This window comes from Rhodococcus qingshengii JCM 15477, assembly GCF_023221595.1.
GTDB classification, from domain to species: domain Bacteria; phylum Actinomycetota; class Actinomycetes; order Mycobacteriales; family Mycobacteriaceae; genus Rhodococcus_F; species Rhodococcus_F qingshengii.
The window spans coordinates 6,270,537-6,385,879 of record NZ_CP096563.1 but is presented as its reverse complement, the minus strand read 5'-3'; the positions used below and the strand labels follow the sequence as shown (position 1 = coordinate 6,385,879).

The 115,343-nt window shown below is 62.7% G+C and carries 104 protein-coding genes (2 of these 104 cut by a window edge); 55 read left to right on the top strand and 49 right to left on the bottom strand.

Annotated elements, in window-relative coordinates; all coding sequences use genetic code 11:
* The 3 genes in view from M0639_RS29480 to M0639_RS29470 are tightly spaced (each overlapping or abutting the next) and all read right to left on the bottom strand, a layout consistent with a single transcriptional unit that may run on beyond the window.
* On the bottom strand, positions 1–443 hold the start of the coding sequence (locus M0639_RS29480) for a lipid II flippase MurJ (protein WP_064075698.1). It extends 3,580 nt beyond the left edge of the window; the window shows 443 of its 4,023 coding nt (coding positions 1–443); its start codon is at positions 441–443; the stop codon falls past the left edge of the window.
* On the bottom strand, positions 440–2,794 hold the full coding sequence (locus tag M0639_RS29475) for a DUF6049 family protein (RefSeq protein ID WP_007729124.1): 2,355 nt from the start codon (positions 2,792–2,794) through the stop codon (positions 440–442). Before M0639_RS29475 ends, M0639_RS29480 begins: the two co-directional genes overlap by 4 nt.
* Entirely contained in the window at positions 2,791–3,363 is a 573-nt protein-coding gene (locus M0639_RS29470) for an NUDIX hydrolase (RefSeq protein WP_030537486.1), read from the bottom strand. Before M0639_RS29470 ends, M0639_RS29475 begins: the two co-directional genes overlap by 4 nt.
* 111 nt (positions 3,364–3,474) lie before the next feature.
* On the opposite strand from M0639_RS29470, the gene M0639_RS29465 reads away from it, so the two are divergent.
* Positions 3,475–4,926, top strand: a complete 1,452-nt coding sequence (locus tag M0639_RS29465) for a CCA tRNA nucleotidyltransferase (protein WP_003942535.1) — start codon at positions 3,475–3,477, stop codon at positions 4,924–4,926.
* Here M0639_RS29465 and M0639_RS29460 read toward each other — a convergent pair.
* From M0639_RS29460 to M0639_RS29445, 4 genes are read right to left on the bottom strand one after another with little or no spacing between them, the layout of a single operon-like run.
* On the bottom strand, positions 4,910–6,217 hold the full coding sequence (locus tag M0639_RS29460; protein ID WP_063315347.1) for an MFS transporter: 1,308 nt from the start codon (positions 6,215–6,217) through the stop codon (positions 4,910–4,912). The two genes, M0639_RS29465 and M0639_RS29460, sit on opposite strands and share 17 nt — an antisense overlap.
* A 23-nt stretch (positions 6,218–6,240) precedes the next feature.
* Entirely contained in the window at positions 6,241–7,878 is a 1,638-nt protein-coding gene (locus M0639_RS29455; protein ID WP_064075699.1) for an acyl-CoA dehydrogenase family protein, read from the bottom strand.
* Positions 7,862–8,485: a TetR/AcrR family transcriptional regulator gene (locus M0639_RS29450; RefSeq protein WP_007729115.1), complete on the bottom strand. Its 624-nt coding sequence runs from the start codon at positions 8,483–8,485 to the stop codon at positions 7,862–7,864. The genes M0639_RS29455 and M0639_RS29450 overlap by 17 nt, the downstream gene beginning before the upstream one ends.
* A gap of 54 nt (positions 8,486–8,539) precedes the next feature.
* On the bottom strand, positions 8,540–9,481 hold the full coding sequence (locus M0639_RS29445) for an NAD-dependent epimerase/dehydratase family protein (RefSeq protein WP_063315349.1): 942 nt from the start codon (positions 9,479–9,481) through the stop codon (positions 8,540–8,542).
* A 134-nt stretch (positions 9,482–9,615) separates the two neighbouring features.
* Between M0639_RS29445 and M0639_RS29440 the strand changes: the two genes are divergently transcribed.
* The 3 genes from M0639_RS29440 to M0639_RS29430 are packed head-to-tail and all read left to right on the top strand — an operon-like array spanning position 9,616 to position 11,244.
* A complete protein-coding gene (locus M0639_RS29440) occupies positions 9,616–10,311 on the top strand; it encodes a TetR/AcrR family transcriptional regulator (RefSeq protein WP_003942494.1) in 696 nt (231 codons plus the stop codon).
* A 53-nt stretch (positions 10,312–10,364) separates the two neighbouring features.
* Positions 10,365–10,970, top strand: a complete 606-nt coding sequence (locus M0639_RS29435; protein WP_003942572.1) for a YqgE/AlgH family protein — start codon at positions 10,365–10,367, stop codon at positions 10,968–10,970.
* Positions 10,971–11,025: 55 nt separating this feature from the next.
* Entirely contained in the window at positions 11,026–11,244 is a 219-nt protein-coding gene (locus M0639_RS29430; RefSeq protein ID WP_042924370.1) for a hypothetical protein, read from the top strand.
* Here M0639_RS29430 and M0639_RS29425 read toward each other — a convergent pair.
* A complete protein-coding gene (locus tag M0639_RS29425) occupies positions 11,237–12,217 on the bottom strand; it encodes a bile acid:sodium symporter family protein (RefSeq protein ID WP_003942582.1) in 981 nt (326 codons plus the stop codon). The genes M0639_RS29430 and M0639_RS29425 overlap by 8 nt on opposite strands.
* A 4-nt stretch (positions 12,218–12,221) precedes the next feature.
* On the bottom strand, positions 12,222–13,391 hold the full coding sequence (locus M0639_RS29420) for an MFS transporter (protein ID WP_063315350.1): 1,170 nt from the start codon (positions 13,389–13,391) through the stop codon (positions 12,222–12,224).
* 162 nt (positions 13,392–13,553) lie between these two features.
* Here M0639_RS29420 and M0639_RS29415 point away from each other — a divergent pair, with 162 nt between their 5' ends.
* Positions 13,554–14,249: a FadR/GntR family transcriptional regulator gene (locus M0639_RS29415; RefSeq protein ID WP_047272655.1), complete on the top strand. Its 696-nt coding sequence runs from the start codon at positions 13,554–13,556 to the stop codon at positions 14,247–14,249.
* On the opposite strand, the gene M0639_RS29410 is transcribed toward M0639_RS29415, so the two are convergent.
* Positions 14,218–15,177: a DUF1648 domain-containing protein gene (locus M0639_RS29410; RefSeq protein WP_231914980.1), complete on the bottom strand. Its 960-nt coding sequence runs from the start codon at positions 15,175–15,177 to the stop codon at positions 14,218–14,220. The genes M0639_RS29415 and M0639_RS29410 overlap by 32 nt on opposite strands.
* 5 nt (positions 15,178–15,182) lie before the next feature.
* Entirely contained in the window at positions 15,183–15,677 is a 495-nt protein-coding gene (locus M0639_RS29405) for an SdpI family protein (protein ID WP_003942484.1), read from the bottom strand.
* Between the two features lie 101 nt (positions 15,678–15,778).
* Here M0639_RS29405 and leuS point away from each other — a divergent pair, with 101 nt between their 5' ends.
* On the top strand, positions 15,779–18,625 hold the full coding sequence (gene leuS / locus M0639_RS29400; protein ID WP_021332602.1) for a leucine--tRNA ligase: 2,847 nt from the start codon (positions 15,779–15,781) through the stop codon (positions 18,623–18,625).
* A gap of 425 nt (positions 18,626–19,050) precedes the next feature.
* Positions 19,051–20,556 carry an MFS transporter gene (locus tag M0639_RS29395; RefSeq protein WP_058037563.1) on the top strand — a complete coding sequence of 502 codons (1,506 nt, stop codon included), beginning with the start codon at positions 19,051–19,053 and terminating at the stop codon, positions 20,554–20,556.
* Positions 20,557–20,623: 67 nt separating this feature from the next.
* On the opposite strand, the gene M0639_RS29390 is transcribed toward M0639_RS29395, so the two are convergent.
* From M0639_RS29390 to M0639_RS29370, 5 genes are read right to left on the bottom strand one after another with little or no spacing between them, the layout of a single operon-like run.
* Entirely contained in the window at positions 20,624–21,142 is a 519-nt protein-coding gene (locus M0639_RS29390) for a hypothetical protein (RefSeq protein ID WP_007729094.1), read from the bottom strand.
* Between the two features lie 18 nt (positions 21,143–21,160).
* The gene (locus M0639_RS29385; RefSeq protein WP_064075700.1) at positions 21,161–22,624 is read right to left on the bottom strand and encodes an aldehyde dehydrogenase family protein; all 1,464 of its coding nucleotides are present in this window, start codon (positions 22,622–22,624) and stop codon (positions 21,161–21,163) included.
* Positions 22,625–22,655: 31 nt separating this feature from the next.
* Positions 22,656–24,032, bottom strand: coding sequence for a glutamine synthetase family protein (locus tag M0639_RS29380; RefSeq protein WP_082893344.1), 1,377 nt, complete (start codon positions 24,030–24,032; stop codon positions 22,656–22,658).
* Positions 24,029–24,802, bottom strand: a complete 774-nt coding sequence (locus M0639_RS29375; protein ID WP_021332597.1) for an SDR family NAD(P)-dependent oxidoreductase — start codon at positions 24,800–24,802, stop codon at positions 24,029–24,031. The genes M0639_RS29380 and M0639_RS29375 overlap by 4 nt, the downstream gene beginning before the upstream one ends.
* The gene (locus tag M0639_RS29370) at positions 24,786–25,592 is read right to left on the bottom strand and encodes a gamma-glutamyl-gamma-aminobutyrate hydrolase family protein (RefSeq protein ID WP_230691795.1); all 807 of its coding nucleotides are present in this window, start codon (positions 25,590–25,592) and stop codon (positions 24,786–24,788) included. The genes M0639_RS29375 and M0639_RS29370 overlap by 17 nt, the downstream gene beginning before the upstream one ends.
* Before the next feature lie 186 nt (positions 25,593–25,778).
* Between M0639_RS29370 and M0639_RS29365 the strand changes: the two genes are divergently transcribed.
* The 8 genes from M0639_RS29365 to M0639_RS29330 all read left to right on the top strand — a co-directional run bounded on the left by M0639_RS29365 (position 25,779) and on the right by M0639_RS29330 (position 33,071).
* Entirely contained in the window at positions 25,779–26,501 is a 723-nt protein-coding gene (locus tag M0639_RS29365) for a FadR/GntR family transcriptional regulator (protein ID WP_021332595.1), read from the top strand.
* Positions 26,502–26,599: 98 nt separating this feature from the next.
* Complete coding sequence (locus tag M0639_RS29360; RefSeq protein WP_050655905.1) at positions 26,600–28,030, top strand: APC family permease; 1,431 nt, start codon at positions 26,600–26,602, stop codon at positions 28,028–28,030.
* 54 nt (positions 28,031–28,084) lie between these two features.
* Positions 28,085–28,765, top strand: a complete 681-nt coding sequence (locus M0639_RS29355) for a hypothetical protein (protein WP_064075702.1) — start codon at positions 28,085–28,087, stop codon at positions 28,763–28,765.
* 65 nt (positions 28,766–28,830) lie between these two features.
* Positions 28,831–29,205 carry a nuclear transport factor 2 family protein gene (locus tag M0639_RS29350; protein WP_003942502.1) on the top strand — a complete coding sequence of 125 codons (375 nt, stop codon included), beginning with the start codon at positions 28,831–28,833 and terminating at the stop codon, positions 29,203–29,205.
* A 1-nt stretch (position 29,206) separates the two neighbouring features.
* A complete protein-coding gene (locus tag M0639_RS29345; RefSeq protein ID WP_064075703.1) occupies positions 29,207–30,163 on the top strand; it encodes an alpha/beta fold hydrolase in 957 nt (318 codons plus the stop codon).
* A gap of 33 nt (positions 30,164–30,196) precedes the next feature.
* Positions 30,197–31,153: an SMP-30/gluconolactonase/LRE family protein gene (locus M0639_RS29340; protein ID WP_064075704.1), complete on the top strand. Its 957-nt coding sequence runs from the start codon at positions 30,197–30,199 to the stop codon at positions 31,151–31,153.
* Positions 31,154–31,221: 68 nt separating this feature from the next.
* Positions 31,222–32,280, top strand: coding sequence for a Dyp-type peroxidase (locus M0639_RS29335; protein ID WP_042447536.1), 1,059 nt, complete (start codon positions 31,222–31,224; stop codon positions 32,278–32,280).
* Positions 32,277–33,071, top strand: coding sequence for a family 1 encapsulin nanocompartment shell protein (locus M0639_RS29330; RefSeq protein ID WP_003942478.1), 795 nt, complete (start codon positions 32,277–32,279; stop codon positions 33,069–33,071). Before M0639_RS29335 ends, M0639_RS29330 begins: the two co-directional genes overlap by 4 nt.
* Here the strand turns inward: M0639_RS29330 and M0639_RS29325 are convergent.
* The 3 genes from M0639_RS29325 to M0639_RS29315 are packed head-to-tail and all read right to left on the bottom strand — an operon-like array spanning position 33,060 to position 34,724.
* Positions 33,060–33,386 (bottom strand): SCO6045 C-terminal-like domain-containing protein, encoded by a 327-nt coding sequence (locus M0639_RS29325; RefSeq protein ID WP_054801527.1) that lies wholly within the window; start codon positions 33,384–33,386, stop codon positions 33,060–33,062. The genes M0639_RS29330 and M0639_RS29325 overlap by 12 nt on opposite strands.
* Positions 33,383–34,207: an MbnB/TglH/ChrH family RiPP precursor modification enzyme gene (locus M0639_RS29320; protein WP_064075705.1), complete on the bottom strand. Its 825-nt coding sequence runs from the start codon at positions 34,205–34,207 to the stop codon at positions 33,383–33,385. Before M0639_RS29320 ends, M0639_RS29325 begins: the two co-directional genes overlap by 4 nt.
* A 46-nt stretch (positions 34,208–34,253) precedes the next feature.
* On the bottom strand, positions 34,254–34,724 hold the full coding sequence (locus tag M0639_RS29315) for an Lrp/AsnC family transcriptional regulator (RefSeq protein WP_020971454.1): 471 nt from the start codon (positions 34,722–34,724) through the stop codon (positions 34,254–34,256).
* Between the two features lie 154 nt (positions 34,725–34,878).
* Here M0639_RS29315 and pdhA point away from each other — a divergent pair, with 154 nt between their 5' ends.
* From pdhA to M0639_RS29290, 5 genes are read left to right on the top strand one after another with little or no spacing between them, the layout of a single operon-like run.
* Complete coding sequence (gene pdhA / locus M0639_RS29310) at positions 34,879–36,006, top strand: pyruvate dehydrogenase (acetyl-transferring) E1 component subunit alpha (protein WP_003942481.1); 1,128 nt, start codon at positions 34,879–34,881, stop codon at positions 36,004–36,006.
* A 2-nt stretch (positions 36,007–36,008) separates the two neighbouring features.
* Positions 36,009–37,013 carry an alpha-ketoacid dehydrogenase subunit beta gene (locus tag M0639_RS29305; protein WP_064075706.1) on the top strand — a complete coding sequence of 335 codons (1,005 nt, stop codon included), beginning with the start codon at positions 36,009–36,011 and terminating at the stop codon, positions 37,011–37,013.
* Positions 37,010–38,233 (top strand): dihydrolipoamide acetyltransferase family protein, encoded by a 1,224-nt coding sequence (locus M0639_RS29300; protein WP_064075707.1) that lies wholly within the window; start codon positions 37,010–37,012, stop codon positions 38,231–38,233. Before M0639_RS29305 ends, M0639_RS29300 begins: the two co-directional genes overlap by 4 nt.
* Entirely contained in the window at positions 38,233–39,627 is a 1,395-nt protein-coding gene (gene lpdA, locus M0639_RS29295; protein WP_231914981.1) for a dihydrolipoyl dehydrogenase, read from the top strand. The genes M0639_RS29300 and lpdA overlap by 1 nt, the downstream gene beginning before the upstream one ends.
* A gap of 24 nt (positions 39,628–39,651) precedes the next feature.
* Complete coding sequence (locus tag M0639_RS29290) at positions 39,652–40,755, top strand: Glu/Leu/Phe/Val dehydrogenase family protein (protein WP_064075708.1); 1,104 nt, start codon at positions 39,652–39,654, stop codon at positions 40,753–40,755.
* On the opposite strand, the gene M0639_RS29285 is transcribed toward M0639_RS29290, so the two are convergent.
* The 3 genes from M0639_RS29285 to M0639_RS29275 form a co-directional block, all read right to left on the bottom strand.
* Positions 40,687–41,592, bottom strand: coding sequence for a TIGR04222 domain-containing membrane protein (locus M0639_RS29285; protein WP_058037577.1), 906 nt, complete (start codon positions 41,590–41,592; stop codon positions 40,687–40,689). The genes M0639_RS29290 and M0639_RS29285 overlap by 69 nt on opposite strands.
* Positions 41,589–42,497, bottom strand: coding sequence for a TIGR04222 domain-containing membrane protein (locus M0639_RS29280; RefSeq protein WP_054186860.1), 909 nt, complete (start codon positions 42,495–42,497; stop codon positions 41,589–41,591). The genes M0639_RS29285 and M0639_RS29280 overlap by 4 nt, the downstream gene beginning before the upstream one ends.
* A 138-nt stretch (positions 42,498–42,635) precedes the next feature.
* A complete protein-coding gene (locus M0639_RS29275; protein WP_007729052.1) occupies positions 42,636–43,313 on the bottom strand; it encodes an SDR family oxidoreductase in 678 nt (225 codons plus the stop codon).
* Positions 43,314–43,390: 77 nt separating this feature from the next.
* Between M0639_RS29275 and M0639_RS29270 the strand changes: the two genes are divergently transcribed.
* The 4 genes from M0639_RS29270 to M0639_RS29255 all read left to right on the top strand — a co-directional run bounded on the left by M0639_RS29270 (position 43,391) and on the right by M0639_RS29255 (position 47,631).
* Entirely contained in the window at positions 43,391–44,317 is a 927-nt protein-coding gene (locus M0639_RS29270) for a metal ABC transporter substrate-binding protein (RefSeq protein WP_047272640.1), read from the top strand.
* Positions 44,314–45,045 carry a metal ABC transporter ATP-binding protein gene (locus tag M0639_RS29265; RefSeq protein WP_047272639.1) on the top strand — a complete coding sequence of 244 codons (732 nt, stop codon included), beginning with the start codon at positions 44,314–44,316 and terminating at the stop codon, positions 45,043–45,045. The genes M0639_RS29270 and M0639_RS29265 overlap by 4 nt, the downstream gene beginning before the upstream one ends.
* A gap of 3 nt (positions 45,046–45,048) precedes the next feature.
* A complete protein-coding gene (locus M0639_RS29260) occupies positions 45,049–45,939 on the top strand; it encodes a metal ABC transporter permease (protein WP_064075709.1) in 891 nt (296 codons plus the stop codon).
* A gap of 135 nt (positions 45,940–46,074) precedes the next feature.
* Complete coding sequence (locus tag M0639_RS29255; protein ID WP_063315366.1) at positions 46,075–47,631, top strand: GGDEF domain-containing protein; 1,557 nt, start codon at positions 46,075–46,077, stop codon at positions 47,629–47,631.
* Here M0639_RS29255 and M0639_RS29250 read toward each other — a convergent pair.
* Positions 47,620–48,372 carry a cyclase family protein gene (locus M0639_RS29250; protein WP_007729041.1) on the bottom strand — a complete coding sequence of 251 codons (753 nt, stop codon included), beginning with the start codon at positions 48,370–48,372 and terminating at the stop codon, positions 47,620–47,622. The two genes, M0639_RS29255 and M0639_RS29250, sit on opposite strands and share 12 nt — an antisense overlap.
* 144 nt (positions 48,373–48,516) lie before the next feature.
* Positions 48,517–48,927 carry a TIGR03668 family PPOX class F420-dependent oxidoreductase gene (locus M0639_RS29245; protein ID WP_030537452.1) on the bottom strand — a complete coding sequence of 137 codons (411 nt, stop codon included), beginning with the start codon at positions 48,925–48,927 and terminating at the stop codon, positions 48,517–48,519.
* Between the two features lie 60 nt (positions 48,928–48,987).
* Here M0639_RS29245 and M0639_RS29240 point away from each other — a divergent pair, with 60 nt between their 5' ends.
* Positions 48,988–49,989, top strand: a complete 1,002-nt coding sequence (locus tag M0639_RS29240; RefSeq protein ID WP_003942580.1) for a PHP domain-containing protein — start codon at positions 48,988–48,990, stop codon at positions 49,987–49,989.
* Between the two features lie 116 nt (positions 49,990–50,105).
* Positions 50,106–50,954, top strand: a complete 849-nt coding sequence (locus M0639_RS29235) for a hypothetical protein (RefSeq protein WP_230691793.1) — start codon at positions 50,106–50,108, stop codon at positions 50,952–50,954.
* A gap of 9 nt (positions 50,955–50,963) precedes the next feature.
* Here M0639_RS29235 and M0639_RS29230 read toward each other — a convergent pair whose 3' ends face one another.
* The 3 genes from M0639_RS29230 to M0639_RS29220 all read right to left on the bottom strand — a co-directional run bounded on the left by M0639_RS29230 (position 50,964) and on the right by M0639_RS29220 (position 54,127).
* Entirely contained in the window at positions 50,964–52,325 is a 1,362-nt protein-coding gene (locus M0639_RS29230) for an HNH endonuclease signature motif containing protein (protein ID WP_248671219.1), read from the bottom strand.
* 119 nt (positions 52,326–52,444) lie between these two features.
* Positions 52,445–53,356, bottom strand: a complete 912-nt coding sequence (locus tag M0639_RS29225; protein WP_042449892.1) for a cation efflux transmembrane domain-containing protein — start codon at positions 53,354–53,356, stop codon at positions 52,445–52,447.
* A 72-nt stretch (positions 53,357–53,428) separates the two neighbouring features.
* Positions 53,429–54,127, bottom strand: coding sequence for a haloacid dehalogenase type II (locus M0639_RS29220; RefSeq protein ID WP_007735269.1), 699 nt, complete (start codon positions 54,125–54,127; stop codon positions 53,429–53,431).
* Positions 54,128–54,237: 110 nt separating this feature from the next.
* Here M0639_RS29220 and ggh point away from each other — a divergent pair, with 110 nt between their 5' ends.
* From ggh to M0639_RS29205, 3 genes are all read left to right on the top strand, one after another.
* Entirely contained in the window at positions 54,238–55,575 is a 1,338-nt protein-coding gene (ggh, locus tag M0639_RS29215) for a glucosylglycerate hydrolase (RefSeq protein WP_042449890.1), read from the top strand.
* A gap of 107 nt (positions 55,576–55,682) precedes the next feature.
* Positions 55,683–56,378 (top strand): glycoside hydrolase family 25 protein, encoded by a 696-nt coding sequence (locus M0639_RS29210; protein ID WP_371714689.1) that lies wholly within the window; start codon positions 55,683–55,685, stop codon positions 56,376–56,378.
* A gap of 979 nt (positions 56,379–57,357) precedes the next feature.
* Positions 57,358–64,200, top strand: coding sequence for a DUF7927 domain-containing protein (locus M0639_RS29205; protein WP_248671218.1), 6,843 nt, complete (start codon positions 57,358–57,360; stop codon positions 64,198–64,200).
* Between the two features lie 78 nt (positions 64,201–64,278).
* Here the strand turns inward: M0639_RS29205 and M0639_RS29200 are convergent, their stop codons facing one another.
* The gene (locus M0639_RS29200; RefSeq protein WP_064075486.1) at positions 64,279–66,360 is read right to left on the bottom strand and encodes a PhoX family protein; all 2,082 of its coding nucleotides are present in this window, start codon (positions 66,358–66,360) and stop codon (positions 64,279–64,281) included.
* Between the two features lie 234 nt (positions 66,361–66,594).
* Between M0639_RS29200 and M0639_RS29195 the strand changes: the two genes are divergently transcribed.
* The 7 genes from M0639_RS29195 to M0639_RS29165 all read left to right on the top strand — a co-directional run bounded on the left by M0639_RS29195 (position 66,595) and on the right by M0639_RS29165 (position 72,115).
* A complete protein-coding gene (locus tag M0639_RS29195) occupies positions 66,595–66,831 on the top strand; it encodes a hypothetical protein (RefSeq protein WP_228401538.1) in 237 nt (78 codons plus the stop codon).
* Positions 66,828–67,766, top strand: a complete 939-nt coding sequence (locus M0639_RS29190) for an ABC transporter ATP-binding protein (RefSeq protein ID WP_003945975.1) — start codon at positions 66,828–66,830, stop codon at positions 67,764–67,766. Before M0639_RS29195 ends, M0639_RS29190 begins: the two co-directional genes overlap by 4 nt.
* On the top strand, positions 67,763–68,554 hold the full coding sequence (locus M0639_RS29185) for an ABC transporter permease (protein ID WP_003946064.1): 792 nt from the start codon (positions 67,763–67,765) through the stop codon (positions 68,552–68,554). The genes M0639_RS29190 and M0639_RS29185 overlap by 4 nt, the downstream gene beginning before the upstream one ends.
* A 42-nt stretch (positions 68,555–68,596) precedes the next feature.
* Positions 68,597–69,739: a sensor histidine kinase gene (locus M0639_RS29180; RefSeq protein WP_054782137.1), complete on the top strand. Its 1,143-nt coding sequence runs from the start codon at positions 68,597–68,599 to the stop codon at positions 69,737–69,739.
* Positions 69,736–70,350, top strand: coding sequence for a response regulator transcription factor (locus tag M0639_RS29175; protein WP_003946002.1), 615 nt, complete (start codon positions 69,736–69,738; stop codon positions 70,348–70,350). The genes M0639_RS29180 and M0639_RS29175 overlap by 4 nt, the downstream gene beginning before the upstream one ends.
* Positions 70,351–70,502: 152 nt before the next feature.
* Positions 70,503–70,910: a YciI family protein gene (locus tag M0639_RS29170; RefSeq protein ID WP_003945999.1), complete on the top strand. Its 408-nt coding sequence runs from the start codon at positions 70,503–70,505 to the stop codon at positions 70,908–70,910.
* Between the two features lie 8 nt (positions 70,911–70,918).
* Positions 70,919–72,115: an RNA polymerase sigma factor gene (locus tag M0639_RS29165; protein WP_064075485.1), complete on the top strand. Its 1,197-nt coding sequence runs from the start codon at positions 70,919–70,921 to the stop codon at positions 72,113–72,115.
* On the opposite strand, the gene M0639_RS29160 is transcribed toward M0639_RS29165, so the two are convergent.
* From M0639_RS29160 to M0639_RS29115, 10 genes are all read right to left on the bottom strand, one after another.
* Positions 72,101–72,847, bottom strand: coding sequence for an amino acid ABC transporter ATP-binding protein (locus M0639_RS29160; protein ID WP_003946070.1), 747 nt, complete (start codon positions 72,845–72,847; stop codon positions 72,101–72,103). The genes M0639_RS29165 and M0639_RS29160 overlap by 15 nt on opposite strands.
* Positions 72,848–72,851: 4 nt before the next feature.
* Positions 72,852–74,669 (bottom strand): ABC transporter substrate-binding protein/permease, encoded by a 1,818-nt coding sequence (locus tag M0639_RS29155; RefSeq protein ID WP_003946057.1) that lies wholly within the window; start codon positions 74,667–74,669, stop codon positions 72,852–72,854.
* A gap of 151 nt (positions 74,670–74,820) precedes the next feature.
* The gene (gene zigA / locus M0639_RS29150) at positions 74,821–76,020 is read right to left on the bottom strand and encodes a zinc metallochaperone GTPase ZigA (protein WP_050655935.1); all 1,200 of its coding nucleotides are present in this window, start codon (positions 76,018–76,020) and stop codon (positions 74,821–74,823) included.
* Between the two features lie 98 nt (positions 76,021–76,118).
* Positions 76,119–76,757, bottom strand: a complete 639-nt coding sequence (nthB, locus tag M0639_RS29145) for a nitrile hydratase subunit beta (protein ID WP_042450645.1) — start codon at positions 76,755–76,757, stop codon at positions 76,119–76,121.
* A 26-nt stretch (positions 76,758–76,783) separates the two neighbouring features.
* Positions 76,784–77,407: a nitrile hydratase subunit alpha gene (gene nthA / locus M0639_RS29140; protein ID WP_042450854.1), complete on the bottom strand. Its 624-nt coding sequence runs from the start codon at positions 77,405–77,407 to the stop codon at positions 76,784–76,786.
* 73 nt (positions 77,408–77,480) lie between these two features.
* Positions 77,481–79,046, bottom strand: a complete 1,566-nt coding sequence (locus tag M0639_RS29135; RefSeq protein WP_064075483.1) for an amidase — start codon at positions 79,044–79,046, stop codon at positions 77,481–77,483.
* Positions 79,047–79,160: 114 nt separating this feature from the next.
* Positions 79,161–80,567 (bottom strand): substrate-binding protein, encoded by a 1,407-nt coding sequence (locus M0639_RS29130; protein WP_054187255.1) that lies wholly within the window; start codon positions 80,565–80,567, stop codon positions 79,161–79,163.
* 44 nt (positions 80,568–80,611) lie between these two features.
* Positions 80,612–80,980: an ArsR/SmtB family transcription factor gene (locus tag M0639_RS29125; RefSeq protein WP_007735244.1), complete on the bottom strand. Its 369-nt coding sequence runs from the start codon at positions 80,978–80,980 to the stop codon at positions 80,612–80,614.
* Positions 80,981–81,095: 115 nt separating this feature from the next.
* Positions 81,096–82,157 (bottom strand): aliphatic aldoxime dehydratase, encoded by a 1,062-nt coding sequence (gene oxdA / locus M0639_RS29120; RefSeq protein ID WP_064075482.1) that lies wholly within the window; start codon positions 82,155–82,157, stop codon positions 81,096–81,098.
* Between the two features lie 204 nt (positions 82,158–82,361).
* Positions 82,362–83,342, bottom strand: coding sequence for a helix-turn-helix domain-containing protein (locus M0639_RS29115; protein ID WP_047270147.1), 981 nt, complete (start codon positions 83,340–83,342; stop codon positions 82,362–82,364).
* Positions 83,343–83,518: 176 nt separating this feature from the next.
* On the opposite strand from M0639_RS29115, the gene M0639_RS29110 reads away from it, so the two are divergent.
* Genes M0639_RS29110 through M0639_RS29100 form a run of 3 tightly spaced genes read left to right on the top strand, consistent with a single transcriptional unit; the run spans position 83,519 to position 87,398 of the window.
* The gene (locus M0639_RS29110) at positions 83,519–84,154 is read left to right on the top strand and encodes a TetR/AcrR family transcriptional regulator C-terminal domain-containing protein (protein ID WP_054801726.1); all 636 of its coding nucleotides are present in this window, start codon (positions 83,519–83,521) and stop codon (positions 84,152–84,154) included.
* 36 nt (positions 84,155–84,190) lie between these two features.
* Positions 84,191–85,696, top strand: coding sequence for a class I adenylate-forming enzyme family protein (locus tag M0639_RS29105; protein ID WP_064075481.1), 1,506 nt, complete (start codon positions 84,191–84,193; stop codon positions 85,694–85,696).
* A gap of 10 nt (positions 85,697–85,706) precedes the next feature.
* Entirely contained in the window at positions 85,707–87,398 is a 1,692-nt protein-coding gene (locus tag M0639_RS29100; RefSeq protein WP_064075480.1) for an acyl-CoA dehydrogenase family protein, read from the top strand.
* On the opposite strand, the gene M0639_RS29095 is transcribed toward M0639_RS29100, so the two are convergent.
* Complete coding sequence (locus tag M0639_RS29095) at positions 87,395–88,273, bottom strand: LysR family transcriptional regulator (protein ID WP_064075487.1); 879 nt, start codon at positions 88,271–88,273, stop codon at positions 87,395–87,397. The two genes, M0639_RS29100 and M0639_RS29095, sit on opposite strands and share 4 nt — an antisense overlap.
* A 146-nt stretch (positions 88,274–88,419) precedes the next feature.
* Between M0639_RS29095 and M0639_RS29090 the strand changes: the two genes are divergently transcribed.
* The 3 genes from M0639_RS29090 to M0639_RS29080 are packed head-to-tail and all read left to right on the top strand — an operon-like array spanning position 88,420 to position 92,731.
* The gene (locus M0639_RS29090; protein WP_064075479.1) at positions 88,420–89,790 is read left to right on the top strand and encodes an MFS transporter; all 1,371 of its coding nucleotides are present in this window, start codon (positions 88,420–88,422) and stop codon (positions 89,788–89,790) included.
* Positions 89,790–91,505, top strand: a complete 1,716-nt coding sequence (locus M0639_RS29085) for an acyl-CoA dehydrogenase family protein (protein ID WP_064075478.1) — start codon at positions 89,790–89,792, stop codon at positions 91,503–91,505. Before M0639_RS29090 ends, M0639_RS29085 begins: the two co-directional genes overlap by 1 nt.
* Entirely contained in the window at positions 91,502–92,731 is a 1,230-nt protein-coding gene (locus M0639_RS29080) for a CaiB/BaiF CoA transferase family protein (protein ID WP_064075477.1), read from the top strand. The genes M0639_RS29085 and M0639_RS29080 overlap by 4 nt, the downstream gene beginning before the upstream one ends.
* On the opposite strand, the gene M0639_RS29075 is transcribed toward M0639_RS29080, so the two are convergent.
* A complete protein-coding gene (locus tag M0639_RS29075; protein ID WP_030537640.1) occupies positions 92,653–93,447 on the bottom strand; it encodes an LLM class F420-dependent oxidoreductase in 795 nt (264 codons plus the stop codon). The genes M0639_RS29080 and M0639_RS29075 overlap by 79 nt on opposite strands.
* A 301-nt stretch (positions 93,448–93,748) precedes the next feature.
* Here M0639_RS29075 and M0639_RS29070 point away from each other — a divergent pair, with 301 nt between their 5' ends.
* Together M0639_RS29070 and M0639_RS29065 are read left to right on the top strand one after the other, a co-directional pair.
* Complete coding sequence (locus M0639_RS29070; protein WP_007735229.1) at positions 93,749–94,357, top strand: ClpP family protease; 609 nt, start codon at positions 93,749–93,751, stop codon at positions 94,355–94,357.
* Between the two features lie 4 nt (positions 94,358–94,361).
* A complete protein-coding gene (locus M0639_RS29065) occupies positions 94,362–94,949 on the top strand; it encodes an ATP-dependent Clp protease proteolytic subunit (protein ID WP_003945993.1) in 588 nt (195 codons plus the stop codon).
* Here the strand turns inward: M0639_RS29065 and M0639_RS29060 are convergent, their stop codons facing one another.
* From M0639_RS29060 to M0639_RS29050, 3 genes are read right to left on the bottom strand one after another with little or no spacing between them, the layout of a single operon-like run.
* The gene (locus M0639_RS29060) at positions 94,950–95,318 is read right to left on the bottom strand and encodes a helix-turn-helix domain-containing protein (protein WP_042450622.1); all 369 of its coding nucleotides are present in this window, start codon (positions 95,316–95,318) and stop codon (positions 94,950–94,952) included.
* A gap of 58 nt (positions 95,319–95,376) precedes the next feature.
* Positions 95,377–95,874, bottom strand: a complete 498-nt coding sequence (locus M0639_RS29055) for a TIGR04338 family metallohydrolase (RefSeq protein ID WP_039973474.1) — start codon at positions 95,872–95,874, stop codon at positions 95,377–95,379.
* The gene (locus M0639_RS29050) at positions 95,871–96,695 is read right to left on the bottom strand and encodes a DUF2786 domain-containing protein (protein ID WP_030537724.1); all 825 of its coding nucleotides are present in this window, start codon (positions 96,693–96,695) and stop codon (positions 95,871–95,873) included. Before M0639_RS29050 ends, M0639_RS29055 begins: the two co-directional genes overlap by 4 nt.
* Positions 96,696–96,809: 114 nt before the next feature.
* On the opposite strand from M0639_RS29050, the gene M0639_RS29045 reads away from it, so the two are divergent.
* The 6 genes from M0639_RS29045 (at position 96,810) to M0639_RS29020 (ending at position 103,906) form a co-directional block, all read left to right on the top strand.
* Positions 96,810–97,883 carry an ABC transporter ATP-binding protein gene (locus M0639_RS29045; protein WP_003946073.1) on the top strand — a complete coding sequence of 358 codons (1,074 nt, stop codon included), beginning with the start codon at positions 96,810–96,812 and terminating at the stop codon, positions 97,881–97,883.
* Between the two features lie 170 nt (positions 97,884–98,053).
* Complete coding sequence (locus M0639_RS29040) at positions 98,054–99,343, top strand: ABC transporter substrate-binding protein (protein WP_007735225.1); 1,290 nt, start codon at positions 98,054–98,056, stop codon at positions 99,341–99,343.
* A gap of 20 nt (positions 99,344–99,363) precedes the next feature.
* Entirely contained in the window at positions 99,364–100,539 is a 1,176-nt protein-coding gene (locus M0639_RS29035) for a carbohydrate ABC transporter permease (RefSeq protein ID WP_007735224.1), read from the top strand.
* Positions 100,536–101,372, top strand: a complete 837-nt coding sequence (locus M0639_RS29030; protein ID WP_003946046.1) for a carbohydrate ABC transporter permease — start codon at positions 100,536–100,538, stop codon at positions 101,370–101,372. The genes M0639_RS29035 and M0639_RS29030 overlap by 4 nt, the downstream gene beginning before the upstream one ends.
* 22 nt (positions 101,373–101,394) lie before the next feature.
* Positions 101,395–101,604: a hypothetical protein gene (locus M0639_RS29025; protein ID WP_019746112.1), complete on the top strand. Its 210-nt coding sequence runs from the start codon at positions 101,395–101,397 to the stop codon at positions 101,602–101,604.
* A gap of 112 nt (positions 101,605–101,716) precedes the next feature.
* On the top strand, positions 101,717–103,906 hold the full coding sequence (locus tag M0639_RS29020; RefSeq protein ID WP_054187244.1) for a transglycosylase domain-containing protein: 2,190 nt from the start codon (positions 101,717–101,719) through the stop codon (positions 103,904–103,906).
* A gap of 24 nt (positions 103,907–103,930) precedes the next feature.
* Here M0639_RS29020 and M0639_RS29015 read toward each other — a convergent pair whose 3' ends face one another.
* A complete protein-coding gene (locus tag M0639_RS29015; RefSeq protein WP_064075503.1) occupies positions 103,931–105,229 on the bottom strand; it encodes a T3SS (YopN, CesT) and YbjN peptide-binding chaperone 1 in 1,299 nt (432 codons plus the stop codon).
* Positions 105,230–105,368: 139 nt separating this feature from the next.
* Positions 105,369–106,427 (bottom strand): SDR family oxidoreductase, encoded by a 1,059-nt coding sequence (locus tag M0639_RS29010; RefSeq protein ID WP_064075499.1) that lies wholly within the window; start codon positions 106,425–106,427, stop codon positions 105,369–105,371.
* Positions 106,428–106,518: 91 nt separating this feature from the next.
* Between M0639_RS29010 and M0639_RS29005 the strand changes: the two genes are divergently transcribed.
* Together M0639_RS29005 and M0639_RS29000 are read left to right on the top strand one after the other, a co-directional pair.
* The gene (locus M0639_RS29005; RefSeq protein WP_064075504.1) at positions 106,519–106,830 is read left to right on the top strand and encodes an ArsR/SmtB family transcription factor; all 312 of its coding nucleotides are present in this window, start codon (positions 106,519–106,521) and stop codon (positions 106,828–106,830) included.
* A 150-nt stretch (positions 106,831–106,980) separates the two neighbouring features.
* Positions 106,981–108,372 carry an amidase gene (locus M0639_RS29000; protein WP_064075500.1) on the top strand — a complete coding sequence of 464 codons (1,392 nt, stop codon included), beginning with the start codon at positions 106,981–106,983 and terminating at the stop codon, positions 108,370–108,372.
* Here the strand turns inward: M0639_RS29000 and M0639_RS28995 are convergent.
* Complete coding sequence (locus M0639_RS28995) at positions 108,364–109,095, bottom strand: oxygen-binding di-iron domain-containing protein (RefSeq protein WP_064075501.1); 732 nt, start codon at positions 109,093–109,095, stop codon at positions 108,364–108,366. The genes M0639_RS29000 and M0639_RS28995 overlap by 9 nt on opposite strands.
* 115 nt (positions 109,096–109,210) lie before the next feature.
* On the opposite strand from M0639_RS28995, the gene M0639_RS28990 reads away from it, so the two are divergent.
* Positions 109,211–109,756 (top strand): ATP-binding protein, encoded by a 546-nt coding sequence (locus M0639_RS28990; RefSeq protein WP_231914970.1) that lies wholly within the window; start codon positions 109,211–109,213, stop codon positions 109,754–109,756.
* Here the strand turns inward: M0639_RS28990 and M0639_RS28985 are convergent.
* Genes M0639_RS28985 through M0639_RS28975 form a run of 3 tightly spaced genes read right to left on the bottom strand, consistent with a single transcriptional unit; the run spans position 109,724 to position 112,270 of the window.
* Positions 109,724–110,383 (bottom strand): enoyl-CoA hydratase-related protein, encoded by a 660-nt coding sequence (locus tag M0639_RS28985; protein WP_007735215.1) that lies wholly within the window; start codon positions 110,381–110,383, stop codon positions 109,724–109,726. The two genes, M0639_RS28990 and M0639_RS28985, sit on opposite strands and share 33 nt — an antisense overlap.
* Positions 110,380–111,039, bottom strand: a complete 660-nt coding sequence (locus M0639_RS28980) for a TetR/AcrR family transcriptional regulator (protein ID WP_003946066.1) — start codon at positions 111,037–111,039, stop codon at positions 110,380–110,382. The genes M0639_RS28985 and M0639_RS28980 overlap by 4 nt, the downstream gene beginning before the upstream one ends.
* A 43-nt stretch (positions 111,040–111,082) precedes the next feature.
* Entirely contained in the window at positions 111,083–112,270 is a 1,188-nt protein-coding gene (locus M0639_RS28975; RefSeq protein ID WP_003946016.1) for a CaiB/BaiF CoA transferase family protein, read from the bottom strand.
* Between the two features lie 282 nt (positions 112,271–112,552).
* Here M0639_RS28975 and M0639_RS28970 point away from each other — a divergent pair, with 282 nt between their 5' ends.
* Both M0639_RS28970 and M0639_RS28965 read left to right on the top strand, forming a co-directional pair.
* Positions 112,553–113,668, top strand: a complete 1,116-nt coding sequence (locus M0639_RS28970; RefSeq protein ID WP_054187262.1) for an XdhC family protein — start codon at positions 112,553–112,555, stop codon at positions 113,666–113,668.
* Between the two features lie 102 nt (positions 113,669–113,770).
* Positions 113,771–115,343, top strand: partial view of a PucR family transcriptional regulator gene (locus M0639_RS28965; protein WP_007735212.1) — the 5' portion only. 71 nt of this gene lie beyond the right edge of the window; the window shows 1,573 of its 1,644 coding nt (coding positions 1–1,573); the start codon lies at positions 113,771–113,773; its stop codon lies beyond the right edge, outside the window.

Genomic DNA, 115,343 nt, shown 5'->3' with positions numbered 1-115,343 from the left:
AGTTCCGCGATCATGTTCGGAATCTGGCTGGCGACGGTGAACGAGCTGGCGATGGCGGGGCCGAGGACCATCAGGATCATCAACTGCTTGGCGAATCCCGTGATGCGGCTCGTCAGCGTCGCGATCGCGATGGAACCCGTTGCCGCGAGGAGTCGAGAGTTCGTCTCCTTGCGTTCCCCGACCTGGACATGGGCGTCGGTGTCGAACTCGTCCGACGTGGTCGTCGCCCGGTCGGCAAACTCCATCTCGGCTTCGCGGTACCGGGGGTAGTCGCGGATCACCGGGATGGTCATGGTGGGTGCGTCGTCGAAACGTGCGTCCGGGTTGACCGGCTGGATCGGGTAACCGCGCTCCCACGGTGGCATCCGAGGATGCGAGCGGGTCGTGGCACTCTTGCGGGTGATCGCCGAGCGGCGACCCTCCTCGGGTGGATTCCCGGTCATGAGCGTTCGTACCCTTCATCTGCTGGGTCCGGCTGACCCTTGAATCGATGCCACAGCCGTCGCCCTGCCAGGAACAGCAGCAACCCTCCCGCTGTCGCCGTCACGGCGGCCAGGGGACGACCGTACGCATTCGACCGTACGGTCACGCTGGTCGGCGTACCCAATTGGCGGCCATCTGTCGTGGTCAGCGAGAAGTTGACTTCCAGCTTGCGAGAATCGTTCATTTCCGCGGGCACAGTCAACTGTCGGCTACCTCGCGGCGGAAGCTGTTTGGGACCGATGTCACTGATCTGCATCTCGGGTGGGGCTTCCACACGCAGGTCGACGTTGATGGCGATGGGCAGCTCGTTGCGCGCCACCAGCAGGAGCGGACTCTGCCCCGACGCGAGGGTGTAGACGCCGCCCGGAGACACCACACTGACGGCCCGGTACATCCCGTCGACGGCTTCGGTGACGTTGTCGGCGCGGATGGTCGCGGCCCGCTCCGCCCGATTGACCGACGCGGAGTCGACGTTGCGGCGATCGGCCAAGGTCATCGAACGGAGTAGATCTTCGCGGAGCGGCGCCGTGAATCCCCGGGGGGTGAGCGAAGCCGCCGGATCGTCCACGAGCGAAGCTTCGAGCCCGTCGATACGCGGAAGTTGGGTGGTTGCGGTCTCGACGACGGACGTTTGCGGACCGTCCTGGGTAGCCCGGTCCGGGTAGTCGAGAGTGGCGGCGTCCGTCGCGCCCGGTTGCCTGCCGAGCAGTGCCGGCAGGGCCTGAGGTGAGGCGAGCCCGGACCGGATGAGGGTCGCGAGCATCGAGAGCACCGCCGTGGCGTCGTTGCTGTCGGCGGTCCACAGTTGCGGCGGCGCGAAGATCTGATTGCGCGGCAGCGACGTCGGCGTCAGCGCGGCCCAGGCCATCGCCCCCAGCGCGTCCTGACGCCGGGCGCTGCGCGATTCGATGTCGATGGTCGGCGCGGTGTCGTCGGGGATGTACGACGGGACCTGCGGCTCCGAGCCGGTGGCGGCCAGCGCCGCTGCCGCCGAGGTGTCGAAGGCAAGCGCGTCGAGTGAGCCGGTTATCCGCGACGACAGCTGCGGAGCTGCCGAGTCGACGGAAGTGTCAGCCACCATCGCTGTGGTGGGATTCACGCTCAGCACCTCTGCGGTGGCCGAGTCGAGGACACCCGAATCCGGCCAGACGAAATCTCGCAGTGAGGTCACGCCGAGGATGTTGTCGACGATGTCCGCCGGCCGTGTGAGCGCGGTAGCCGTCAACTCCGGATTGGCCACCGAGGTGACCGCGGCGAGATCGGCCTGGGCGAACGGAACCGCCGTCGTGCACATCGAGGACGCGAGGGTCTTCACCCGGCCGAGCCACTGGTTGGCGGCGTCGCTGCCGCGGCCTTCGTGCGACGGTCCGGTGGGATCTGACGAGTTGTCGGCCACGAGGTATCCGCGAGTCATGTTCTCGACGGTGATCAGAAGGTCGGGGTCGATTGCCAGACAGAGCGCATCCGTGACGCGGCGATCGGTGTCGCTCTCGGGCTTGGTGGCGTTCTCCACCGCATCGACCAACGCGTCCAGGCGCCCGCCGTCGGAAAGTTCGGTGGCGAGTTCGTCGTCGATCAGGCGTACGGGCTCGTTGACCGCGCCGGGGATTCCGCCGACGAGTCGTGGCGCGTCGGCCAGCGGCCACATGAGCGTGACGCCGATCGGGGCGGACGTGTCGGGGGGAACGACGGCCGTGGCGGACGAACTGGGGGTTCCGGCTGTGGCGTTCGATTCGGCCGCGGCCGGCACACCGAGGACGGGGAGCAAGAAGCGTGCGTCGTCGAGTCGGGCGGCACCGCCGTACTCCGGGGTGCCGTTCACGTTGACGAGCATCGGGTAGACGCCCGGTTCGGTGATGTCGAGAGACAACCCGGTAGTGCTCCGCAACGGCAAGGTGAGCGTGAACTGCTTGGACTGGCCGGTGTCGAGGGTGGTGGCAACGGTGTCGAATTCGCCGACCGTGTCGAAAACGGCCTGGTCGAAGTCGAGTGCTGCGCGCACGTCCGAACTGGAGTCGATCGCGGGAGCGCGTTGCAGCCTCACTCCGACGTCCTCGACGGGACGGTCACCGACGTTCTTCACCGTCCCCTTGACCACGACGTTGCGGTCGCTGGTGGTCGTCACCGTGGTCGGTGCGGTGGAGTCGATGGTCAGCTGCAGAAATTTGGCATCGTTGGTGTTTCGCGCCGGGGCGCGCTCACTGGGCTGACTGGACGGCGCTGCCCATGCGACGGCCGTCGTTGCAGGCCCGAAACCGACAGCGGCCATCACCAGAGCGGCCACACCGGCCCGCCGCAGTGCCATTCTCATCCGGCGTCCGGTTCCTTCGGGCGCTGTTCTTGCCGTATTTCCGTTCGCGGCATCTCGGCGATCATCTGGGACGCGAGTTCTGCGAGTTTGCGCTCGTCGGCGTATGCGAGGCGCGAGTGCAATTCCGTCAGCGGCACCCAAGCGACTTCGGTGACCTCGATGTCCTCGTCGGAGAGTTCACCGCCGAGAAAGCGGAGGAGATAGTGGTGCACGGTCTTGTGGACGCGTCGACCTTCGGTCACGAACCAGTAGTCGATGCTGCCCAGCGGTGCCAGGACGGTTCCCTGGATACCGGTTTCTTCTTCGACCTCACGCATCGCGGTCTGCTCAGCGGTCTCACCTTGTTCGATATGGCCCTTCGGTAGCGACCAGAGCAGGCGTCCGCGGCGGTCGGTTCGGCCGATCAGTGCAGCGCAGAGGCGTTCCGGGGGTCCTCCCCAGCCGTCGACGACCAAGCCGCCCGCAGAAGTTTCACGGACGGTTCGCATCAAAGGTTTATCGGGGTTGCCGACGGCAGGTCGACGCCGCGGGTTGCGGCGACTCCTGTTTGTTCGTTCGGCACCAGACACCTCATCGATACTAGTTGGCGTTGCAGCGTTGCCCGGTAACCCGCGCAAAGCGGTCTATCGCGTTCGTATGCGCGTTCTGCTATTTGCGCACCTTAAGTAAGCTCCTTTCACGTGACTGTCCCTACCTCCGACGCTGATCGCCGCCTACGACTGCTTGCCGACGCCACTGCAACGCTCGGCACGTTGTCCGACGTGTTGAACCCGCTCGGTGAGCGTTTTGCTGCGGCCGGTCACGAGCTGTTCCTGGTGGGTGGCAGTGTTCGGGACGCGATCCTCGGCCGCTTCAGTGGCGATCTGGACTTCACGACGGACGCCAGGCCGGAGAAGGTTCAGGCTCTGCTCAAGGGCTGGGTGGACAAGCAGTGGGACACGGGCATCGAGTTCGGGACCATCAGCGCCATCAAGCACGGCCAGGAGATCGAGATCACGACCTTCCGGGCCGACGCTTACGATCGCGTCTCTCGTAATCCGATAGTCGAGTACGGCACGACGTTGGCCGACGATCTGGTGCGCCGCGATTTCACCGTCAACGCGATGGCGATGAAGATCGGCGCCGACGGTTCCTACACGTTTGTCGATCCGCTGAACGGCATGGACGCCCTGTTGGCCGGAGAGCTAGATACGCCGTCGGCGCCGGAAAACTCGTTCAACGACGATCCGCTGCGGATGCTGCGTGCAGCCCGGTTCGTCTCGCAGCTTGGTTTCACGTTGAACAATCGTGTTTTCGAGGCCATCAAGGAGATGGCGTCGCAGATCGAGCGAATCACCGCCGAGCGTGTGCAGGTGGAGCTGAACAAACTGATGCTGGGCATGTACCCGGTGGACGGCATCAACATGATGGTCGACTCCGGACTGGCTGCATACGTGCTGCCCGAGGTTCCGCAGATGAAGCTCGAGATCGACGAGCATCACCAGCACAAGGACGTCTACCAGCACTCCCTCACGGTGCTCCAGCAGGCGATCGATCTCGAAGAAGGCGATCCGGACCTCGTATTGCGTTGGGCAGCACTGCTTCACGACATCGGAAAGCCGGATACCAAGCGTAACGAGCCTGGCGGTGGGGTCAGCTTCCACCACCACGAGGTGGTCGGCGCCAAGCTGGTGCGCAAGCGCATGCGGGCACTGAAGTTCTCGAAGCAGATGGTCGACGACGTCTCACAGCTCGTGTTCCTGCACTTGCGTTTTCACGGCTACGGCAAGGGACAGTGGACCGACTCGGCGGTGCGGCGGTACGTCACCGACGCGGGCGAGCTGCTCCCCCGCTTGCACAAGCTCGTACGGGCCGACTGCACCACACGCAACAAGCGTCGCGCCGCGCAGCTGCAGGCCACGTACGACGACATCGAAGAGCGGATCGCGCGCATCGCCGAGCAGGAAGACCTTGCTCGGGTGCGTCCGGACCTCGACGGCAACGCCATCATGGAGCTGCTCAACATCCCGGCCGGCCCGCAGGTGGGCAAGGCATGGACGTTCCTCAAGGAACTACGTCTGGATCGCGGCCCGCTCGAGCGTGACGAGGCCGAGGCCGAACTGCTGAAGTGGTGGGCTACCCAGCAGGGCTAGTTTCTCGTTTCTTGCGGTTGATCAGCACCGCTGACAATCCGGCGGCATAGACACCCGCACCGGCAACGGCCAGGCCGACGCTCTTGCCGTCGGGTGCGATCACCGTCGACGCTGCCGCGATCGCACCGATGAACGCGACGTTGAACACGGTGTCCTGCAAGGCGAATACCTGACCACGACGGTCATCGTCGATGTCGATCTGCATGGCCGCGTCGCCGCTGAGTTTCACGGACTGGCCGGCGATGCCGAGCAGGAAAGCGGCGATCAGCAGCGACCCCTGAGTCAGCGTGGTCACGAAGACGAGCTGGACGAGAACCGCGCACACCAGGGCGTAGGTGATCATCCGTGAGCGACCGATCCGCGGGATGAGGAACGGTGTGATCAATGCCGCGATCAGCATTCCGATTGCCGTGGCGCCGACGGCGACGCCGAATCCGGCCATCCCTCCAGGTAATTGGGAGCCGTTCGAGGTGTCGCGTAGGACCAGCACCATGATGAGGGTGTTGATGCCGAAGCAGATGCGGTGCGCTCCGATTCCGATCATCGCCGTGGTGACGCCGGGCGCCTCCCAGACAGCGGTTGCCCCGGTGCGCAGTCCGGCCGTCACCGAACGGACGGCACTGGCGCGGACCACTTCGTCGGCGACCGGACCAAGTGAGCGGGCCGTGAACCTGGCCGCGGCGAGGGCCGCGATCACCGATCCCAGTGCTGCGATGGCCACGGCGGCGCCTGACGCTCGATCCCCCGCGCCGATCATGCCGATGATCGCCACCGCTGCCGAAGCACCAAGAGCGGCTACCACCGAACCAGCCGTTGTGAGAACGGAATTGGTTGCCACCAGCCACGATTGTCGGACGACCTTCGGCAGGGCTGCGGATACGCCTGCCCCGACAAAGCGGCTGACCCCGATCGCAGCAAGCGCACACGTCAACAACAGAGTGTCACCGCCGCCGGCGACCAGCAGCACCGCGGTGGTCAGGATGAAGAGCCCGCGGAGCACGCTCGCCCACAGGAGCACCAGGCGGCGGTCCCAACGATCCAGCAGAGCGCCGGCAAAGGGGCCGATCACCGAATAAGGAAGGAGCAGTACGGCAAAGCCGGCCGCTATCGCCACCGGATCGGTTTCGCGTTCCGGGTTGAAGAGGATTGCGCCGCCGAGCGCGGCCTGGAACATTCCGTCGCCGAACTGGCTGGAAAAGCGGACGAGCGCCAGCCTTCCGAGGCCGGGTGATTCACGCAGGGTGTGCAGTACGCGCTGCCAGGCCTCGCGGCGGTTCGAGGCTCGGTTCATAAGCGGAAACTGTAGTGGGTGGGTCAGGCGCCGATCTTGACGGTGGCCCGCTCGAGGATCGGCGCGACGTCGACGCCCCTCGGCAGCGTTCCGAACACACTCCCCCAGCTGTTTCCGAGCCGACTCGCGCAGAACGCGTCGGCCACCGCGGGGTGCCCGTAGCGGAGCAACAGCGAGGCCTGCAGAGCGAGCGCCATGTCGCCGACGATCTTTCGTGCCCGGTATTCGATGTCGTCGAAATCGCCGAATGCCACCTGGAGATCCCGCACGGCCTGATCGAAGTGGCCGTCCACTCCACTGGCTCGTTTCAGCTCGTCGAAGAACACCTGCAGTGTTTCGGGTTGCTTGGCCATCGCCCGCAGTGTGTCGAGCGCCGCGACGTTGCCGGAACCCTCCCACACCGAAAGCAGCGGAGCCTCGCGATAGAGGCGCGGCATCCGGGATTCCTCCACGTATCCGTTTCCGCCCAGACACTCGAGTGCCTCGGCAGCGTGGATCGGTCCGCGCTTGCAGACGAAGTACTTACTCACGGCCAACGAAATGCGTCGTAGTGCGCTGGCGTGGGCATCGCCTGTGGTTGCGCGGTCGGTCAGAGCGGCCAGCCACATCGCGACGGTGGTCGACGCTTCCGATTCCACCGCCAGATCTGCCAGAACGTTTCGCATCAAGGGTTGGTCGATCAGGTTGGCGCCGAAAGCACTTCGATGCGTCGCGTGGTGAACTGCCTGCATGTTGCCGACGCGCATGCCGGTGGCCGTGCCGATCGTGCAGTCCAACCGGGTCATGTTGACCATCTCGATGATGGTGCGCACGCCCCGGCCTTCCTCGCCGACCATCCATGCGAGAGCGTCGCGGTACTCGACCTCACTACTCGCGTTGGAATGATTGCCCAACTTGTCCTTCAGACGCTGCAGGAACATGTTGTTGAGCGAGCCGTCCGGCAGGACCCGAGGCAGGAAGAAGCACGACAGACCACCCGGTGCCTGGGCGAGGACGAGGAACACGTCCGACATCGGCGCGGAGGTGAACCACTTGTGGCCCGTCAGCAGGTAGCTGCCGTCGGATTGTGGCACTGCCCTTGTGGTTCCGGCACGAACATCCGAACCGCCCTGTTTTTCCGTCATCGACATACCGGCGATCAATCCGGGTTTGGTGAGGGGAGCTTTCAGCGCTGAATCGTAGTGCCGCGTGGTCAGGAGGGGTTCGTACTGCGCGGCCAGATCCGCGTTGTGCCGCAGCGCGGGGATCACGGCGTACGTCATGGAGATGGGACAGCCGTGGCCGGCATCGGTTTGACCCCACACGGCCATCTTCGCGGCGCGGACGAGGTGTGCGTGTCGATTCGGGTCAACCCACGGAGCGCCGTGCAGTCCCAATTCCACTGCGGTGCTCATGAGTTGGTGATAGGCGGGGTCGTAACGGACCTCGTCGATGCGGTTGCCGTAGCGGTCGTGGGTTCTCAGAACAGGTGGGTGCTCCTCGGCCAGATCGCCCCACTCCTGGGCCTGAGCACTGCCGGCGCGGATCCCGACGCGATGAACCTCTTCGAGTGCATCCGATGCGCCTTCACGGTGGAGTGCCTCGAGGATCGGCGCGTATTCGGCTGCGTCGTAATCGATCAGGGGCGGAACCTGATTGGTGACTTCATGCGTGGGTGTCATCGAAGCTCCCTAACGATCGAAGGGTGAAGGCGAGAATGGCGTCGATCGCAGCGGGATCGGTGGTGCCTCCGCGCAGTGGAAGGATCAGGGCCTCGCCGATTGCCCCGACGATGCACGCTGCCGTCAGAGTGGCGTCCTGTGGCGGTATCTCACCGGTGTCGACTGCCGAACGAATTGCGGTGGCCAGGCAATCGCGGAACGATTCGCGAAACATCAACCGCTGTTCGTCGACGAGAGGATCTACCGGTTCCACCAGCAGTGCATAGGCGAGAACCGGTGCGCGCATGGCACGTTCGGCGAAGGTCCGAACCGACGCTGATACAGCGGAGCGGTGGTTGCCTTCCAGATGTCGGGCGCTGTCTCCGGCGTCCCGAGCTGCGGATACCTCACGGCTGCAGACTGATTGGAACACTTCGGCGAACAATTCGCCCTTGCCGTCGAAATGTCGATACAGCGTCCCGGTGCCGACGCCGGCGTTCTTGGCCACCGCGGCGATGGAACATCCCGCATAGCCGTGAGTTGCCACTGCCGTCGTGGCGGCCTCGAGCAGTCGGGCGCGTTGGGCGTCCAATCTTTCCTGTACTGCCGGAGTGCGGCGATAGGCCATGTGAAGAAGTGAACACCCGTTCCGTTCTTGCGTCAAGAGCCCCCACCTGCAGGTTCAGGCAGCAGCGGCGCGAGCCTGTTCCTCGCGCCACCACGCGACGGTCGCTTCGGCGGCCTGATCGAGCGGCGTCGGCGAGAGTCCGAGCAGCACTTCGCTGGCGCTCGAGTCCATGACGAACGGCTTGGTGAACTGGTAGTTCATCTCAGCGAGTTCGCGGCTGTCGGTGTTGATCTTGCCGACGGCGTCGAGCACCCAGGCGGGGAGTACACCCACCTTGGCGGGGGATGCCCCGGCGGCGCGGGCGAAGGCCTCGGCGATCTTGCGCTGAGTGAGCGCGGGGCCGGTGGGTGCGTGGAGGACGGAGTTCCAAAGTTCGGGGTTGTGTGCCGCCGCGATCATCGCTGCTGCGAGATCGGGGATGTAGGTGAAGGAGTGCGGCTGATCTGCGGAACCGATGACACGAATCTTCTTACCTGCCATGACTTTCGGAACCATGCGCTCGCCGGCGTGGGCAGTGCGGACGCGGGGACCGAAGAAGTCCGAGGCCACGACGCTGACGGTGGGTGTTGCAGAGGCCTCGCGAGCACGCAGCAGCGCGGTGCGCACTCCGCGCTTGCCACCGGTGGCGTTGCGTGGATCGGATTCGGTCATCAGGGTGTTGGAGTTGTAGGCGTAGAGGCTTTCGGGGAAGACCACGACGGCACCGATGGATGCGGCCGCGTCGAGCACAACCTCCTCGGCCGCCGGGAGTTCCCGCTCCCAATCGGCTGCGTTGTAAGCAGCGTGGATGCAGTGGTAGATGGCCGTGGCGCCCTCGCTGACCGAGCGCAGGGCCTCGGCATCCGAGACGTCGACGCGTCGGCGGTCGATCAGCGGGTGCTCGGGCCCGCTGCCGGACCTGGTCAGGAGCCGGACGTTGATTCCCTGCTCGGCGAGCTGTAGTGCGACGGCGGATCCGACGGGTCCTGCTCCGGTGACGATTTCGAGGTTCGACATGGTGTGCTCCTTCTTGTTTCGAGTGAACTGAGAGCACTGCTCTCGTTTTCAAGAATGCACCTGCACCCGAGCGCTGTCAAGAGCAGTGCTCTCTTTTGTTGATGCTGCTCTCGGGAATGGGGCAAGATGGACTCATGGTTGGAACTCCCCGTGAGCGGGCGCGCGAACAGACGCTGCAGGACATCACCCGTATCGGACGCGAGCATCTTGCTGCCGTCGGCGCTGCCGCTTTGTCCCTGCGTGCCGTCGCGCGTGACCTGGGAGTCGTGTCCTCAGCGGTATACCGCTATGTCGCCAGTCGGGACGAACTGCTGACCTTGCTGGTGGTCGACGGGTACACGGAACTGGGCGCGGAAGTGGACGCCGCCGTGAATGCGGTTGCAGCAGAAGATTTTCGCGGACAGTTCATTGCTCTCGGGCGCGCCGTTCGGAGCTGGGCGATCCGGGAGCCGGCCCGCTACGGTCTGTTGTTCGGCAGCCCCGTCCCCGGCTACGACGCTCCGGGCGAGCAGACCACCGGCCCCGGCACCCTCGTCGTGACCCGGCTGATCGGGATCATCGACGCCGCCCATCGCGCGGGTTCACTGACGGTGCGAGAGGGTCCGGGCCTGAGTGACACGTTGGCAGCGGACCTCGAGGGAGTGCGGAATGAACTGGGTACCGACCTGCCGCCGGATGCCGCGGTGCGCGCAACTCTCGTCTGGGTATCGCTGTTCGGTTCGGTGAACTTCGAGGTGTTCGGGCAGTACGGAAGCGATACGTTCACCGACGCGAGCGAGATTTTCGAGCGGCATTTGGCACTACTTGCCGATGTGGCGGGTCTGACCTGAACACGCTTGTGTCTCGTTCCTCCGCACGCAGTTGTCGGTGAGATGATGTCCTTGTGGCGCACGCAGAAGAACCCGAGGATCGAATGGCCTGGATAGAACCGGAGGTTCGTCCGGGCAGTTTGTTGGTGTCGTCGACCGATCTCACGGAACCCGCATTTCGCCGCACCGTCATCTACATGATCGAGCACAACGACGCCGGGAGCCTGGGCGTCGTCGTCAATCGGCCGAGTGAGACGGCCGTGCAGAACGTGTTGCCGCAGTGGTCACCGCTGACCGCGCATCCTTCGGCCCTGTACATCGGTGGACCAGTCAAGCGTGACTCGGCGCTTTGCCTGGGCATCGCTCGCAACGGTGCGCGGATCGACGGCGTCGCCGGCCTGCGGCGGGTGGACGGCAAGGTAGTCATGGTGGATCTGGACTCGGACCCGGAGGTCATTGCTCCTTTGGTCGAAGGGATCCGCATTTTTGCCGGGTACTCGGGTTGGACTCTGGGCCAGCTGGATTCGGAGCTCGAGCGTGAAGACTGGATGGTGATCAGCTCGCTGCCGTCGGATGTGCTGACGCCGCCCCGAGTCGATGTCTGGGCACGGGTGCTACGACGCCAGCCGCTACCCGTGGCGATGCTGGCCAGCCACCCCATCGAGGTGGAACGAAACTGACTTGTCGGAGGTCGATGATATTCCTGTGTCATCGTTTTCGAGAGAGGTGGCAGCAATGATCGCTGAGCGTCAGATCCAGTGCGCGGATTGTGTTTCGGATGTCGATCACTGCCACGATTCTTTGCTACGGCATGCCGACGGATCACTCGAATGCACCGGCGCGAACTGCCTCGACCTGGCATCGGTCCGCCATGCGCTGTCCATCGATTGTGCTGAACTGCAGGGCGGTTGCGGCTGCGTCGACGCGACCCGAGGCGAGTTGCTCGCTAGCTGACGCTGACCGGATCCCGATTCGCGAAGCGTTGCGCCATCGCAGCACACACGATCAGTTGGATCTGATGGAAGATCATCAGCGGCAACACGATCAGGCCGACGGGCTGGCCCGCGAACAGTACAGCCGCCATCGGTAGGCCCGTTGCCAAGGACTTCTTCGACCCGCAGAAGATGATGACGATCTGATCGGGAAGATCGAACCCGAGCTTGCGCCCCGCGAGAGTGGTCACGCCGAGAACCAGCGCGAGAATCAGGCAGCACACGATTGTGAGGATCACGATCTGCCAGATCGTGATGGTGCTCCAGATCCCCTCTTTCATGCTTTCGCTGAAGGCGGCGAAGACAACGAGGAGGATCGATCCGCGATCGACGTACTTGGTGGGTTCGGCGTACTTCTGCAGCCATCCGATCACCAGCGGGCGGATCAGCTGACCGACGATGAACGGGATCAGCAACTGTACGACGATGTCGAGGATCGACGAGAAGTCGACCGTCGCCTGGCCGGTGGTGTTCATCAGCAGAACCACCAGCAGCGGTGTGACGAAGACGCCGATCAGGTTGGAGAACGACGCACTGACGATCGCGCCCGCGACGTTCCCCTTGGCGATCGAGGTGAACGCGATCGAAGACTGAACCGTCGACGGAACCAGGCACATGTAGAGGATGCCGGTGTAGAGCTCGTCGCTGATCAGCGTCGGTGACAGGAATCGCAGTGCTAGGCCGATCAGTGGGAACAGCACGAACGTCGCGGCGAGGACGACGGTGTGCAGTCGCCAGTGCTTGACGCCCTTCCAGGCTTCCTGCGGCGAGAGCCGTGCGCCGTAGAGCAGGAACAAGAAGCCGATGGCGATCTTGGTGGCCCAGTTCAGAATGCTCTCCGCGGTACCCGATACCGGGAACACACTTCCGAGCACGCCGGCGATGATGATGCCGAGGATGAACCCGTCGATGTAGAACCTACTGAGAAACTTCACCTGGCTAAGGATAACGGCGAGCTTCAGCGGGCTCTCGAGCCCCACGAAGGTTGAAGCCCATCACCGCCAGGCACAGCAGCGTCCCGATGATCGACAGCTCGATGATGGCCGTCTGCATTCCCTGGAGGGTGATGGCGATACCCGCGATGATCGACGGGATCGCCAGTCCCGCGTAGCTGACGGTGAAGAACGCGGCCAGAACTCCGCCGTGGCTCTCGCGGGCGTGGGTCCGGGCGGCGGCGTTGACGCGCTTCATGCCGCCGGCAAACGCCAGACCGTGCCCGGCGCCGACCACGACGGTGATGACGCCAAGCAGTGCCAGGCTCGGGACGAGGTCGACCACGAGGAGGCCGATCATTCCCAGAGCGAGGATTCCCAGGCCGGCGGTGACGGACGTGCGCGGGTCCATGCGGCTTCCGCCGAGTTGCGCGACCACCGAGCAGATCATCACCAGTGCGGCCGCCCCGCCGCCGAGTAGAAGGTTGTCGATGTTCAGCAGGCTGGTCATCCACGACGGGACCACCGACTGGAAGAGCCCGACCGCGCCCCACGACAGCGCGACGGCGAGCGAGCTGAGCCAGAAAGTCTCGCGAACAGTGGCGGGAACATGTGGCATTTGGAAGAACCGCTTCGGGCGTGTGACGTCCCCGATCCGCGGAAGTAGCAGCAACACGATCAGTGCCGGGATGAACGCGACGAGGAAGATCAGATACGGCAACCGCAGCGGTTGCGGAAGGTACTGGGCGATTGCACCGGACACGAGTGGTCCGAGCGCACCGCCCAACGCGCCCGTCACCGTCGATACGAGCGCTGCTCGTCGGTGATCGAACTTCGGTTCCTGCTCCACCAATGCGGCGCTGCCCGCCGCACTGGCCGCGCCCACCGCGATTCCCTGGGCAATCCGGCCGACGAACAACCACACCGTCGCGTCGGCAAATGCCAGAACGAGCGTGCCGACGACGCTCAGAGCGAGTGCAGTAAGGAGCACGGTGCGTCGGCCGAGGGCGTCGGACAGCGGTCCGAAGAACAGCAATGCCGGAACGAGGCCGGCGACGTAGACGCCGTAGATCAGCGTCTGGATGGTGGGCGTGAATCCGAACTCGGTCCGGTAGAGCCCGTAGACGGAGGTGGGCATGTTCGCGCCCAAGAGGATCACGGTGAGGACGTAGCCCACGCCGTAGAAGTGTCGATTGGTGCGGCGTGTGCGTTCTTCGGTGGCGACAGCTGTGGCGGACGTGGGAAGCCCCTCCTGAAGACAGAGTGCGAAAATACATGGGTCGTCCTACGTATCGTAAGTGAGTGGAATGATCGCCGCTAATGCTGTGAGGATGAGCTGATGACCGTTGTTCGCAAAGAGTCCGCGTACGAGCAATCCCTCGACTGGATGCGCGCGCAGATCTCCGACGGCGTCTGGACAGTGGGCAATCGTGTTCCGACCGAGCCGGAGCTGATGAGTGTTCTCGGCGTCGGCCGGAACACCGTGCGCGAAGCGATCAAGACATTGACCTCGACGGGAGTCCTGGAGATCCGTCGCGGATCAGGGACCTTCGTGCGCGCTCGGACCGACATCGGCGGACTGCTCGGCAGACACGCGTCCGTCGACGAGATGAAATACGTCTTCGAAGTGCGTCGTGCGCTCGAGATGGAAGCGGTCCGGTTGGCGTGTGAGCGTCGCAGCGACGACGACGTCCGGATACTTCGTGAGCTGGCCACCAAGCGTGACGTCCCGGCCGAGAACTTCGTCGACGTCGATCTCGCGTTTCACATTGCCGTCGTCGATGCCGCCCACAATCCCGTGCTGAAAGATCTGTTTGCCGGAATCCTCGAAACCGTCCGCGCCACGTACGAGGTGACCGAAGGGGTGCATCCGCCGTCGCTGACGTCTTCGCATCATCAGGGAGTTGCCGAAGCCATCGCCGAACGCGATGTCACCAAAGCCAGGGCTGCGGCGTGTGGGTATCTCGAGAAGACTCAGGAAGCGATCGGTTCAGGCTCGGCGGTTACCGAGTCCGGGCGTCGGCCAATCGATTGAGTGACCCGGCGATGTCTTCGGCCCCGGGTGTCGTGATCGTGAGTCGGTCGCCACAAGCGAACGTGATGACCACCGCTGGCCCGGTGCGGGTGACGACGCCGTAGTTACGACGACCCTTGGTCTTGAGTCCCCAGCCGCCGAAGTCCGCGAACGGTTTGATCTCCGCGACGTCGGCTCCGACAACTTCCTCGATGCCGTAGGTCATCGCAGCCATCCCCATGTTGATCACCCGGATCTCCCGTTCGTCGACGATCACCCGGAAGCGAACCAAGCTGACGACGAGCAGTCCGAGTGCCCCGAAGATGAACAACGGCCAGAGTGACCGCATCGCCAACGCCATGATGACTCCGGGCGCCAGAGTGATCGCAGTGAGGATCACCGAGCCTTTGGTGCTGAATCCGACGTCGTCGGAGATAGGTAGAGGGCAGCTGCTTCGCGGCAACCCGGCCGAGGGTTCGATCGTGGCAAGAGTGCGGACGCGGTAGTCGCGCAGGAAGGAGGCGCCGATCCACCCCAGCACCCCGCCGACTGCAAAGCCGACACCGAGAGACCACAGCGGGAGTGACGTCGTGGACGGATCGGCGACATCGAGTTGGGTGTAGAGCAAAGCGAAGTTCACTGTCGTGACGAGCCCGACCATGCTCAGCCCGACAACCAACATGAAGCGACGCATCATCAACATCGCGGGAGCAAGAGCAGCAATCGCGCTGAGACCGCCACCGAAGAGCAGTGTCAAAAGTGCAATGGTCCATGCGTTGGCCGACGGGGTGGAGAAGCCGTCCGGCGAGGTGGTGGTCCAGTGAGTCGCGATCTGCTCCGGGAGGCGAGGCTCCCACATTTCTGTCAGGACGAAGCCGAAGACCGCACACAACAGCGGAACGACTAGCCCGAATACGACCCCGGCCGGGTCGACCACGCGATGTTTCACGTGAATCAATGAGCCGGCTGGCAAGCATCCTTGAGCGCGCAGGCACCGCAGGAAGCGGTGCCGCAAGCGGCAGCGTTCGCCTTGGCCTCGGGGGTCTCCGCCACCGGCTCGTCGGCGGCAGGCTCGGAGTGCCCGCCGCAGTTGCAGTCGTTACCGCATCCGCTCTGCTGCGGGAGCGCGGCGGCTGCGCGGGTGCCGATGCCTCCACCGAAACCGGCAGTGAGGACGGCGACGACGACGGCGATGATCGCGACGGCAATGCCGAAGACTCCGCCGATGGTCAGTGCTGCGACTCCGCCGATGACCAACATTCCAGCGGCCGCGAGCATGGTCGGACCGGCCACCTTGTTGGCGAGGGCGAACGACTCCTCGCTCCGCAGGGAATCCTCGGTGCGGACACCGGCCCAGCGGTTGCGCGGGAGTTTGCCGATCAGTCCGGCGACGGCAACTCCACCTACGGCGACAGCGAGCACGAATAGCACCACAGCGACAACGATCACCCATACAGGATAGGCGCGAGTGGAGTTGATGGTATGCCCGGGTCGTGCAGGCTCTACCCTGGTTATCGGTATTTCCGTCAGCCAAGTAGATAGCGACCATAGTGACCGAGTCTCCGCAGTCCCCCGATTCACCAGCCGACGCAACTCCGCAGCACCGCTACACCGCGGAGCTCGCCGGCCAGATCGAGCAGCACTGGCAGGACCGCTGGAGTGAGGAAGGCACGTTCAACGCGCCCAATCCGGTCGGTCCGCTCTCCTCGCCCGACGGTGTTCCCGCCGACAAGCTCTTCGTGCAGGACATGTTCCCGTACCCCTCGGGTTCGGGTCTGCACGTCGGTCACCCGCTCGGATACATCGCTACGGACGTCTTCGCGCGCTTCCATCGCATGCAGGGGCGCAATGTCCTGCACACCCTCGGCTACGACGCGTTCGGTCTCCCGGCCGAGCAGTACGCCGTGCAGACGGGTACCCACCCGCGGACGACCACCGAGTCCAACATCGCCAACATGAAGCGCCAGCTGCGACGCCTGGGTCTGGGGCACGACGAGCGTCGTAGCCTCGCGACGACGGACGTCGACTTCTACCACTGGACGCAGTGGATCTTCCTGCAGATCCACGGCGCCTGGTACGACAAGGAAGCCGGCAAGGCGCGTCGTATCTCCGAGTTGGAAGCCGAGTTCGATTCCGGTGAGCGCGCTCTGGAAGACGGACGCGAGTGGGCTTCGTTGGACGTGGCCGCGAAGGCCAAGGTTCTGGACTCGTACCGCCTTGTCTACCAGTCGGATTCGATGGTCAACTGGTGCCCCGGTTTGGGTACCGTCCTGGCCAACGAGGAAGTCACCGCCGACGGTCGTAGTGACCGCGGAAACTTCCCAGTCTTCCGTAAGCATCTCCAGCAGTGGATGATGCGCATCACCGCGTACTCCGATCGCCTGGTCGACGACCTCGAGTACCTGGATTGGCCGGACAAGGTCAAGGCCATGCAGCGCAACTGGATCGGACGCTCGTACGGTGCCGAAGTTACCTTTGCTGCAGGCGAGTACGGCGTCGATGTGTTCACTACCCGTCCGGACACGCTGTTCGGCGCCACCTACGTGACGCTGGCTCCTGAGCACGACTTGGTGGACAAGCTCGTCGCGGACGAGTGGCCCGAAGGTGTCGACGCGCGCTGGACTGGCGGTGCCACGACTCCGGCGGAAGCTGTTGCTGCATACCGTAAGTCGATTGCCGCCAAGACCGACCTGGAGCGCCAGGAAAACAAGGAGAAGACGGGCGTCTTCCTTGGTTCCTACGCCGTCAATCCGGTCAATGGACACAAGGTTCCGATCTTCATCGCCGACTACGTTCTGACGGGTTACGGCACCGGTGCGATCATGGCAGTTCCGGGACACGATCACCGTGACTGGGAGTTCGCGAACGCGTTCGGTCTGGATATTCTCGAAGTTATTGCCGGTGGCAATGTTTCGGAGGCTGCGTACTCCGGTGACGGCCCGCTGGTGAACTCCGACTACCTCGACGGGCTGGACGTTGCCGAGGCCAAGGCGACCGTCATCAGTCGCCTCGAGGAGAGCGGCCAGGGCAAGGGCACCATCCAGTACAAGCTGCGCGACTGGCTTTTCGCGCGTCAGCGTTACTGGGGCGAGCCCTTCCCGATCGTCTACGACGCGGACGGCAACGCACACGCTCTGCCGGATTCGGCTCTGCCCGTGGTGCTTCCGGAGGTCGAGGACTACGCACCCGTGTCCTTCGATCCGGACGACGCCAACTCCGAGCCCTCTCCCCCGCTGAACAAGGCGACCGATTGGGTCAACGTCGAGCTCGATCTCGGTGACGGTCTGCAGACCTACCACCGCGACACCAACGTCATGCCGCAGTGGGCAGGTAGCTCGTGGTACCAGCTGCGCTACATCGACCCCACCAACCAGGACGCCTTCTGCGACCCGCAGAACGAGGCGTACTGGACGGGCCCGCGTCCGGAACTGCACGGCCCCAACGATCCCGGTGGAGTCGACCTGTACGTCGGCGGCGTCGAGCACGCAGTGCTGCACCTGCTGTACTCGCGCTTCTGGCACAAGGTTCTGTTCGACCTGGGCTACGTGTCCTCGAGCGAGCCGTACCGCCGCCTGTACAACCAGGGCTACATCCAGGCATTCGCGTACACCGATGCCCGCGGCGTCTACGTGCCGGCGGAAGAGGTCGTCGAGCGTGACGGCAAGTTCTTCTACGAAGGCGCCGAGGTCAACCGCGAGTACGGCAAGATGGGCAAGAGCCTGAAGAATGCCGTTGCGCCGGACGAGATCTGCGCCGAGTTCGGTGCAGACACTCTGCGTGTGTACGAGATGTCGATGGGTCCGCTGGACACCTCGCGTCCGTGGGCTACCAAGGACGTCGTCGGTGCTGCGCGATTCCTGCAGCGAGTGTGGCGCGTCGTCATCGACGAGGAGACCGGCAAGCCCCGTGTCACCGACGAAGCTCCTGGTGAAGAGACTTTGCGTGCGCTCAACAAGGCGATTTCCGGTGTCATCGAGGATTACACGGCGCTGCGCGACAACACGGCCGCCGCGAAGCTGATCGAGTACAACAACCACCTCACCAAGGCGTTCCCGGGCGGTGCGCCGCGTGCTGCTGTCGAGCCGCTGGTGCTGATGCTCGCTCCCCTGGCGCCGCACCTCGCGGAAGAGCTGTGGTCGCGTCTGGGTCACACGGAATCCCTTGCGCACGGACCCTTCCCGGCAGTCGAGGAGAAGTGGCTCGTCGAGGATACCGTCGAGTACCCGATCCAGGTCAACGGCAAGGTTCGTAGCCGCATCAGCGTCCCGGCAGATGCCGATCGCAAGGCTGTCGAAGAGATTGCGCTGGCCGACGAGAAGATCGTCGCTCTGCTCGAGGGCAACGCACCCCGCAAGGTGATCGTTGTGCCGGGAAAGATGGTGAACATAGTTCTGTAGGGCCTTCGGCCCCTGTGCGCCGTTTTGGTAGTTACCGCTACCGAAACGGCGCACAGTCGTTTCTGGGGGATGATTCCCGACGTTGACACCGAGGGGGAACCTCAAAGGCGGGATCGTCAAGTACGGGTTGGTCGGTATTTCGAAATGGGAATGGCTCCACGTTCAAGTTCGAACCGAAAATCGTTGCCGTTGCTCATAATCCAAGGCCAGGTTCGAGTTTGTGACGCCAATCAGTCGTTGTCCTGAATGTCCCGCTCCACGGAACATTTGGTAGCGCGTGTTCGATGTGAGGGCTGTGATGCAGGTAACACGTTACCGAGATCGGTAGCTGTCGTTCCATTGCACTTCCCGGCTAGGCCCCCGTCGACGGTATTCGACAGAGGGTCAATCGAATTCGTAGGTGTTCCCGAAAGGATCTTCCAGCCATGGCGTCTCATGTCCACAGCGACGGTTCGTCTCCCAGTTTGCCCGAACCGACATCGATACCGGAGCGGTGGACTCCGCGACTGGTGTTCTCCCTGGCGTCGATTGTTCTACTTCTCGAGATGCTCGCAGTGAGCTACATGATGATCTCCACTGCTCTCCCTGCGATCTCGGTGCACTATCAAACGACGCAGGGAGCTTGGCTGCTCACGTCGTTCTTGCTGCTGGGGGCGGTCGCGTCTCCTCTGCTCGGCAAGCTCGCCGACATGTACGGCAAACGAAAAGTCCTGCTCTTGGCTGTCGCCGGCGCGGCGGTCGGATCCTTCATTTCGGCGATAGCGCCGAGCTACGCGATCCTGATTCTGGGCCGGTCGCTGACGGGTCTGCTGGTTCCCTGCCTGTTCCTGAGTTACTCCCTCATTCGAGATGTTTTTCCGCCGAAAACTGTTGCCTTGGCCGTCAGTATCGCGACTTCCGGTATGGGTTTGATTGCGATCCCGGCGCCGTTCCTCACCGGTTGGTTGATCGACAACCACGGGTTCCGGAGCATCTTCTGGTTCTTTGTCGTCGGGCTGGTTCTCCTCGGCGGCATGATCTTCGCTTCGACGGCGGAATCAACTGTCCGACTTCGCTCTTCGCTGGACCTGATCGGTGCGGTACTGCTCGGGTCGGGCATCGCCGGAATTCTGATCGGCGTCAGCTTCGGACCGACCTGGGGCTGGAAGAACGGTTCGACACTGGCCTACCTGATCGGCGGCGTCGCACTGTTGGTGGCTTGGGTTGCCTCTGCCCGAGCCATCCGCGAGCCCTTGATCGACCTGCGCTACTTCGGCAAGCGTTCGGTGATGCTCACCGCCGTCGGTGCCGGGTTCTGCTACGGCGCGTCGGGAGTCTTCACGATCTTGCTGCCGATGATGGTGATGACCCCAGCAGTTCTCGGCCTGGGATACGGATTCGGCGTGACGGCAGAGGGATTCGCGATCTTCCAGGCGCCCCTTGGCGGCATGGTGGTGGTCGGTGGTTTGATCGTGGGCTTCCTCGTGGGGCGCAACATCCGGCCCCGTCTGCTGATGATCATCGGAATGATACTCATGGCAGTCGGATTCACGTTGACGGCCACCATTCACGACAACAAGCCTCTGCTCATCATCTTTGCCGGAATCTTCGGTGTCGGTATGGGTATGGGCTACGCCTCCATCCCGAACCTGCTCATCGAGGCAGTGCCGCCGCAGTTGCAGGCAACCACGGCGAGCATGGTTGCGGTCTTTCAGAGCATCTTCCCCGCAGTGCTTCCCGTCATCGCCTTCACGGTCTTGAACTCGCACATCGCGATGGCGATGGAGGGCGCTGTGTTCTACACCGACGAGGGCATGCGTATCGCGTTCCTGATCGGTGCTGCTGCAGCAGTTCTCGGCGCGATCGCAGCCGTGTTCCTGCCTCGAAACATCGTCCAGATCGGCGCAGAAGACGGTGTGCAGCAGGAGACGTCCCTCCTCCCTGCTCACTGATCACACGATGATGTGCGGCTACTGGCCAACGTTCGTAGCCGCACATCGCCGTGGTGGCACTTCGACGTCATGCAAGATGAATCTCCTGCAGCGAGATCTCACCCCGCAGCGGACGCTCTGCGACCTGTGCCAGATCAGATACGAATGTGTCCGCGATCGATCGGGTGGTGGTGAGTTGTACCGACAGAACATTGTTCGCTTGACTGCACACAGTTGCGCCGTGCCGGTACGCCACCAGCGCCACTGGATCGACGCGTTGGAAAGTCGCGGTGACGTGTAGGCCGACCTGTGGTGTCACCGGAACGAACGGGCCGTGGTCCGTCTTGATGCGAACTATCCCGATGATCTTGTTGAGACGCTTGATCAACATGGCGTCGGAGATCGTTGCCGGGCAACGGTACGCGATCGACATTCCGGTGACTCCCGGCGATGTCACGGATACCCATGTAGACAGGCTGACGACCTCGACGCCGAGCTTCCACCCCAGCGACGAAATACGTGCGAGAACCGCCGCGGTATCGTGGCATTCGACCACCATGGTGCCCACCCGACTCGTATCGGTGCCCACCCGAGCCGCTTCACCCATTTCCTCGACCTCCTCCGCCTAGAGAGGAAGTCCGGGCGCATCGACCCCGATGATTCTCGATCCCCGGAAGAAGTCGAGAAGCTCTGCGTCGCCGTGTGCGCCGATACCGCTTCCGCCCCAGAAACTCTGGGTCGAGTGGTCGTCTAGGTCCAGGAGGCTGGTGCTGTTGATCTTGTTCTCACCGCAATCGATTCGGGTCGCAAGTTCACGAGCGGCGTCGACGTCGGCGCCGAACACGTATCCGGCCAGGCCGGTATCGAGAGCGTTGGCCTCGAGCAGAGCTTCCTCGTCGGTTGATGCTCGGTGCACCGTCAGGATCGGCCCGAAGGTCTCCGATTTGGTCTGCTCCGACGAGATTCCGTGCACCACTGTCGGTGGGAAGAACCATCCGGAATCGTCAGGCACGGGGGTGCTCGAGACGGCCGTGCCGCCCACGCCACGGAGGAATTCGACGGTATCCCGCATCCGTTGGAGTTGAGGCTCGTTCGCCTGCGGACCCATCGTGGTGTTGGCGTCATCGGTTCGGCCGAGTGCGATTTCGGCCGTGCGGTCGAGTATTGCGTCGACAAGCCGGTCGTGAAGGTGCGGCGGCACGAAGACGCTTCCCGGACTCTCACACCATTGCCCGTTGAGTTTGGTGAACCCGTCGACGAGTGCGGCGGCAGTCAGATCGATGTCGGCGTCGGCGCGGATGATCACGGGGTTGTTGCTGCCGAGCTCGAGTTGAAGAGCCTTGAAATCGGTAGAAGCTGCAGCGGCGATGGAACTACCGGCCGCTCGGCCGCCGGTGAACGCCAGTGCTCGGATTCGTCGATCGGAGGCCAGTAGATGCCCGACGTCCCCGCCTCCGTGAACGAGTTGAAACAGAGCTTTCGGCGCGTCGACTTCGGCGATGGCACGTGAGATCGCCTCGGCAAGCACGTTGGGACCCGACGGTGCCCAGTTGGAGGGCTTGGCGATTACCGGAGCACCTGCGGCCAAAGCGAATGCGGTCTTCTTGGCGGTGATGAAGCTCGGTGCGTTCCACGGTGCGATCACAGCGGTCGGGCCCCACGCCAGCCGATGTAAATGTGCACCTGACGGCAACTGCTCGAACCCGGAGGAGTTCTTCAGATGCGTTGCAGCACTGCGGAACAGATCGGGATGTCCGCCGGCGAAAAGTGTGCTGATCGAAAGCGGAAGGCCGTTGTTCTTGGAGTCCTCACGAGCGATCGCCGCAGTCCGTTCTTCGACAAGTTCAGCCGTTCTCTCGAGTAGGCGCACCCGGTCGGCGACCGATCGACGGGTCCAGACACCCGATCGGTGAAGTTCTGTCGCGGCGGTGATCGCCCTCTCCACCTGTTCGGTGGAGGACGAGAGTTGGGCTTGCAGTTTCTCTCCGGTGTCGGGATCGGTGAGAAATTCGCCGAGGTCGATAGCCGGTGTTTCGACGTTTCCGTCGATCGTGTTGTTCTGGGGCACGAGTGAGCATGAAGTGGTCATGACTGTCCTTCGTGGCGAAATCGTTTGTAGGTCAGATGTTGTCGAGGTAGCGTTCGCGTTCCCAGTCGGTGACCGCGGACATGAAGGAATCCCATTCGTCCTTGGCGACCGCCGCATAGTGCGATACGACCTCGGCGCCGAACGCCGCGAGTGCGAACTCACTGGCCTCGAGCGCACGCGCCGCCTCGTCGAGTGTGCCGGGCAGCGGTTGTTGCTTCACCTTCTCGAGTGTGTCTGTGTCGCTGTACCCGTCGCGTCGTACCGGTGCGCCGGGATCGAGCTTTCGTGTCAGACCGTCGTTCATCGATGCCAAGACTGCGGCCAGTGCGAGATACGGATTTGCGTCCGCCCCTGGCAGTCTCATTTCGAGACGGTTGGCGGACGGTGCCCCGGTGATGAGTCGGCAGGTGGTGGTCCTGTTGTCGAAACCCCAGGTCAAGCCGTTCCCCGAGAAATCGTGGCTGGCTCTGGTCCGGCGCATCGAGTTGATGGTCGGCGTGTAGAACAGCATGAGTTCCGGGCAGTGCTCGAGAACTCCGCCGACGGCGTGCAGCAGCTCGGCGCTCGCGGTGTTTTCTGCGCTTTCGTCGTGGAATGGGAAGGTGTCGTCGCTCCGCATGGACGCGTGAATATGACACGACGAGCCCATGCCGTCGGTGCTCGGACGTGCCATGAAGGTAGCAGTGAGCCCTTCTGCCGCAGCGACGTCGTGGACGACCTGCTTGAATAGCACATGGCGGTCGGCCATCTCGAGGGCGGTTCCGTATTCGAGGTTGATCTCCCACTGGCCCAGGCCGTATTCGACCTGAGAGACCTCCACGGGAATCGCGCTCTCCTCCAACGCGGTTCGTACCTTGCGGAAGAAAGGTTCCATCGCGTTGCCGGCGGTGATGGTGTAATCCGAGGGCACCAGGGTGGTGGGTTCGAGATCCCGATAGCCGCTGCGCCGCAATGCGTCGGGGGTACCTCGGTAGAGGTGGAACTCGAGTTCCGTTGCCGCGTAGACGGTGTGGCCGTCAGCTTCGAGCTTGTCGATCTGTTTGCGCAGGATCGTGCGCGGTGCGATCGGGACCATCTCGCCGGTATGTTCGTCGACCGAGTCAGCGATGACGATGGCAGTGGACTCGAGCCACGACGCGCGTCGCAGTGTTCCCAGGTCAGGTTGCAGGCGGAAGTCATGCCAGCCGGTGTGTCCGCCGGCGTAGTCGACAACGAGTTTGTCCATGCGTTGGCTGGCATCCCAGGCATACACACAGGTGCACACATGCAGGCCCTCGTCGATGTTCGCGAGGAAAATTCGCATCGGGACTCGTTTGCCGATCAACCGTCCGTAGAGGTCGATACCGGCGATGAGGACGGTGTCGATGTCGGACTCGGCGAGCTCGGCCGTGGTGAGCCGGCCTTTCATCGGGCAAGCCATCCGCCGTCGACGGGCAGCTGGACTCCACTGATGTAGGAGGCGTCGTCGGAGAGCAGGAAGGAGACTGCAGCACCCATGTCCTCGGGGCGGCCGACGCGCGGCACCAGGAGTCTGGACTTCATGAAGTCGAGAACTTCGCCGGAGGAGACGTCGATGCCAGGCAGGAAGGCGGTGGGGACCGGCCCGGGGGCGATCGCGTTGACTCGTACGTTGTACCGCGAGAGTTCGACGGCCAGAGCCTTCGTCAGCATCTTCACTCCACCCTTCGACGCGTTGTAGTGGACCTGTGCGAAGCCCTGGGAGGACACGACCACGTCCGCTTCCACCGTCGACAAGTTCACCACAGCGCCGCTGTTGCCGTCGCGGAAGTACGGGGTGGCGATCTGCGTGACGATGAACATGCCTTTGAGATTGACGTCGAGGACGAGGTCCCACTCTTCGTCGGTGAGGTTCTCGAGAGAACTCATCGTGATCAGGCCGGCGTTGTTGACGAGGTAGTCGAAGCGTCCCCATTCGGCGACGGTGGCTTCGAAAGCGGCGCTCACGGCGGCGCGGTCGCGCACATCGGCCTCAAGGGCGAGCGCGGGTGTGCCGTACTGCGATTCGATAAGTGCGACGGTCTCCTTTGCACTTTCGATGTGAAGGTCCACGACCGCGACGCGGGCACCGTCGGAGGCGAGGCGCAGCGCGATGCCGCGGCCGATTCCGGAGCCTGCACCGGTGATCAGGGCAACCTTGTTCTCATGCGTACGTGACATTGTTGTCTTCCATTCTGTGATGATCGATCTGGTGAGAAGAATTGGTCCGACGGGAGGTTGCAGCGTCGACGAGCCACGAGAAGAGCGGGTCGATTTCGACGAAGAATTCGGGGTGCCACTGCACGCCCACCACGGGGCGATCGGCGGCCTGGATGGCTTCGGCGACGCCGTCGAGCGCGCGTCCGACGATCCGAAGCCCGCTCCCCGGGGTGTCCACGGCTTGGTGGTGAAGGCTGTTCACGTGAATGCTGTTGCCGAACAGACTGTGTGGGACGGAACCGGATTCCAGAGCGACCTGTTGCGGTCGGTACGAACGCGGATAACCGAAGAAGCTGTGTGCCTCACCGGCGTCGGTCGGAAGGTCGGCAATCAGAGTGCCCCCGCGGGCGACGTTGACGACCTGGTGTCCTCGGCACACTCCCAGGATCGGCAGTCCGATTTCCCAGGCTGCATCGACCAGGGCGAACTCGAATTCGTCCCGAGCGGGGTCGATCATCGAGGAGTTTGGTCCGGGGGTGCGGCCGTATCGCCTGGGGTCCACGTCGGAACCACCGCTGAGGACGAGGGCATCGAGATGCTCGACGATTCGGCGCGGATCACTGTGGATGCTCAGCAGGATCGGTTGACCACCGGCAGCGCGGATTTTCGAGGGAAAATCGGTGAAGAACATTTCCATCAACGCGTCGCCGACGACGTTGGGTAGTGACGGCCCGCCGCGGTCGACGCGGCCGGTGACTCCGATCAGGGGCATGGCGGGGAGTGCCTCCGCCGTCATCGTGAATTGGGTCATAGGAGCGAGCATAGAACCATTGAATGGCTTTTCGCTAGAGTTTGGCTTGTAAAGTCGGGGTAACGGGTTCGAAGTGCCGCGCGCTGCTGTATCTATTCAAGGACAGTTGCGAATGGGAGCGTTCGATTTCGTAGGTCAAGACGAAGCGTAAGTGTCGGTCCAGGCACCGAGTAGGGGGTACGAGACGTGCAGATCGACAAGCTGCCGGCCATCGAATTCATGGTCAGTGCACCGACGTTGGGGGAGGATATCGCTCGACGCTTGCGACTGCTCATTCACAGCGGCGCGCTCAGCCCCGGTGATCGCCTGCCATCCGAGCGTGAACTGTCTCAGCAACTCGAAGTCGGTCGAGTCAGTGTGCGAGAAGCGGTCCGAATCCTTCAGGCGATGGGATACATCGAGGTGCGGCGAGGAGCCACGGGCGGATCGTTCGTTTCGGAGTTGACCAGGCCTTATGAAGACTGGGTTGGCCAGTTGAAAGCGCGAGAAGCAGACATCGACGAGATCGTCGACCTCCGTATCGGATTGGAAATGCGCACGGCAAGCCTCGCGGCGGTCCGGCGAACCGATCGTCATCTTCTCGAGTTGCTCGAATCCATTGAGCAATTGGGGGTTTCCGGGAGTCGGGGATCGTTCCGGGCTTGTGACGCCAGGTTCCACGGCGGTATCGCCAGAGCGGCGGGAAACAGCAGGTTGGAGGCCGCTGTGGTCGAGGCTCGCGGCGAAATGTTCGTCCCCGTCGATCATCTCGTGTTCGAAGACCAGGTCGAGGCTTCGAGGGTGGAGCACAAGGAAATCTTCGAGGCGATCAAGCGGGGCGACAGCGCTCGCGCGGCGGAGGCAATGGAACGTCACATTCTGCACGCAAAAGACGAGCTCAAACGCTTGGCGCTGCAGGAAGAAGGCTGACGGGAGCGCGACGAACGGACGGTTCGTCCCGTTTTTCGCAAGTAAAAGTTTTGTGAATTGGGTCCCGAATCGACTTCAATGGTTCTAACATCGCCCGTATGACCCATACTTCCGTCAATGCTTCACGTGATGCATCCGGCGATGACCGAACTCTTCGTGGCTCGCTGGGTACCGGCTCGATAGTCCTCATGGTCGTTGCCGCAGCTGCTCCCCTGACTGTGATCAGTGGTCTTGTGCCGCTGGGTATTTCCGGTGGCAACGGTGCGGGCTTCCCCATGACCTTCGCCGTGACAACCGGTGTACTTCTGCTCTTCGCCGTCGGGTTCACCGCGATGTCGCGTTACATCCCGGGAACCGGAGCGTTCTATCTCTACATCGGACATGGTCTCGGCCGTGGTGCCGGCGTCGGCAGTGCGATGTTGGCCCTCGTCAGTTACAGCACAGTGCAATTGGCCGTATACGGCTACCTCGGCCCGGCAATGAGTTCGTTGATCACCTCCTACGGTGGTCCGGAGGTGCCGTGGTGGATCTTCTCGCTCGCCTCGTTGGCTCTGGTAGCCGTCCTCGGATTTCGTCATATCGAATTGTCGGGCAAGGTGCTCGGCATCCTGTTGATCGCAGAGGTCGGGATCGTAGTCGTACTCGACGCTTTCATCATCGCCGACGGTGGTCCGGAAGGCCCGTCGACAGCAATGTTCTCTCCGTCGGAAATATTCTCCGGATCCCCCGGCGTCGCATTGGTATTCGCGCTTGCCGGTTACATCGGTTTCGAGTCGACGGCGATCTTCCGTGACGAAGCGAAGGATCCCGCGCGGACTATCCCGCGAGCGACATACGCCGCCTTGATCCTCATCGGCGGCTTCTACGCTCTCTCCAGTTGGGCGGTTGTGACAGCCTGGGGCGACAAGGGTGCAGTGGACATTGCGGGTACTGACCCCGACGGCATGCTGATCACCACTGCCACCGACTTTGCCGGAACGGTGACAGCCCACCTGATTCAAATTCTGTTGGTGTCCAGTCTCTTTGCCGCAGTTCTGTCTCTCCACAATGTCTTGGCCAGATACATCTTCGTTCTGTCGAACACCGGCGTTCTGCCGGGCGCAGGTGGGCGGACGCACCGCGTGCATGGTTCGCCGCACATCGCGTCAGTGGTGCAATCCTGCTGTGCTCTGGTACTTCTCGGAGCTTGCATCGTCATCGGTCTGGATCCGGTGACACAGATCTTCGCGTGGTTCGCCGGCGTTGCAACGGTGGGGATCGTGGCTCTCATGTTGCTCACGTGCCTTGCGGTGCTCGTCTTCTTTCATCGTACGAAGGTCGATCAGCGATTCTGGCACACCAAACTTGCCCCGAGCTTGGGCCTTGTCGGGCTGATCGGATTCGCGATCGCCATTGCCGGAAACCTTCCGCTCCTACTGGGCGGCAACATTCTGGCCGTGGTGATGACCGGGGTGCTGGTGCTCGCGTTTGTCGGTGGATTCCTCTATGCGCGACGACGGAAGCAAGTGAGCTTCGAACTTCCGTCGTGAGAGGGCTTTCGGTGAAATGATGGGTGCACCCGCACTCGAGAAAGCAGGACTCCCATGACGTTCGCGGATCTGGACGGTGACGAACTGTGGAGTTACCTGACGGAGCGTTCAGGATTGCCCGGCCCGCGCGCGAACCTTGGGCTCATGCTCGAGTTCGCGCGCGGCGCCGATGACGACGACATCCTGCTGGCGGCGGAGTCCGAGGACGAATACATCCGCTGCTGTGGGATCGTCGGGCTCGGATTCATCCTTGTTCGTTCACGCGACAAGGCTGTTCTGAACAGTCTCACGGAGGCAACCACCAGTGCGTCGTGGCGTGCACGTGAAGCTGCCGCGATGGCCGTTCAGGCGATAGGTGACACGGATCCGCAATTATTGCGGGCGATCATCGAGCAGTGGTCGCGGTCCGCCCATCCATTGACGCTGCGCGCAGCGGCTGCGGGGATCTGCGAGCCACGGTTGCTGAAGGACAAGACCAACGCTGCGCTGGCCGTTCAGGTGTGCCGAGACGCTACCGAGTGGATCGTCTCGCAACCAGCTGATTCTCGTCGCGAGGCCGACACACGGACTCTCCGGCAGGCGCTCGGATACTGCTGGAGTGTCGCGGTTGCGGCGGATCCGGAGAATGCCCTGCCGGCATTCGTCTCCCTGGAGGCGTCGGACGACACCGATGTCGTCTGGATCGTGCGGGAGAACCGGAAGAAGGCTCGCCTGCACAAGGTGCTCGAAAGCTGACCCGTGGAACAGAGTCGTAGGTTATCCTCAGAATTAGAACCTGTTCTAACTACGAGGGGTAGACCATGGCACCGTCCGCAGAGGTAATCCGCAAGACCGTCGACGCCTACATCGAGACCGTTGCGACGGGCACTGCTGCCCAGGTTGTGGCCCTGTACGCAGAGGGTGCAACGGTTGAAGACCCGGTTGGTACCGACGTGCGCACCACCCGCGAGTCCATTCTCGAGTTCTACTCCGTGATCGAGAACTTCGACCAGGAAGCTCACCTTCAGACCCTCCGCATTGCCGGAAACGAAGCGGCATTCCACTTCTCGCTGATCACCAAGCTCGGCGAGCAGACTCTGACCATCGCACCCATCGACGTCATGACCTTCGACGACGACGGAAAGATCCTGTCGATGCGTGCATTCTGGAACCAGGAAGACATGATCACCGCCTGACATGACGGTCAAGACGATCGACGTCGACGGATTCTGTTGGCAGATCGACGATTCCGGTTCCGGGACAGCTGTGGTCATGTGCCACGGCTTTCCCGGCCTCGGATACAGCTATCGCCATCAGTCGGCAGCGTTGGCGGAAGCGGGTTTTCGGTCGATTGCACTCGACATGCCCGGTTACGGCGGCACTACCCGCCCCGACGCGATCGAGGACTACACCAACGACGCCGTCGCGAACCGGCTGATCGACCTACTCGACGCTCTCGGAATCGACAAAGCGGTGTTCGTCGGACACGATTTCGGCGCTCCGGTCGCGTGGACGACAGCGCTTCGTCACCCCGATCGCGTTGCGGGACTGGTCTCCTTGGCGGTTCCCTATGCGCCGGACAGATTCCCGGCCAAGCCCTCGGCCATCTACGCCGCCTTGGCGCGCAAGCACTTTCTGCACATTCACTATTTTCAGGAACCGGGTGTTGCGGAGCGCGAACTCGACGCCCGTCCACGTGAATTCCTTCAGCGGCTCTTCCACGCCTTGTCCGGGGCTTACCGGTACCTCGATGTGTGGAAGAACCCCTCCGAAGGAAACGGCTATCTCGACGTACTTCCCGAGGCGCCGGCGTTGCCGTGGTCGTGGCTCACCGAGGATGATTTGGATGTCTATGTAAAGGCCTTTACTGCAACAGGTTTCACCGGTGGCTTGAACTGGTACCGAGCGTATGACGCCAATTGGGAACGCAGCGCGGATCTGGACGGAGCGCACATCGAGGTCCCGACGCTCTTCGTTGCGGGCGCGGAAGACCCGGTCATCGCGATGAGCGGTCCCAAGGCATTGGACCGAATGAAGGACACCGTCCCCGACCTGCGGGGTGTACATCTCCTCGGCGGTGCGGGGCACTTCGTACAACAAGAACACGCTGCCGAGGTCAATGAACTTTTGCTCTCTTTCCTTCGGTCGCTCTAGGCGAAATCGGGCCGAAGGTCTAGCGTTGCGCAGATGCGCACCAGGATCTTCGATCGCGGTATTCGGGTAGGTATCACCGGTGCTCTTGTTGCCGGTTCGCTTCTGGCTCTGGGCGTGTCCGGTGCCGCCGCCGCTCCGCCTTGCCCTGGATCGTCACCCGCCATACTCAGCGCCCAGATTCCGGGTGCGGCCCTCGAGGGTGTCACGGTGGACGGGCAAGGGCGCCTGTATACGACCGACCTGGTGAGTGGGCGGATCTTCCGCGTCGACGGGCCTGGTCAGGCCGCAGTTCCGATCGCGACGGTTCCCGGCGGTGCGGGCGCACTCGCGTGGAGCCCGGACGGTTCACTGCTGGTGGGTACCGGAGCAAACGCCGGCGTGCTGATCGGCGATCTGACGCGTGCTGCGTCGGTCGCGCGGGTGGACGTGAACTCGGGCGCCGTGACGCCGATAGCCGGTGGTCTGAGCGCTGCAAACGGCCTTGCTGTCGCGCACGACGGGACGATCTACGCCACCAACGATTTCGGTTCGCTGATCGGAAAGGTCAGCCCGAATGGTTCCGTCGACCCGGCGTGGGCAACCTTCCCGAGTGCAAACGGTGCTGCCCTGAGCGCCGATAATCGCTGGCTCTACGTTTCGCGCACGTTCGCAAACCCGGGTGTCAGCCGCATCTCCGTGGACAATCCGGGATATTCGGAGTCGTTGGTCGATCTCGGTGGTTTCGAAACCTTCTCTGCCCCAGATGGTTTGACCTTGGACTCGCGAGATCGCGCAATTGTTCCCACGGACATCAGTGGTGAGGTGTGGCGGATCGACGGACCCGGCCAGTACTGCTCGCTCACCAGCGGACTGCAGGCGTCGAGTGTGTTGACCTACGGGCGTGGCTATTCCGGTTTCGCGGCCGGGCATCTCTACCGCGCCGGCTTCGACGGAAAGATCTTCGAGATTCCGGCCGGCTTCGACGCGGGCGCCCAGGCCGCAACACCCTGACGCGACACCCTGACGCGACTTACCCACTACTGATGCCGGGACTGCCGGAATCGTCCATACTGGTCTGCATGGCGGAAACGAGTGAGATCGACGAGGCCGAAGTGGCCCTTCCCGCGATACCGCAGCCGTTGCTGACCCCGCTCACGGAAGCTGCGATCTTCCTGGTTTTCACCATCGACGAGGGTGGTGAGCAGGCAGTTCACGACGTTCTGGCGGATATTTCCGGGCTGCAGCGCTCGATCGGATTCCGGGTTCCCGCCGGTGGCTTGGCTGCCGTCGTCGGTATCGGTTCGGATGCGTGGGATCGACTTTTCGACGGTCCACGGCCGGCGGAATTGCATCCGTTCGTCGAGTTGACCGGTGACAAACACCACGCCCCGCGCACGCCGGGCGATCTGTTGTTTCACATCCGGGCCCGTCAGATGGACCTGTGCTTCGAGTTCGCCACGGTCGTGACCAACAGGTTGGCCGGGGCCGCGTCGGTGATCGACGAGGTCCACGGGTTCAAGTATTTCGAGCAACGCGACCTCATGGGTTTTGTCGACGGTACCGAGAACCCGTCCGGGCAGGCCGCTTACGTCGCGGTCACCGTCGGTGACGAGGATCCGGATTTCGCAGGCAGCAGTTACGTCATCGTCCAGAAGTACCTCCACGACATGTCGGAGTGGAACTCCCTGCCCGTCGAGGAGCAGGAGAACGTCATCGGACGCTCCAAGCTCGAAGATCTCGAGATGGACGACGACACCAAGCCGGCCAACTCCCACACCGCACTCACCGTCATCGAGGACGAATCCGGTGAGCAGATCCAGATTCTGCGGGACAACATGCCGTTCGGCCACGTCGGCTCCGCTGAGATGGGTACCTATTTCATCGGTTACTCGGCGTCGCCTACGGTCACCGAGCAGATGCTCACCAACATGTTCATCGGGAATCCCGTCGGCAATTACGACCGCATTCTCGATTTCTCCACCGCCGTCACCGGAATCAATTTCTTCGTTCCGACGGCGGACTTTCTCGACGATCCCCCGGACTTGCCGACCAGGCTCGTTCCCGAAGCGACGTTCACAGCGCCCATCTCTGACGGTTCTCTCGGAATCGGCAGCCTCAAAAGGAGTGCCCAGCAATGACAAACCTGCACCGCGACCTAGCACCCATTTCGGCAGCAGCCTGGGCCGAGATCGAAGAAGAGGCGAGCCGTACCTTCAAGCGTCACGTCGCCGGTCGTCGTGTCGTGGATGTGGAGGGACCGTCGGGTGACGATCTCGCGGCCATCCCACTCGGGCATCAGGTGCCGATCAATCCCTTGGCCGACGGCGTCATCGCACATGCTCGTCAGTCCCAGCCGATCATCGAACTGCGGGTCCCTTTCACCGTCAGCCGTCAGGCCATCGACGACGTCGAACGCGGCGCCAAGGACTCCGACTGGCAGCCCGTCAAGGACGCGGCCAAGCAGATCGCGTTCGCCGAGGACCGCGCCATCTTCGAGGGATACCCCGCAGCCAGCATCACCGGCGTGCGGGCCAGCGGTTCCAACCCGGAACTGAAGCTACCCATCGACGCCAAGGACTACCCGGAAGCCATCAGCCAGGCGATCACGTCGCTGCGCTTGGCCGGTGTCAACGGACCGTACTCACTGCTCTTGAATGCAGATGCGTTCACCGCGATCAACGAGACCTCCGATCACGGCTACCCCATCCGCGAGCACCTGCGACGCGTCCTCGACGGCGAGATCATCTGGGCCCCGGCCATCGACGGCGCTTTCCTGCTGTCGACGCGTGGCGGTGACTACGAACTGCATCTGGGCCAGGACCTGTCCATCGGCTATCTCTCGCACGATGCGAACTCCGTCGAGCTGTACTTCCAGGAATCGATGACGTTCCTCATGTACACCAGCGAAGCTGTTGTCTCACTTGCGTGAGACCTTTCGAAACCTCTGATACCAGGGTGGGCGAGGCAGTTCGCCGATGTCCTGGAGATGGGCGACAAAGGCCTGGGCATCCGCATGCGAAGACGTCTTCGGTCGTCCGTCCGCCCACGCTGTGAACAACTGAAGATAACGATCGCCGAGAGTGTGGCGCACGACCGGAAGGTGGTGCGCCACTTCTCCTGCGCGCTTTCGGAGCAGTGCCGCCGAGACAACGGCGGCTTCGTCTTTGTCGAAGCCTTCGGGCAGTTCGCCACCCGCCACCAGTGCGCGAATCAGCGCCTCTTGACGCTCACCGAGCGTGCTCATGTGCGTGACCAATCGGTGCCCGCGGTGATGCGATCCAGACCAGCTGCGTCGGCGATGGCATCGAGCTCGTCGAGCAATTCCAGTGCCGGCGGATAGTTTCCGTCGCGCTCGAGCATGATGGCGGGATGGTGACCGGCGGCGGTGAACTGCGCAAGGAGTTCCAGCACGGCTTCGGGTACCGGGTCGGTGTGCGTGTCGTGGTATTTGCCGTCGCTGATGCTGCCACCGGCGATGTGGCAGTATGCGATTCGCTCGAGTGGTAGCCGGCTCAGCTCGGCCCAGGGATCACGCCCTCGGTTGAGGGCATTGGCATAGACGTTCGCGATGTCGAGAACCAGCAGGGCTCCGGTGCGCTCGACGATCTCCGCGAGAAACTCCCCTTCGGTCAACTCGTCGTCCGGCCAGTCGAACAGGGCGGCAACGTTTTCGACGGCGAACGGCACCGGTAGACCGTCCTGAGTCCGGGTGATGTTGCGTACCAGGGCGTCGACGGCTTCGTAGGTGCGCGGAAGTGGGAGCAGGTGGCCGGCCTCGATGCCGCCTGCACGCACGAATGCGATGTGCTCGCTCGCCAAGGGAGCGCCCAGTAGCTGGGATGCACGCGCAAGGTGATCGATCCGTGCCTGATCTACCGCATCGGCCCCGCCAAGTGAGAGCGAGATTCCGTGCGGGATCACCGGAACTCCCAGCGAGCCGAGGTGCGGCGGTATCTCGTTTCCGACGGATTCGGCAATGACTTCGCAGAATGCCAGGCCGTCGAGCTGCGCGATGATTCCGGAGACCTCGGGGCGCCAACCGATTCCCAGGCCGTGCAGGGTCATTCGAGTCACCTCCCGTGTGCAACTGCTAACGGCGACTATAGACGGATCAGCCGGGCAACCAGTTGGGTCCCGGACCGTTGCCTTCTTCGAAGATCAGCCACGTTTTGGTCGAGAGAACCCCGTCGAGTCCCTGGAGTTCTTCGAGAACGGTGTGGCGTAGTTCCTGGTTGTCCGGGGCACGGACCAGCACCAGAACGTCGAAGTCGCCGCCGAGGAGGGAGAAGTGCTCGACAAACGGCAGGGCCTTCAAGGACGCCGCCAGACCTCGCCACGAGTGCTGCCTGATCGAGAGTGCAACGTATGCCGAGGAGCCGAGTCCGGCCTTCTCGTGGGCGATCCGCGTCGTGAATCCGGTGATGATTCCGGCGTCCTCGAGCCTTTCGATGCGGACGTAGGCGTGAGCGCGGGATATGTGCGCCTTCTCGGCCAGTGCACGCATGGAGATGCGACTGTCTGCGACCAGCTCGGCGATGATGCGACGGTCGATCGCATCGAGAGCGTGCGGTTCGGTGGCCATCTGTCCATTCCTGGTTCGGTAGTCGAGTCGGTTGATGGACATATTGCTGCCCGAATCCTCATGATAGGCCGTTTGTCTTGAATCCTCGACGCTTGCTGCCATTACGTCGCCGAAGTGCGAATACTGATGGACACAACGTCTTCTGGAGGTAGAAGTGACACTTGTCGAACCCTTGGGGGAACTGCGGTATCAGAAGTTCCTGCCGGCCGATTCTGCGGTGCAGTACCTCGACCCTGCCGGAGAACTGACGCGCAGCGAGGCCCGCTACGCAAAACCGAGCGACGATCGCCTGATCGCGATGTATCGAAAGATGTTCCTGGGCAGGCGTTTCGACCAGCAGGCTACGGCACTGACCAAACAGGGGCGCTTGGCCGTGTATCCGTCCTCGCGAGGGCAGGAGGCATGCCAGATCGCGGCAGCGATGAGTCTGGAGCCGAGTGACTGGCTCTTCCCCACCTATCGGGATTCGATGGCGTTGGCTGCCAGGGGTGTCGATCCGGTGCAGATTCTGAGCATGCTTGCCGGCGACTGGCATTGCGGGTACGACCCGGTCGCGCTGCGCAGTGCGCCGCAGTGCACCCCGCTGGCAACGCAATTGCTGCATGCAGCGGGGGTGGCCTACGGGGAGTCTCGACGGGGCTTGAACACCGTCGCCTTGGCGCTCTGTGGTGACGGCGCCACCAGTGAGGGCGATTTCCACGAGGCGCTGAACTTCGCCGCCGTCTTCAAGGCGCCGGTGATCTTTCTGGTGCAGAACAACGGATTTGCGATCAGCGTGCCACTGTCGCGCCAAAGCGCAGCACCGACGTTGGCGCACAAGGGCGTCGGCTACGGGATCGGCAGCGAGCAGGTCGACGGCAACGATCCCGTTGCGATGCTGGCCGTCATGGACGAGGCGGCACGCTTCGTCCGCAGCGGAAACGGACCGGTGATCGTCGAGGCACACACTTATCGCATCGACGCACATACCAATGCCGACGACGCCACCCGCTACCGCGACAGCGCCGAGGTGGAAGCCTGGCTCGGGCGAGATCCGTTGCCGCGTCTCGAAAAGTATCTGCGCGCACACGATCTGATCGACGACGCGTTCGTGGAATCGCTGACTGCAGAGGCAGAAACCGCGGCCGCCACACTGCGCGCCGGCATGAACGTCGACCGCCCGCACGATCCGCTCGATCTGTTCCGGTACGTCTTCGCCGAGCAGACACCGCAGTTGCGTGAGCAACAAGCGCAACTCGAGACCGAACTTGCCGCCGAAGCCGCTGACACAGGGGGACACTGACCATGCCCATGCTCACGATGGCTCAGGCCCTCAACACCGCGCTACGCGACTCTCTGGCTGCGGACGACAACGTTGTCGTCTTCGGTGAGGACGTCGGCACCCTGGGCGGCGTTTTCCGCGTCACCGACGGCCTCACCCGCGACTTCGGCGACGACCGATGCTTCGACACTCCCCTCGCCGAGTCCGGCATCATCGGATTCGCAATCGGCATGGCCATGGCCGGTTTTCGTCCGGTCGTGGAAATGCAGTTCGACGCGTTTGCCTATCCGGCGTTCGAGCAGATCGCCTCCCATGTGGCGAAGATCCGCAACCGCACCAAGGGCGCGCTGTCGATTCCGATAGTCATTCGTGTTCCTTTTGCCGGCGGTATCGGCGGGGTGGAGCATCACTGTGATTCCAGTGAGGGCTACTATGCGCACACACCCGGACTGAAGGTTGTGGCGCCGTCCACGGTGGAAGATGCGTACTCGCTGCTACGTTCGGCAATCGAGGACCCCGACCCCGTGATCTTCCTCGAGCCCAAGAAGCTGTACTTCGCGCGAGCAGATGTCGAACTGACCGCACGTGAGCCGATCGGTCGCGCCGTCGTCCGTCGCCCCGGCCGTGACGCGACGCTCATCGCCTACGGTCCGTCCGTGGATGTTGCACTGAGGTCCGCCGAGGCCGCTGCAGCCGAGGGCCGGGACATCGAGGTGATCGACATCCGCTCGATAGTGCCGTTCGACGACGAGACGGTCACCGCATCGGTGCGAAAGACCGGACGCTGCATCGTCATCCAGGAAGCGCAAGGTTTTGCCGGTGTGGGTGCAGAAATTGCTGCCCGCGTGCAGGAACGGTGCTTCCACCATCTCCATGCCCCGGTGCTCCGGGTCAGCGGCTTCGACATCCCCTACCCCGCTCCCAAGCTCGAGCGTCACCACCTGCCCAGCGTCGACCGGGTCCTGGACGCCGTCGACCGTCTGCAGTGGAACGACGCCCCGGACACCCGTTGGGCGGTGACGGCATGAGCAATCAGGTATTCATGCTCCCCGATCTGGGTGAAGGTCTGGCCGAGGCCGACATCGCGGAGTGGCACGTCAAGGTCGGCGACGTGGTCACCATCGATCAGATCGTCGTCGAGGTCGAGACCGCGAAAGCTGCTGTGGATGTGCCCATCCCGTTCGCCGGGACCGTGATCGAACTACACGGCAAAGACGGGGACACCCTGAAGGTGGGCACACCGCTGATCACTGTGAGTGGTGGCGAGAGTGTCGACGCGGTCGTTTCGGCCAACCACGAGCGCTACCGCGAAGAGGAACGCGCCGGTTCGGGCAACGTCCTGATCGGCTACGGCACCAGCGAGGATGCACCGAGACGCCGACGCAGAGCGGCTCCGTCGGTACGCGTGATCTCGCCGATCGTTCGTAAACTGGCCTCTGACAACGATATCGACCTGTCCTTGCTCTCCGGGTCGGGTGCCGGCGGGGTGATCACGCGCGCCGACGTCGAGGCCGGGGCAAACTTCGGCCCGGAAACGGAAACGTCACACGCGACCGACCAAAGAATTCCGATCAAGGGGCTACGCAAGGTAGTTGCCGACAAGCTGTCCACCAGCCGCCGCGAGATCCCTGACGCGACAACCTGGGTCGACGTCGACGCCACCGAACTGTTGGCGGCGCGAGCCGAGATCAACAAGTCACTGCCCGATTCCGACAAGATCAGCCTGATGGCGCTCCTGGCTCGGCTGACCATCGCGGCGTTGGCGCAGTACCCCGAACTGAACTCGTCGGTCGATACTGCTCGAGGCGAGATCGTTCGACACGCCCGCACCCACCTGGGGATCGCCGCGCAGACACCGAAGGGATTGATGGTACCGGTCATTCGAAATGCGGACGCCCTGAGCACCGTCGAACTCGCACAAGCACTTCGGGTGACCACCGACCTTGCCCGCGACGGCAAGCTCGAACCCGCCCGCCTGATCGGCGGCACGTTCACACTCAACAACTACGGGGTATTCGGGGTCGACGGATCGACTCCGATCATCAATCACCCCGAGGCGGCAATTTTGGGGATCGGACGCATCATCGACAAGCCGTGGGTGGTGAACGGCGAGTTGACCGTTCGTAAGGTCACTCAGATCTCGTTGAGCTTCGACCACCGCGTCTGTGACGGGGGCGAAGCCGGCGGATTCCTGAGGCTGTTCGGTGACTACATCGAGAACCCGATCCGCGTCCTGGGAAGGCTCTGATGACCAAGGCTCCGATGACAACTGCAGAACCCCACAGCGACGTCGTGATCCTCGGTGGAGGATCGGGCGGCTATGCCTGCGCGATCCGCGCCGCCCAACTCGGGTTGTCGGTCACGCTGATCGAGGCGGACAAGGTCGGCGGAACGTGCCTGCACCGCGGATGCATCCCGACCAAGGCACTGCTGCATTCCGCCGAGGTGGCCGATTCGGCACGCACCAGTGAGCAATTCGGTGTCCGGGCATCTTTTGCCGGCATCGACGTCGCGCAGGTGCACGACTACAAGAACGGGACAGTCGAGCGGCTGTACAGCGGTCTGCAAGGCTTGTTGGCGCAACACAAGATCACCATCGTCAACGGATACGGGACGTATGTCGGTGGGCGAAGCATCGACGTCGACGGAACCCGCTACACCGGAACATCACTCGTTCTGGCCACCGGCTCGTATCCGCGGGAACTCCCCGGCATCGAACTCGGCCGACGGATCGTCACCAGCGACCAGGCACTCGAACTCGACCGGGTGCCCACCAGCGCAACGGTACTCGGTGGCGGTGTCATCGGCGTCGAGTTCGCAAGCCTCTGGCGCTCGTTCGGCGCCGAAGTAACGATCGTCGAGGCACTCCCCCGACTGATCGCCGCCGAGGATCCGTGGTCGTCGAAGCAGCTGGAGCGGGCATATCGGAAACGTGGAATCGTCTGTAAGACAGACACAAAGGTCGATTCCGCGAAAGAAGCAGCCGGTTCCGTCCGCATCGAACTAAGCGACGGAACGATACTCGACACCGACCTACTGTTGGTCGCCGTCGGCCGCGGACCTCGCACGGACGGTAACGGTTTCGAAGAACGCGGAATCAGCCTCGACAAGGGATTTGTCGTCACCGACGAACGCCTCCGTACGTCCGTGGACGGTGTGTACGCGGTCGGCGACATCGTGCCCGGTCTTGCGTTGGCGCACCGAGGTTTCCAACAAGGAATCTTTGTGGCTGAACAGATTGCCGGCAAGGATCCGATACCGGTCGCCGAACACCTGATTCCTCGCGTGACGTACTCACATCCCGAAGTTGCATCGGTCGGGCTCGGCGAAGAGGTGGCGCGCACGCAGTACGCCGACGTCTCCACCGTCATCTACGACCTGGCAGGTAACGGCAAGAGTCAGATCCTACGAACTACCGGCGGAATCAAAGTGATTCGAAGCGGAACGAAAGGCCCTGTTGTCGGAGTTCACCTGGTGGGAGACCGCGTCGGCGAACTGATCGGTGAGGCGCAGTTGGCCGTTGCCTGGGAAGCACTTCCCGATGAAGTGGGGCGTTTCATCCACGCGCACCCCAGTCAGAACGAAGCGTTGGGCGAGGCCATGCTCGCACTCGCGGGAACACCACTGCACGCCCACAACTGACCCGGAGACAGAAAAGGAGATTCAATGAGTATCGACGACGAACTGCGCTGGGACGGTGAACTGACCGTCACACGCCATGATCGGGAGACCGGCACGACTTTCGTGATTCGAATCGACTCCACCCGTCTGGGACCGGCGTCGGGTGGCACGCGGGCCGCTCACTATCCCTCCATCGGTCACGCATTGGCGGACGCCGGGAAGCTGGCCGGCGCAATGACTTTGAAGATGGCGGTCTCCGATCTGCCGATGGGTGGCGGGAAGTCGGTAATAGCGCTACCTGCACCGCGCAATCAGATCGACGCCGCAACCTGGACCCGTATCCTCGACATCCACGCCGAGAACATCGACAAGCTCGAAGGAAACTACTGGACTGGTCCTGACGTCAACACCAACTCTTCCGACATGGATCAGCTCAGCCGCACCACCAAATACGTCTTCGGGCGTTCGGTCGGCAACGGTGGCGCCGGTTCCAGCGCGCACGCCACCGCTCTGGGTGTGTTCGAAGCGATGAAGGCCACGGCGCGTCGCCGAGGACTCGGAACACTCGACGGCCGAACGGTACTGGTACAGGGGCTCGGCGCCGTCGGCGGCGACGTCGTCCGTCTCGCAGCGCAGGCTGGCGCACGTCTGCTGGTTGCCGATACGGACCCGCAGCGCCTCGAGGCGGCTTCTCTCGCGGGGCACACGGTCGTTCCTGCCGGCGAGGTCCTCCGAACACCGTGTGACCTCTTTGCCCCCTGCGCGATGGGAGGCATCATTGATTCCGCTGCGGCTGCGTCGATTCCGACTATGGCCGTGGCGGGCGCAGCAAACAACATCTTGACCGATGCCGCTGCCGGTGAGGTTCTGCGAGACCGCGGGGTTCTCTGTGCCCCTGATTTCGTCGCGAACGCAGGCGGAGCCTTTCACCTCGTGGGGCAAGAAGTCTTGGGGTGGAACGAAGACGACGTCGTCGAACGAACCCGCGGGATCGGTCGAACCTTGGACGAGGTGTACTCGTTGAGCGAGGAACGTGGCATCACTACCGAGGCCGCAGCGCTTATGCTCGCCCGGGCGCGGCTATCCCCCGCATCCACCGCCGCCGCCACATCCGCCACCCCCGCTGCAGCTGCCGCCTCCCCCGTCTGAACCGCCACCGTCCGAACCCCCGCTACTTCCGCTGCCGTCGGCACCGATTCCGGCGGCGGAGGCCAAGGCGGGATTGATCATCAGCATCGCCGAACCGGCGAAGAGAGCGGCGGACATTCCCGCCAAACGCGGTCCGTAGGCGGAGAAGGCAGGCTTGTTGCGCGGGGACAGGTAGGCGTGTGCCGTGGTCAGTTCCGAACGTGCCGCCTTGCCAGAGGTGGTTCGATCGAAGTTGAGCCCGAGCAGCGGGATACTGAACCCGGTGACGAGTACGGCGAGAATCAGAAACTCGACGGGCTTGTCGTTGTGCAGTCCGAAAGCAATGCGGACGATACCCACGGCCACCAGGATCTTCAGCGGAACTGTGGAGAGAAAGATTGAACGCCTGGTGCTGTCGGAGGTCAGGTATCCCCGGTCCGCCAAAGAGTTTCGTAGGCGAGCTGTTTCCACCGTCATACGCTCGGCGAGTTGGCGCCGACGATGGGGTAGAGCCTGCTGGGCCAGGCGCTGGTACACGGTGAGGGTGTACCAGTCCAGGGTCTCGTCGCCAGGGCCCAACGGGCGCAGGACAGCGCCGTCGGTGGTGATCAGGTCAGCGCTACGCAGGATTGCCAATGATGCTGCGATGGCGCGTGACTCGCCGGTGAGCATTCCGACTTCCGGAGGCGTCAGTTGCTCGGCGGAATACCCGTGCTCGGTTGAGTACCCGTGCCGGCGTGCCCGGATCATCAGACGCCACCCCAGAGTGAGAACCATGAGCGTGGCCGAAACGGCTATGTAGCCGTAGAGGAAATCCTCGCTGGGGATCCCCCACGTGTCGGCTGCATGCGTGCTCATCCCCCACACCCCCCGCCGCCGCAACTGCTCCCACTGCCGCCACCGCCGTCCGAGCCGGATGATCCGGATGAGGAGCCACAACTGTAGTAGCTCGAACTTCCGCCACCCGGGCTGTACGCGGCGCCCGCAGCTACCGCTCCCGCCAGCGCCGGATCGATCAGAACCAGAGCGCCCGCACCGAAGAGCGCCGCCGAGAGCCCGGCGAGCGAGGGACCGTAGCTCGTGTACGCGGGCCGCAGTTTCGGTGAGAGGTACGAGTTTTCGTGCTTGAGTCGTCGAAGCTCGCTGTCTCCCAAAGCTGTCCGACGACGCTTGATGCGAAGAAGTGGAATCATCAGAGCGAGAACGATGATGGTGAGGAGCAGGAACCCGACCGGCTTACCGCCGGCGATTCCGGCGACGAGACGGACCAAGCCGAGAGCAATTACCGCCACGATCGGAACGGTCCGAAGGGCAGCGGTCAGACCGTCCTGCTGGCGTTGCAAATATCCCTCGTCGATCAACGTCGTACGTAGTTGTGCGAGTGCGATGTTCAGCCGTCCCATCAGACGCACCTGCCGCAGCGGGACCTTTCCGTTGCCGAGTCGCTTGTGCACCGTACGGGTGAACCAGTCGAGACGATTCTTGTCCTCCGCAGTGAGTGCCAGCTTGGTCTTGCCTTCGGTGCTGATCAGCTCGGCGCTGCGCAGAATAGCCATCGACGCCAGCACCGCTTGGTAGTCACTGGTCAAGGCACCGATCTCGGGAGGAGTGAGCGGCCGACGGACAGCGTCGACGACCACCGGTGACCGGCGCGCAGTCATTCGGCTGTACAGCGAGAGTCCGATCGCGACGGCAGCCGCCACCAGGTACCACTGAAGGAAAGTCTGGCTGGGGATCCCCCATGTATCCGTATGATCATGCATCGCACACCACCTCTCGATGAACTCCTGAGACAAGTCCAGTCTCTTTGTCCGACAACTGATGTCAGTATCGGGCCAGTGCCCGGAAAAGCGATATCCGGATGGCCATCGTCACCATTCCGTTACCGCCGAACTGGGGATTTACCGGCCGGTAGGTCGAAGCACGATCTCCGTGGGGTGTGCGTCGGACGGTGTTTCGACGGCAGTGAGTACGGCACGCGCCACAGTGGAGGCTTTCAGGAAGCGCTCAGGGTCGTACTCGTCGCCCTCACCCGCGACGATGTCGCGCTGCATGTCGGTGTCGATCCGTCCGGGGTGAATGGAGGTGACCCGCAGTGCCGGCTCTTCCAGGCGCAACGCATCTCCGAAAGCGCGCAGGGCGAACTTGCTGGCCGCATACGAGCCCCAACCGGCGTTGGCGCGCAGTCCGGCACCCGAATTGATCAGCACGACGTGACCTCCAGCCGCACGAAGCGCGGGCAGGAGAACCCGCGTGAGTTCGGCGACGGCGATGACGTTTGCCTCGAGGGTGCGTCGCCACTGATCGACCGAGGATTCCTCGATGGTTCCGATGTCGGCCACGCCGGCGTTGTGTACCAGCACGTCGAGCGTCGTGATGGACGAGGCGGCGGCGGCGACGGCGTCGTAGTCCGTGAGGTCGAGGGGTAGGGGCGTCGATCCGGGCAGTTCGGCGCAGATCGGCTCGAGGGCCTGTGCGGATCGTGCACCGAGCAGCAGGTCGTGTGTCGGCGCCAGTTCGCGTGCGATGGCAGCTCCGAGGCCGCGACTGGAACCGGTGATCAAGGCAGTAGGACGCATGGTGCGAGCCTATCGAGTGAGGATTGTTCGGCTAGACGAACTTGTGTATTTGTTTACCCACATATTAGAGTTCGACCATGACGACACGCGACGCGAAGAACTTCCGCCGCCTGGGAATTGCCGCCCTCGCCGCCCTGCTTCTGTCCAGCTGTTCTGCGGTGAGTTCTGGCTCCGACGACGACCGCCCGGTGGTGCTCACCACGTTCACCGTGCTGTCGGACATCGCCCAGAACGTTGCCGGCGATCATCTTCGCGTCGAGTCGATCACCAAGGCGGGGGCCGAAATTCACGGCTACGAGCCGACGCCCGGAGACATTCGGCGGGCGAGCGAAGCCGATCTGATCCTCGACAACGGCATGAACCTCGAGGCGTGGTTCGCGAAATTCGTCAACGGACTGGACGTGCCACACGTCGTGGTCAGCGACGGCGTCGAAGGCATTCCGATCGCCGGCGACGCGTATGCGGGCAAGCCCAATCCGCATGCATGGATGTCTCCGTTGAATACGCAGATCTACGTCGACAACATGGTGACTGCTTTCAGCGACCTCGACCCGGACAACGCCTCGGCATTTGCGGAGAACGGCGCGAAGTACAAGGCGGAACTGCAAGCAGTTCAGGACGGCCTGGTCAGTGGGCTGGCGGCATTGCCCGCAGGTCAGCGTGCACTCGTCAGTTGCGAGGGTGCGTTCTCCTATCTGGCCAGGGACGCGGGACTCAGCGAGGCGTACATCTGGCCGGTCAATGCCGAGCAGCAGGCGACGCCGCAGCAGATCATCGCCGCGATCGACTTCGTCCGAGCCAATTCCGTTCCCGCCGTCTTCTGCGAGTCGACGGTCTCGGATGCCCCCATGCAGCAGGTTGTCGGGGCGACCGGCGCGAAGTTCGGCGGAACGCTGTACGTCGATTCGCTGTCCGAAGCCGACGGTCCCGTGCCCACCTACCTGGACATGATTCGCCACGACACCGACGTCATCCTCGGCGGTCTGACCGGCGGTAAATCATGAACGATGCCATTCGCGTCGAAAACGTCAGCGTTCACTACGGCGAGGTCCACGCACTGGACCACGTCGATCTGACGTTGAACTCGGGTAGCGTCTGCGGACTGATCGGCATGAACGGTTCAGGAAAGTCGACTCTGTTCAAAGTGATCATGGGGATGATCAAGCCGGACAACGGTTCTGTGAGAATCGCCGGTCTCGACGCAGCCACTGCGCGCAAGAGCGGCCGCGTCGGATACGTGCCGCAGAGTGAAGACGTCGACTGGACCTTCCCGATCAGCGTCCGTGACGTCGTGATGATGGGCAGGTACGGCCACCTCGGATTCTTGCGACGTCCGCGGCGTGCAGATCGCGAGGCGGTGGCAGAGGCCCTCGAGCGGGTGGAACTCACCGAATTTGCGGATCGTCAGATCGGTCAGCTCTCGGGTGGTCAGAAGAAGCGCGCGTTCGTCGCACGCGGCATTGCTCAGGACGCGTCGATACTGTTGCTGGACGAGCCGTTTGCGGGCGTCGACAAGCGTTCCGAGGCAACGATTTCGATGCTGCTACGAGAGTTGGCTTCCGACGGCCGGTCGATCTTGGTCTCGACCCACGATCTCCACGCTGTGCCGAAACTCTGCGACGAGGCGGTACTGCTCATGCGCAAGGTCCTGGTGCATTCCGACCCGGACACCGTGCTGCAACCGGAAAACCTCGCCCTGGCTTTCGGTCTCGACGTGATGGACAGGACCTGATCGATGAACCTCGTAGAACTCCTACTTGATCCTCTCCAGTACGGATTCATGGTGCGCGCGTTGGCCGTTGCGGTTGTGGCAGCGGTTGTCTGCGCGGTGCTCAGTTGTTGGTTGGTGCTCATCGGGTGGTCGTTGATGGGCGACGCCGTCTCGCACGCCGTGCTGCCGGGTGTTGTCCTCGCTTACGTCGTCGGCGCTCCATTTGCGATCGGGGCCTTGATCTTCGGGTTGATCGCCGTAGCCCTGATCGGACTGATCCGTAACACCAGCCGCGTCAAGGAAGACGCCGCGATCGGTATCGTCTTCACGACTCTCTTTGCGTTCGGTTTGGTTCTCATCTCGGTGACCCCCAGCCAGACCGATCTCAACCACATCATTTTCGGCAACCTGCTGGGGGTGAGCTCGTCTGATCTTCTGCAGGTCGCGATACTCGGCGCGTTGGCGTTGAGCATTCTGTTGATCAAGCGTCGTGATCTGACGTTGTTCGCCTTCGACCCGATCCATGCGAACGCGATAGGTCTTTCGCCCAAGCGCCTGGGTGCGCTGCTACTCGGCGTCCTCGCGCTCACGTCCGTTGTGGCGTTGCAAGCCGTCGGCGTCGTGCTGGTGGTGGCGATGCTGATCATCCCCGGCGCGACGGCCTACCTCCTCACCGACAAGTTTTCGCGGATGCTGGTGATAGCTCCCGTCGTTTCCGCAGTCTGCGCGATTGCCGGTATCTACGTCAGCTACTACCTCGACACGGCTTCCGGTGGCATGGTCGTCATGACGCAGGGCATCGTGTTCGCTCTGGTGTACCTGTTCAGCCCGTCGCAAGGGGTGATCGCGAAATGGACTTCGCAGCGGCGTAGTACCCGAGCGGAGTACAGCGCCGCGGCGTACGAGCCTTCCTGATCGTTCGTCCAGTTAACAATCCGCTACCAAATCGGGTAGGTTCGTACGGGCATTCGTCACCACAACATTCCGGCCGCAACGATGCCGGCTGCAAGACGATCGGTGGTGACGCCTTGAACACCGATGGGTTCTTCGATGACGCAGTTCCGAGCGCGACGCACGTGGCTGGTTCTCGGCGTCGTTGTCGCGGTCATCGCTCTCGCCGGATCCGGGCTGCTCAGCCCACGAACTTCGGTTCTGGTGGACGATATCGCCCAGCTCGTCGGCGGAGCCACCGCAACTGCGGTCTGTTGGTGGACATCGCGGCGCTATCACGGCGTCGAGCGGCGTTGGCGAACTCTGATGGCTCTGGGTATGGCCGGCTGGACTCTCGGGATGTTCTTTTGGGCGTTCTACCGCTCGGTTCTCCACGTTCCACTTCCGTCGCCGTCGATCGCGGACATCGGTTTCTTCATGTTCCCGGTGTTCGCCGTGCCGGCGCTTCTGTCGTTGGTGCGTCAGTCGCCCCGGCGTGAGGCGATCGGTCCGATCCATCTCTGGCTCGTGCTGACGCTCGACGGTCTTGTCGTTGTCGGTGGATTGTTCATCCTCACGTGGACGACCGCCCTGGGCGCCGTCGTTCATACCGGTCCGACGGGATCTCTCGGGTTTCTTGTCGCGGTGATGTATCCGATCACCGACTTCGTTCTGATCGCCATGGTCTTGCTGATGGTCATCGGACCGAAGGCCGTAGCAGAGATCCGTGAACCGCTGACGTTCCTCGGGTGCGGGTTGGTGATGCTCTCCCTATCGGACAGCCTGTACGCGTACTTGGTGGCGATCGGCGCCGAGAGTATGCCGACCATCGCCGATGCCGGGTTCATCGCGGGGCCGCCGTTGATCGCCTTGGCGGCGCTGACGAAGCGAACCGAGCCTCGGAACCGCAACGCGCCGCAGCAGTGGCGAAGCGATCGGACTCAGTTGCTGCTGCCGTATCTGTTGATCGCGGTGATCGCGACGATCGTGACTGTTCAGGCGCTGATCGTCGGCAACCTCGATGCCGTGGTCGTGATACTCGGCGTCGGCGTGTTGGTTCTCGCGCTGGTGCGCCAAATACTCACGCTCCTCGAGAACGACGCGCTCCTTCAACAGATCTCCGCTGCCCAGGACGAGCTGAGGTACCGAGCACATCACGACCCACTCACCGAGCTTGCAAACCGGGCCGCGTTCGACGAACACTTTGCGAGCGCCATCGACGACTATCGCCAGACGAACTCCGATTGGGTGCTGATGCTTGTCGATCTGGACGACTTCAAACAGATCAACGATCGATACGGGCACCCGGCCGGCGACCGGTTACTGGTTGCTCTCACAGCACGTCTGCGCGAAGCGGTTCCCGAGGGTGCGTTTGTCGCTCGATTCGGTGGCGACGAGTTCACAGTGCTCCTGCAGGGCACGATCGACGACGCCGTCGTCGTGGCTCGCCGGATCGTCGACGCGCTCAGGTCCGATCAGACTGCAGACACATCGGTGTCGGTGGGTGCGAGCGTTGGTGTCGCGCATTTCGAGTCCGCGCAGTTCGAGTTCGGGGACGAACCGCTCAGCGCGCACACTCTTCTTCGCCAGGCCGATGCGGCGATGTACGAGGCGAAGAGAAGTGGGAAGGGCGCGGTCGTTGTCTACGGCGACCGTCGCAAATGGTTATCGCCGTAGTAGTGCGAAAATCGTTGCCGGTGAACCCGATCCGGCCTTGTTGATCGCACCACCGACAAGGATGCTAGCCCCGGTGGTTGGCAGGGCGGCAAGATTGTTCAAGTTCTCCAGGCTGATTCGATGCTTGTCGTACAGGATTGTCGAGACGGGGTAGGTTTCGTCGTTTCCGAGGTCGGGACCGAACGTGTCGGTTCCCAATGCTCCGCGGGTGCCCAAACGGCCGGTGTCTATCAGCCACCGCGCCGCGTCCACCGAGAAGCCGGGCTGGTGGGTGACGCCCTCGGCATCGGAGTTGGCATATTCTTCGCTACCCCAGCGCGATTCCCACCCGGTCCAGAGAACTACGGCCGCTCCATCGGGGATCTTGCCGTTGCGCGTTTCCCATTCCTGCAGGTCCGCGACCGTGAGCGCATAGTCCGAATCGGCGGCAGCCTTGTCCCGGATGTCGATCTTCACTGCGGGGAGGAAGAGGTCCGCCGGATCGAGTTGGTCGGCTGTGAGGCCGCCTTCCTGGAAGTGTGCGGGTGCGCCCCAATGCGTGCCCGTGTGCTCACCTTCCTTGACGTACTGGAGGTAGTAGCCGTCGTCTGCGATGGTGGCCGCTGTGTCGAGAGTGAACTCGGGGTCGCCTGGAAAAACCGGCGTCGTCGCCGGGTCGTTCACGTGTGAGAGCGAAACAACCGACAACTGTTCGTTCAACGGACTTGTTGCGTCTTGACTGCTTCCGGAACTGCTACCCATGTCGATCACCTGAGGTCCCGCTACCAGCGCCAGACCTGTGGCTGCGCGCTGAAGTAACTGCCGTCGTTTCATCGATCCCCCGCCAATTTGTCCGAATTGAGAGTGTTGCAATCACTTTCGCTCCTTGAACACTAGGACAGAACCTTAGGCTGCTGCGGACCATGACGACCACTCCACATCGCGGACAGCTATCACCTGTCCGTGCGGTCGGTGATCTACGTACTGCGGATACTTTGCGGCCAAAGCATCGATCGCGCTCTCGGACTCCTTGGTGCCGGGGTCGAGAACCTCCGCATGTCCGTCGACGCGGACCCACCAGAGCGCGGACCAGTCGTCGTCGTAATGATCGACCAGCAGGCTTGCGCGCCCCGTCTCGGTGATGTTCCGGAGCCTGCGAAGAGCGGTCGTGGTTTTCGGTTTGTGGTCGACACAGGAATAGACGGTGCCGCCGACCAAGACGAATACCAGCGGCACGATGTGCGGAACGCCGGCCGCATCTGCCGTTGCCAGGTGAGCCACCCGCGCGGCTTCAAATCGTGCTCTCGGGTCGTCCATATTCACAGCGTAAGGGGATCAAGGGTTGCCGCGAGCCGCTGCTGACGGAACAGTGGTCTCATGGAACCGGATGAAGCGCTTCGGGAGATCGCCTACTGGCTCGAACGATCACGCGCTGAAACGCACCGCGTCAAGGCCTATCGCCGAGCTGCGGAGGTCTTTTCAGGATTGTCCGACGAGCAGAAGGAGTCTCGCCGGAAAGCCGACAGTTGGAAGGCCCTCACCGGCATCGGGCCGAAGACTGCCACGATTATCGCTCAGTCGTACGACGGCATCCCCGAGTATCTCGAGGAACTGCGGGGGCAGGCTGAGCCCATCGGCGACAGCCCATTGCGACAAGCGCTGCGCGGCGACCTCCACACCCACTCCGACTGGTCCGATGGTGGAAGCCCCATCGAAGAAATGATGCGACGCGCAGCAGCACTCGGCCATGACTACTGCGCCCTCACCGACCATTCGCCTCGCCTCACAGTTGCCAACGGGTTGTCCGCGGAGCGCCTACGGTCTCAACTCGACGTGATAGCCGGGTTGAATGCCGAACTGGCGCCCTTCCGCATTCTCACGGGAATCGAGGTGGACATCCTCGAGGACGGTTCACTCGACCAGGATCCCGATCTGCTCGACGAACTCGACATCGTGGTGGCGAGCGTCCACTCCAAGCTGCGGTCCGAGCGTGAGGCGATGACCCGCAGAATGCTTGCTGCAGTGCGAAACCCGCGTGTCGATATTCTCGGACACTGCACCGGGCGTCTTGTCGAGGGTGCTCGCGGAACCCGGCCCGAGTCGCAGTTCGACGCGGAGAAAGTGTTCGAGGCCTGCCGCGAATCAGGCACAGCCGTTGAGATCAATTCCCGACCGGAGCGTCGTGACCCGCCTTCGCGTTTGATCGAGTTGGCCCGCGATCTCGATTGTCTTTTCTCCATCGACACTGACGCCCATGCCCCCGGTCAGCTGGCTTGGCAGGGCTACGGCTGTGACCGGGCCGAAAAGTGCGGCGTCGAAGCCGATCGGGTGATCAATACCTGGACCGCCGAAGATCTTTTGGAGTGGGCGGGCAATTGACGGTCTCGGCACGCGCGCTGCTGTCGGTGCCGTTGGTGGCGTCGCTTTGCCTGGTCACCGCTTGTTCGGCTCCGTTCTGGCGAGATTCGGTGTACTTCACACCTCCTGAGGCTCGGGTGTTCGAGACTGCCGACTGTCTCGGAATTGAAGTCGCATGGGGCCTGTTCGGTGTCGATCTGTATTCGCGTCCGAAACACGAAACAGGGTATCTTCCATCTGATTTCGATCCAGTGGCAGTATTTCGTTGCGAAGTCGGCGAAGATGCCTCCGGAGCGCTAACCGTCGACATGGTTCGACTCGAAGGTGACGTAGCCGCCGTCAAGGATGCATATCGTGTCGACTCCAAACGCTTTCCCGACAATGTCGTTGCGAGTTGTGTCACAAGCGAACTGGTTCCCGTCAAACTGTGGATGGCCAACAGCGCCGGACAAGTGATGTTTCCGGCCTGGCCGTCGAGTCCGTGCGGCTTTCAAGTCGGGCCTCTCGATTCGCTTCGATCTCTGCATGAAGTCGAACGTGTCCGAACTTCGTTGAGTCTTTCTCCGACGATGGCGAATTGCGATCGCTCGTCTGCCGTTCAATTCGACCGGACAGATGCCAGAGAAGTTGACAAGGCGCGCGAGCAGTTCGAGAGAGGCGAAGGCTATGACCCGCTAGACAATGAGCTGGCTACGCCTGTCGCTGATGCCGCAGGACTATCCGTGTGCCGGCATGAATCTCAGACAGACGTGGACGTTATTCGCCTGTCCGAAGCGGAGAGTCGAGACGTGGTTGCCGCCATAGCCGATGCTCCTATAGCTCAGCCTTGTGATCAGATCGCGACAGCGACAGCATCATCAACCCTCCTACGGGTTGACGGTTCGGGTGGTACTCCTGTGAGCGTGGAGTTGGATGGATGTCGCCGCGCCGCCCTTTCCGGCTATCGAAGCACGCCGGAATGGGTCACCGAGGCGTTTGCTCGGTGACCTCCGGGTTCAGATCCGCGTGGTGGAGCGGCGGGGTTTCCGGTCGGGGTCGATGCCCGGTGGTGGGATGAACCAGGGCAGGTGATCGGTGCCCATTCGGATTTCCCATTTGCCGGTGAATCCGGGTTTTCGGTGCATCAGGGTGTGGTGGGTTCGGCAGAGCAGGACCAGGTTGTCCATGACGGTTGGTCCTCCTTTGGCCCAGTGTTTGATGTGGTGGGCGTCGGTCCAGGCGGGGACGCAGTCGCAGCCGGGGAAGGCGCATCCTTTGTCGCGGGCGATCAGTGCGGTTCGTTGTGCCGCGGTGACAAGCCTTTTGAGTGGGGTGACATCGAGTGGGGCACCGTTTCCGTCGAGGAGGACGCTGGAGAGCATGCAGTCGCAGGCGATCATGCGGGTGCGGCCGACGCTCAGTGGTCCCATCCAGGGCATGTGGCCGACATCGAGATCTTGTTTGTCGAGATCGCGAAAGTCGAGATCGAGCATGCCGGGATCGTCGTCCTCGGACGGGGCAGGTGTTGAGCCATCACCCGTTGTGGCGCATTCACGGTGGTGGGCCAGGTCTTTGGCGTTGATGTGCACGTTCAGGTGTGGGCGTTGGCCGCCGTCGATGCCGGTGGCAGCGTTGTCGAGGTAGCGCCGGATGAGTTCTGCCATGGCGTCTGCGTTGCGTGTGGCGGCGGGTCGTTTGTCGGGTGTGCCGTCTTCGGCGGGGGTGGGCATGGAGAGGTTGGAGAGGGCGGAGAGAAGCATTTCGCCGGTCACTCCGTCGAAATCGCCTCGGACGGCGACTCTTCCGTTGAGGGTGGGGGAGATGCGCAGTTCGTTGCGGTCGGTGTCTTCGCTTGGTGGTGGGTCGTCGGATTCGAACATGTGCTCGAGGACGCTGATGGCGTAGCGCAGTTTGACGGTGGTTGCTTCGGTTCCGGATGCTGCGGCGAGGAGTGTGTCGCGGCAGTACGGTAGTGCGGCGTCGGGCATTGCCTTGGGTGGGGATTCGCAGAACGCCACGATCAGTGCTGCGTGCTCGAAAGTGAGGTCACCGGCATCGAATTGGTCTTCGATCTCGGGAAACGACCGTAGCGCTTTGCCCAGGGCTGCGATTCTTCTGCCGGTGGAGATCTGCAGCATGGTGTGGTTCGCGAGCCATTGTCCGGTGCCGCGGTAGCAGAGTACTTGTTCGTCCGGGTTCAACGTCAGGGTGTCGACAGCGGCCACTCGAATGGCTTCCAGGCGAAGGATTTCCGCTGACGCGGTGATGGCGATCTCGCGGACGTCGCTGGGGTGAAGCCGCCACAATCGTCCGCGCACACCCACGGCGGAGTTGTTGACCACGTCGGTGACGGCATCGTCGGTGATGTTGATCGTCATGAGAACCCCCCGTTCCACCTCCCATCATACTCGAACATACTTTCGAGTCAAGGGCTTTTTCGAGAAGGTGAGGTGGGCCCGGCCGTCGTGATTCTGTTGTTCGAGAGCAGATTCCGTCGCTAGAGCATCAGCGCCGGATCTGTAGTCAGTTCGATGTTCAGCCACGGTTCGTAGGGGAGATCGGCGAGGCTGGTGGCGAACGAGCGTCGTACTGCGTCTTCACCGTCGATGTCCCAGCTGTGTGGCGCGACCATGAACGTCGCTTCGACATACAGCTTGCGACCCACCTTGCTCATGGTGAGAGTCGGTTCGTCCAAGCCGAATTCGTCGCGGACGACGGCGATGGCTTCGTGCACGCGGGCCTGAACGTTTTCGCCGGGAGCACCTTCGAGGAGTTCGATCAGTGCGGTTCGCAGAAGTGCGTACGGTTGCGGGACCAGCATCGCGCAGCCGAGGAGGACCAAGACGGAGTCGACATATCGGTCGGCGTCGGAGAAATCGGTGCGGCCCAGGATCATTGCGACGACAGCACCGACCGCGACCAGCGCGCTGAAGGCAGCCGACGCTCCCCATTGCCTGGCTTCGGCGACGAGCAGATCAGATGTGCGGTCGACTTGTCCGACGTAGCGCCAGATGATGATCGACACCACTGCGCTGACAGCGCCGTATGCCACCAGAGACCCCGCGGTGACGTCGGCTCCGCCCGCGAGGATGACACGAACTGCCTCGACTGCGGCGTAGGCGAGCGTCGCCAGTAGTGCCATGCCCTGGACAGCGATGACGACCGGGATCAATGCCTCCTTTCCGAACGGGAAGCGTGCGGTGGGGCCCGAGTCGGCTATCCGCGAGACCCGCAGTGAGATCGCCGTCAACACCATTCCGATGAGGGCGTACACACCGTCGAGCAGGATCACCTGGGACTGCGAGATCCAGCCCCAGAATGCGGCGAGCACAGCCAACGCCGTTGCGACCACGAGCGAGTACCGCAGGGCCATGCGTTCGCGGGTAGCGCTGTCTTCCTTGGTGCCCATGAATTCCAAACCGCCTGTCCGTTTCGATATTCCTTCACGTAGGAATACCAGCAACGACGCGCAGGCACGGGATCAGTGGACCAATTGCGCTGCCAGATCGAGAAAGTCCTCGGCGTTGATGTCGAACTCGTCGGAGAAGGACACATCGGGATTGCCCCTGGCTCCGAATTCGAGTGGTCGAGCTATGAAGGCTGTGCGGAATCCGAGAGCTTTGGCCGCCCGGATGTCGTATTTGTGACTGGCAACCATCATGATCTCGGCCGGGTCGTACCCGAGATATCGAGCGGCCAGGTGGTAGATCTTCGGATCTGGTTTGAAGACGCCGGCCATTTCGGCAGTGAAGACGGCATGCCATGGCAGATTTCCGTGCCGGGAGATGCTGACTGCGGCATTCACGTCGGCGTTGGACAAGGCAGCGATTGTGTACTGCTGGCGCAGGGTTGTCAGGCCGGCGACAGTGTCGGGCCACGGGTCCAGGAATTTCCAGGCGGTGGTGAGTTCTTCCTGTTCGGCATCGGAAAGTTCGATGCTCTCGCGGGCCAACAGCTTGCGCAGAGCCTCGCGGTACACCGAATGTACTGTCACCCATTCGCCTGTGGAGTCGTCGGCCTCGGAGGTGTTCGCGAAGTACTCAGCGCGCCAGAGATTGACGAATCTTGGCCAGTCCACGTCGGCGTCGGTGATTCGACGGGCCTCTCGGCACAGTGTGCTGTGAAAATCGGTCGCTGTGCCCTGGACGTCGAACAGCAGTGCTTTGATCTTCTCGCGCACTAGGCCTCCACTCCGAGATCACCTGACGGACTTCCTTCATTATTGCGGCTGCAGCGCCGGATTCGTGCTCGGTGAGCGCAAAGGCTCGACGCGTCGCAAAATAGACATCTATGGCCGACCGCGGATTTACCCCGACTCAGCTCGCCGCCCGAGCTGCCTACTTGCTGCGCGGAAACGACCTGGGCACGATGACCAGCGCTGCCCCGAAGCTGTATCCCCACATGTGGAGCTGGGACGCCGCGTTCGTGGCGGTAGGTCTGGCGCCGCTCAGCGTCGAACGGGCGGTAGTAGAGCTCGATACCTTGCTCTCGGCTCAGTGGAAGAACGGAATGATTCCGCACATCGTGTTCGCGAACGGTGTCGACGGCTACTTCCCCGGCCCGACGCGGTGGGATGTCAATGCGTTGGCAGCGCATGCTCCTTTGGGTACCGCTACATCGGGAATCACCCAACCCCCCGTTCACGCGATCGCGGTGCAGCGGATTCTCGATCATTCGCGTCGGCACGGACGTACGACGCGTGCGGTCGCGGAAGAGTTCCTCGACCGGCGCTGGAGCGATCTGGTTCGGTGGCACCGGTGGTTGGCGGAGGCCCGCGATCTCGACGGCAACGGCCGTATCGCGCTCTATCACGGGTGGGAATCTGGGATGGACAACTCTCCGCGGTGGGATCTGGCGTACGCGAATGTTGTTGCGGGACAAGTTCCTGCGTATCAGCGTGCTGATCTCGCTGTGGTGACGGACCTGTCTCAGCGGCCCACGGATAACGAATACGACCGCTACCTTTGGCTTCTCGAAGAGATGAAGGCCGTGCGGTACGAGGATTCTCAACTCGCCACTGCCATGAGTTTTGCCGTCGAGGACGTGTTTGTCAGTGCGGTTTTCTCGATGGCATGCGACGTCTTGGCAACTATCGGTGAGGAGCATTCGCGGCCGAACTCCGACGTCCGTGATCTGCGCGGTTGGGCAGATCGATTCCGGCAGGGCGTGATTGCCACCACCGATGAACGATCAGGTGCAGCAAAGGATTTCGATCTTCGCACCGGGCGATGGGTTCATACCGAGACCATCGCGATGTTTGCGCCGTTGCTGTGCGGCGGCCTGAGCCGCGATGCCGAGCGCGCTCTGTTGCGCACTTTCGAGGGGCCCAAATTCTGTGGTCACCCGGACATGCGGTTTGCTGTCCCACCGTCGACGTCTCCGGTTTCCGGCGATTTCCGCCCGCGGGAGTATTGGCGTGGCCCGGTGTGGCCGGTGATCACGTGGTTGTTCTCGTGGGCGTTCGCGCGTCGGGGGTGGGCCGAGAGATCGCACGTGTTGCGTTCGGAGGGTTTGCGGCAGGCCAGCGATGGCAGTTTTGCCGAATACTACGAGCCTTTCACCGGTGAGCCGCTGGGCAGTATGCAACAGTCGTGGACCGCTGCGGCTGTTCTCGATTGGCTCGGTTGAGTGAACATTCCTTGAATTAGGGGACAAAACGGACTAGTCGACCTTAGTCTCGGGAAATGGTCGAGCGACGGATCGTCAGGACACTGGGCAAGCTCACCCCGATCGCGATGGCAGCTGCCATCGCGATCACGGCACCTGGCCTCGCCGCTGCCGACGCTCCCCGTGGCCCGGACGTCTCTTCGTGGCAACACGTGGACGGAACCGGAATCGACTGGTTCCAGGTCAAGGCGTCAGGGCACGAGTTCGCGATGGTCAAGGCCACCGAGTCGCTCAACTACGTCAATCCGTACTTCATCCAGGATTGCCTGGTCATGCGTGCTGCCGGCGTCTCGCGCGGGGCCTACCACTACGCAGACGTTCGCCAGTCCCCCGAAGCCCAGGCCGCCTTCTATTCGGCGATCGTCCTGGGTATCAACGGACCTGGTGACCTCCCGCCCGTTCTGGATCTCGAGGACGCGAAGGGACTGCCCGCCGGGCAGGTCATCGACTGGACTCATCGCTACTTGAATACAGTCCAGACACTCACCGGGCGGCAGCCCATCATTTACACGTATCCCAACTTCTGGCGTACTCAGATGGCCAACACCACCGAGTTCAACCACTACCCGCTGTGGATCGCCGATTACAACGGGCAGAACGCACCGGGGCCGCTACCCGGCGGTTGGTCCAACTGGACTTTCTGGCAGTACACCAGCACCGGACGCATCCCCGGAATCACCGGAAACACAGATATCAACGTCTACAGCGGAGCCCAGGGCGATTTCGATCGCTACGCCAACAGTGTGGGGTTCGGCAGCAGCTAGGTTGCGGCGGGGCCTTTGGCTCCGTGGTGCCCGGTTCGGGCCCTTTCGCCCTCGATGCATTTGCCTCGAGGTACGCGGAAGGGCCCTTTTTGGCACTCTTGTGACGCTTGGCTGGTTAGTCCGGTTGTTGCTCGTCAGTTACGAGAATTCTGCCGGGCGGTAGCCACGGTCGCTGAACTTTCGACTAGCTGAGCAGGATCAGAAAATAGCTATGGCAGAAAATGAGCAGAACTGCTCTGCCTGAAAAGCTACAAAACGGACTTGAAGTTGGGTTTGAATCGAAGGCGGCCGCCCGGTTTCGGGCGAAGTTGGTGCCTCGCAATCCAATTATCGGAGCCTCGGGATGCTTCGTTACCGGCAGCCGTCGCTGAGTGCGGTCTGGATCAATTCGATCAATTTCGACGTGCTCGCACGGGTGATCGGACTCCATTCAGGACGGGGTTTCCGACCGTCGTTCGAGGGTCTGTGGCGCATCCAACAGGCCTTATCCATATTGGGCATTTGTCCAGATTCCGTACCTTCCTTGAGGTTGGTCGTCACCCGATCTGGTCAGCGGAAACGTTGAATGTCATCGCGTTCGCCGCGGTGCCGCACTCCGAGGGCTGAATTGTCCGCTCGGACAACACTGCTCCTCGAAGCTTGTCCGATCTACGAACAAAAACGTCGATCGGTCTGCTTTGTCCGACTTTCGATGGGCAAGATCCCGGTTATCTGTTATCTTGTTTCTGATAACTGGAAGGTTGCTCTCGATTTGCGCGGATTTCGAGGGCCAAGGTCCTGTTCAGGACGGCTCTTCCAACACGCAGGTGTTTCCGAAGAGGAGCTCGAATGACAGGACCGGCAACAGCGTCCGGTGTGAGGTCGATCAGCCGAAAACAGGCGCATCGACCCGAACCAACCGATCAACCGGGAGTTCGCGCCAGCGCTCTCGCATCTCCGTCCATCGAACATCGATCAGGCACATCCTGGGGAGTAAGAAATGCCTAACGACATACCGCCGACAAGGTCGGCCATATTCACCGCAGGGCTCCCGCCCTGGGTGCGAGCGTGGACGGTGGTATGGACCGCCATCGCGATGATTCTCGGTATCTCCGGCGCGACGGCAGTGGTTGCGTCAGCGCAGCCGGCCGCGACGCTCGGCGGCCCCGTTCAGGCTCAGGCGCCGGCTCGCGCCGCTGTTCTTCCGGATGAACAGCCTGCAAAAGGCTGCGCATTCAGCGCCCCCGGCACCGGTCCGTTCTCGCAGAACATCTGCTGGATCGATATGTCGACGCTCGATGCGGCAACGGCTGCTTCTGCGGCAGGGCAGTCGATGGAAATCCAGCTCACCGACGGTTACAAGATCAACTTCAAGGCTTTCCTCACCGACTCGGTAGCGGGAAAGACACACCAGGGGATCGAAACGAAGGCATTTCCCACGTTGCACTATGCAGCGTTGGGAACTTCCGCGTACACGGGTGTGCCGACGACGATCAAGCCGGCGATCTACCAAACCTCAGCCACCGCTGGTCAGTCCGGTGGAACAGTCTCGCTGAAGAACATCGTGATGACGGGGCCGAATGGCGCCGTCAACAACTACGGGCTCGTAGCAGCCGACGCCGAGTCGACAGACGCGAATATCAATACTACGAACGACCGTGAATTCCTCACTTTCAATTCGGACAAGCCTCTACGGCAGATCGCACGTACCGTCGGTGACGACAGTGATCCTGCCTACCCCGGAATTCGGGCCTGTGACGGTGGGCTGACGGGTATGCCAGCCAATACCGTCCGATGCGATTCGTGGAACAACGTCAATGGCCAGGGGCGCACGCCCGGAACGCTGGTCGTTGCATCGACTGCTCCGACAAGTTTCGCAGCCACTTTCGGAAATACCGTTCAGGCGACCTCGCGTCAGGGCCTGGCGTTCGGTGTGCTGCTGTCGAAGGTCAAGATCGACAAGGACCTCACGCGCGTCACCCCCGGTGACGATTTCACTATCGGCATGAGCACCGGACACCACGCTGATGCAGGCGCCGCTGCAGCAACCGAGATCAAGAGCACCACGACCGGTGCGACTGATACGACGGCATCGACTGGCTGGCGGACGCTCCTCGCAGATACCACGCCCACCCCTGTCACGTTCTGGGAGAAGCCAACTACCTCGGCGACCAAGACCGCGAACTATGCGACATCGTGGGATTGCCAGGTAAACGGCGTGACCCAGGCCCTCAGGGTCGGTGACGTTGCGCAGGCAGCACTTACACCGGGTGACAACGTGTATTGCAAGGTCAAGAACACCCCGGTTCTCGTGAAGAAGTCGTCGTCACCACCTACCGGTGAGACGGTCAATATCGGCCAATCAATCACCTACACTCTGAATTTCGAGAATCCGGGCACTGCGCCGGCAACGATCGACTACACGGACTACCTCGCCGACGTCATTGATGACGGAACAGTTGCGGTCGGTGCTGCAACCGGCGGACTCACCGCCGCATTGAACGGCGCCGACAAGATCAAGGTCGGCGGCACGTTGCCGGCCGGCGGCAAGGGGACAGTCACATACACCGTCACTGTCAAAGACGGCGGCAACAAAGTTCTGAACAACTATCTGGTTCCGGGGACTACAACTCCCCCCACAACATGTGATCCTGCAACCAATCTCTGCACGACGCATCCCATGCCTGGTTTCACGCTGACCAAGACGGCTGATCCGGTTTCCGGTTCGACGGTTCAGGCCGGCGACACCATTACGTACACCGTCACCGGTGCCAACACCGGCAAGACGGCCCTGACTCCCGCGACGATCAAAGACGATCTGAGTGCGGTTCTCAACAATGCTGCTGTCGTACCGGGCTCGCTGAAGGCGACCATCGACGGTGCTCCTGTTGCTGCTCCGACTCTGTCGGGCAGCACTTTGTCGTGGTCCGCGAATCTCCCGGCCGGTAAGTCTGTTGTTCTGACATACCAGGTGAAGGTCAATGCCGGCGTTGTCGCGGGAACGGTTCTGAACAACAAAGTCACCGGTACAGCGAAGCCGCCGACCGGTCCGGACATCACTCCTCCTCCGGTGGAAACGAATCACTCGGTTCCAGGTTTTACGCTGGCGAAGACTGCCGATCCGATCTCCGGTTCGACGGTTCAGGCCGGCGAGTCGATCAAGTACACCGTCACCGGCACCAACACCGGCAAGACGAAGCTTGATCCGGTACAGATCAATGACGATCTGGGTGCGGTCCTCAATAATGCTGCTGTCGTTCCTGGTTCGCTGAAGGCGACCATTGACGGAGCTTCCGTGGCTGTTCCGACTTTGTCGGGTACGACGCTCTCGTGGACTGGCGTTCTCGAAGCCGGCAAGTCGGTTGTCCTGACCTACGAGGTGAAGGTCAACGACGGTGTCGCTGCGGGTACGGTCTTGAACAACAAGGTCACGGGTACTGCGAAGCCGCCGACCGGTCCGGATATCACTCCGCCGCCGGTTGAGACGAATCACTCGGTTCCCGGTTTCACTGTCGCGAAGACTGCGGATCCTGCGTCGGGTACCGGCGTCAATGCTGGTCAGACGATCACGTATACGGTGACCGGTACGAACACCGGTAAGACGACGCTCAATCCTGTTGTGTTGACTGATGATTTATCGAAGGTTCTCGACAACGCGACGTTGGTGGACGGTTCGCTGAAGGCGACAGTCGACGGTGCTGCTGCCGCTGCTCCGACGCTCTCGGGGACGGCGCTCTCGTGGACTGGTGTTCTGGAGCCGGGTAAGTCTGTTGTTTTGACTTATCAGGTGAAGGTCAATGCCGGTGTTGCCGGTGGCACGTTGATCAACAACAAGGTCACCGGTACTGCGAAGCCGCCGACGGGTCCGGAGATCACTCCTCCGCCCGTGACGACGGAGCATCCGGTTCTGTCTCCGAAGATTGCTGTGGTGAAGTCTTCTGATCCGGTGTCGGGTTCGAATGTTGTTGCCGGTCAGGACATCAAGTACACGCTTTCGTTCTCGAACACCGGTAACGGTGCGGGTGAGGTGGCGTACTTCGATGATTTGCGTCAGGTTGTGGACAAGGGTGCATTGAGTGGTTTGGCTGCTGATGCTCCGTTGGTTGCGACGATGGTCGGCAGTGATGGTTTCTCGGTGACGGGGACCTTGGCGGCCGGCGAAACGAAGACGGTGACGTATTCGGTGAAGGTCAATGCCGATGTGGTCGGTGGGGTTTTCGTGAACAACTTCGTTGTTCCGGGGACGACTCCGCCGGTTGATCCTCCGGAGGTGTGTGATCCGGTGACGCAGCTGTGCACGACGCATCCGGTGGTGTCTCCGAAGATTGCTGTGGTGAAGTCTTCTGATCCGGTGTCGGGTTCGAATGTTGTTGCCGGTCAGGACATCAAGTACACGCTTTCGTTCTCGAACACCGGTAACGGTGCGGGTGAGGTGGCGTACTTCGATGATTTGCGTCAGGTTGTGGACAAGGGTGCATTGAGTGGTTTGGCTGCTGATGCTCCGTTGGTTGCGACGATGGTCGGCAGTGATGGTTTCTCGGTGACGGGGACCTTGGCGGCCGGCGAAACGAAGACGGTGACGTATTCGGTGAAGGTCAATGCCGATGTGGTCGGTGGGGTTTTCGTGAACAACTTCGTTGTTCCGGGGACGACTCCGCCGGTTGATCCTCCGGAGGTGTGTGATCCGGTGACGCAGCTGTGCACGACGCATCCGGTGAAGGTTCCGGGGTTCACGGTCGCGAAGGCTGCGGATCCGGTGTCGGGTACCAATGTTGCTGCGGGTCAGACGATCACGTATACGGTGACCGGTTCCAACACGGGTAACACGACTCTTGATCCGGTGGTGTTGACCGATGATCTGTCGAAGGTTCTCGACAACGCGACGTTGGTGGACGGTTCGCTCAAGGCAACGGTTGACGGTGTCGACGGTGCTGCTCCGACCCTGTCGGGCACCACGCTCACCTGGACCGGTGCATTGGAAGCCGGTAAGTCGGTTGTCCTGACCTACCAGGTGAAGATCAACGACGGTGTCGCCGGCGGCACGTTGATCAACAACAAGGTCACCGGTACTGCGAACCCGCCGACCGGTCCGGAGATCACTCCTCCGCCGGTGACGACCGAACACCCGGTGAAGGTTCCGGGGTTCACGGTCGCGAAGGCTGCGGATCCGGTGTCGGGTACCAATGTTGCTGCGGGTCAGACGATCACGTACACGGTGACCGGTTCCAACACGGGTAACACGACTCTTGATCCGGTGGTGTTGACCGATGATCTGTCGAAGGTTCTCGACAACGCGACGTTGGTGGACGGTTCGCTCAAGGCAACGGTTGACGGTGTCGACGGTGCTGCTCCGACCCTGTCGGGCACCACGCTCACCTGGACCGGTGCATTGGAAGCCGGTAAGTCGGTTGTCCTGACCTACCAGGTGAAGATCAACGACGGTGTCGCCGGCGGGGTTCTGATCAACAACAAGGTCACCGGTACTGCGAAGCCGCCGACGGGTCCGGAGATCACTCCTCCGCCGGTGACGACCGAACACCCGGTGGTGTCTCCGAAGATCGCTGTGGTGAAGTCTTCTGATCCGGTGTCGGGTTCGAATGTTGTTGCCGGTCAGGACATCAAGTACACGCTTTCGTTCTCGAACACCGGTAACGGTGCGGGTGAGGTGGCGTACTTCGATGATTTGCGTCAGGTTGTGGACAAGGGTGCATTGAGTGGTCTGGCTGCTGATGCTCCGTTGGTTGCGACGATGGTCGGCACGGATGGTTTCTCGGTGACGGGAACCTTGGCGGCCGGCGAAACGAAGACGGTGACGTATTCGGTGAAGGTCAATGCCGATGTGGTCGGTGGGGTGTTCGTGAACAACTTCGTTGTTCCGGGGACGACTCCGCCGGTTGATCCTCCGGAGGTGTGTGATCCGGTGACGCAGCTGTGCACGACGCATCCGGTGGTCTCTCCGAAGATTGCTGTGGTGAAGTCTTCTGATCCGGTTTCGGGTTCGAATGTTGTTGCCGGTCAGGACATCAAGTACACGCTTTCGTTCTCGAACACCGGTAACGGTGCGGGTGAGGTGGCGTACTTCGATGATTTGCGTCAGGTTGTGGACAAGGGTGCATTGAGTGGTTTGGCTGCTGATGCTCCGTTGGTTGCGACGATGGTCGGCAGTGATGGTTTCTCGGTGACGGGAACCTTGGCGGCCGGCGAGAGCAAGACGGTGACGTATTCGGTGAAGGTCAATGCCGATGTGGTCGGTGGGGTGTTCGTGAACAACTTCGTTGTTCCGGGGACGACTCCGCCGGTTGATCCTCCGGAGGTGTGTGATCCGGTGACGCAGCTGTGCACGACGCATCCGGTGAAGGTTCCGGGGTTCACGGTCGCGAAGGCTGCGGATCCGGTGTCGGGTACCAATGTTGCTGCGGGTCAGACGATCACGTATACGGTGACGGGTGCGAATACGGGTAACACGACTCTTGATCCGGTGGTGTTGACCGATGATCTGTCGAAGGTTCTCGACAACGCGACGTTGGTGGACGGTTCGCTGAAGGCGACTGTTGACGGTGTCGACGGTGCTGCTCCGACCCTGTCGGGCACCACGCTCACCTGGACCGGTGCATTGGAAGCCGGTAAGTCGGTTGTCCTGACCTACCAGGTGAAGATCAACGACGGTGTCGCCGGCGGGGTTCTGATCAACAACAAGGTCACCGGTACTGCGAAGCCGCCGACGGGTCCGGAGATCACTCCTCCGCCGGTGACGACCGAACACCCGGTGGATGGCACACCCGCGATCGAGGTACTGAAGTCCTCTGTTCCGTCCACCACGAACCGTGTGGTTGGCGGCCAGGAGATCACGTACACGCTCACGTTCAAGAATGTGGGCACCGCGGATGGTGAGATCAGTTTCTACGACGATCTGACCGATGTTCTCGACGATGCAGTAATGACGAAGGATCCGGCTACCACTTCCACGCTGGTTGTTTCGGGTGTCGTCGACAACGTCTTCACGGTCACCGGCAAGCTGGCCAAGGGTGAGAGCGCGACCGTGACGTACACCGTCAAGGTCAATCCTGAGATCGGAACGTTGTCAGGTCCCGGATTCACTCCGGGTGTCCTGAACAACTACCTGGTGGTTGGTGGCGAGAACCCGCCAGTGGACTGTGTCCCGGGCGACGCTCTCTGCACCGAACACCCGATAGACCCGCCGGAGACCACCACTACGGTGCCGCCGACGACCACCACGACGCCGCCGGTCACGACGGAGCCCTGTGTTCCTCCGACGACGACCACGCGGATGGTTCCGACGACAACGGTTGCGACGACGACGGCTAGCGCGATCACTGCCGGTGACGCTGATGTGACCGGTACGGAGGAATCCACCACCACGGAGGAGACCACCACAGAGGAGACCACGACAGAAGAAGTTGTCGCGGAGGAGATTGTGGATCCGTGTGGCGTGACGACAACGACGCCGCCGACGACAACGCTGCCGGTCACGACAGTTCCGCCGACCACGACGGTTCCGAACACGACGGTGCCGGTTACACCGACGATCATCATTCCCCCGATCGTCGTTGTGCCTCCGATCGTCGTACCGCCGACGGTTCCGGGTCAGCCGGTTCCGAGCACGGTTCCGGGACAGCCGAAGCCGCCGACAGCAAACCCGGGTCAGCCGGGTCAGCCGAAGCCGTCTGCTCCTCAGGGCGGGACGATCAACTCGGGTGGTGGCGCTGGTGAGAGTGGCGTGAACACCGGGTTGCTCGCAGCAGGTGGATTGGTTCTGCTGCTGGCGCTGGGAACGGGTGTTGTTCTCCTGACGCGTAAGCGTCGCGAGGACGGTGACAACTGATTCTCTTGAGAATCTGAGGTAAACGACGTGGGGCAGATCGCAGAGTATGCGATCTGCCCCACGTCGTTTTCATGTGTGTTACGAGCCGAGCCGAGATCCGTCCTTCTTCCAGGCTGCAACTACCGACGGGCGAGGCTGGGAAGAACCACCGTCTGGCCAATGGGATGCGGGGCTTTCGATGCTGGCGTCGTCGGTCTCGCCGGGGTGCTGGACGCAGACGATGACGCGCTTCTCGTCCACGATGGGGCCGCAGGTTTCGGCGCCGACGGGAACGGTGAGGAACTGCTTTGTCTCACCGCGGTTTTCGCCTTCGAGGACAACGCTGAACAGCCCGTCGTTGGACTTGAGTGCGTTGCCGTCGGTGGAGATCCACAGATTGCCGTGCGGGTCGAAGGCAAGGTTGTCCGGGCATGAGATGGGGCTGACCTTGCCCTTGTCGAACCCGCCGAAGTAAGTATCGGCTGTGGCCGGATCTCCGCAGACGAGAAGAAGATTCCAGCCGAAGGTGGTGCCGGCGTGGTCGTCGGCGATTTCGAGGACCTGGCCGTTCTTGTTGTTGTTCCTCGGGTTCGCCTCGTCGGCCGCGGCGCCGCCGTCGACTCCGCGCTTGGTGTTGTTGGTCAGCGCGACGTAAACCTTGCCGCTCTTCGGGTTTGCCTCGAAGTCCTCGGGGCGGTCCATCTTCGTTGCCCCGACCTTGTCGCCGGCCTGGCGGGTGAAGACAGCTACCTCTTCGGCACTCATGCCGTCGACCAGCGATTCGCCCTTGCCGTCTTCGCCGGTGCGCAGGATGGCTACCCACTCGCCGGTTCCGTCGAACTTACCGTCCGACGGAAGTTTGCCGCTGCCGTCGATCTCGCCGGCGGAGTTTCCGCTGAGCTTTGCGACGTACAGTGTTCCGGCGTCGAGCAGAGTCATGTTGTGGCGCATGGCTGCTTGACTCTTGCCGTCCTGCATCTTTCGGCTGGAGACGAACTTGTACATGTAGTCGAAGCGCTCGTCGTCGCCGCTGTAGGCGACGACGGTGCCGTCCGACGTGATGTAAATGGTGGCGGCTTCGTGCTTGAAACGTCCGAGCGCTGTGTGCTTGATCGGAGTCGACGACGGATCCCAGGGATCGATCTCGACGACGTATCCGAATCGGTTGACCTCGTTGGGTTCTGCGACCAGATCGAACCGCTTGTCGAAGCGTTCCCACTTGCGCTCGGAAGCGGCACCGGCAAGACCGTAGCGCTTCAGCCGTGCTGCCACCGTGGGATCGGTGACACCCTCGGCGTTCGCGAAGTACTGGTTGAAGTTCTCTTCGCCGGAAAGCACTGTGCCCCAGGGGGTGACGCCGCCGGCGCAATTGTTGAGGGTGCCGAGCACTTTGGTTCCCGTGGGATCGGCACTCGTCTTGAGGAAGTCGCTACCTGCAGCGGGGCCGGTCACGACAAATTCCGTGGTTCCGGTGATGCGGCGGTTGTTCGATCCGATCTCCGGTACGAGCTTGCCGTTGTCGGATTCGCCCTTGACCTGGACGACCGACAGTCCGTGGCTGGCGAGGCCGATCTTGAACTGCTCCTCGGTCGGGTTCTCCGCATCGTAGCCGCGGAACATCGCCGGCTCGGTGGAGTATTCGTGATTGACCACGAGTAGGTAGGTGTTGGGCTGCCCGTCGACCGGGAGCAATCCGGCGAAGTCGTTGTTGAATCCGAACTGCAGTTCCTGCGCTGCCGCAGTCTGCTTGTCGAAGTCGAAAGCCGGGGCGCCGGCGAGAACGGCGTCACCCCAGCGAATCACGACGGCTTGATCGTATCCGTCAGGGACGGTGACCTTGTCTTCCTTGTTGGGCGCGACAGCGCTGAAGTTCGTCCCCGTTGGTGTCGATCCGCCGCTGCTGCCGCTCGTCGAACCGGTTCCCGGTTCCGCACTTGCGGATTCGTCCGAACACGCGACGAGGGCGCTGCCCGCTCCCACCGCGAGGACTGCCATGCCGCTGCCCCGGAGCAAGCCGCGACGACTCAGCGCTGTGCGTGCGATGTCGCGGAAGTACTCGCCGCCCGAGGTGTTGGGGACCTCGTGAGAGCACGCGTTTCCGCACTTGTACTGGCAGGTGATCGACGCGCGCGCAGACACGCCGTCGTGTTTGACGAACAAGGCCAAAGGCTTGATAGCCACCGTGAACTCCCGAGATTCGATGTACGGACTTCGGGAACCGTAGAAGCTCTAAGCAAGGGTAAAGGAACGTAAAAATGAACGGCAAAACAACGAGGTGACCCTTACCCGCGGTTTACGACGCGTCCCCGCGGGGACGTCGCATGACATTTGTCATCGCTGATCCGTGACGGTGTCACCGCAGGTGATGACGCAGTGCACTGTTTTCGGCTCTGACTTCCCGCGAAGCTTGGATGCATGAGAGAACCACATGAGGGAAGCCTCCTGACGGACCTGATGGACATCGGACCCGCACCCACGATGGGCCGCGAACTTGTTGTGATCGTCGTGAATATTGCGATCATCGGAGTGCTGTTCGCGATCATCGGCTCCAATCCCGTGTTCTGGATTCTTGTTGCCGCTCTCGCTGTCTATGCGGGTATCCGATTCGTGATCGGACTGCGCGGCTGGAACCGAGCGGAGGCGCAGCGATGAAGGGCGATCCCGTGATCGACGTAGTCGGAATGTCGCGGCGTTACGGCTCCGGTAAGGAGGCGTTCGATGCTGTTCGCAATCTGGATCTGAGTGTTCAGGAAGGCGAGCTGTTCGGCCTCCTCGGAACCAATGGTGCCGGCAAGACATCCACCCTCGAAGTGATTCAGGGTCTTTCACGAGCCAGTGCCGGAACGGTGCGCGTTCTGGGCATGGATCCGGTGCGCAACCGCAAGCAGATTCGCCCGTCGCTTGGCATCATGCTCCAGAAGGGTGGCTTGCCCCAAGACCTGACTGCTCGTGAGAGTTTGGCGATGTGGGCCGGAACCTGCTCGAATCCGCTGCCCGTGGACGAGGTGCTCGAGCGCGTGGACATGCGTGACCGTGGTGATACCCGCGTGAAGTTCCTCTCGGGAGGTGAGGCGCGGCGACTGGATCTGGCGTGCGCGATCATCGGCCGGCCACTCGTCCTGTTTCTCGACGAGCCGACTACTGGTTTGGATCCCGAAAGTCGACGTAACACTTGGCAATTGATCGCTGACTTGAAAGCGTCGGGCGTCACCATCATGTTGACGACGCATTACCTGGACGAAGCCGAGTCCCTGTGCGACCAGTTGGCGATCATGCACCGAGGATCGGTGGTGCGCAGCGGAACCGTGGCGGACGTCGTCGCGGATCATCCTGCCCAGATCAAACTGCACCGTCCCGGTCTTCCGCTCCCGGCCCTGGCCGGCGCGGAGGTACGCGTCGAAAACGATCTGGTGGTGATCACCACTCGCACAGTGCAGGAGACGCTGACGGAACTGCTGCTGTGGGCACAGCACAACAACATCCTGCTGACCGGCCTGGATGCCCGCGCGGCATCCCTGGAGACCGTATTCCTCTCCATTGCAGACCAATTCGATCATCACGCAACTCTCGAAGGAGCGTCAGCATGAACCGCATAGCAACCCTGTCTCGTTCGGAGTTCACGCTCCTGGGACGAAATCGACTGTTGCTCTTCAACGCAATCGTCCTCCCGTTGATCTTTCCCGTGGGGATGCTGTACCTGTCGCGCGATGGCGGGTTGTCCGACAAGTCGGTGTCGGCAGGCCTCGAGGTGTTTGCACTCTTCCTGCTCGTGTTCGTGGTCTTCTACAACCTCCTGTCGGTGTACGCGACGCGTCGTGACGAGTTGGTTCTCAAGCGACTACGGACAGGGGAATGCAGCGACGCCGAGATCCTCGCGGGCCCGGCAGTGCCGTCGTGGGTTCTCACCGGCCTGTTGACGGTGGTGATCGGAATCGCCGTGATGGTTCTGGGCGGTAGTGCTCCGGTCAATCCGGTCCTGGTGCTGGTCGCGGTGATCGGCGGCGCCGCGCTCTTCACGGCGCTGGCGTTGATCACTTCGGCTGTCACGCGAAATGCAGAGGCGGCGCAGATCACCTGCATGCCGATTCTGATTCTGGCGACGGCAGGTATGTCCTCGATCAGGAATGTCGTGCCGGACAACGTTGCTCGCATTCTCGATTTCACTCCGCTGGCCGCAGTAGTGGACCTTCTCAATCTCGGATGGCTGGGGCGGACCACTGGCGAACTGGCTGATCTGGGCGATGCGCCCGGTGCGGCAGCGGGATTTGTCGACACCTTCGGTTCGGCTGCGCAACCGCTGTTGGTCATGCTGGCGTGGATCGTCGGTTCGGTTCTGATCGCGAACGTCCACTTCCGCTGGGAACCGCGTTCGTAGAACTCTGAGAAGCGTTCGTAGAACTCTGAGAAGGTAGTGGGCATGATCGCGCAGAACTTCGGACGCTGGAATCCGAGACGGACGTGGCGAACCGCGTCGAACGTCGACAAGGTTCGCCTCTACACGCGGCAATCGTTCATCATGGTCGCAGTGGTTTTCGGTGGCTTCGGTGCGGTCACCGAGGTCGTTGCGGATCGGTACCTGTCGGGTGTCTTCCTCGGAATCAGTGCCGTTGCGTGCGTCATCGCCGTGTCTCGGATGCCTGATCTGGGCGGAGTCGTGGCCAAGCCCGTCCAGATTCCTCTTGCCGTGATGACGTTGTCGGCGTTCTGCTCGGCGGGAATTGCCTTGGGAAGCAATGGCGAGAACGGCCCGTACTTCTGGCTGGCGGCAATCCTTGTCGTGCCCCTTGCGGGGTTGACGTCGTTGCGCTGGCTGATCGTGGGCTCGGTGGCCGCCGGGGTTGTACTGGGACTGCTTGCGGGTCCGGAAAGCGGCGTGTCCGTCGGAATCGTCGCCGCCTTCATGGGGCTGACCGTCTACATGTCGGTGTGGCTGCTGCGGATGGTCACCGAATTGGACGAGGCACGCGGAGCCGCTGCCGCTCTGTCCGTCGCCGAGGAACGGTTGCGATTTTCACGCGATCTCCATGACGTCGTCGGGCGGGCACTGTCTGCAATTGCGGTGAAAAGTGAACTTGCAGCTACTCTTTCACGGCGCGGCGACGATCGTGCCGCCGCGCAGATGGACGAAGTACGCGAACTTGCGCAAGATTCACTCGACGAAGCGCGCGAGTTGGTTCGGGGATACCGGTCCATCGCCTTGGCGTCCGAGCTGGCCGGTGCGCAGTCTCTGCTCGAGGCCGCCGGAATCTCCACTGCGATACGTGGATCGGCAGATCAGCTGCCGGTGGAACTGGCCGAAGCTGCCGCCTGGGTCGTCCGTGAAGGCGTCACCAACATTCTCCGGCACTCCAGTGCCGAGAATTGCAGCATCGAAGTGTTCGCGGACGGCGTCGTGATCGCCAACGACGGCGCACGGATCGCAGAGCCGAACAACGGAACCGGCCTGAACGGATTGCGCGAGCGCGTCGGCGCCGTCGGAGGAATTGTCGAAACCGTGCAGGACGAAGATCGCTTCACCCTCACCGCCCACTTTCCGTCCCGAACGAAGGAGTCTCGGTGACCGAGCCGATCAAGGTACTGCTGGCCGACGACGAGAACCTGATCCGCTCGGCTCTGGCCATGATGTTGTCGCTCGAGGACGACATCGTTGTCGTCGCGGAAGCCGAATCCGGCGAGGATGCCGTGGTCGCTGCTGCAAAACATCAACCTGACGTAGCCGTGCTCGACCTTCAAATGGCAGGTATCGACGGCATCGAGACGGCGCAACAGATTGCGCAGACGGTCTCGGGGTGCGTCTCGATCATCGTGACGAGCCACGGGCGTCCCGGGTATCTGAAGAAGGCACTGTCAGCAGGCGTCCGAGGATTTCTGCCGAAGACGACGCCTGCGGCGACGCTCGCCGAGGTGGTCCGCAGCGTCCACGCGGGCGGGCGGTACGTCGATCCGTCGTTGGCTGCCGAGGCAATCGGCGCCGGCGACTCACCGCTTACTCCGCGCGAAGCGGACGTACTCGAGTACGCGGCCGACGGAGCATCCATCGAGCAGATCGCTTCCCGGGCACACCTGTCTGCGGGTACCACCCGAAACTATCTGTCGTCAGCTGTCACCAAACTCGGTGCAGCCAATCGGCACGAAGCCGCAGTGATCGCCCGCCGGCAGGGGTGGATTTAGGGCCTTCGGCCCCGTGCGCCTTTCTGGTTGCGGGCACTACCAAAAAGGCGCACAGGGCCGAAGGCCCCGCAATGTCGAGAATCCCCGACTTGCTTCGTCCCTGTAGTGAAGTGCGACCAGAATGGGTGGCACCGACACAGAGGAGATTCACGATGGCCAAGTACTTGCTGCTCAAGCACTACCGCGGCGCTCCGGCTGCAGTCAACGACGTGCCGATGGACCAGTGGACGCCGGACGAGATCACGGCCCACGTGAAGTACATGCAGGACTTCGCGGATCGGCTCGAGAAGGCGGGCGAGTTCGTCGACGGTCAGGCTCTCGCTCCTGAGGGCACTTTTGTCCGGTACGACGGTGAGGGTCGCCCGCCGGTCACCGACGGTCCGTTCGCGGAAACCAAGGACCTCATTGCCGGCTGGATGGTGATCGACGTCGACAACTACGACCGTGCCGTCCAATTGGCCGGCGAGCTCTCGGCCGCGCCCGGCGCAGGCGGGAAGCCGATTCACGAATGGCTCGAACTGCGCCCGTTCCTGACCGAGCCGCCGACCATCACGGACTGAAACCTGTCATGGACGACGCCCTGCTTCGGAGTCTGACTCCGAGCGTGCTCGGCATCCTCGTCCACCGCGGAGCAGATTTCGCGTCGGCCGAGGACGCCGTGCAGGACGCTCTGCTCGAGGCGGTCAGGGTCTGGCCGGACAACCCGCCGCGGGACCCGAAGGGCTGGCTGGTCACGGTGGCCGGGCGGCGGTTCCTCGACGGGATCCGGTCGGATGCGGCTCGCCGCAGGCGGGAGCTTCGGGCTGACGAGCAGCCAGGCGAGCAGCCAGGCGAGCGGCCGGTCAGCGGGTCGGTGCCGGGCGTGGACGACACACTCCAGCTCTACTTTTTGTGCGCGCACCCGTCGTTGACGCCGTCGTCCGCCGTCGCACTCACGCTGCGCGCTGTCGGCGGGCTGACCACCCGCCAGATTGCGCAGGCCTACCTGGTGCCCGAGGCGACTATGGCTCAGCGCATCAGCCGAGCCAAGCGCACGGTCTCCGGCGTCCGGTTCGAGCAACCCGGCGATGTCGCCACCGTCCTGCGTGTCCTCTATCTGGTCTTCAACGAGGGGTACTCCGGCGACGTCGACCTGGCTGCCGAGGCCATCCGGCTCACCCGGCAGTTGGCGGCCGCGATCGATCACCCCGAAGTCGCAGGGTTGCTCGCACTGATGCTGCTCCATCACGCTCGTCGAGCCGCGCGAACTGCCGCGGACGGCAGTCTGGTTCCGCTAGCCGAGCAGGATCGCAGCCGGTGGGACACCGATTCGATTGCCGAAGGAGTCGCAATCCTCCAGTCAGCTCTCGCTCGCGACCGACTGGGTGAGTTCCAGGCCCAGGCCGCCATTGCCGCACTCCATGCCGACGCTTTCACAGCAGACGAGACCGATTGGGTGCAGATCGTGGAGTGGTACGACGAACTCGCAGCCCTGACCGACAGCCCGATCGTCCGGCTCAACCGAGCGGTGGCGGTCGGCGAGGCGGACGGGCCACGCGCCGGCTTGGCAGCTCTTGCAGCGCTCGACGATTCACTTCCACGCCATGCCGCAGTCGAGGCCTATCTCCGTGAACGCGACGGAGACCTGGAGACGGCGGCGAGGTTGTATGCCGATGCAGCGCACAAGGCATCCAACCTCGCCGAACGTGACCATCTGATGCTTCAGGCGTCGAGGATCAACGCCCGTCGATCCCCTGCAAGCGCCCCTGAGTCAGAGAACCTGTGAGAGGAACGCCTGCAGTCGATCTGTTTCGGGATCGTCGAAAAGCTGTTCCGGAGTACCGGTTTCGACTACGGCGCCGCGATCCATGAACAGCACCTTGTCGGAAACGGAACGCGCGAAACCCATTTCGTGCGTCACGACGACCATGGTCATGCCGGACTTCGCGAGATCGGCCATCAATGCCAGAACACCCTTGACCAGTTCGGGGTCGAGAGCTGACGTCGCCTCGTCGAAGAACATGACCTCGGGCTTCATCGCCAGGGCGCGGGCAATGGCGACGCGCTGCTGCTGACCACCCGAAAGGTTGCCGGGCCGCGAGTCGGCCTTCTCCCTGAGCCCCACCAGATCCAGCTGCTCGAGCGCGAGCGCCCGAGCTTGCTCCTTCGACAAACCCTTGAGCTTGTTCGGCCCGAGTGCGATGTTCTCGGCGACGGTCTTGTGTGGGAACAGGTTGAAGTGCTGGAACACCATGCCGATCCGCTGGCGTAGCTCGTCGGGGTTGTCCTTCAGGACGGACTTCCCGTCGAGCAGCACGTCACCCTGCTCGGGCTCGTGCAGACGGTTCAGCACGCGCAGGAGCGTCGACTTGCCCGAACCGGAGGGCCCGATGACGGTGACGGTGTTTCCGGCGTCGACGTGCAGGTTGACGCCGCGAAGCACCTTGTTGGTGCCGAAGGACAGATGCAGGTCCTTGCCGGTGAGCGATACGGACTTCAGTTCAGAGCTGGTGGTCATGTCCTCAGCCCCTTTCCACGACGATGGCCTGCTCGAGCGGATCCAACGTGCCTGAAGTGTCGGCGCGTCCGGTCCGGAGTCGGTTGTCGATGTAGTTGACGAGGTGCGTCAGCGGGATGGTCAGAGCAAGGTAGAACAAGCCTGCCGCAACGAGCGGGGACAGGCTGCCGGTCTGGGCGTTGAGATCACGTCCGACGGCAAAGAGTTCCCGCTGGGTGACGAGCAGACCGAGGAAGTAGATCAGCGACGAGTCCTTGATCAGCGAGATGAACTGGTTCATCAACGCCGGCAGAACGCGTCGTACACCCTGCGGGATGACGACCAGCGACATGGACTTTCGGTAGCTGAAACCGAGGGCACGTGAAGCCTCGAGCTGCCCGGACTCGACGCTCTGGATTCCGGATCTGAAGATCTCACCGATGTATGCCGACGCGAGCAGTGACAGTGCCGCGACACCGAGCCAGTACGGATTGCTACCGGTGATTCCCTTGACGATCGGTCCGACGCCGAGCCCGATGATCAAGATGATGACGACTGCGGGCAGGCCACGGAAGATGTCGGTGTAGACGCGGGCCGGCCAGCGCAGCCAACGGGTGCGCGAGATACCGGCGACAGCGAGCAGCATGCCGAGGATCGTGCCGATGATGCCGGACGCGAGCGCAAGGATCAGGGTGTTGGGAAGACCGGTCTTGAGGAGATCGGGGAATGCCTTCTTGTACAGATCCCAGTCGAAGAACGTGTCCTTGAGCTGTTCGAGCGTCGACTTCGGTTGGTACGACGCGGTATCGCCACCGTCGCCGTTTGCTGCGTTTTCCGCGGCAATGGCTGCGAAGTCGGGCAGTTCTGGAGTGGCCGCGGCCTTGGATCCGGGCTTCCAGCCTTCAGGGAGTTGGCGCGGTACCCAGTCGGCGTACAGCTGAGACCAGGTTCCGTCGTCGATGACTGCGTCGAGGCCGGAGTTGAGGGCGTCGATCAGCGGCTGGTTTTCCTTGTTCACCGCCCAACCGACGAAGTTGTTGACCGAGAAGGTGTTCTGGATGATCGAGGTCGGATCACCGGGAGCGATTGCACCTTCGGCCTGCTGAGACGGAGCTACCCAGGCGTCGATCTGTCCGGACTTGAGGTTCGCGTACGCCGTGGCGTAGTCGGGAAACTTCACGGGATCGAGCTTGAGCGTGTTCACGACGTAGTCGTCCTGCACGGTTCCCTGCACGACGCCGATGCGCTTGGAGGCATCCAGGTCTCCGAAGCCGGTGATCGGGCTGCCGTTAGGCACGACGAGGGAGAAGTATCCGAAGTCGTAACCGTTGGTGAAGCCGACGGTGTTGCGACGGTCGTCCGTGGTGGTGATGGACGACGAGCCGACGTCGAAGCGTCGACCGGCAACCTGGGCGAGAAGCCCGGCGAACTCGGTGCCGACGAACTCGACCTTCAGGCCCAGCTTGTCCGCGACGGCCTTCAGCAGCTCGTTGTCGTATCCGGTGTACTGATTCTCGGAGTTGACGCAGATGCTCGGGGGCGCGTCACCGAGCGTGCCGACCGTGATGACCCCGGGTTTGATCAGATTCAGCTTCGAGGTGTCGATCTGATCGACCGGGGTGACGGTGGCCGTGGTGTAGCGGTCTTCGGCGCCCGCACCCGCTGCCGCATCCAGGTTGGTGGGCGCCGCGGTTGCGGCTCCCACTCCTGGAGGTGCACACAGGTCTGTGGGGGCTGCCGACGAATCCGAGCCACTCGAGCACGATGACAGAGTCAGCGCCAGGAGGGCAGTGAGGAGCAGTGCCACCACCAGGCGGATCTTCGCTGCGACGGAAGAAAACATGCGTGCAGCGTAAACCTAAGGGTAGCCATTTCTCCGTGTAGAACTGTTGACAGTTTTCGGACAAGGGGCCGTTGCGCTGCGGGCATGCCTTCAAATCAGCGTGATTTTAAGTATCGCCAGGTCGGGGAATCTCGTGCCGAAGAGATCAATATCAAACGGTCTGGTCGGTATAGCCGACGCCCAGGGGGTCGCTCCAGGTGGTCCAGACGTCTGGCCCGAGTTCGATCTCGGCTGTGGTGAGTAGACACGCGTCGAGTTCTCGGTGCAGTCGAGACGGGTCGATGGCTTGGCCGATGAAGACGAGTTCTTGTCGGCAGTCTCCGACGGGTTCTTCCCACTTGTCGAGGATTCCGTCACGACGGTAATCGTCGGCCGGCCACTCGTCACGGGGTAGAAACTTCCACCAACGGCCGACGTATCCGTGGCGAATGAGATGACCGGCCTGAGAAATACTCCCGATCTCGGTGAACCGGCCGGCATTCCAGTAGTAGCCCTTGGCCCGAAGTAACTTTCCGTTGGTCCACTCGCTGCTGAGGAAATCATGCAGCCGTTGGGGGTGGAAGGGTGCGCGCTCGCGGTACACCACCGAACTGATTCCGTACTCTTCGGTTTCGGGGATGTGTTCACCTTGGAGTTCTTGTAACCATCCGGGGGCCTGTGCAGCCTTTTCGAGCGAGAACAAACCGGTGTCGAGAATCGTGTCGAGTGGGATGCGACCGAGCGTCATCGGAACTATCGCAGCGGATGCGTTCAAAGAGCGCAGGACTGCGGTCAATTCGACCAGGTGCTGGTGCGAGACGAGATCGGCCTTGCTAACCAGGATGACGTCGGCAAATTCGATCTGATCGACAAGCAGATCCGCGATGTCTCGTTCGTCTTCCGGGGCATCGGCTTCGACGCGGCCACCAGCCGTGTAGTCGCGCAGAAAACTGTGGCCGTCGACGACGGTGACCATGGTGTCGAGTCGGGCGACGTCGGCGAGGGCGTGGCCGTCGGTATCGATGAATGTGAACGTCTCTGCGACGGGCAGCGGTTCGGAGATGCCCGAAGATTCGATGAGTAGGTAGTCGAATCGGCCATCGGCGGCCAAGGCACTGATCTCGGAGAGAAGATCCTCTCGCAGGGTGCAGCAGATGCAGCCGTTGGTCATCTCGACCAGTTTCTCTTCGGAGCGACTGAGCGAGATCTCACGCTCGACTTCTGCACTGTCGATGTTGATTTCGCTCATGTCGTTGACGATCACCGCGACCCGCCGACCCTCTCGATTTCGCAGGATCTCGTTGAGTAGTGTCGTCTTCCCGGCGCCCAGGAAACCTGACAGCACCGTGACCGGAAGTCGTGTGTCGACCATGATTTCCAGTGTCCTTCCGAATGAGAGAATTGCTGTGATCAGGCGGCGGTCACGCGAAACGCTGTGATCGCGTGACCGCCGCCCGGAATGTTGGACGATCAGGCCGCAGGCTCGAGGTAACCCTCGAAAAGGTCGACTACGACGCTGCCGCCGTCGGTGTCGCTACCGAACAATTCCTCGGCGGCGAACTTCACGTGGTACGTCGGTTCTTCGCCGGCGTCGTTGCGCCCGTGGCCGATTGCGTCGGGAAACGGCCACTTCTCGCTAGTCCGATGAGAGATGGTTCCCACTCGTCCGCGGCAGTACGCAGGCATTCGAATATGCCCCGGAACGTACTCGTCGCGCACGCGTACTCGCTGACCGATTTCGAAGGTGGTCGTCTCGACGGGTGCCGGCCGCCCTTCGGATTCGCTGGGCCGCGACAGTGGGAACGGTCCCCCTGCAAGGCTTTCGAGTTCCTCCTGCGTCAGGATTCCCTTTTCGACCATCAGTGTCGCGACGCCGATGACGTACCTCTCGTAGTACGGGGTCATCATGTAGTGGCGTGGTTCCATCCGCTCGACGACGTATCGAACTTCGTCGACGCTGAATGCCCCGAGTTCGGCGACACCGGCGAACATCAGGCTGTACGGCAGGTGTTCCCACTCGGCGTGGAAGGTGGGGCCGATGTCGGCGTTGACGGTATGCGGGACTTTGCCGAAGCCTTGAACTCCGGCAAGATCGTGTACTCCATCCATGGTGTGCTTCTTTCTTGTCGGGGTGATCAGACGGTGGGGACCTGCGGGACTGCGACGCCGATCAGGCAGTCCTTGGTGACGATCTCTTGAAGCTGTTCCTGGCTCCAGCCTTCGGTGCCTGCTGGACGTTGCGGGAGAACCATGTAGCGAGTTTCGGCGGTGGTGTCGTAGACGCGGATCTCGACGTCCGACGCGATCTCGGTTCCCATCTCGGAGAGAACCTTCCGTGGCTCACGTACCACTCGCGCACGGTATTCGAAACTCTTGTACCAGGTAGGGGGCAGGCCGAGAATGGGCCACGCGGTGCATGAACACAGCGAGCACACGATCACGTTCTTGAGGGTCGGGGTGTCTTCGACTGCCACGATGTATTCGCCCTGGGGGCCCAGATATCCGTACTGGGCAACCGCGGCGGTACCGTCGGTGAGAAGCAACTGCCGGAACTCGGGGTCGGTCCACGCCCGCGCGACCAATTCCGCTCCGCGCCTTGGACTGAAGTCCTCCTCGAAGGTTTTCTTCCATCCTTCGACGTAACCGTCGGGTACCAATCCCTTACCGTCGAGTGCGCGGAACAGTGCCCACGCCCGGTCGGAGACCGGCGCCTGGGCCGGTGCGGCGTTCTCCGTTGTGTGGTCGATCGTTACTGACATCTGGTTCACCTTTTCTATGCGGGCTGATCATGTGTGAATCGGTGGAATTTGTTGTGCAAGTGCGGATACAGAACTAGGTGAGGCTGAGTTGTGGTGCAGAGTCGGAGATGTGGTCGGCAGGCGTCGGAAACGCGCCGCGAAGCTTTTCGAATGCGCGCCCGACCCGGAGGACCGTCGCATCGTCGAAGGTCTTGCCGGTGATCATCATTCCGACCGGAAGCCCGTTCACCAGGCCGGCGGGAACGGACAGGGACGGATGTCCGGTCACGTCGAACGGTGCTGTGTTGGCGATCATCCCGAGAGCCTTCGTGATGAAGGTTGCACGATCCACGTCCTTCGCCGGTAGTTCGGATGCGACGTAGGGCAGTGTGGGCATCACCAGGACGTCGAATTGTCTCAAGGCAGTGTCGTAGGCGGCGCGGGCGAGCGGTACGAGGTTCCGGGCTTTGCCGTAGCTCGCGCCGCCGAGGGTGGTGATGCCGTGGTGGCCGGTCAGAGCCACCAGTTTGACGGTTTCGGACAGAGCGTCGGCGTGCTGAAGGCGTCGAGAAGCAAAGTGTGCCATCAGTTCCGGATCGTACAAACCTTCGGCGTTCATGCCGTATCCGTTGCCGTCCAACATCTGGTAGGCACCACCGTCCGTGGCGATCACGTTCCAGATGTGGAAAGCATGTAGGTGCCACGGGATGTTTACTTCCTCTACCGTGCAACCGATTTCGGCCAGACTGTGTGCCGCTGCGCGGACTGCGTCGTCGACCTCGGGCTGTGAGACCGCGTGCCCGAAACCTTCTCGAACGATCCCGATTCGCAGACCATCCACATCGGAGTCGAGGGTGGACAGATAGTCACCTGCTTCGACGCTGTCGGCTTGGCGTGGGTCGTTACCGTCGCGACCGGCGATGACCGAGAGCATCAGTGCGGCATCGTGGACCGTGCGTGTGATCGGGCCGAGATGGTCGATTGTTCGCTCGATGGGAAATGCACCGGTATACGGGACGAGCCCGAACGTCGGCTTGTGTCCGACGACGCCGCAGAATGCCGCCGGGATCCGGATCGATCCACCCTGATCCCCGCCGATGGCAAAATCGACGTCACCGTTTGCGACGAGAGCCGCACTGCCACCGGATGATCCACCTGCTTCACGCTGTGGGTCCCATGGATTGCGGACCGGTCCGCTTGCCGGTGTGAAGCTCGAACCGGAGAAACACAGGTCCTCACACACAGCTTTGCCCGCGACGGTTGCACCGGCCGCCAGTAGTCGAGTGACCACAGTCGCGTCGCGAGACGGAGTGAACCCCTCTACTGTCCGAGACCCGTTCATCATCGGAACTCCGGCCACGGTCACGTTGTCCTTGATCGCCACGCGTCGGCCGGTCAGGACGCCGTCCGACGTCGGCGGGATGCTTGTGGTCACATACCAAGCGCTCAAAGGATTTTCGCTCGCTGTTGGCACCGTGTGCTCACGTGACGTGGTCGGCGGGGTTGCCTCGTCGGCGTACAACTGGTCGACGACGTCGTAGGAGCCCAGTGCTCCGTCGATCAGTGCCGGCCACTCGAGCCGGGCTGACTGGTCGAGAGTGATGCCGTAATGCCTTGCGGCGGTGTCTATTGCATTGTCGTCAGGTCGGATTGTCGCCATGAGAAGTGTGCTCCTGATGTGATCGGCTTCACTTGTCTTTCAGACTAGGGCCGGATCCATAATTGCGTCAATAGGTATCGACATATTGACTCGTTAAGTTCGGGTTACGCGCGCTCAGAGAGAGCGGGGGTACAGGCGCCCACGGCGTGATTCAGCGAGCAGAATCGGTCGATGCAGTGGAACGCCGTTGTTCGTAGAGCTTTTCGATGTCGTGACAAGCTGCCGAAGTACTGTTTCCGGATCGCCTGCCGACGTTCGTTCGACTGCGCGTGCGTAAGCGACGATCGCTTCGTATGTTGTCTCCGACAGGGAACTGAGCGGAGGCAGGAGTTCGTTCGAGCTCGCGCTGTATCGCTTTTCGAGGTCGTGATCGCCGGCTGCGGATTGAAAGTAGCCGAATGCCGCCCAGACTCCGTCGGCATCGGAATTGCCGATGAGCTGCTGAGTGGCCTCGTCGAGGACCAATGCAAACGTCCGCGTGGTGGCCCGCAGTCCGTGCTGGGCGCATTGTCGTTCGAAGAAGACCTCGTCATGGCCCACCAGGGTGGAAAGAATCAGTTCGGCCCCGGAGTCGGCTATCGACTCGATGATGCGTGAGAAGTCGGTTGTCCCCAACGGTACGTAGACTTCGCCGGCCACCGAACCTGTGGATTCGGCGATCACACGCCGGGCCGCCCAATGCGCTCCGAACGACCACGAATACTGCTGGCCGACCAGGAACCAAGTGCGAGAACCGGTCTCGGACATCATTGCGGGTATACCTGCTCGCGTCTGGTCGAGTGGTCGCTCACCCAATCGAAGGACTCCCGGACGCGATCGACCTCCCTCGTTGAGAACTGTGTGCACTAACAGCACACCGGTGTTCTGCAATGCAGATGCAGCGGCATTGAAGGTCGACGATGTCACGCACGCGAAAACGGCGCGACATCCGCTTTTCACCAATCGCAGTGCGGTCGCCGCTCCGGCCGCCGAGTCGGAAGCGTCATCGCCGATCACCAAGTCGACGAGAACGCCGCCGATGCCGCCGTCGGCATTGATTTCTTCCACGGCCAGGGCTGCGAGTGTTTCTGTCGCCTGGGCGAATACAGCTGCCGGGCCGGATTTGCTGACCAGCAGCCCGATCCGATGTCGGTCGGAACGCGGAGGTTCGGGTGGAGCGAATCCGCGCTTGTTGGCAAGCCAGGAAATGCCGTCCTGATCGAGGCTGGACTCGAGAACGATCCGGGTCCCGGCGCCGTCGGGAAAGAACCGGATCGTCAGGCGGCCGCGCCACGGTTGGTGGTGCACGATCACGACCGATCGGCCCCGCTTCACGCCGGCGACGTATCCCAACAGCGTGATCGGCATTCCGACTGGATCTGCGCGTGCGCCGTCGCCGACGGGAAGGGAGATGGCGGCAGCGGCCCCGACCGTCAGTTGCTCACATTCGAGTTCGAGCAGTTGCCCCGTTTCGAGGCGCTCGAAGGCTGACCCTGGTGGGTCGGTCGTCACGATCTGTGCCGTTACGGAGAGACCTGGCACGTTCTACTTCCTGCCTGAAATAGGTGCTGGGGCTCAACAAGGCCTCACGCTCGGCGACGCACCGATGCGACGTCTGAATCCTCAGTCGCAGTGGCCGGCAACTCGGAGGCGTTCGAACCTGCTTCCAGCGCTCGCCCGAGGACGTCGCGCAGGAACTGGAGTGCATCGTTGGCGGGCCCCGATGGATCTATCGAGAACAGGCGATGACGTCCTTGACGCCGTTCGACGATCACGCCGGACAACCGCAGCGCCTTGAGATGTGTGGATACCGTGGTGCGACCGACCGTCGAAATTTGATCGCTGATGAAGCCCGCGTTGCACTCGCCGTGTGTAGCCAGCGTGTCGAGAATCTGTCGACGCACTTGGTCGGCCAGCACAGCAAACGCCAACTCTTCGTTTCGTTGAGTAGTCACTGTCTGCTGTCCGCGCTTCCTCGATGGTCTCTACTGAGATATGTCGACACCCGTCAACATATCTCGAGTTGCCTCCGAGGGAAAGAATGTGGCCGAAGATTGCCGGCGACTTCGGTCAGTGCTCGGCGGTGATCACCGCGTCGCGCAGCATTCCGGTCCCGGGATGGCAATTGATGTACTCGTAGAGCTGATCGGCGGCATCGAATACCGAGACCTCATGGTAGAGACGCAATTTCGACAGGCCCTCGGCCACCCGGAAGAACGTCGTGAAGATCCGTAGATGGGTCGGGTGGGATTCCGACCACCGTTCGAGTTGGTCGAGGGAGGCCCAGTGGCCGATGTTGTAGCTCAAGTCGAGGAAGTTTCCGTCGATGTCGATATTGCGTACGAATCGGTTGCTGTAGCACCCGACGGCCGGGCCGTTGTCGCGGAGGAAGTCCATGCCCGATTGAAGAGTGGGCAGGATTTCGTCCAGGTAGAGGCTGCGCTCGTCTGCTTCCGCGTCGGCCCAGTCCTGCCCGGACCTGATCAGTGCGATGTTGTCGTGTCCCCGCACTACTACGCGTCCACCTACGGCGGGGTCACCGGCGACGACCCGTAGTTCGCCCGAGGCCTGCATCCAGTCGGTTTGGGAGATCGGAAACCGCTCGCGCATCGAACCCCAGTAGCCGTGCTCGTTGATTTCGCCGCTGACACCGTCCATGACAGCTCCCACTCCGGGGAGGTCGTCTTGGAACGCGTAGAGCGTTTCGAATTGTTCGGCTCTCGGTGCCACGATCTCGCGGAAGAACCCCAATCCGTCCGACAGGCGGTCTTCGGACTCCCACCAGGAGGATACTGGAGGTGATGCGCTCCAACGATGTTGGGAAGAAACATCTTTCCAGTAACCGACCACGATCAGGTTCTCGTAGCCCTGGTTGTCGATGTGATGGGTGAGATCGTGGTGTGCCGGTCCGTCCGGCAAGTCGAAGCCGGCGACGATATCCCGCATCGCCCGCAGTGCTGCCGGGCGCTGATCCTCGCCGCGGAACTGCACGCCGAGATAGCCCATCACGACCTGGTGCAATGTGTCGTCTGCGCGCCCGACCCACATGGGAAACGGTGGCGTATAGGTATCCGGGACCCGCCTGGTCAGAGTGCGCGGGCATTGAAGGTGTTCGCCGATTGCAGATTCCATGAGTGCTCCCTGTGATGTAGGTGGTCGAATCGGGTGCCTGGCACTTGGCAACGCCGTGCCGAAAATCTACGCCCGCTCAGCCGAGCAAACTTGGCCGTCAGCGCCCGATGCTTGGCCTACCGTGCCAAGAATTGTGGATACGCTTCGGCGACAGAAAATTTTGAACACCATGTTCAATGGGTAAGTGTCCGAAGATGTTACAGATCAGCGGGTAGTACTTGTGGGGGCCGCTGCTTGCGACCGGTACCGCCGCGGGCTGATTCCGAATTCCGCCTTGAAGGCTCGACTGAAGGCGGCCAGGTCGGTGAATCCCCAGCGGTGAGAAATCTGGGTCAGCGACCGCTCTACTCCGTGTCGTTGCACGATCTCACGACGGCAACCGTCGAGTCGACGGCTGCGAATCGACCGTGACACCGTCGTGCCGTGTTCGGCGAAGGCTCGGTGCAACTGCCGAATGGAGACTTTGACCGATCCCGCGATGTCCACCGGAGACAGGGCCGGGTCTGCGATGCGGGCGTCTATGACCGACAGGGCGGATTCGTAGAGGCTGGTTCGCCGCGAGGTGATCGGTCGCGCAGTTGTGTGAAGAACGGACTTGACCAGGTTGCCGATCTCGTTGACGACTTCCTCTTCGTCTCCGCTTGCGTCGGACGTCATGCGGACGGAGGCAAGATCGTGAAGAAAGCGACCGAGCAGGCCACTCAGGCCCGCGTGTCCGTCGAAGGCGATGGCGGTCAGGCTCGTGACCTCCGCGTCGCTGAGCGACAGGTACGACCGTGGCCAGGTGAACACCTCGAGTCCCCAGATGCCGTCGTGTGCGTGTCCCTCGATCTGCCAATCGAAGGGGCGCGTGGTGTCGTACAGGACGTAGTCGCCACGTCGCAGGACGCATTCGCGGTCGTCTTGGCGCACTACCGCGCTACCGCGGCGGATCATCCCGATCTGCAGATAGTCCGCGCCGTCGCTTTTGATGAGGCTGTTGCTACGGACTATTCGTTGTTCCATCGATTGAACTGCGGATACCCGAACGTGTGCGAGTTGGGCCGAGTGGACGGCCCCGCTGAATCGATCGCCGTCTCCGATATCGGATACGTCGAGCGCGACAAAATGCTCGCGCAACAAATCTGCCCAGTCGCCCGTGAGAGTCGTGCGTGTGGGCAGGGAGAAGCCGGATCGCGCGAGCATTGCAGGGCGCCTCCTCGCAGAAAAGCCGAAGTTCTCGGGTGCTCGATGTTCAGAGAGTAATCCCGCACATCAGACATGTCGATAGAAGTCGACATGTCATCGCGTCGGGAAGAAATTGTTTGCCATACAAACAACGCCGAGTTATTGTTTGTCGCACAAACAAGTAGGAGTTCGTGATGGCCACCGAGGCAGTTCCCGCAGCGCGCGCGACGCGTGAGTCGGGCAAGCAGACGCGCATGGCGCTGTTCAACGCCGCAACCGAGCTGTTCCTCGAGCACGGCGACAGCGTCTCCATCGCGCAGATCTGCACGGCCGCCGGCGCCCATCCCAACCAGGTGACCTACTACTACGGCTCAAAAGAGAAGCTCTTCGTCGAGGTGGCGTGCGCGGCCGTTCTGCGCGCAGGCAAGCGTGCCGAGGTCGATGCCGCCGACGCCGACACGGTCGGCGACTACACCAAGAAGCTGGTCGGATCACTCCTCGGCTCGGGCGCTCCCAGTGTCGAACTGTTCGTGGAAGCGATGATGATGACGGGTCGTCGTGGTGAACTCCGCGATCTGATCTCCGAGACGCTTCGCACTCTGCATTCCTCGGGCGAAACCGCCCTCCTCCGTACCTTGATCCGCACCGGCTGGCAGCTGCGCGCGGGCATCGACGTCGAGTCCAAGGCCTTCTGGTCTGCGATCTTCGGCCTCGTCATCCAGAAGACTGCCACCGGCGAGAGCTTCGGCTACTCCCTCGAGGAGGCGGTTGCCGTCATCTTCGCCACCCTCCAGATACCCGACGCCGTACTCAACAGCTCGATGGAATGAACTCTCTTCGAGCGTGATTCTCCGACAAGGACTTCGATGAATATCGTTCGCGTATTCGACAGCAACGTCACCAAGACCCCGGACAAACCCTTCCTGATATTCGACGGTCACGATCACACGTACTCCCAGGTTCAGGACGGAAGTCGACGCGCCGCAGGCTATTTGCAGTCGCTGGGCGTGCAGCCGGGCGACCGCGTCGCGCTGATGTGTTACAACACTCCGGGATTCGTGTACGCGATGCTCGGTGCCTGGCGCTTGGGCGCCGTCGTGGTCCCCATCAACCACAAGATGCAGACTCCGGAAGTTGCCTACGTGCTGGGACACGCGAAGGTGTCGGTGTGCGTCTTCGACGGTGAGTTGGCGCCGGTTGTCGGTCGACTGGAGACAACGGCCAAGCTGATCAGCACGGACTCTGTCGCAGACGGTTTCGACTTCTTCGACGACGCCATCACCCGCCAGGACGGCGTTGACGGTATCGACATCGACGAGAACGATCCGGCCGAAATCCTCTACACCTCGGGGACTACCGGCTCGCCCAAGGGCTGCGTCCACAGCCACCGCAACGTCGTCGGTGTTGCCGTCACCGCGGCCCTCGCCGTGTCGACGACTCGGGACGAGCGACTGCTCATGGCCGTCCCGATCTGGCACGCTTCCCCGCTCAACAACTGGTTCATGTCCACGCTCTACATGGGCGGAACCGTCGTGCTGCTGCGCGAGTACCATCCCGTCAAATTTCTGGAAACAGTTCAGGAACAACGCATTACCCTCTGCTTCGGCCCGCCGGTCATCTATACCACCGCACTCAACCTCGTGCCGAACTTTGCCGACTACAACCTCGGAAGCGTTCGTGCGTGGTTGTACGGCGGGGGACCGATCGGCGCGGATGTCGCTCGGCGACTGGTGGAGTCGTACGGCACCACCGAATTCCGGCAGGTCTACGGCATGACCGAGACCGGGCCAGTGGGCACCGTGCTGTACCCCGAAGAGCAGTTGAGCAAGGCGGGCTCGATCGGCCGCGTCGCGCTGGCCGGCGTCGACCTGCGCCTGGTTGCCGATGACGGCACCGACGCGGAGCCCAATCAGATCGGTGAGATCTGGCTGCGCGCCGACACCGTCATGCAGGGGTACCTCGACGACCCCGCTGCCACGAAGGCTGCATTTGCCGACGGCGGTTGGTATCGCACCGGCGATCTGGCGCGCAAGGATGCGGACGGCTACCTCTTCATCGTCGACCGCGCGAAGGACATGATCATCACGGGCGGTGAGAACGTCTACTCCAAGGAGGTCGAGGACGTGATCTCCGGCCACCCGGACGTCGTCGACGTCGCCGTTGTCGGAAAACCCAACGAAGAATGGGGCGAGACCGTCGTCGCGCACGTCGTCTGGCGTGAACCGGATGTCATCAGCGCCGACGACATCAAGGACTACCTCTCGGACAAGTTGGCGCGCTACAAGATTCCGCGTGAAGTGGTGTTCGCGACGATTCTTCCGCGTACACCGACCGGCAAGATCCAGAAGCACCTCATCCGCGCAGCGAGCTGAAAGGCCTGTCATGACTGATATTTCCGAGAAGACCGTCACCCACCCGGCTCCGCATCGCACCCATGCAGTGCTCAACCAGTCGGTACCGCGCACGGACGTCAACGAGTTCCTGCTCGATACGGTCCTGGCCGAAGGCGTCGCGCGTCACGACGCCGATTGGGCCACAAGCGAACTCACCGATATTGGTGAACTGGTTGGCAGTGCTGGATTCCAGCACGACGCCGAGCTGGCCAACACGGTGATCCCCGAATTGAAGACCTTCGATCGCTGGGGAAACCGCATCGACGAGGTCGAATACCATCCGTCGTATCACCGGATCATCTCTGCTGCCGTTGCGCACGGTGCTCACACCTCTGCCTGGGCTGACCCGAAGCCGGGTGCCAACGTGGCTCGGGCCGCGGCATTCATGCTGTTCTCCCAGGTCGAACCGGGCCACGCGTGCCCGATCTCCATGACGCACGCCGTGATCCCCTCGCTCGAGCTGCAACCGGACGTGGCCGCTCTCTGGACGCCGCGAGCCCTTTCTCGGAGTTACACCCCCGAGTTGGATGCTCCCGGAAAGGCATCCGCGATATTCGGAATGTCGATGACGGAAAAGCAGGGCGGCTCCGACGTGCGAGCCAACACGACCATCGCCAAGCCGGCCGGACGTGGCGGTCCGGGTGCGGACTACCTGCTCACCGGACACAAGTGGTTCTGCTCCGCGCCGATGTCCGACGCGTTCCTGGTTCTTGCTCAGGCCGAAGGTGCTGCCGGTGAGGGACTTTCCTGCTTCCTTCTCCCCCGCATCCTGCCCGACGGCACACGCAACGTCTTCCGTATCCAGCGTCTGAAGAACAAGCTGGGCAACAAGTCCAACGCGTCGTCCGAGATCGAACTCGACGGCACCGTCGGCACCATGATCGGCGAACCGGGTCGTGGCGTGCGGACCATCATCGAAATGGTGTCCCAGACGCGACTCGACTGCATCCTCGGCAGCACGGCAGGTATGCGTCAGTCGGTCGCCGAAGCGGTGTGGCATGCACGGCACCGCAGCGCTTTCGGTGCCGTCCTGGCAGATCAGCCGGCGATGACCTCGGTGCTTGCCGATCTGGCTCTCGAATCCGAAGCCGCCACCATCACCGCACTGCGATTGGCTCGCGCGCAGGACGAGGACGCGGACGAGCAGGAAAAGGCGTTCCGCCGACTCGCGACGGCTGTTGCGAAGTACTGGATCTGCAAGCGCGGCCCGCACCACTCCTACGAAGCCCTCGAGTGCCTGGGCGGCAACGGTTACACCGAGGACTTCCCGCTTGCCCGTCGCTACCGTGAGCAGCCCGTCATGGCCGTGTGGGAGGGGTCGGGCAACGTCATCGCGCTCGACGTCCTGCGCGCGATGACCCGTGAACCCGACTCCGTTGCCGCCTTCGACCACGAGATCAACCTCGCCCGCGGCAACAACCCGGTCCTCGATCAGCACCTCGATCGGGTACGACGCCAACTCGGTGAGCTCGCCACGATGGCACCTGCCGACGCTCAACTCCACGCTCGGACCGTCGTCGAGGCTATGGCGTTGGCACTGCAGGCTTCGCTCATGGTGCGCCACTCCCCGGCCGCCTCGTCCGATGCGTTCATTGCCGCTCGCCTCGGCGCCGACCGTGGTCACGAGTACGGAACTCTGCCTGTGGGAACAGATTTCGCCGGAGTTCTCGCGAGAGCCTAAGGCTGCTCCCTCAGTACCCTGGTGACGGTGTGTACTGCCGGCGTCGGATTGTTGGGTCGCCATGCCATCGCGATTTTCAGCGTGGGCGTGGCCCCGGCGATCGGCAGGTACACGACCCCGTCCATGGACAGATGCGCCGTCGACTCCACGACGACGGCGATCCCGACCCCCGCTCCGACCATGGCCAACAGGCTGTACGGATCGGGGGCTTCGTGTGCGATGGTGGGCGTGAAACCTGCTGTGGCGCAAACGGACAACGTTGCATCGCGCACCACCGAGCCGTGCTCGGCGGGATACATCACGAATCGCTCGGTTGCCAGGTCTTCCGGTGACACCGAGTCATGCGTACCGAGGTGATGCCTGGCCGGAACCGCGACCATCAAGGTTTCCTCCCGCACAGTGTGAGTCTCGAATCCGCGCGGAATGGGCAGGCCGACTATGCCCATGTCCAGTGCTCCGCGTCGGAGAGCGTCGAGCACCTCACCCGAGTACATCTGCGGCCGTAGTTCCAGTTCGATTCCCGGATGGGAGTCGGCCAAGGACCGTGTGAGGGCCGACAGGACGGTGTAGCCGCCTGTTCCGCCGAAACCCACTGTGACACGGCCCGTCTCGCCAGTCGACGCGGCCGATGCGATTTCTCGTACCACGGCGATCTGCGCTTCGATGATCCGTGCGGGCGTGACCAAGGCTTCGCCGGCGGCTGTCAGTTGCACTGATCTGGTGGTCCGGACGAACAGGTCGGTACCCAGTTCACGCTCGAGCCCCCGAATGGTCTGGCTGAGCGGGGACTGCCCGATGTGGAGTCGCTCGGCGGCCCGGCCGAAATGAAGTTCGTCGGCGACTGCGAGAAACGCGCGCAGTTGACGCAGTTCCACGTCGCTCCTCCCGGGTTTCATTATGTGGTTCTCCCACATAAATAAGTCGAACTAAGTCTTGGACTCTACATGGATTTCGGACGATAGTGATTCACGCCTCACATTGCATCCCTTGGTGATGCCCGACGCGAGAATCAGGGAGAACCGTGGATCAACACCCAGGTCAAGACACCAATCCGCCTGAATACAACACCAAACAGGCACGCAAGGCCGGAATCACGGCGTTTGTCGGAACGACCATCGAATGGTTCGACTTCTACATCTACGGAACCGCATCCGCCTTGGTGCTCGGCCCGCTGTTCTTCCCGGATGCGTCGCCGGCGGTGGGGACACTCGCAGCCTTCGCGACTTTTGCCGTGGGATTCGTGGCTCGTCCGGTCGGCGGAGTGGTGTTCGGTCATTTCGGAGACAAGTTCGGTCGCAAGAACGCCGTGATCATCACCCTCGCGCTCATGGGCTTGGGAACTGTCGGTGTCGGCCTCCTCCCTACGTACTCCCAGATCGGGATCTGGGCGCCGATACTGCTTGTGGCACTGCGTGTTCTCCAGGGCATCGCCATGGGCGGCGAATGGGGTGGCGCCGTATTGATCGCCACCGAGTTCGCTCCCCCGAAGAAAAAGGTGCTCTACGGTGCGTTTGCGCAGCAGGGTTCACCGGTCGGCAACCTGCTCGCGACGCTGGCCTTCCTCGGCCTGACGTTGATGTCGGATTCCGTGTTCGAGTCGTGGGGTTGGCGTCTGCCGTTCCTCGGATCCGCAGCTTTGGTGATCGTCGCTCTCTACATCCGTCTGCACATCTCCGAGACACCCGAGATGAAGAAGGCTGTTGCGGCACAAGAGCGTACACGGATGCCGCTGGTCGAAGTGTTGCGGTCGCATCCCGTCGAACTTGCCCTCGGCGTCGGCGCTGTGGTTGCCGGTGTTGCCATCACGTACGTCAAGACAACCTTTGCGCTCTCTTGGGCGACAACGGATCTCGGCTTCGAGCGTAGTGACTTCCTCCTCGTGATCACCGTGGCACTGGTAGCCCAGGCGCTCGTACAGCCTTTCGGCGCTGTGCTGGCCACGCGGATCGATCCGTCGAAAGCGGTCCGTTGGATGCTGCTTCCGGAGATCGTGCTCCTACCACTGATGTTCGTGCTGGTTCAGACGGGCTCCGTGCCCTTGGCGATTCTGGGTATGGTCCTCGCGACGGCGCCTCACGCAATGTATTACGCCGCGTTGGCCGGCATCCTGGCGCAGGTTTTCCCCACCAATGTTCGGTATACCGGCATCTCTCTGTCGTACCAATTGTCGACCGCCATTTTTGCCGGAACGGCCCCGATGGTCAGCCAGTATCTGCTGACGCGAACCAACTCGATCTGGCCGGTCGTAGCTCTAGGGCTCGTGTATGTCGTTCTCTCCCTTGTCTGTATGACTGCATTGTTGCGCAGGAGTGCGCTGCACGGGCAAGGGCTGGAGTCGACGAGCTCCTCGAACATGACCGATGCTTCCACCCTGAAAGGCGTTGACCACTGATGAACTTTGCACACACCGACCCCGCTCTGACAGCGGTAGTGGACAGATGGACCGCCGGGGCGGACCGAGAGACGTTGAACGGATTGCTCGACCGACTGGGCCGAGATGCAGCCGGCCGTTTGTCCGAGCTTGCCGACATCGCAGACAAGAACCCGCCGGTGCTGCAGCAATTCGACAAGGCCGGTGACCGCGTCGACCGGATTTCCTATCACCCGGCCTACCTGGAACTGTGCCGGGCGGCGTACAACGAGTACGGCCTGTCCGCCATGTCGCACCGAAAAGGGTTGCACGGATGGGACTCCGTGCATCCGCCACTCGCGAAGTACCTCGCGTCGTACATCTTCGTGCAGGCAGAGTTCGGGCTGGCCTGCCCGGTGTCGATGACAGATGCTGCTGCGCGGACCCTGCGTATGTTCGGTGATCCGGCCGTGTTCTCGCCCTGGATCGACGCGTTGACGTCGACGGACCCCGAGCAGGCGAAGACGGGTGCGATGTTCATGACCGAGATTCAGGCAGGCACCGACATCGCCTGCACCGAAACACGCGCCGAGCGCGACGGTGACGGATGGGTTCTGACGGGCAAGAAGTGGTTCGCCTCCAACCCGGATGCCGATGTGATCATCACCCTCGCGAGATTCCCGGGCGGACAGGATGGTTCGACGCGTGGAGTCGGAATGTTCATGGTGCCCAAGACCTTGGGATCCGGCGAGCGCAACAACCTCACGATCGATCGTCTCAAGGACAAGCTGGGTACGCGTTCCATGCCGAGCGGCGAGGTGACGCTGAACCGCGCGCACGCACTCCAGGTCGGCGAACTCGATCGAGGATTCCGCCAGATGGCGGAGATGGTCAACACGTCTCGCCTGTCCAATGCGATGCGTTCGAGCGCTCTCATGCGCCGAGCAGTCCGCGAAGCCGTCGAACATTCGAAGAGTCGAGTCGTGTTCGGTAAGAAGCTCTTCGACCAGCCGCTGATGCGGGCGACGCTTCTTCCCCTTGCACTCGATGCCGAGGCTTCGCTGGCCCTGGTCGCGTACAGCGCACAGTGTCTTCAGGCAGCAGACGGCGGCGACGAACAGGCGCGCGCACTGATCAGGGTGCTGACACCGATCGCCAAACACTTTGTCTGCAAACGCGCGCGGGTGGTCACCGGCGAGGCCATGGAGGTGCGCGGAGGAAACGGCTACATCGAGGAATGGGCCAACGCGCGACTAGTGCGGGATGCCCACTTGGGCTCGATCTGGGAGGGCTCGAGCAATGTCATTGCGCTGGACGTACTTCGGTGCCTACGCAAGTTCAACTCGCACCGCACGGTCGCGGAAGCGATGACGGACATCTTGTCCACCGTCGGACCGGATTGCGAAGCCGGGGCCGGAGTTCTGTTGCGGCGCTGGGAGGAACTGGTAGAGGAAGGAGATCGTCTGATCTCCGGATCTGACGATGCCGCGCAGGCTGCGAGTGCAAGGTACTCCGACGAGTTGGCTCGTACCGTCATGGCGACCCTGCTCTTCGACCTTGCGGATCACGGCATCCGACACGGTAATGGGTACCGGTCACTGCTGGTGGCGAATTCCTACCTGGCCGGTCTTGTGGGGAAGGTGCCGTCGGCTGCACTCGGCAATCTCGACGTGATCACCGACGGCGGTGACGTCGAGCTGGATGATGCACGTGACGTCGTAGCCGAGTTCCTCTCCGTAGCAGGAGGTCAGCGGTGAATTCTCCAACAGGACCCACACCCTTGGCTGGTGTCCGCGTGCTCGATCTGTCGAAGATCCTTGCCGGGCCGTACGCAACCATGTCGCTTGCCGATCTCGGTGCCGACGTCACCAAGATCGAACACCCTGAAGGCGGCGACCCCACGCGTTCGTGGGGGCCTCCCTTCGTCGGGGTCGATGCCGCCTACTATCTCGCGATCAACCGCGGTAAGAAGTCGGTCACGATCGACCTCAAGTCCACCGAAGGACAGGAGATCATCCACCGTATGCTCGAAGAGACCGATGTGGTCGTGGAGAACTTCAAGCCGGGCAGCGGATTACAGAAGATCTTCGACTACCAGGCGCTGTCCGAGCGATACCCGCATCTGATCACCTTGCACATCTCTGCCTTCGGTGAAGAAGGACCGCTGCGCGACGAACCGGGGTACGACATGATCGCGCAGGCCGCGGGTGGGCTCATGTCGCTCACCGGTGAACCGGGTGGTGCTCCGATGAAATCCGGGTTTGCGTTGGGAGACTTGGGCGCAGCGCTGTTCGGACTGGTCGGGGTGCTGGCTGCATTGGTCGAGCGAGGCCGGACCGGACGCGGACAGTACGTGACCACGTCGCTGTACGAGTGCCAACTCGCGATGCACGTGAATTGGGCGACCAGTTACTTCGCCACCGGTGAGCGCCCGACTGCGTTGGGCTCAGGTCATCCGAATCTTGCTCCGTATCAAGCATTTCCTGCCAGCGATGGGTACTTCGTCGTCGCTGTCGGCAACGACGCGATGTGGGCGTCGCTGGCCGAGGTCATCGGAAGGAGTGAACTGGTCACCGATCAGCGTTTTGCCCACAACCGCGACAGGGTGGAGAACCGCGAGAGTCTGGAACGAGAACTCACCAGCGCCTTCGCACCGGAGACCGTCGAACACTGGTGCGCTCTTCTCGCCGAACGCGCCGTACCGGTCTCACCGATCCGGCATCTCGACGAGATCTACTCCGATCCCCACACTGCCGCGCTCGGCATGGTCGGAACCGTCGACCATCCGACGCTCGGACCGTTGAAGCAAGTGGCCTTTCCGGTCAACTTCTCCGGCCAGAGGCCACGTCTGACGTCGGCGCCGCCCGTTCTCGGCGCCGACAACGACGAAGTCCTTGGTACCGCTCAGGCCAGCCCGCTCAACGCAGGCGGCGTGTTGTCGTCGCGCCAACCGATGGCCTCGGCAAGCGTCGTGAGGTCGTAGTCCGGTCCGCTGACGCCGACGGTGAAGAGCGAGACACCGTCGGCGACCAGGTCAGCAGCATTCTCGAGCCCAGGCCACGGAACCGAGTGCTCTACTTCCAGCGGGTTCCGGCCCACGTCGGCGCAATGGTCGGAGAGGATGTCTGACTTGCGAAGGTGTGTCTCACGGTCGCCGAAGCTGTGCCAGACGTCGGCGTACTCGGCGACCAGGCGCAGGGTCTTCTTCTCGCCGCCACCGCCGATGAGGACCGGGATGTTGCGCGTCGGCGGCGGGTTGCCCTTCGCCAGGCGGCCCGTGATGCGGGGGAGGTATTCGCCCAGCAGTTTCAGCCGTGAACCGGGAGTGCCGAAGTCGTATCCGAACTGGTCGTAGTCCTTCTCGAACCAGCCGGCACCGATACCGAGGATCAGGCGCCCACCGCTGATGTGGTCGACGGTTCGCGCCATGTCGGCCAGCAGATCCGGATTGCGGTAGCCACCACCGGTGACCAGGGCGCCGATCTCGACGCGTTCGGTCTGCTCGGCCCAGGCGCCGAGCATGGTCCAGCATTCGAAGTGTGCGCCGTCGGGATCGCCGGTCAACGGGTAGAAGTGGTCCCAGTTGAAGACGATGTCCACCCCGGCGTCCTCGGACCGCAAGACGGCGTCGCGTATCAACCCGTAATCGGGTGCGTGCTGGGGTTGGAGTTGAACACCGATGCGTACCGGACGAGTCATGCCACGCTCCTGACGAGAGGAATGGTTGTCTTCTCCCATCATGGCCGGGTGTGCGCGGTACCGCTACCGCCGCCGTCGGTGACGGGTTTGCCCGATCTTGTGCCCACCCCTTTTCGAGCGAACGGTACTTTCGGCGCCTTAGATCGACTGAACGTGCCGTTCGCTCAAACAGGGGGGCAGTCAAAGGGGGGGGCAGGCAAAAAAGGCGGCAGTCAACAGAGGGGGCGGGTAAAAACAGGGGTGGTCTGCCCACAGCAGACAAGCGGGGCCGCGGCACTGCCGCGCCGGTAGGAATGGATTCATGACTACTGAAGCTCCCACCGATACCGGCTACCGTGACCTGTTGACAGACAGGCTCTTCCGACAGCGAACCATTCTGCTCACCGGCGAGGTCAACGACGCCATGGCCGAACGTGTGTGTTCGGAACTGGTGCTCCTCGCCACCACCGACCCCAAGCGCGACGTCGTGCTCTACATCAATTCACCTGGCGGATCGGTGTTTGCCGGTCTGGCCATCTACGACACTATGAAGCTCATCCCCAATGACGTCGTGACGGTCGCGATGGGCTTCGCCGCCAGCATGGGCCAGGTGCTCCTCTGCTCCGGCACCCACGGCAAGCGAATCAGCCTGGCGCACAGCCGCATCATGATGCACCAACCTTCGGCGGGTATCGGTGGCACTGCGGTGGACATTGCGATCCAGGCCGAGAGCCTCGAGCTGATGAAGCGTCAATCGCAGGAAATCCTCGCCGCCGAAACGGGCCGGACCGTCGAAGAGATCGAGACCGACAGCGATCGGGATCGCTGGTTCACCGCCGAGCAGGCGCGCGAGTACGGAATCGTCGACCGCGTCGTGACGTCCTTCGCCGAGATAGCACCGCAAGCCACCTTCCCCAAGATCGGATTGTGACGTCATGTCCCAGTACACGATTCCCAGTGTCATCGAGCGAACACCAACGGGTGAGCGATCTTTCGACATCTTCAGCAGGCTGCTCAACGAACGCATCGTCTTTCTCGGCACAGAGATCGACGACGGCGTCGCCAACGTCGTGATGGCTCAGATGCTGCATCTGCAAGCCGACAACCCGGATCGCGAAATCGGTTTGTACATAAACTCTCCCGGCGGTTCCACCACGGCGATGCTCGCGATCTACGACACCATGCAGTTCTTGAAGCCGACGATTTCGACGTACTGCATGGGTCAAGCGGCTTCGGCTGCTGCGGTGCTTCTCGCCGCCGGCACTCCGGGCCATCGGCATGTTCTCGCCCATTCGCGGGTGCTGCTGCATCAACCGTCGACGCAAGGTAGCGGCACCATCTCGGACCTCGCACTTCAAGCAGCCGAGATCCTGAGAATCCGGGAGCAGACCGAGGCGATTCTGAGTAAGCACACCGGTCAGAGCGTCGAGCGATTGCGTAAGGACACCGATCGCGACAGGATCTTCACTGCCGACGACGCAATTTCCTACGGGCTGGCCGACACCCTCATCGAAGGGAACTGACTAGGCCGCCATCAGGACGGGACCCGAGATCGGTGAGGGAGAGTGCCCGAAGGTGAGGGAGTTGAGTGCAACGATCCTGTTGCCCGCTCGGAACAGTAGATGCTCGAGCGGCATCCCGAGCGCTTCGCAGATTGCGCGCAGAATTTCCGACGACGGTTCCTTCTTGCCCCGTTCGATCTCGGAGAGGTATTGCTTCGACATCCCGACCTTTGCGGCTACGTCGTCGAGAGTTCGGTCCTGATCGCGTCGAACCTCCCGCAGCACTCGTCCGTAGGCTTCACGAATCAGTGGGGGTTTGCGCACGGCAACAGCCGGATCGGGGAGTTCCGACTCACCCTTGACCAGGACCAGTCTGCGCGGCGCATCCATAGGCCGAGTATTCCAGCCGACCGGTACGGACACCACCGGGTTCGCCGAGGGCTGACATCTAGTCCGTTCGAACACCACCGGCAAGGAACATCGCTCGAAGAACGAAGGCCGCCTCGGGCCCGATGATCTCGCCGACAAGGCTGGTGTAGCGGTCGACGAACTCGGGCCCGTGGGAAGCCTCGTCGGAAGTGGGGTCGCCGAGGTGGTGCGCCAGTTCGTGCAAGACAACGAATTCGCGTAGCGCCCACCGGCCGTCACGGTCGTCCGGGACGGCGATGACGTCGTTCGAGTAGTGAGCGGCGGCATTGCCGCCGCGGGAGCGTACGGACACCGGAATGGTTGCGCGAGTCCAGGTCTCCCGTACCCAATTCAGCCCGAGTAGCTGATCGCAGTACGCCTGGACCGACTCCACGGAACCGAATTTGCGCTCGACCGGCAAGGTGATGGTGGAACCCATGACCTCGACGCTCCGAAGTCCACGCTGGTCGGCGCGATCGAACATGGTGCGCACCAACGTCTCTGCCTCGTAGACGGCGCTCCGCTGCGTATCCCTCACGAGTCCAGCTGCCCGCGCACCCCGCCGATCTCCGGAAGGTTCCCCAGACGTGCGGAGCGCGCCGCCCGATCACCCGCTCGTCGAGCATGTGAGGAATGCCCGGCGCTTGCGCGGCCGCCGCCCCGCCACGTCCCACGCGCTTTGGAGTTGGACGAGTAGTAGTCCTTCAGCTCGATTTCCTTGTTACGCAGCACGAGTGCGGTTTCGGAAGACGACGTGGCAGATTCTGCGATCGCGGTCTTCTCCGTCTCCTGCTTCGTCTCGGCCAACCGAGCGCCGATGCGGGACGCGTACGCCATCTGGAAGTTCAGGCGCGCCGTCACTCCGGCCACCGGCTTGCGGACCTGCGTGCTGACGCGTCGTCGTCCACGAGTTTCGACGACGGTCCGCACGGACGTTTCGCCGCGGTACGCCCCGGAACGCACGTAGGCATCGGAGTCACGCACCATCTGGAAGAGCAGGCTCGAATACAGGGCCTCGCACACGTCGATGTCGCCGGCGAAGCCGTAGGCGTAGATGACGGCCGACGTCTGCGCGATGTCGCATTGCACGTCGTTGGCAGCGGCGATCGCGATGAACAACTGGGCGTACGTTCGCAGTCCGCGCTTGCCCGGTTCGCCGATGGTGATGAGCCGTTGAGTGGGCGTCGCACGCTTTTCCGAAGACGCGGTATGCGCACGCGCGACCGCCAGGTCGATCGCGGAACTGGTGGCCAACCGCTGAGCGGCAGCCATGAAGGCTTCACCTTCGTGTGGATTGTCGGTGGACTCCGCTTGGCGAAGCAGCGCACCGATGCGGGTCAGCATCTTCTCCGAACTCACCGTGAAAGACTACGCTCGCGCGCCGACACGGACGTTTATGCTGCTAGCGCACACGCTCACCCTCAACTTGGATCGTCCGGCACGTTCCTGCCGGTAGAAGGGATCAACCCCGTCATGGCTTCAGTGACTTTCGAGAGCACCACCTGCCTGTTCCCCGGATCGAACACTCCGGCAGTGGACAAGCTCGACCTCGAGATCGAGGACGGCGAGTTCCTCGTCCTCGTCGGACCCTCCGGCTGCGGAAAGTCGACCACCCTGCGCATGCTCGCCGGGCTCGAAGATGTCCACAGCGGACGCATCCTCATCGGCGACCGCGACGTCACCGGTCAGGAGCCGAAAGAGCGCGACATCGCGATGGTCTTCCAGAACTACGCGCTGTACCCGCACATGTCGGTGGCCGAGAACATGGGTTTTGCGCTCAAGCTCGCCGGAACCAACAAGACGGAGATCCGCGCCCGCGTCGAAGAGGTCGCGAAGATGCTCGATCTCGAGCCGTACCTCGATCGCAAGCCCAAAGCGCTGTCCGGTGGCCAGCGTCAGCGAGTGGCGATGGGCCGCGCCATCGTCCGCCAGCCGCAGGTCTTCCTGATGGACGAGCCGCTCTCGAACCTCGACGCGAAACTCCGTGTGCAGACACGTACGCAGATCGCTCAGCTGCAACGACGCCTCGCGACCACGATGGTTTACGTGACCCACGACCAGGTCGAGGCCATGACGATGGGTGACCGCGTCGCCGTCCTCGAAAAGGGAATCCTGCAGCAGTGCGCCTCGCCGCGCGAGCTGTACAACAAGCCGAAGAACGTCTTCGTCGCCGGCTTCATGGGTTCACCCGCGATGAACCTCTTCACCCTCCCCGTCGTCGACGGCGGCGTCGCATTCGGTGACGGGATCGTTCCGGTTCCGCGCGAGACGATGAACGGCGTCGTCGAAACCGAGGTTGTTCTGGGTATTCGCCCCGAGCACCTCGAGATCGCCGCCGAAGGCCTGCCGATGGAGGTCGACGTCGTCGAGGAACTGGGCTCGGACGCCTACGTCTACGGCCGGACCACGATCGGCGGACGGTTGCAGCAGATCGTCTCGCGTGGTGACTGGCGCAATCCGCCGCAGAAGGGCGAGCGCGTCAACCTGCGCGTCGACCCCGAGAAGGTGCACATTTTTGCCACCACCGACGGGCGTCGCCTGGGTTAGGTGGACCTGTCAAACGACACATGACCGATTCAGGTTCGGCGTAATACCCACAAGTAGGGGTGTCTCGTGCCACAGTAGGGGCCGATGCCGGGAGACGGCACTCATGGCGCATGCCGTGAGCAGGCTCTCGGTGACCGTCTATTTGTCATACACATACGGGGAGCGAATCCATGGTTCTGAACTCGAAGGCGATGCGCCGCGCTGCAATTGCAGCCACGGCAGCGTCCATGCTGGTACTGGCAGGCTGTTCGTCCGATTCGGACAAGGACAGCGGAACCAGCACCACGGCCGCATCCGGGGGATCGTCCTCGAGCGAAGGCCGCGGACCCATCACGATCGTCGAGGGGCAGGATGCCCTGAACGAGGCGCTCGAAAACATCATCTCCGACTGGAATGCCGAGCATCCGGACGAGAAGGTCACGCTCAAGCCGCTGGCGAAGGAAGCCAACGCGCAGGTCGACGACATCACCCAGCGCATGCAGGCCAAGAGCGACGAGTACGACCTCATCGGCGTCGACGTCGTCAACACCGCCCAGTTCGCCGCAAACGGTTGGCTGCTGCCGCTCGAAGGCGACCTCGCGATCGACGAGTCCGGCCTCCTGCCGTCGACCGTCGCTTCGGGCACCTACAACGGCAAGCTCTACGCAGCGCCGAAGAACACCAACGCCGCGTTCCTGTACTACCGCAAGGACCTCGTCGAGAAGGCCCCCACCACGTGGGCCGAGCTCAAGGAAAACTGCCCGAAGGCTGTCGAAGCCGGCATCTCCTGCTACATCGGTCAGTTCAAGAACTACGAGGGCCTGACGGTCAACACCACCGAGATCACCAACGCCTTCGACGGACCGTGGGTCGGCCCGGACGGACTCACCCCGGCCATCGACGACAAGACGAAGGCAGGCGTTCAGTCGATCGTCGACAACTTCGCCGACAACACGATCCCGCAGGAAGCGCTGACCTACTCCGAGGGCGAGTCGCAGACCGCGTTCGGCGACGGCAAGGCACTCTTCATGCGCACGTGGTCCGGCTTCTCGGTCGACGGTGAGAAGACCTCGGTTGCCGGCAAGTACGGCTACACCGTTCTTCCGGGTGTCGACGGACCGGGCGCTTCGACCGTCGGCGGCTACAACGTCGGCATCAGCGCGTACTCGGACGCACCCGCCACGGCTCGTGACTTCCTCGAGTTCATGCAGACCAAGAAGTCGCAGACGTACTTCACCGAGGTCGGCGGCGCACCCGTCCTCTCGGCTGTCTACGACGATCCGGCAGTGCTCGCTCAGTTCCCGTACTTCGCGACCCTGAAGGAAGCACTCGCCACCGCTCAGCCGCGCCCCGTCACGCCGTACTACACGCAGGTGTCGAAGTCGATCTCCGACAACACCTACGCTGCTATTCGCGGCGAGAAGACCGTCGAGCAGGCCTTGGCGGACACCAAGGCCGGCATCGAAACCGCCGGTAACTGATCTACCAGGAGCAATAAGCAATGGCAGAACCGCAGGATCCTTCCGCGGCTGTGCCTACCAACCCCACGGTCGGGGCCGGTTCAACCGGTCCCGACCGTTCGGGCGTTGGTGGGAGACACCGTGCACCGGAACCGCTAGAAGAGCCGTCGGCATCCGAGGCAGCAGGGACATCCCTGACCAAGGTTCTGCCTGACCTTGCAGCTACTCCACCCCCGCCGACCTCGCCCCCGCCTGCGTCGGCCGACAAGCCGAAGAAGCGTCGACGAGTTCCGGTGTGGGCGTTCGTCGCACCGTCGCTGATCGTTCTCGCCGTCATCATTCTGTATCCGCTCGGACGAGCGATCTGGATGTCGATGCACAGCGACGGCAAGAAGCTCGATCCCGAGACCGGCATGTTCGTCACCGGTCAGTTCACGTGGTTCGACAACTACAAGAACTGGATCACCCAGTCCTGCAACACCGCCAACGGCTCGATTCCCTGCCCGCCCGGCACACTCGGATCGCAGTTCTGGCAGTCGATCGGAAATACGTTCGGCTTCACCGTCGTCACCGTCCTGCTCGAGACGGTGATCGGTCTGTCGATGGCGTTGATCATGGCCAAGACGTTCCGCGGACGCGGTTTGCTCCGCGCTTCCGTGCTGATTCCCTGGGCCATCCCCACCGCCGTCACCGCGAAGCTCTGGTTCTTCATCTTCGCCAACGACGGCATTGCCAACAAGATCCTCGGCACCAACATCCTGTGGACGGCGGACCCCTGGCCGGCGCGATTCGCGATCGTCGTCGCCGACGTCTGGAAGACCGCGCCGTTCATGGCGTTGCTGATCCTCGCGGGTCTTCAGATGATTCCCGCCGACGTCTACGAGGCCGCCAAGGTCGACGGTGCGACGGCGTGGCAGCGGTTCCGCATGATCACGCTTCCGCTGGTCAAGCCCGCACTCATGGTGGCGGTGCTCTTCCGCACGATGGACGCGCTGCGCATGTACGACCTGCCCGCGATCATGATGGGATCCAATCCCGCCACCTCCACCATCTCGGTTCTGGTGGTCGATCAGATGCGCGTCGGCGCCAATTCGGCGTCGGCACTGTCCACCATCACGTTCCTCATCATCTTCGCTGTGGCCTTCATCCTGGTCCGATTCCTCGGAGCCAATGCGGTCAGCACGCAGGAAAAGCAGCGGAAGGGGGAGCCGGTATGAACAAGGCACTACGCGGCAAGATCGGCACCTACATCGGCGTCGTACTGATCATCGTGTGGGGACTCGCTCCCTGCTACTGGATGATCGTGACGGCGCTGCGCGACCCCGCGGACACGTTCTCGACGTCGCTGTGGCCCACCAATCTCACTCTGTCCAACTTCACCGCGGCGCTCGATCCCGATGCCAAGGTGAACTTCACCCGTGCACTGATGAACAGCCTCATCATCGCGGGCGCGACCACGCTGATCGCCTTGGTCATCGGCGTGTTCACGGCGTACGCGCTCTCGCGTTTCGATTTCCGTGGCAAATACTTCGTCACCGGAATCATCCTCGGCGCGTCCATGTTTCCGGTCGTCGCCCTCGTGACCCCGCTGTTCCAGTTGTTCACCGACATCGGCTGGATCGGCAGCTACAAAGCGCTGATCATCCCGAACATCTCGTTCGTGCTGCCGCTGACGGTCTATACGCTGACGTCGTTCTTCTCCGAGCTTCCGTGGGAGCTCGAAGAGGCGGCGCGTATTGACGGCGCCACCCGTGGCCAGGCCTTCCGTCTGATCATGCTTCCGCTCGCCGCGCCGGCACTGTTCACCACCGCGATCCTCGCCTTCATCGCAACGGTCAACGAGTACCTGCTCTCGCTCCAACTCTCGAGTGACAAGACCGCACCCGTCACCGTGGCGATGGCCAAGTTCTCCGGAACGGACCCATTCGTCACGCCGTACACCTCGATCATGGCCGGCGGAACCCTCGTGATGGTCCCGCTGGTCATCATGGTTCTCATCTTCCAGCGACGCATCATCGCCGGTCTGACCGCAGGCGGCGTCAAGTCGTGATGCGCGCTTGCGCACGGTTTCGATGAGGCGGGCTTCGCGCGCCCAGCGTATGGAGCTGATTGCCGGCTTCATCTCGGTCTTCGCCCTCATGGCGTTGATCGGCGCTGTGGTCGCGATCGTCAAGGGAGACCCCGGCGTGATGCCGTCTTTGGTGCTGCTCGGTTGCGTCGTCGCTCTCGGGCTCGCGTTCCGCGGATATCGGAACGCGGTCCGAGCAGAACGTCGCGAGTAGCCAGCCCGGTAGGGTGACATTTCGGTATCGCAGTTGCCGGGAGTTATCTGATCGAGATATCACCCTGGTGGAATGGTGCCGGTAAGTCCGGATCCACGACCGGGAGTGTTGAGTGAGTCCATCGAACAGATCGAGTGCGACGGGTGGCGATCAGTCGTCGGCTCGATCGGGCAAGTCGGCTAATTCGCCCCGGTCGAACAAGTCGGCCAAGCCCGCGAAAAAGCAGCGCTCGAAGTGGCGGTACGTCCGGCGGACCATCTACGTGCTCGTGCTCCTGATGGTCATCGTGCCCGCGTCGGTTTTTGCTGTCGCGTACAGCCGGACCGACGTCCCGCGCCCCTCTGACATGCAGACCAATCAGGTGTCCACCATCTACATGGCCGACGGCACGACCGTGCTCGGCAAGGTAGTGCCGCCGGAGGGAAACCGGACCGAGGTCGCGTTGTCGGCCATCCCGATTCACGTCCGCGATTCGGTGCTCTCGGCGGAGGATCGTAACTTCTACACCAACCCCGGGTTCTCGATCTCCGGATTTGCTCGCGCTGCCCGCGACAACGTGATGGGCAAGGAAAGTGCCGGCGGTGGCTCGACGATCACTCAGCAATACGTGAAGAACGTCTTGGTCGGTGACAAGCGCAGTATCGACAGGAAGCTGCGTGAGCTCGTCATCTCCGCCAAGATGGCGCGCGAATGGTCCAAGGACGACATTCTTGCCGCGTATCTCAACACCATCTACTTCGGTCGCGGTGCGTACGGCATCGCCGCCGCGTCGAACGCGTACTTCGACAAGCCGGTCAGTGAGCTGAGCGTCGAGGAAGGCGCAGTTCTCGCGTCCGTCATCCAGAGCCCGTCGTTCCTGGACCCCGAGACCAATCTGTCCGCGCTGCAAGCGCGCTGGGACTACGTTCTCAACGGCATGGTGGAACTGGGCAGCCTGACCAAGACGGATCGCGACGCGATGCAGTTCCCGGCCGTCGCCCCCGCCAATCGGCCGACCGATCTGAACCAGGCGCCAGGACCCGAAGGCCACATCAAGACGCAGGTACTCAAGGAACTGGCCGAGGCCGGTATCAGCGATCAGACGCTGAACACCGCTGGTCTGCAGATCACGACGACCATCGACCCGGTTGCGCAGGAAGCTGCGCTGAACGCCGTCAGGCGGAATCTCGAGGGCGAGCCGGAAGACCTGCGGACCGCAGTAGTGTCCATCGACCCCAAGACCGGTGGCGTCGACGCCTATTACGGCGGTGACGACGGAGCCGGCTTCGACTACGCCCAGGCGCCGCTGCAGACCGGTTCAGCGTTCAAGGTCTTCGGTCTGGTCGCAGCATTGATGGAAGACATTCCGCTGTCCGCACGGTTCGACAGTTCACCGCTCACGATCAACGGCGTGACCATCGGAAACGTCGGCGGCGAATCCTGTGGTCGATGCACCATCGCCGAGGCACTCAAGCGTTCGCTGAACACCAGCTTCTACCGGTTGATGCTCTCGATGGAGAACGGTCCCCAGAAGATCGCCGACGCCGCCCACCTGGCCGGCATCCCCGAGCACATTCCCGGACTCGACTACCCGACGCTCACACAGGAGGGTGGTCCGCCGGAGAACGGAATCGTGCTCGGCCAGTATCAGTCTCGCGTTATCGACATGGCGTCCGCTTACGCGACGCTCGCCAATTCCGGTGTGTACCAGCAGCCGCACTTCATCCGGAAGGTCGTGACGGCCGAAGGTGAAGTCCTGCTCGATCGCCCGGTCTCTCCCGGTGAGCGTCGTCTCGATGCTGCCGTTGCCGACAACGTCACGCAGGCAATGCTCCCGATCGCGTCGTACTCGAACGGTCACGCGCTTGCCGGTGGACGCCCGTCTGCTGCCAAGACCGGCACCGCGCAGTTGGGTGACACGGGGCAGAACAAGGATGCGTGGATGGTCGGTTACACGCCGTCGCTGTCCACCGCGGTGTGGATCGGAACTTCCGACGCTCAGGCCATCACCAACTCCTACGGTGGTTTGATCTACGGCTCCGGAGTGCCTGCGGACATCTGGAAGAGCACGATGGACGGCGCGCTGAAGGGATCCGACTGGGAGAGCTTCCCGTGGCCGGACCCCATCGGCGGGCAGGCCGGCGTTCCCGCGAACTCCGGCGTGACCTCGGGGGACGGGACGGGCACGCCCACGACGGGCGCGGTCGCTCCCCCGGCGCCCATCGAGGTGCCCGGCCTACCGCCGATCGAAGTGCCGCCGCTCCCCCAGTTGCCGCGTCAGATCGAGATCCTGCCGGGCATCGTCATCCCACTACCGGGCTGACAAGCAGCGCTCGATTTCCGGTTCTCAGGCCTGATCGTCGAAGAGACCGAGTTGGGTGGGCGCTGCATCCTTGGCGGGCAGTACGACGACGCGCAGTCCGCGCCTGAGGTTGCGGATCGCGTGCGTCCACGCGCGCTTCTCGCCCGCACACAGGTCGGTGTCGTCGTCCTTGCGGCGGATGGACTCGGTCAACGCCTCGTGCCAGGCAGTCTCCTGCTCCTGGCTGATCCGCAGGTAGTCGAGAATGGTGTCGCGGTCGTGCTCACAGATCACGGCAACCTCTTCGGCGCTGAGCTCGCCCGTTCCGTCTGCGTCGAGTTCGAGGAGCGCCATGAGAGCCGGCGGAAATTCGTGGCACTCGTGTGACTCGTATTCGGCACCGGGATCTTCGTGCTCGGAGGCCATGCCGTCGTTGAAGGCGGTGTCTCCGGTTGCGCGGATGGGTTGCCCGCCCAGTTCTTCGGCGAGTTCGTCGGATGCTTCGGCCAGTTCGGCGAACGAGCGCAGAGCCCGCAGCAGGTGCTCGGCGACGAAGGGTGCGCCGTCCACGCGGACCACGCCCAGCACACTCTGCTCGACGAGAATGAGCTTGATGGTCGGCCATTGCCGATTGAGCTGAGCAAGAATTACAGCAGCGTTCTCGAGGTTCTCCACCGAATGCACGACCCGCGAGAACACCTCTACGTACTCGTCGTCCTCGAGGACACGAACATAGGTGACCTGCTCACCGCGGACCAGCGGGATGTCGCCGTCGTCGTCACGCTTGGGCGGATGACCGAGAAGGCGCTCGACGGCCCCGTCGACCAGGATCCGCAGCATGTCGCCCGAACCCGAGGGAGCGTGAGACGGCGTCGTGGCGAACGCCGGCGTCGACTCGCGCCCACTGGTGCTGGCACGCAGGAACGACGGGTGCGCAATGCTCCACATTTCGCGGAATACGCGCAACACCATTGTCACCAGCTCCTCGGGACGAGCGCGGTCGACGTCGATGTAGAAGGACATGGACCCATTGCCCTCGGGTTCGTGCTCGCACAGATCGGGAGCGTTGAACCCCATGTCGAGCAGCGCTGAATGGTCTTCCGGTTCGAGCATGCGCAGTGGATGCAGAAACCTGTTGGAAGGAACTTCACAGCGCACGGAGGTCTGGTTCCATGCGAAGAACTGGATGCACGCGGGTGCGTCGGCCAGTTCGTCCATGCTGTCGTAATGCGACTCCACCACGAGGGTGTCGTCGTCCTCCATCACGGAGATGTAGCGAGCGAGATGAGTCTCGAAAGTAGTCCAGGCACTCAGGATTTCCAGATCGAAAGTATTGTCCGACATCGTCGCTCCTCTGGTCCGGGGGCGCATGGGGCCCTACCGACGACTCGCCGAAACCCCTGCTTTTCAAACCCCGCCTACGACGTTAGTCGTGGGGTCCGACAGTGACAGTGTTCGTAGGATCCGAGTGACCGTGTTTCAGTCAGGGGATTATCTTCCGAGCCTGCAGATTGGCGAAGATGTCGAGTAACATCGCTTCGGTGTCGACGTGGCGGTGAAATCCGAACCGCCGAGCTTTCGATCCGTCAGCGAAAAAGTCGTAGTCCCATCCGAATACGAAGTCACCGAACCCCCAGGACGAGACATCGGAATACGGGGTCCGAGCAAGGTGGTGTTCCTCGACGAGTTCATCCCACACCGACTCCTTGTCCGCCATTGCGACATCGAGGGACATCGGGAGCGGAGGTGCGACGTCCATGTCGAAGAAGGCTGCGATCTTCGGCCACATCTCCTGCCAGCGGAACAGGTCGCCGTTGTTGATGTTGAACGCCTGATTTGCGCACTCGGGGTTGGTCGCGGCCCAGACCGTCGCTTCGGCCAGGAGTCCGGCGTCGGTCATCTCGATCAAGCTGGTGTACGCGCCGGGTTTGCCGGGGAATCGGAGTGGGACACCCAGTTTCTTCGAGATGGTCGCGTAGACGGCGATGACCATCGCGAGGTTCATCGGGTTGCCCAGTGCGAATCCGGAGACGACCGAGGGTCTGATCGCCGACCATGTCCACGACTTGCCGAGCTGCCGACGTTCGAGGAACTGCTGTTGGTCGACGTTGAACTCGGGTGGCATGTGCGGTGGATCGCTCTCGCGGGCCGGAGTTTTGAACGGTCCGAGGTGTGCCCCGTAAACCTTGTAGCCCTGCATCAGGCTGACGTGCTCGAGTCCGCCCGCAACGGGCTCGATGGCGTCGAGAGTGTTGACCAGCATCGCCAAGTTGGGCGGAACCAGCTCGGCCCATGTCGGGCGGTCTTGATAGGCGGCGTAGAAGACGTGAGTGACGTCGCCCAGTCCGCTCAGTGCCGCTGCAGTCCGGTAAGGATCGAGCAGGTCGACTGCGATGTGTTCGACCCGGTCGGTGTCCGTACCGCCTCGCCGCGAGAGTCCGATGATCTTCCATTCTCCGGTCGACTCGAGGTGATCGATCAAGTTCCCACCGATCACGCCTCGGGCTCCGACCACGAGTGCCACTTTGTCGTGCTGCACCATTTCAGCCTCCCATTGGTATATCGCGATGTTGCGATATAGGGAGTGAACCACACATATCGGCATTTCGCGATCTAGCGGTATGCTCACGAACATGGAAGACGCAACAACCGAGTGGGAAACGGCGTTCAAGGCGCTGGCCAACCCGATGCGTGTGCAAATCCTGCAGTGGTTGAAAGACCCCGGGAGCTTTCCCCCTCAGCTCGAGCCTGCTGAGGAGGTCGGAGTGTGCCTCAAGCACATTCAAGCGAGGGCGAAGGTGTCGCAATCGACGGCGTCTCAGTACATGGCCGCACTCCAGGCCGCGGATCTGGTGACCACCACACGAATCGGTCAGTGGCGGCATTACAAGCGAAACGAGCAACAGATCGAGAAGCTTGCTGCATTCATCAAGCAGGGTTTGTAGGTACCAGCACCTGACCGATCCCTCCGGGGCCGCCAACGTTGTGGCAAAACCTCACATCGCCGGCGCCGTCGGTATGTGCATTGTGGTCGTTTCTCGGGTTGCTCGTTGTCCTTACGCTCGGCAGAGGGTACTGGCAAGGAGAGGCGTGCGATGAGTCGTGAGAGCTGGGTGGGCCGTGATGCCCGATCCATCGCCGAGGCCGTGCGGTCGGGTCAGGCGTCGGCGCGGACCATCGTCGAAGACCACCTCGCACGGGTCGACGAATGCAATGACGAACTCAACGCACTGGTCACCGTGTGCGCCGAGGAGGCTCGCACGGCCGCGGATGCCCTGGACGAACGACGCCTTCTCGGTGAGACACTCGGCCCCCTTGCCGGGGTTCCGTTCACGGTCAAGGACCTGATCGCCACTGCCGGCGTGCGCACCACTGCCGGTTCTCGCACTCTGGCGGACAACGTCCCGGCCGTCGACGCCCCGGCCGTCGCGGCATTCAAGGCTGCCGGTGCGATTCTGATCGGCAAGACCAACACCCCGGAATTCGGCGCGTGCGGCCTGACTCGAAACGAACTGTTCGGAACCACGGCCAGTCCGGTGCGACCGGACGGCGTCGTCCGGTCCCCCGGCGGGTCGAGTGGCGGCGAGTCCGCGTCGGTTGCTGCCGGAATGAGCGTGCTCGGACTCGGTACGGATTTTGGTGGCTCGGTGCGTTGGCCCGCCCACTGCACCGGCCTCACTTCGGTTCGCCCGACGCTCGGACGTGTCGATCCGGAAGGTCAGTATCCAGGCGTGCTTTCGGATGGACGGGTACTCGCCAACCCTGCGACGATGCACGGCACGATCCAGACCATCGGCCCACTGGCCCGCAACCTCGGTGATGCGGCGCTTGCGTTGCGCGTCCTGTCGATGCCGCATTTCTCGTGGAGCGAGCCTGATTCGGTCGACGTCGATGACCTCGACATCCGCTGGGCCACCGGCGAGGGAACGATTCCCGTCGACGAAGAAATCCGGTCAGCGGTTCGGACGGTGGCGATCAGCCTGGACGCGAGCGAGTACGACGGTCTGGCTCTGCCGCGGGCCAACGCGCTTTTCGGCGCGTTGCGATCGGTCGAGACCCACGCGGACATCCACTCTCTCGCCGCAGGTTCAGCGCACTCTTTCGACGCGGACATCACCGCCATGCTTGCGGCAGGCCGTGATCGCAGTTCCGCCGAGGTGGAAGCGCTGTGGGCGGATCGTGCGATGTTGATCGCCGAATTCCTCGACGAGATGGGCGACGTCCTGATTCTGCCGGTTGCGTCGGTGCTCGCTCCGCCGCTCGGTGTGGAGAGCTTCGAGGTGGGCGGTCGCAAACTCACGTGGATGGACGCGCTCGCGAGTTGCCGGGCGATCAGTGTGCTCGGCCTTCCGTCGGTCGTGGTTCCGGTAGGACTCTCCCGCAACGGTTTACCGGTCGGAGTGCAAGTGGTGGCCCGGCCGTTCCACGAGCATGTTGCGCTGTCCGTGGCGGCGCGAATCACGTCGAATGCGCAAGCTCTAGTCTGACTTCCATCTTTCGGTTTCGGCTGCGAAACGTGTTGCGTACGAGTCGGCCAGGTCGTGAAGCGTGGTGACGCAGTCGCCGTAGTACGTCGGTGCATGCATGGTAGCCAGAATCCGCGGCTCGAGGTCGGCCAGGGCGCGGATCGTGGGTTCGAGATCCGGGGTGAGGCAGGTGGCGTGGCCCAAGTCCTCGGCTTCCAAAGCGGGACCGACGATTTCGTGCTCGGTGGTCGCGGGGTGGTGCCCGAACGCAGTGAAGAGATCTCCGCAGAACAGCGTCGACGTCGTCTCCTCGAACATCAGACCCGCGTCCCAACCGTGTGGGATGTGTGGGGTGTCGATGTGCCGGACTCGGCGGCTGCCGGTTTCGAGTACGTCGCCGTCCTGCAAGGGAAGTGGCGCCCGATCGGCCAGATCGTTGACCTGGACGAAGCACCCCATCGCACCGTGTGCAACTTGCGCTTCGGGGGCCGCCGCAAGCCAGGAGTTCATGGACCCGCATTCGTCGGCCTCGACGTGACCGAACGTGATCCATTTCAGACGGTCGATGTCGATCAGCGTGGAGAGTGCGTCGGAAGCCGAGGTGAACAACGCTCGCTGCCCGGTGTGGAAGAGCAAGGGTTCCTCGCCGTCGACGAGAAACTGGTTCATCGTGAGGTTCGCTTCGTCCACGAAGGTCGACAGTCGGTAGATGTCCGGCGCGATTTCGGTGATCGTGATGGTCATCGCTGTGCTCCGATCAGGGCTGTTGTACATGTCGAGCTGTCTTCTCCAGCCTTCTCGCCGCCCCTCGCCTGCACAAGGTTCTGGACGTGCTTACGGCTCTGCAATAGTCGAGGACGTGTTCGTACTGCTGCTGACAGGCCCGCCGGGCGCGGGGAAGAGTTCCGTGCTGACCGCGCTTCACGATCGACTCGGCGAGGCCGGGGTGAGCAACGCGATGATCGAGGTGGACGAACTCGAGCGGTGCTATCCGCCGCTGGGGACCGAACGGGCAATCGCACACGTCGGGATGCTGTGTGCGTCGTACCGGGAAGCGGGGTACGAACTCCTGTTCCTCACGGCTACCGTCGAAGACGACGACTACGGGCGCGCCCTGCTGGCCGCGACCGGCGCCGAGGGGCACCTGCTGGCGCGCCTCGAGGCCGATCCGGATACGTTGCGTACCAGAATCATCGAACGTGAACCGGCCGGCTGGGCCGGGTTGGACGAGTTGGTGGAGGCGTCACAACTGCTGGCCGGTTCGATGCCGACGCTCAGTGGAGTCGACGTGGTTCTGAGCACCGACGGCCGCGATCCCGAAAGTGTTGCCGACGATCTGGAAGCGGCTCTGCGAGAACACAGTCCGTCGCTTCTAGCCGTCGGTGTTCAGAGCGGTGACCACTGAAGCGAACATCGTCGACTTGATTGCCCCCAGTGTGCCCGCATTCTTCGGGCCGATCGGTGCAACCATTTCGATGGCCTTGGCGGTCAAAGCGTCGACGGATGCGGTGAAGTCCACCAAACCGGCTGCGAATGCGTCACTTCCGCCGTATCGCCGCCCCGTGGTCATGGCGACGATTGCCGACGCCGGGCTGAGTTTGGCCTGGATGAGAGCTGCCATTCCTTCGGTGAAGGGGATGTTGATGTCCACCTCCGGGAAGCAGTAGTAGCCGCGATCATCGCGCATGACGCGGTAATCGTGCGCGATGCCGAGCATGGCGCCGGCTCCGAAGGCGTGGCCGTTGATCGCCGCGACGGTGGGCATCGGGAACGTCAGCATCCGGGCGAACAGCGACTGCACCTGCTGCACATACCACTTCGCCTTGTCGCCGTTCGCGCCCAGCCAGTCGAGGTCGAGTCCGTTGGAGTAGAACTTGCCCGTCGCCGTGGTGACCAGGGCATGTGCGCTTTCGCTCAAAGCCTGGTCGAGTAGCTTGTCGACGGAATCGAGCCACTCCGGCGAGAATCGATTCTCGTCCTCGCCGAGATCGAGAACGGCGATCTTGTCTTCGAAGCGCAGAGTTGCGGTCATGATTGGCCTTTCCTGTTGCGTGGCTTGGGCAGTGGTGGGTCGAGATGCAGAACCGCTCGAACGGCGGCATCCAACCGCGCGCGTGCTGCGGCGTCGGGGACTCGCCAACCGTCGGCGCGTTTGGCGGGATGAATGAGTAATCCGGTAGGCAGGCCGACAACACAGGCCTCGATTGCCTCGACGGCTCTGCCGTCCTTGCGGCCCCAGAGCGCGGTCGACAACCGGATGAACAACTCGACCAGAGACCGGTCGAGTTGTGTGAGTTGCTCGGCGATGTCGGCAGGGACGTCGGTGCCGAGCAGTTCGTCGCGCTGGATCGTCAACAGCAGCAACGCGGATTGTGGGTAGTCGAGCGCGAAGACGGCCGGAACTTCGGCGGCCGCGACGACGGCGGAAACCGCCGAAGTCGGCGACGGGTCCGCGAGAGCGTCGTCCACTCTCGATTGTTGAAGCGCGAGAAATCGTCGCGCAGCACGCAGCCACGCGCTACCGACCAGTCCACTGCGAGAGCCGAATGCGTGATAGATCGCCCCGTTGGATACACCGGTGGCGTCGGAGACTGCCCGGACCGTGACAGCGCTCGGCCCGGCAGTGGCGGCAAGTTTTTCGGCAGCGTCGAGCAGGGTGTCGAGGTCGTGGACGCGTGGCCGAGGCATGAACGCACAGTAACAGAGCGTCTGCTCTGTTACTAGAGTGCGGTCAGATCACCGAATTTGCGCGAAGATCCTCGATCTCCTCCGGGCGCAGGCCGAAGTCGGTGAGTACGTCGTCGGCGTCACCGCCGAGAGTCATGGGTGGCGCATTCCTGACGGGAAGGGTCTTGCCGTCCACCCAGAACGGTCCGCGGACAACGGGAATCGACGTTCCGTCGGCGCTCTGGGTCTGCTCGACCATCTGCAATGCCTCGACTTGCGGGTCGGAGAACACCTGATCGATCGAATGGATGGGGCCGCAGGGGATTCCGGCACCGCGGATCTCGGAGATCCATTGCGCCGCGCCCTTCGTGGTCAGTAGGTCCTCGAGTTCTTTGGTCAGTTGGTCTCGGTGCGCCAAACGTTCTTTACCCGTGGCATATTCGGTACGGAAGGCGAGCTCGGGGTCACCGAGTACCGAGCACAGTGCGATCCAGTGCTTGTCCGAGCCGGTCGCAATGTTGATCGGGAAGTCGGCAGTGTCGAAAGCGCCGTACGGCGTGATCGTCGGGTGCGTATTGCCGTTCGGCGTCGAAACCCGCCCGGTGCTCAGGTAGTCCTGCGCCTGGAAGGTCATGATCGAGATCGCGGATTCCAGCAACGAGGTCTGCACGCGGTGCCCACGACCGTCGCGACCGCGAGAGGCAAGCGCCGCCGTGATGCCCAGCGCTGCGTAGATGCCCGAGACCGTGTCGATGATGGGGATACCGACCCGCATCGGGGTCTGTTCCCCGGCACCGGTGACCGACATCAGCCCGGACATACCCTGGGCCACCTGATCGAGTCCGGGCGCGAACTGGTCCGGGCCCACCGGGCCGAAACCACTGATGCTCATCACGACGAGCCCGGGATTCTCCTGCTCGAGCGAGTCGGGATCGAGCCCCATGTCGGCCAGTACTCCCGGACGGAAGTTCTCGACCAGCACATCTGCGTCGAGGGCCAGGCTGCGAAGCAGTTTCCGCCCGCGGTCACTGCGCATGTCGATGGCGATCGACCGTTTGCCGCGGTTCACGGAAGCGAAGTAGAGGCTTCGATCGCCGTCGAACGGCGGCCACTGACGTGAACTGTCGCCGGAGCCACGGGTTTCGACCTTGACCACGTCGGCGCCGAAGTCCGAGAGCAGCGACGTGCACAGAGGGCCCGCGAGAGCACGGGTGAGGTCGAGAACTTTGATACCGCTGAGCAATTGGTCCATGGGGGAAACCTCGGTTCTGTGGTGTGCAACGTCGCCCACTCGATCCGTCGCACCATCTGCGTGAATTGCCGCTGCAGTGATCGTCGGAGAGGGGAAGAATGAAGGTCAGGCCTGCTTTCGGCTGGGCTCGGTGACAACACTGGTCGAGAGCGCAAGGTGATGCGACGGCGACATTGCACAACTGCAGGGCCCGGATTTAGGCGCATTGTGTGACAGGCAGGATTGCGGTGGGCCGATACCGTGAACTCTCTACGGACGGCGATGCAAGCGGGAGGCGAGGCGATGCGCGACATTTCCACTCAGCTGGCGCAGTGGCACGCCCGCGGCGAGGATTTTGCACTGGCGACGGTTGTCCGTACCTGGCGATCCTCACCGCGCATGCCCGGTGCTTCGATGGCCGTCTCACGCTCCGGCGAGGTGGTCGGCAGCGTCTCGGGCGGGTGTATCGAGAGTGCACTGTACGAGATCGCCCAGGAGGTTCTCGCCGACGGCACCAGTCGCGTCGAGGTCTTCAGCGTCTCCGACGACGACGCCATCGGAGTAGGGCTGACCTGCGGCGGAACCATCGAAGTGTTCGTCCAGGCCGTCGGAGCCGATTTCGTCGAGTTCGGTCAGGTTTGTGAACGGATCGAGGCCGATACGCCCGTCGTCGTGGTCACCGAAGTGCGTCCGGGAGCACCGGCACGGCACCTCGTCGTCGAGCACGGCCGACGCAGCGGAGATCTGGATGCCACGGAGGACGAGGTGTCCATCCTGCTGCGCACGATGGACACCGGTGAGTCCGTCGCTTTTGTCGCGCCGGCGGGAACTCTCATCGATTCGCAGCACGACCTGCTGGTCGAGATCTTCGCGCCACTACCGCGGATGTACGTGTTCGGGGCCATCGACTTCGCGGCCTCGATGTGTACGTTGGGCGCCTTTGCGGGTTATCGCGTGACCGTCGTGGACGCACGGCCGGTCTTCGCGACACGGGCGCGCTTCCCCGACGCCCACGATCTGGTCGTCATGTGGCCACACAAGTTCCTCGAAACCGCACCGATCGACAACAAAACCGTCCTGGCCGTGCTCACGCACGACGAGAAGTTCGACATCCCCCTGCTCGAGATCGCGCTGCGTTCGCCGGCTGCGTACGTCGGCGCGATGGGAAGTCGTGCGACGCATGAGCGTCGGGTGGCGCTGTTGAAGGAGCGAGGCGTCACCGACGTCGAGTTGGGGCGTCTGCACTCACCGATCGGGTTGGATCTCGGCGCGAGGACACCTGAGGAGACTGCAGTGTCGATCCTCGCCGAGATGACCAAGACCCTGCGCAATGCCTCCGGTTTGGAACTGCGGGATCTGCAGGGGCCGATCCACCCGCCACCTCAGGAGAATCCGACCGCCCTGCATCGAACGGCCTGAGTCGACTGCGCTGAATTCGGACATCTTGTGTTCGGTGGGGATAGGATCGTTTCTTTCGTGAACCATCTTCCGTGATCCGAATGAAATCGAGGTGCCTGCCAAGTGGCAAACCCGGCCGTACCGGCATCCGAGGTGAATGCTGTTCTCTCCGAACTTCTTCGAACCCAGCTCCTTCCTGGTGTTCGAAAGGTCGCCGGCGGCTGCGAAGACCCGACGGTAGCCCGGGTGGGATTCATGGCGGTTCCGGACATCGGACCGTGGCTGCGGCACGGACAGTTGCTGATCACCACGCCGGAAACCCTCGCCAGGGTCACCGAAACCTTCAAAGCATTTGTCGGACGGTTGTCGACGCGAGGTGTTGCGGCACTTGCCGTCCAATTCGGCGCAGACGGGGACACTCTCGCGCCGGAGCTGGTCGACGCGGCCGAAAGCGCCGGCTTCCCGCTCCTGGTTTTTCACGGTGCGTGTGATCACCCTGCGGCGAGAGACCGTGAGCAGACGGAGTCGGCCCAGATCGACGCCATGTTCGGGGCCGAGCGCTTGCGACGGCTGCTGGTCGACGTCGTGATGGGCGGCGGCGGCCTCCCGCAATTGACCGAAGTCATCGCTCGGGAGATGAAGGGCGCTGCCCTGATCACCACCTCGGACGGACGCGAGATCTGCCGCGCCGGGGACGCCGCGGAGCGCAAGCATCTGTCTGCCTGTCCCGCCGTCGATTCCACCGGTCGTCTGCGGACCGACACCGTCGAGGGCGGATTGGGTCTGCACGAGTTCGACGGTCAATTCATCGCGGTGTCCGCGATTTCCGCCAATCACATCGACCACGGGCGTCTCGCGTTGTTCACCGGTGAGCGCGTGATGACGAGTTACGACCAGTACCTGGTCGAGCGGGCCGCGTCGGTGTGTGCGTTGGTCATCACCCGCGAACAAGCCGTGGCGTCGGTGGAGGAACGCCATCGCGCCAACTTCGTTCACGACCTGCTCCTCGGTCGGGCCGGGGACCACGATCACGTTGTCTCCCATGCCAAGACATTCGGTTGGGACTTCGACCGCCCGCTGGTGATCGTCTCGATCGAGCCGGACCCGATCGACGAACCGGCCTCTGCGGCGCCCGCTCGGCTGCCCGTCGTCGATCGCCAGGCGATGGCGTTCTCCGGCGCGATCGCCCACCGCGATCCCGGTGCGGCGGTGACCGCGCTGACGGGCGAGACGGTGATCGTGATGGGCGTCGGCACCGACACGATGGCATTGGTGCGGGACCTCGTCACGGTCGTTCGCGGTGAAGGTGGCGGCGGGAGAAGGCCGTTCAGTGTCGGGGTGTCCCGGCCGACAGCGGCGATCGACGCCGTTCCGGCGCTCTACAGTCAGGCGCGCACCGCACTGACCGTCGGACGCCGGATCTCCGGTCCGTGGACGGTGACTCAGTTCGACGATCTCGGTGTGTACAGACTGCTCAGTCTGGTCGAGGACGAAAACGAGCTGGAGACGTTCGCGCGGGAGACACTGCGGGAACTGACGGAGGAAACTGCCGAAGCGCAGGACATGCGCAAGACATTGGAAGTCTTGCTCGCGACCAACATCAACATCGCCGAGACAGCGCGCAAGCTCCACTTCCATTACAACACACTGCGTTACAGGGTCGTTAAGCTGGAGAAAATGCTTGGACCCTTCACGG

Coding starts and splice junctions, on each gene's coding strand:
- nthA (WP_042450854.1), bottom strand. CDS start 77,407: ATGTCAGTAACGATCGACCACACAACGGAGAACGCCGCACCGGCCCAG.
- M0639_RS29305 (WP_064075706.1), top strand. CDS start 36,009: ATGCCCATGCTCACGATGGCTCAGGCCCTCAACACCGCGCTACGCGAC.
- M0639_RS29240 (WP_003942580.1), top strand. CDS start 48,988: ATGGAACCGGATGAAGCGCTTCGGGAGATCGCCTACTGGCTCGAACGA.
- M0639_RS29010 (WP_064075499.1), bottom strand. CDS start 106,427: ATGGTGCAGCACGACAAAGTGGCACTCGTGGTCGGAGCCCGAGGCGTG.
- M0639_RS29040 (WP_007735225.1), top strand. CDS start 98,054: ATGGTTCTGAACTCGAAGGCGATGCGCCGCGCTGCAATTGCAGCCACG.
- M0639_RS29115 (WP_047270147.1), bottom strand. CDS start 83,342: ATGCTCGCGCGATCCGGCTTCTCCCTGCCCACACGCACGACTCTCACG.
- M0639_RS29110 (WP_054801726.1), top strand. CDS start 83,519: ATGGCCACCGAGGCAGTTCCCGCAGCGCGCGCGACGCGTGAGTCGGGC.
- M0639_RS29100 (WP_064075480.1), top strand. CDS start 85,707: ATGACTGATATTTCCGAGAAGACCGTCACCCACCCGGCTCCGCATCGC.
- M0639_RS29070 (WP_007735229.1), top strand. CDS start 93,749: ATGACTACTGAAGCTCCCACCGATACCGGCTACCGTGACCTGTTGACA.
- M0639_RS29355 (WP_064075702.1), top strand. CDS start 28,085: ATGACGTTCGCGGATCTGGACGGTGACGAACTGTGGAGTTACCTGACG.
- M0639_RS28985 (WP_007735215.1), bottom strand. CDS start 110,383: ATGACCGCAACTCTGCGCTTCGAAGACAAGATCGCCGTTCTCGATCTC.
- M0639_RS29460 (WP_063315347.1), bottom strand. CDS start 6,217: ATGAACCGAGCCTCGAACCGCCGCGAGGCCTGGCAGCGCGTACTGCAC.
- M0639_RS29375 (WP_021332597.1), bottom strand. CDS start 24,802: ATGTCACGTACGCATGAGAACAAGGTTGCCCTGATCACCGGTGCAGGC.
- M0639_RS29395 (WP_058037563.1), top strand. CDS start 19,051: ATGGCGTCTCATGTCCACAGCGACGGTTCGTCTCCCAGTTTGCCCGAA.
- M0639_RS29250 (WP_007729041.1), bottom strand. CDS start 48,372: ATGGGTAGCAGTTCCGGAAGCAGTCAAGACGCAACAAGTCCGTTGAAC.
- M0639_RS29385 (WP_064075700.1), bottom strand. CDS start 22,624: ATGACCACTTCATGCTCACTCGTGCCCCAGAACAACACGATCGACGGA.
- M0639_RS29335 (WP_042447536.1), top strand. CDS start 31,222: ATGGCGGAAACGAGTGAGATCGACGAGGCCGAAGTGGCCCTTCCCGCG.
- M0639_RS29380 (WP_082893344.1), bottom strand. CDS start 24,032: ATGAAAGGCCGGCTCACCACGGCCGAGCTCGCCGAGTCCGACATCGAC.
- M0639_RS28980 (WP_003946066.1), bottom strand. CDS start 111,039: ATGCCTCGGCCACGCGTCCACGACCTCGACACCCTGCTCGACGCTGCC.
- M0639_RS29210 (WP_371714689.1), top strand. CDS start 55,683: ATGGCAGCTGCCATCGCGATCACGGCACCTGGCCTCGCCGCTGCCGAC.
- ggh (WP_042449890.1), top strand. CDS start 54,238: ATGGCCGACCGCGGATTTACCCCGACTCAGCTCGCCGCCCGAGCTGCC.
- M0639_RS29370 (WP_230691795.1), bottom strand. CDS start 25,592: ATGACCCAATTCACGATGACGGCGGAGGCACTCCCCGCCATGCCCCTG.
- M0639_RS29160 (WP_003946070.1), bottom strand. CDS start 72,847: ATGACCACCAGCTCTGAACTGAAGTCCGTATCGCTCACCGGCAAGGAC.
- M0639_RS29260 (WP_064075709.1), top strand. CDS start 45,049: ATGAACCTCGTAGAACTCCTACTTGATCCTCTCCAGTACGGATTCATG.
- M0639_RS28995 (WP_064075501.1), bottom strand. CDS start 109,095: ATGACCATCACGATCACCGAAATCGCGCCGGACATCTACCGACTGTCG.
- oxdA (WP_064075482.1), bottom strand. CDS start 82,157: ATGGAATCTGCAATCGGCGAACACCTTCAATGCCCGCGCACTCTGACC.
- M0639_RS29025 (WP_019746112.1), top strand. CDS start 101,395: ATGAGGCGGGCTTCGCGCGCCCAGCGTATGGAGCTGATTGCCGGCTTC.
- M0639_RS29060 (WP_042450622.1), bottom strand. CDS start 95,318: ATGGATGCGCCGCGCAGACTGGTCCTGGTCAAGGGTGAGTCGGAACTC.
- M0639_RS29245 (WP_030537452.1), bottom strand. CDS start 48,927: ATGGACGACCCGAGAGCACGATTTGAAGCCGCGCGGGTGGCTCACCTG.
- M0639_RS29320 (WP_064075705.1), bottom strand. CDS start 34,207: ATGACCCTGCACGGCCTGGGAATCGGTTGGCGCCCCGAGGTCTCCGGA.
- M0639_RS29275 (WP_007729052.1), bottom strand. CDS start 43,313: ATGCGTCCTACTGCCTTGATCACCGGTTCCAGTCGCGGCCTCGGAGCT.
- M0639_RS29035 (WP_007735224.1), top strand. CDS start 99,364: ATGGCAGAACCGCAGGATCCTTCCGCGGCTGTGCCTACCAACCCCACG.
- M0639_RS29225 (WP_042449892.1), bottom strand. CDS start 53,356: ATGGGCACCAAGGAAGACAGCGCTACCCGCGAACGCATGGCCCTGCGG.
- M0639_RS28970 (WP_054187262.1), top strand. CDS start 112,553: ATGCGCGACATTTCCACTCAGCTGGCGCAGTGGCACGCCCGCGGCGAG.
- M0639_RS29255 (WP_063315366.1), top strand. CDS start 46,075: ATGACGCAGTTCCGAGCGCGACGCACGTGGCTGGTTCTCGGCGTCGTT.
- M0639_RS29000 (WP_064075500.1), top strand. CDS start 106,981: ATGAGTCGTGAGAGCTGGGTGGGCCGTGATGCCCGATCCATCGCCGAG.
- lpdA (WP_231914981.1), top strand. CDS start 38,233: ATGACCAAGGCTCCGATGACAACTGCAGAACCCCACAGCGACGTCGTG.
- M0639_RS29415 (WP_047272655.1), top strand. CDS start 13,554: ATGACCGTTGTTCGCAAAGAGTCCGCGTACGAGCAATCCCTCGACTGG.
- M0639_RS29280 (WP_054186860.1), bottom strand. CDS start 42,497: ATGCATGATCATACGGATACATGGGGGATCCCCAGCCAGACTTTCCTT.
- M0639_RS29155 (WP_003946057.1), bottom strand. CDS start 74,669: ATGTTTTCTTCCGTCGCAGCGAAGATCCGCCTGGTGGTGGCACTGCTC.
- M0639_RS29085 (WP_064075478.1), top strand. CDS start 89,790: ATGAACTTTGCACACACCGACCCCGCTCTGACAGCGGTAGTGGACAGA.
- M0639_RS29360 (WP_050655905.1), top strand. CDS start 26,600: ATGACCCATACTTCCGTCAATGCTTCACGTGATGCATCCGGCGATGAC.
- zigA (WP_050655935.1), bottom strand. CDS start 76,020: ATGGTCGACACACGACTTCCGGTCACGGTGCTGTCAGGTTTCCTGGGC.
- M0639_RS29315 (WP_020971454.1), bottom strand. CDS start 34,724: ATGGCCACCGAACCGCACGCTCTCGATGCGATCGACCGTCGCATCATC.
- M0639_RS29105 (WP_064075481.1), top strand. CDS start 84,191: ATGAATATCGTTCGCGTATTCGACAGCAACGTCACCAAGACCCCGGAC.
- M0639_RS29230 (WP_248671219.1), bottom strand. CDS start 52,325: ATGACGATCAACATCACCGACGATGCCGTCACCGACGTGGTCAACAAC.
- M0639_RS29450 (WP_007729115.1), bottom strand. CDS start 8,485: ATGGCCTATCGCCGCACTCCGGCAGTACAGGAAAGATTGGACGCCCAA.
- M0639_RS29190 (WP_003945975.1), top strand. CDS start 66,828: ATGAAGGGCGATCCCGTGATCGACGTAGTCGGAATGTCGCGGCGTTAC.
- M0639_RS29205 (WP_248671218.1), top strand. CDS start 57,358: ATGCCTAACGACATACCGCCGACAAGGTCGGCCATATTCACCGCAGGG.
- M0639_RS29445 (WP_063315349.1), bottom strand. CDS start 9,481: ATGTCGAACCTCGAAATCGTCACCGGAGCAGGACCCGTCGGATCCGCC.
- M0639_RS29195 (WP_228401538.1), top strand. CDS start 66,595: ATGAGAGAACCACATGAGGGAAGCCTCCTGACGGACCTGATGGACATC.
- M0639_RS29350 (WP_003942502.1), top strand. CDS start 28,831: ATGGCACCGTCCGCAGAGGTAATCCGCAAGACCGTCGACGCCTACATC.
- M0639_RS29185 (WP_003946064.1), top strand. CDS start 67,763: ATGAACCGCATAGCAACCCTGTCTCGTTCGGAGTTCACGCTCCTGGGA.
- M0639_RS29065 (WP_003945993.1), top strand. CDS start 94,362: ATGTCCCAGTACACGATTCCCAGTGTCATCGAGCGAACACCAACGGGT.
- M0639_RS29290 (WP_064075708.1), top strand. CDS start 39,652: ATGAGTATCGACGACGAACTGCGCTGGGACGGTGAACTGACCGTCACA.
- M0639_RS29005 (WP_064075504.1), top strand. CDS start 106,519: ATGGAAGACGCAACAACCGAGTGGGAAACGGCGTTCAAGGCGCTGGCC.
- M0639_RS29340 (WP_064075704.1), top strand. CDS start 30,197: ATGCGCACCAGGATCTTCGATCGCGGTATTCGGGTAGGTATCACCGGT.
- M0639_RS29455 (WP_064075699.1), bottom strand. CDS start 7,878: ATGACACCCACGCATGAAGTCACCAATCAGGTTCCGCCCCTGATCGAT.
- M0639_RS28975 (WP_003946016.1), bottom strand. CDS start 112,270: ATGGACCAATTGCTCAGCGGTATCAAAGTTCTCGACCTCACCCGTGCT.
- M0639_RS29430 (WP_042924370.1), top strand. CDS start 11,026: ATGATCGCTGAGCGTCAGATCCAGTGCGCGGATTGTGTTTCGGATGTC.
- M0639_RS29180 (WP_054782137.1), top strand. CDS start 68,597: ATGATCGCGCAGAACTTCGGACGCTGGAATCCGAGACGGACGTGGCGA.
- M0639_RS29135 (WP_064075483.1), bottom strand. CDS start 79,046: ATGGCGACAATCCGACCTGACGACAATGCAATAGACACCGCCGCAAGG.
- M0639_RS29270 (WP_047272640.1), top strand. CDS start 43,391: ATGACGACACGCGACGCGAAGAACTTCCGCCGCCTGGGAATTGCCGCC.
- M0639_RS29265 (WP_047272639.1), top strand. CDS start 44,314: ATGAACGATGCCATTCGCGTCGAAAACGTCAGCGTTCACTACGGCGAG.
- M0639_RS29170 (WP_003945999.1), top strand. CDS start 70,503: ATGGCCAAGTACTTGCTGCTCAAGCACTACCGCGGCGCTCCGGCTGCA.
- M0639_RS29345 (WP_064075703.1), top strand. CDS start 29,207: ATGACGGTCAAGACGATCGACGTCGACGGATTCTGTTGGCAGATCGAC.
- M0639_RS29015 (WP_064075503.1), bottom strand. CDS start 105,229: ATGTCGGACAATACTTTCGATCTGGAAATCCTGAGTGCCTGGACTACT.
- M0639_RS29475 (WP_007729124.1), bottom strand. CDS start 2,794: ATGAGAATGGCACTGCGGCGGGCCGGTGTGGCCGCTCTGGTGATGGCC.
- M0639_RS29390 (WP_007729094.1), bottom strand. CDS start 21,142: ATGGGTGAAGCGGCTCGGGTGGGCACCGATACGAGTCGGGTGGGCACC.
- M0639_RS29165 (WP_064075485.1), top strand. CDS start 70,919: ATGGACGACGCCCTGCTTCGGAGTCTGACTCCGAGCGTGCTCGGCATC.
- M0639_RS29045 (WP_003946073.1), top strand. CDS start 96,810: ATGGCTTCAGTGACTTTCGAGAGCACCACCTGCCTGTTCCCCGGATCG.
- M0639_RS29075 (WP_030537640.1), bottom strand. CDS start 93,447: ATGACTCGTCCGGTACGCATCGGTGTTCAACTCCAACCCCAGCACGCA.
- M0639_RS29030 (WP_003946046.1), top strand. CDS start 100,536: ATGAACAAGGCACTACGCGGCAAGATCGGCACCTACATCGGCGTCGTA.
- M0639_RS29325 (WP_054801527.1), bottom strand. CDS start 33,386: ATGAGCACGCTCGGTGAGCGTCAAGAGGCGCTGATTCGCGCACTGGTG.
- M0639_RS29300 (WP_064075707.1), top strand. CDS start 37,010: ATGAGCAATCAGGTATTCATGCTCCCCGATCTGGGTGAAGGTCTGGCC.
- nthB (WP_042450645.1), bottom strand. CDS start 76,757: ATGGATGGAGTACACGATCTTGCCGGAGTTCAAGGCTTCGGCAAAGTC.
- M0639_RS29440 (WP_003942494.1), top strand. CDS start 9,616: ATGGTTGGAACTCCCCGTGAGCGGGCGCGCGAACAGACGCTGCAGGAC.
- M0639_RS29285 (WP_058037577.1), bottom strand. CDS start 41,592: ATGAGCACGCATGCAGCCGACACGTGGGGGATCCCCAGCGAGGATTTC.
- M0639_RS29330 (WP_003942478.1), top strand. CDS start 32,277: ATGACAAACCTGCACCGCGACCTAGCACCCATTTCGGCAGCAGCCTGG.